Source organism: Streptomyces sp. NPDC085944 (assembly GCF_040686295.1).
GTDB lineage: Bacteria > Actinomycetota > Actinomycetes > Streptomycetales > Streptomycetaceae > Streptomyces > Streptomyces salinarius.
In genome coordinates this window covers 56,527-166,027 of record NZ_JBFBJX010000014.1, presented here as the reverse complement: position 1 = coordinate 166,027, position 109,501 = coordinate 56,527, and the positions used below count along the sequence as shown (strand labels likewise).

Below are 109,501 nucleotides of genomic sequence, written 5' to 3'. Positions count from 1 at the left end.
CGGAGCGGCAAGGTGCGCAAGACGCCGCTGATGCGCGTCGAGCACGAGGGCCGCTACGCCGCGGTCGCCTCCCTGGGCGGCGCTCCCAAGCACCCGGTCTGGTACTTCAACGTGCTCGCCGATCCCCGGGTGGAGCTCCAGGACGGCCCGGTGAAGCGGGACATGACGGCCCGTGAGGTCACCGGCGCGGAGAAGGCCGAGTGGTGGGAGCGCGCGGTCGCGGCGTTTCCGCCGTACGCGGACTACCAGAAGAAGACGGAGCGGGAGATCCCGGTCTTCGTCCTGGAGCCGGCCGACGCGGGCTGAACCCGGGCGCGGGGAACCGGGCAGGGGGTGAACCGGGCGGGGTCTGAACCGGGCAAGCGAGAGTTTCCCGGTTCCGGCGTGCATGGACCGGCGGGTGCCGGGAAAGCGTCGTTCAGGCCCCGCCGCGTTCCCCCGTCGCGGCGGGGCCTTCCGCCGCCTGCCTCATGGCACGGTCGGTGACGTCGAGGAAGACCTGCCGCGCCTCGGGGACGGTGTGCGTGATCGACCTCTTGATGCGCACGGCGACCTCCTCCACCTGTTCACTGTCCAGGCCGGGTACGAGGTCGACGCGTGCGGCCACCAGCGCGGAGTCGAGGCCGGTCTTCATGGTGAACAGCGCCTCGACGCTGTCGATCTCCGGCTGTGCCCCCAGCAGCGCCCGGATGCGGCCGCTGGCCTCGGGGTCGGCGGCCTCGCCGATCAGCTGGTCGCGGGCCTCGCGGCCCAGCCGGTAGGCCACGTAGACGAGCAGTGCGCCGATGGCGAGCGAGGCGCCGGCCTCCCACACCACCTGTCCGGTGACCATGTGCAGCGCCATGCCGGTCATGGCGAATGTGACGCCGAGCACCGCGGTGCCGTCCTCGGCGACGACCGTGCGCAGCGCCGGGTCACGCAGCCCGTCGGCGAGCCCGCCCTGACCGCGTACCTGGTGCAGGGCGCGCAGCAGGGAGCCGCCTTCCGCGAGCAGGGCGATACCGAGCACGATCAGGCCGGCCACGTAGCCGCTGAGGCTCTCCTCCGCTCCGTTGTGCAGGGCCTCGGCGCCCTGGAAGAAGGAGAAGCAGCCGCCCATGACGAAGATGCCGACGGCCGCGAGCAGCGACCAGAAGAACCGTTCCTTCCCGTAGCCGAAGGGATGCCGGCGGTCGGCGGGGCGGCGGCTGCGGCGCAGTGCGGCAAGGAGGAAGATCTCGTTCATGCTGTCCGCGACCGAGTGGGCCGCCTCCGACAGCAGCGCGGGCGAGCCCGCGATGAGCCCGCCGACCGCCTTGGCGACCGCGATCACCACATTGGCCGCCAGGGCCACCAGCACGGTGACGCGTGTACTGCGGTCGGCCTTTCGGCCCGGCTTCTCTTCTTCGGCTGTCGCACTCACGAAGCCCCGACTGCCCCGGCCGGCGCGGCTCACACCCCGCCTTGCGGGTGGCCACCAGTGCCGACGGGCGAAAACGGGGAACGCCTACACAGGGGCGCACGGACAACGGGAACGGCGGCACAGGGACACACGGACGGCGGAAGGGCAGGGCCATGAGCGGTGACGAGGGAACCCCGGGCAACAACGACTACGGGAAGAAGGCGTTCAAACGCTCCCGGAGTCATTTCGCGGACCGGATCACCGCGGACGGGAGGGACGGCTGGCCGGTGGAGACCGGCCGCTACCGCCTGGTGGTCAGCCGCGCCTGTCCGTGGGCGAGCCGGGCCCTGGTGTCCCGGCGACTGCTCGGTCTGGAGGACGCCCTGTCCCTGGCGGTCGCCGACCCGATCCAGGACGACCGCAGCTGGCGCTTCACGCTCGACCCGGGCGGCCGGGACCCCGTCCTCGGCATCCGTCACCTCAGCGAGGCCTACGACCGGCGGGAGACGGGATACCCGGGCGGGGTGAGCGTGCCCGCGATCGTGGACGTGCCCAGCGGGGCGCTGGTCACCAACGACTACCAGCAGATCACGCTCGACCTCGCGACCGAGTGGACCGAGCTGCACCGGCCCGGCGCCCCCGATCTGTATCCGCGGGCCCTGCGCGAGGAGATCGACGAGGTGATGGCCGGGGTCTACGAGGATGTCAACAACGGCGTGTACCGGGCGGGCTTCGCCACCGGCCAGGAGGAGTACGAGACCGCGTGCGCGGGGGTGTTCCGGCGGCTGGAGCAGCTGACGCCCCGGCTGGAGCGGCAGCGCTACCTGGTCGGCGACACCATCACGGAGGCGGACATCCGGCTGTTCACGACACTGGTCCGCTTCGACGCGGTCTACCACGGCCATTTCAAGTGCAACCGCTGGAAGCTGACGGAGAACCCGGTGCTGTGGGGATACGTCCGCGACCTGTTCCAGACGCCCGGATTCGGGGACACCGTCGACTTCGACCACATCAAACGCCACTACTACCAGGTGCACACCGGCATCAACCCGACCGGCATCGTCCCCATGGGCCCGGACCTGACCGGCTGGCTCACGCCCCACCACCGGCAGGAGCTGGGCGGCCGCCCGTTCGGCGACGGCACCCCGCCCGGGCCGGTACGGGCCGACGAGGAGGTACCGGTACGGGGCAGGCCCTGACCCGGTACGCACACGACCACCCGCGCCGCACGACCGTGCGGCACACACAAGGCAAGGAGATTCCCATGGCGAAGAAGGCGAAGAAGAAGCAGAAGCTCCCCCTCGCCTACAAGCCCGTCGGGTTCGCGCTCGGCTGGCTGGGCGGCACGCTGGCCGGGATGACGTTCCAGAAGACCTGGAAGGTGATCCGGCACGAGGACGACGCGCCGGACGCCCTGGACCCGGACCGCGGCTGGGGCGAGATCCTGCTGGCCGCAGCGATCCAGGGCGCCATCTTCGCCGCGGTGCGCAGCGCGGTGGACCGCACGGGCGCCAAGGTCGTCCAGCGCTCCACCGGCGCCTGGCCGGTGGCCGGGAAGGGTGGCCGGGACTGAGCCCGTGGAGAAGTCCTAGCCCTGTTTGGGTGCCGTGGGCGCGAGGGCGCGGCGGAGGGTGAAGGAGTGGCCGGCCGGGTCGGAGAAGCCGCGCTCCTCGTGCGGGCCGACCGGGTCCTTCGCCTCCACCGGACGTCCGCCCAGCCCCACGATCATCCGCTCGGCCTCGTCCAGGTCCGCCACCACGAAGTCCAGGTGGACCTGGAGGGAGTTCTCCGGGCGCGGCCAGCTCGGCGGGGTGGCGTTCACGTCCCGCCGGAAGGCCATGCGGAAGCCGCGGCATCCCTCGATCTCGATCCGGTTGGCGCTCACGTCGGTTTCCTCCGCGCCCAGCAGCCCCTTGTAGAACTCCGCGAGCCGCTCGGGCTCGGCGCAGTCGAGCACCACGACGCCCGCGTTGATCAGTGCCATGTCTCCTCCGAAGGATTCCGGGGCGCGGGACGTCGTCCCCGTGCCCTCTGCCTTGCGGATATCCCGGCCCGGCCGAATCAGTCGGTGGGCAGCCAGCGGCCGTCACGCATCAGTTCGCGTCCGGCGAGCTCGTTCGCCTCTCGCCAGGCCTGGACGCGTTGCGGGCGGATGCGGAAGTACCGGTAGGGCGTGGCGAGCCGGCGCGGGTCGAAGCCGGTCCTGGCGGCGAACAGTTCGGCGTCCTCCTCGGGCAGGTCGGCGGGCTCCACGGTCTCGACGGTCCCCTCGACCATCACCACGTCACGGGTCGGGCCGATACCGATCCGCGCCCGGCCGCTCGCCGCCAGGTTTCGTCCGGTGGGACTGGCGGCGGGCGTGGCGAACAGCAGGGTCGAGCCGTTCCAGTAGAACGACAGGGGCACGAGGTAGGGCCCGCCGGACGCGCCGCCGGCCGTGGCCACCCAGGCGTCCTCGTCGTGGTCCAGACGGTGCAGGGTGTCGACTCTGCGCTGTTCGGCGGTGCGGGCGGGCGGCGGAGCCATCGGAGAACGGCCTCCTGACACGATGTCATGAACGGTGGGTGACGATGGTGCCACAGCGGCCTCGCCCCGTCGCGATCCGGTCGGCCCGCGATGCCGGGCGACGCCGGGAATGGCACGATCACCTCGGAGGTTGCAGACCGTGCCACCCGTCCCCTCCCGGCATTGCGAGGTCCCGATGAACACCATGCGCGCCATCAGCCAGGACGTACTCGGCGGTCCCGAGGTCCTGAAGGAGGTACGGCTCGAGCGCCCCGAGCCGCGCCCGAACGAGGTACTGGTCCGGGTGCGTGCGGCCGGCGTGAACCCGACCGACTGGAAGCACCGGGCGACCGGCGGCTTCCTGGGCGAGCCGCCCTTCGTCCTGGGCTGGGACGTGTCCGGCGTGGTGGAGTCCGTGGGGATCGGCGTCGCCGCGTTCCGGCCCGGCGACGAGGTCTTCGGCATGCTGTCCTACCCCTTCGGCCACGGCTCCCACGCGGAGTACGTCACCGCGCCGGCGCGCACCTTCACGCACAAGCCGGCCGGGATCGACCACGTTCAGTCGGGCGCGCTCCCGCTGGTGTCGCTGACGGCGTGGCAGGCCCTGGTGGAGCGGGCTGACGTACAGCCGGGGCAACGGGTGCTCGTCCACGCGGCGGCCGGCGGTGTGGGCCATGTGGCGGTGCAGATCGCCAAGGCCCTGGGCGCCCATGTGATCGGTACCGCCAGTGCGGGCAAGCACGAGTTCCTGCGCTCGCTCGGGGCGGACGAGGCCGTGGACTACCGGGAGACCGACTTCGCCGAGGCCGTGAAGGACGTCGACGTCGTCCTGGACACCATCGGCGGCGACACGTCCCTGCGGTCTCTGCGGGTGCTGCGTCCGGGTGGCGTGGTGGTGTCGATCCTGCCGGTCGGGTCGGACGACTTCTTCGAGGAGGCCGACCGGCTGGGGGTACGGGCGGTGCGGATGCTGGTGGACGCCGACCGGGCGGACATGAAGGAGATCGCCCGGCTGGTCGAGTCGGGGAAGCTGCGGGCCGAGATCGCGGGCACGTTCCCGCTGACGGAGGCGGCGCGGGCGCACGAGCAGGGCGAGACGGGTCGTACGACGGGCAAGCTGGTCCTCGTGGTCGACTGAGTGGTCGGCCGGCGCGGTCTCCCCCGGCTCTGCCGCGAACCGTCGGTGTGCGGCTGTGAGATTTCGATGACATATGTCAATCGAACATGCTCAAACTCGCTCGATCGGGGTAACTTTCCGAGCGGATTGGGTAGTTGAGCCCCCGGAAGCAGGCCCAGGAGGCCGGGACAGGCTGGAGGCAAGGTTCGTGCGGCAGGAATCGGCGTCGCCCACCCGGCACCTCCGTGTGCGCCGGCACCGGGGGCACACGGTGCTGGAGTTCCGGGGCGAGATCGACATCGCCTCGGCGGCGGAGATCACCCCGCACCTGGACCGGGAGACACGGCGTCCCGGCGCCCGGGTGGTCCTGGACCTCGGCGGCATCGAGTTCTTCGACTGCTCCGGGCTGCGCCTGCTGTACCGGGCCCGCAGTCAGGTACTCGCACAGGGCGGGCAGCTGCACCTGGTGTGCGCCCACCCGCTGACCCTGCGCATGCTGCGGATCACCGGTCTGGCACGGCTGCTGCCGCCCCGGCCGACCCTGGAGGAGGCCCTCGGCGTCACCCGGCCGGCGGAGCGTCGAACAGGGCGCTGACCGACTCGCCGTTGTGGATGCGGCGCACCGCTTCCGCGAGCGCCGGGGCGATGGACAGGATCCGCAGCTTGTCCGTGTGGTCGTCCACCGGCACCGGCACGGTGTTGGTGCACACGATCTCCAGCACGTCCGGCTGCTCGCTGAGCCGCCCCAGCGCCCCGGCCGCGAACAGCCCGTGCGTACAGGCGACGCGGATGGTGCGCGGGCCCGCCTCGCGCAGCCGGTCGAGCAGCTCCAGCACGGTGCTGCCCTTGGCGATCTCGTCGTCCAGCACGATGACGTCCCGGCCCGCGACGTCCCCGATCACGGAGCTGATGCTGACCCGGTCGTCCGCGAACCGCTGCTTCGCCCCGGCCGCCACCTGGGCGCCGAGCATCCGGGCGAACGCGGCGGCCTCCTTGGCGTTGCCCAGGTCCGGCGAGACGACGGTGGCGCGGGAGAGGTCGTACTGCCTGAAGTGCGCGGCGAGTTCCCGCAGCGCGTGCAGGTGGTCGACCGGGACGGAGAAGAACCCGTGCACCTGGGGCGAATGCAGGGTCATGGCGAGGACCCGGCTCGCGCCCGCCGCCACCAGCAGGTCGGCCACCAGGCGCCCGCCCAGCGAGATGCGCGGGGCGTCCTTCTTGTCGGAGCGGGCGTAGGAGTAGTGCGGCATCACCACGGTGATGCGGCCGGCCGACGCCCCGCGGGCCGCGTCGCACATCATCAGCAGCTCGACGAGGTGCTCCTGGACCGGCTTGACCAGCGGCTGGACGAGGAAGACGTCCCGCTCGCGGCAGTTGGCCATCAGCTGCACTTCCAGGCAGTCGTTGGCGAACCGGCTGACCCGGGTGGGGCTGAGCGGCACGCCCAACTGGGCGCAGACCTCCTCGGCCAGCTCGAGGTGGGCACTACCGCTGAACACGGCGATGTCTCGCACGGACCGCTCCTCGCGTGATCCTGTCCGGCCGGGAGCCCCAGCTTACGGAAATCCTGTTGCGCCGCGCCGGGGGCCCGGGGGCATGATGGCGCCACCCGTACTCCCTCCACGCCCCTCAGGTCAGGAATCCTCAGCATGCGCCGACTCCTCGAAATCCCCCAGCGCCCCTTCCGGCCCACGGCTTTCGAGGACTCCTCCCCGCATGCGCACCCTGAACATCGGCATTCTGGCCCACGTCGACGCCGGTAAGACCAGCCTCACCGAGCGACTCCTGTTCGACCACGGGGCCGTCGACCGGCTCGGCAGCGTCGACGCCGGCGACACCGTCACCGACGACGGCGGCATCGAGCGCCGCCGCGGCATCACCGTCCGTTCCGCCGTCGCGGGCTTCACCGTCGGCGACACCCGCGTCAACCTGATCGACACCCGGGGCACTCCGACTTCGTCGCCGAGGTCGAGCGCGCTCTGGAGGTGCTCGACGGCGCGGTGCTGCTGCTGTCCGCCGTCGAGGGCGTACAGGCGCGGACCCGCGTCCTCATGCGCGCCCTGCGGCGGCTGCGGCTGCCCACGCTCGTGTTCGTCAACAAGATCGACCGGTCCGGCGCACGCGCCGACGGCCTGCTCGACGACGTCCGGCGGCTGCTGACACCGCACGTCGCGCCGCTGACCGAGGTGACGGGCGCCGGTACCGCGCACGCCCGGGTCGCCCGCCGTCCGCCGGACGGTCGGACCGCGGAAGCGCTCGCCGAGGTCGACCCGGGCATTCTGGGCGCGCTGGTCGACGGCCCCGAGCCGACCCCACGGGACCTGGCCGCCGCCCTGGCCGCCCGGACCGCCGACGGCTCGTTCCACCCGCTGTTCCACGGCTCCGCGCTCGGCGGCCAGGGTGTCGCGGAACTGGTCGAGGGCCTGGTGACGCTGGTTCCGACCGCCGCCGGGGAAACGGCGGCCGGAACACCGGAGCCGCGCGGCACGGTCTTCGCCGTACGCCCCGGGCCCGGCGGCGAACGCAGGGCCTACCTCAGGCTGTACGCCGGTGAGGTGCGCCCGCGCCGGCGGCTCACCTTCCTGCGGCGCGAGTCCGACGGGCGGACCACCGAGGTCTCCGGCCGGGTGACCCGCCTCGACGTGGTCGGCGGGGACGCCACGCTCACCGCCGGGAACATCGCCGCGCTCACCGTCCCCGGCGGCCTGCGCGTCGGTGACCGGCTCGGTGAACCGGCCGACCGCGCACCGCGGTTCGCACCGCCGACCCTGCGGACACTGGTTTGGGCCCGGCGCCCGGAGCAGGCGACGCCGCTGCGCTCGGCCCTGCTGGCGCTGGCCGACGGGGATCCGCTGCTGCACGCCCGCCCGGCGGCGTCCGGCGCCACCGAGCTGCTCCTGTACGGCGAGGTCCAGATGGAGGTACTCGCGGCGACGCTGGCCGAGGAGTTCGGCATCGAGGCGGAGTTCGCACCCGGCCGGGTCCGGCTCCTGGAGCGCCCGGCGGGCACGGGTGAGGCCGCGGAGGAGACGCCGTGGCTGGAGCACACCCGGTACTGGGCGACGATCGGGCTGCGCGTCGAACCGGGTCCGCACGGCTCGGGCGCGGTCTTCGGGTACGAGACGGAACTCGGCGCGCTGCCCCGCGCGTTCCACCAGGCGGTCGAGGAGACGGTCCACGCCGCCCTGGCGGCCGGACTCACCGGCGCGGCGGTCACCGACTGCCGGGTCACGCTGATCCGCTCCGGTTTCGACTCGGTGCTCAGCACCGCCGCCGACTTCCGCAGGCTGACGCCGATCGTGCTGCACCGTGCCCTCACCCGGGCGGGGACGGTGCTGTACGAGCCGTACCTGGCCTTCGAGGCGGAGGTCCCGCCGCACGCGCTGGCCGCCGTGACGGCTCTGCTGGCCTCGCTGGGCGCGGACGTCACCGGGACGGCGGGCGGCGACCCCGCGTGGATCGTCACCGGCGAGTTGCCCGCCCGGCGGGCGCGGGAGGCCGAACTGCGGCTGCCGGGGCTCACGCGCGGGGAGGCGGTCTGGTCCGCGCGCCCGTCCGCCGACCGTCCGGTCAAAACGGGACGCTGAGCCGGCGCCGTGCGCCCCGTGGGCTCCCTCTCCCGCCTTCCTGCGTCAACTGCTGCGTCTGACAAGGGAGATGGCGGGCATCCGGTCTGTAGGAAGGAGGGCCGTCGCCATGACGACTCCCGTCAGGAATCCCACGAGTTCCGTCGAACGGCCCGCGCGGCGCATGCCCGGCTGGGCCAAGGCGCTGACCGCGGTGGTGCTGGTGCTCGTCGTGCTCTTCGCGGGGCTGCGGCTGAGTCTCGTACCGGGACTGAAGGACCTGTTCGGCTCCGAGACCCGGGACCGTTCGGGGCCCGCGCTGCTCAAGTCCGTCCAGGACATCAGCCGCTACGAGGCGGCGTCCGGCAACTTCCAGGTCGTCGTGGACCTGGAGAAGGACGCCAAGTTCCTCCCCGACGCGATCCGCGGCACCCGCACCCTGTACGTCGGTGCGGGCACCGTCGACGCCTACGTCGACCTCGGGAAGGTGGGCGAGGACGACGTGAGGGTCGACGAGGAGCGGACGTCGGCGACGCTGCGGCTGCCGCACGCCGCGCTGGGTGAGGCCGCTCTCGACCCCGACCGCTCCTACGCAGTCTCCAAGCAGCGCGGACTGCTCGACCGGCTCGGCGACCTGTTCTCGGACAATCCGAACGGCGAGCAGGCCGTACAGAAGCTCGCGGCCCGGCACATCGGTGAGGCGGCGAAGGACAGCGAGCTGAAGGCGCGGGCCGAGAGCAACACCACCGCCATGCTGCGGGAGCTGCTGACGTCGCTGGGCTTCGAGAAGGTGCGGGTCACCTACGGGACGTGAGCCCCGCCCGCGGACACCGTCCGGTTCATCCGGACAGGACCGCCGGCAGGGCCGGCACTCCCAGCGCGATGGCGCCCACCAGCAGCCACGCCACGGGTCGGTCCCCGGGCGGGCGGCGGGTCGTCGGCCAGTTCGTCGGCGAGCAGCCGGGCGAACACGAGCGTGCCGACCGGACCGAGGACGGCGACCACCAGGGCGAGGCCGACTACGCGGGGCGCCGTAGCCCTGGGCGAGCAGCAGCAGCGCCGGGCAGGCCAGTGCGGTGGAGAGGTTCTGGGCGGTGGCGCGGCGGCGCAGGGGACCGGTCGCGGCCCCCACAGGGTGACGCCGCCCCCGGCGACGAGGACGACGGCGGCGGCGAGGATCCAGCCGTCACCGTCCGGTCACCGCCCGCCGCGCGCCGCGCGCCACGAACGCCGTCAGGGCCGAGGCGCCCGCGCCCACGGCGAGTTCCAGGGGGTCGACGGTGCTGATGAGGACCAGCCAGAGTGCGGCGGGACCCACCACGCGGCCACCTCGGCCACCTCGGCCACCTCGGCCACCGCGAGGAGTGTCCTACGGCTCCTCACACGCCACTTCCACGGCCCCGCGCGACCGTCCACGGCCCCGCGCGACCGTCCAGGGCCCGGCGCGACCCTTCACGACCCTCACGGCCCGGCAGGCCGGTGCGTCACGTGCGGGATGCCCTGTGTGCCGTTCTTGTTGCCGTTCGTTCGGGCTTCGCCGTCATCCAAGCACCGCGCGAGGGACGGCCGACGGCGGCGCGCGGTGGCACCACCGGCCGGAGTGCCCGGGCCGGGCGAGAGAAACAGCGGACGGGACGGCGATACGGCGGCATCGACAGGCGCGGCTCATTGTGTGCCGCCCCGGGCATCCTCGGCGGATCGGCGGGTAACCGCCCTACCACGCAGGGAAGTTGACGACTGGAGGACCGACATGGCTCGCGCCGTCTCACGGCTGCGTCTGCGGCCGCGCCCCCGTGCCGCCGGGACGCGGGAGACCGACCGTCGCGAACGGCACGCACTCGCCCTGCCGTTGCGGCTGCTGGCGACGGCGTGCGCGTTCGTCTTCATGGTGGCGTTCGCGGTGGTGCTGGCGCGTCTGACCCTCCACCCCTCCCCCGCCTCCGAGGCCCTGATCCACACCAACCTGCACCCCGGGCGCTCGCTGAGGGCGTATCTGGACCAGCCGGCACTGCGCGACGCCGTCAAGCAGATCGGCGGGAACATTCTGCTGGGGGTGCCGTTCGGCGTCCTGGTCCCGGTCGTCGCCCCGCGCACGCGCGGGGTGCTGCGGGTGCTGCTGCTGACGGCCGTCGTGATGCTGCTGGTGGAGTTCGCGCAGGGCGCCCTCGTCACCGGGCGGGCCTTCGACGTCGACGACGTCATCCTCAACACGGGCGGCGCGCTGATCGGTTACCTGCTTCTGGGTCGCCGGATGAGCCGCACGGTACACGCGCGGCGGGCGCGTACCTGAGAGCGGTACATCTGGTCCGTACCAAGATATTGACCGACCCTTACCTCACTACTTGAATAAAGAGGCGACACATCCACCCCCACCTCGGTCGGCGCCCCGCGGGGCGCCGTACGGAAGGGAGAGCCGTGGCCCGCCCACGCCTGCTCCGCAGATGTCTCCTCGCCGCCGCCCTGTCCGCCGGGCTGGCCGCGTCCCTCGTGACCGGCCCCGCCCAGGCGGAACCGGACGACTCCCCCGCGGTCGGCTCCTCGTCCTCGACGGCCGCCGCCGTGACCTTCTCCGACACCTTCGACGGTCCGGCCGGCGCCGCCGTCGACTCCTCGAAGTGGCAGATCGAGACCGGCGACAACGTCAACAACCACGAACGGCAGTACTACACCTCCGGCAACAAGAACGCGGCCCTGGACGGCCAGGGCCACCTGGTCATCACCGCCCGCAAGGAGAACCCGGCCAACTACCAGTGCTGGTACGGCACCTGCCAGTACACCTCCGCCCGGCTGAACACCTCGGGGAAGTTCACGGCGCAGTACGGGCACGTCGAGGCGCGGATGAAGGTGCCGCGCGGCCAGGGCATGTGGCCCGCCTTCTGGATGCTGGGCACCCCGGTGAACTGGCCGGACTCCGGTGAGATCGACATCATGGAGAACGTCGGCTTCGAACCCTCCACGGTGCACGGCACCATCCACGGCCCCGGCTACTCCGGCTCCGGGGGCATCGGCGCCGGCTACACCCTGCCGGGCGGCCAGGCCTTCGCTGACGCCTTCCACACCTTCGCCGTCGACTGGGCGCCCGACTCGATCACCTGGTCGGTGGACGGCAACGTCTACCAGCGGCGCACCCCGGCCGACCTGGGCGGCAGGCAGTGGGTGTTCAACAAGCCGTACTTCCTGATCCTCAACCTGGCGGTCGGCGGCTACTGGCCGGGCGACCCGGACGGCTCCACGGCCTTTCCGCAGACCCTCGTCGTCGACCACGTCTCGGTGACCACGGGCGACTCCTCCGCCGACGGCGCGATCCGCGGCCTGGCCGGCAAGTGCGTGGACGTCGCCGCGGCGAACACCGCCAACGGCACGCCCGTACAGCTCTACGACTGCAACGGCACCGCGGCCCAGCGGTGGACGGTGGGCTCCGACGGCACCGTCCGGGCGCTCGGCAAGTGCCTGGACGTCGACGCCGGCGGCACGGCGGACGGCACGGTGGTCCAGCTGTGGGACTGCAACGGCACGGCCGCCCAGCAGTGGGTCGTCACCGCCGCGCACGACATCGTCAATCCCCAGGCCGACAAGTGCCTCGACGTCACCGGCAACAACTCGGCCAACGGCACCCGGCTGCAGATCTGGACCTGCACGGGCAGCGCCAACCAGAAGTGGACGGTCGGCTGAGGCACCGCACCGCACCGGGCGGGGCGGCCCGGACCCCTCCTAGTGCGCGGTCCAGGTGAACTTGTCCCCGCCCACCCAGCGGACGACCTCCGGGTCGTCCAGGTCGTGGACGGTGATGCCGAAGGCGGCGGCGGCCTCCAGCACGTCGACGACGGTCCTGGCCTCGCCGACCACCTGGCCGTCGATCTCCACGATCCGGAACGGGGGTGGACCCGCCTGCACCCCGAAGACGAGGATCCGCGGATTGCCGATGTGCGGGCTGTCGATCTCGGTCATGCATCGAGGGTAGGCCGGAACCCGCCGGAGCGAGGAACAGCCGAAGCGGGGAATCGCACCCGGGCCCGGCACGGCCCCGGGGCGCCCCGTCTCGTGGTGCGGTTCCCCCCGCGCTGGGGAACCCTGGTCGTGCCGGTGCAGGTCGCTGGGGGGCCGGCCGAGGTGGGACGAGGAGGCGGCGATGGAACCCGTCGAGGCGCTGGAACGGATCGCGTTCCTCCTGGAGCGGACCCGGGCGCCGACGTACCGCGTCCGCGCCTTCCGCACCGCGGCCGCAGTGCTCGGGGGGCTCTCGTCCGCCGAGCTGCGCGAGCGGGCCGGCTCGCTGGAGTCGCTCAAGGGTGTCGGGCCCAGGACGGCGCAGGTGGCGCGGGAGGCGCTGGACGGACAGGTGCCCGGTTACCTCGCGAAACTGGAGGAGGAGGCGGACACCCCGCTCGCCCGGGGCGGTGAAGGGCTGCGGGCGCTGGTGCGCGGAGACTGCCACCTGCACTCGGACTGGTCCGACGGCGGCAGCCCGATCGAGGAGATGGGCCGGACCGCGGCGGCGCTGGGGCACGAGTGGGCGGCCCTGACCGACCACTCTCCGCGGCTCACGGTGGCCCGCGGGCTCTCTCCGGCCCGGCTGCGCGAGCAGCTGGACGTGGTGGCGGAGCTCAACGCGACCTGGGCGCCCTTCCGGCTGCTGACCGGCATCGAGTGCGACATCCTCGACGACGGCTCGCTCGACCAGGAGCCGGAGCTGCTGGAGCGGCTCGACGTGGTGGTCGTGTCCGTGCACTCCAAGCTGCGCATGGACGCCCGCTCGATGACCCGCCGGATGGTGACCGCCGTCCGCGACCCGCACGCGGACGTCCTCGGGCACTGCACCGGCCGGCTGCTGACCGGGCGGGGGCGGCCGGAGTCGGAGTTCGACGCGGACGAGGTGTTCGCCGCCTGCGCGGAGTCCGGGACGGCCGTGGAGATCAACAGCCGTCCGGAGCGGCTCGACCCGCCCCGGCGGCTGCTGCGCCGGGCGGTGGCGGCCGGCGTGCTGTTCTCGATCGACACCGACGCGCACGCCCCCGGCCAGCTGGACTGGCAGATCCACGGGTGCGCCCGGGCCGAGGAGTGCGGAGTGCCCCCGGAGCGCGTGGTCACCACGTGGTCCCTGGACGAGCTGCTGGACTGGACGCGCGAGGGCCGTACACCGTCCGGAGTGGCGGGGCGCTGACGTGGTACCCGCCCGTCGATCCAGACTCCGCGGACCGGAAAGGGACAGTGCATGGAACGGGCGGCCGTGTTCGACGTCGACGGAACCCTCGTCGACACCAATCACCTGCACGTGATCACCTGGTGGGAGGCGTTCCGGCAGGCCGGTCACCGGGTGCCGATGCACGCGGTCCACCGGGCGGTGGGGCTGGCCTCCACCGACCTGATCGCCCATCTGCTGGGCGAGGACCGGGACACGGACCGGGACACCGAACTGAGCGCCGCCCACAAGGCGCTGTACGGCCAGTACTTCGACCGGCTGCCCGCGCTGCCGGGCGCCGGGGACCTGCTGCGCCGCCTGGCCGGTGACGGCTGGAAGGTGGTCCTCGCCACCTCGGCGGGCGGCGCGGAGCTGGGCGCACTGCGGCGGGCGATCGACGCGGACGACGCGATCGCCGCCACCGCGAGCGCCGACGACGTGGCCGCGGGCAAGCCGGCTCCGGAGCCGGTCGAGCACGCCCTGGAACTGGCCGGGGTGCCGGCCGAGCGGGCCGTCTTCGTCGGCGACACCGTGTGGGACATGCGGGCGGGCAGCCGGGCCGGGGTGCGCTGCGCAGGCGTGCTCTGCGGCGGTCTGCCGCGCGCCGACCTGGAGGAGGCGGGCGCCCGGGCGGTCTACGCCGATCCGGCCGACCTGCTGGCCTCCCTCGACGGGAGCCCGTTCGCATGAGCCGCGGGTCCGTATGCCCCTGCGGGAAGTTCCACCGCGGAACGTTCCACCGCGAGGCACTGCGATGCGTGACGTTCCGACGCGAGACGAGTCCGCCGGCCGTGCGGACCGCCGGCACCGCATGACCGCTGTGGTCCACGGCCTGCGGGAAGCGCTCCGGGGAAGGCGGCCCGCGGCCGCGGTGTGGTGGGAGGCGTGCGCCGTCGGACGGGCCGCGCGGGCCGCCTGGCAAGGCCCGGGGCGCGAACGCGACCTGATCGTGCAGTCGCTGAAGGCCGCGGGCGCGGCGCTGATCGCCTGGGCCGTGGCCGGCGTCTGGCTGGGCGACCCGATGGCGCTGATGGCGCCCTGGGTGGCGCTCGTCCTCGTGCAGGCCACCGTGTACAGCTCGGTGCGCCAGGCCGGACAGCAGTTCGCGGCGATCTGCGTCGGTACGCTGGTGGCGTCGGTGGCGCAGGCGATCACGGACGACAACACGGGAGCGCTGGCGCTGTCCCTGCCGCTGCTGATGCTGGTGGCGAACTGGTCCCGGTTCGGCCGGCAGGGCATCTACGCGGCCACCACGGCGGTGTTCGTCCTGGCCTCCGGCACAGCGGTGTCGGCCGCGGCGGTCGGCCACCGGGTGGGACAGGCGGCGCTCGGCGCGGTCATCGGCGTGGCCGTCAATGCCCTGGTGCTGCCGCCGATCCACCTGAGGGACGTGCGGGAGAACCTCGCGGCGCTGGCCCGGGAGTCGGGCGACCTCCTGTGCAGCGTCGCAGGCGACCTGCGGGAGACCCAGTGGGACGCCCAGAGCGCGGCCTCCTGGTCGAGCGGTGCCGCGCGTCTCCAGCGACGTCTCGACGCGCTGTACTCGGCCCGCTCGTGGAGCCGGGAAAGCCTGCGGCTGACCTCGGGCGCACTGCGCCGGCTGCACCGCGGACCCACCACGGCACCGCCGGAGGACGAGGACCAGCGGTGGAGCCGGGTCACCGGAAACCTCACGGCGCTGACCCGGGCCCTGGCGGTCGCGACCGACGAGCACCGGACCCCCGCGCCGCCCGAGGGGCCGGTACTCGACCTGTACGCACGCCTGCTGCGGCTGATCGGCCAGTTCTGTCACGCCGAGGCGGAGCGGCTGGTGGGCGAGCGACCCGACGGCGACACGGAGGAGGCCACCGAGGAGACGATGGAGGAACTGCACCGACGGCTGCAGGAAGGGCTGCGGGAGCGCGCCGGGCAGGAGGCGGCCGCGCGGACCGCGGTTCTGGGCACGCTGCTGCTCCAGGCGGAGAACCTGTGGGCCGAGGTCGTGCCCGGGCCCACCGACTCGACCGACCCGCGGGAGCAGTGACGCACATCACCGCAAATCGCGACACACGGTGGAACACCGGCAGGTGGGTAGCCGTTGAACAGACCGTGGGTACGGATGGGACAGTGTCCCCGGGCCTCACCTATTGCCCACAGGGACGATCGTTCGGCTGAAGCCCTGTGGAGCCTTTCGCCGAGAGGCGACCGCCATCCGTATCCGCCTACAGCCGCCCCGGCCGTGATTCCCCCGTCGCGGTCGGGGCTTCTCCTTGCGCGCCTTCGCGGCGCCCGCCCCCGCGCGTGCCTTTCCCCGGCGGCGGGTACCCGGTGCTCTCCGTACGGGCAGGCGGCCGAGAGGAGCACAGGGTGAGCAGCGCAACGGGCAGCAGGATCGTGGTCACGGGCGCCACGGGCAACGTGGGCACCAGCGTGGTGCGCCTCCTTTCCGAGGATCCGGAGGTGGGGTCCGTGCTGGGGCTGGCCCGGCGGATCCCCGAGTGGTCGCCCGCCGTGACGGAGTGGGCCGCGGTCGACCTCGCCTCGGAGCAGACCGACCTGAGCGGGCACTTCGCCGGCGCCGACGCCGTGATCCATCTGGCCTGGGCGTTCCAGCCGACGCACGATCCGGCGACGACCTGGCGCACGAACGTCCTCGGCTCCATCCGGGTCTTCGAGGCGGCGGCCGCGGCGGGGGTGCCCGCGCTGGTGCACGCCTCGTCGGTCGGCGCGTACTCGCCGGGGCCGAAGAACCACGCGGTGGACGAGTCGTGGCCGACGCACGGCTGGCCGGACGCCGCGTACTGCCGGGAGAAGGCCTATCTGGAACGGGCCCTGGACACCTTCGAACGCGACCATCCGGGGATCCGGGTGGTGCGGATGCGGCCCGCCTTCCTGTTCAAGCGGGAGTCGGCCAGCGAGCAGCGCCGGATCTTCGGCGGCCGGTTCCTGCCGGGTCCCGCGGCGCGTCCGGAACTGCTTCCGTTCCTGCCGGACATCCCCGGTCTGCGCGTGCAGGCCCTGCACACGGACGACGCGGCGTACGCCTACCGGCTGGCGGCGCGTTCCGAGCAGGCCCGGGGCGCGTTCAACCTCGCGGCCGAGCCGCCGGTGGACGCCGCGCTGCTGGGCGAGCTGACCGGGAAGCGGCCCGTACGGCTGCCGCGCACCGCGGCCCGCTCGGCCGTCGCCGCCGCGTGGGGGCTGCGGCTGCTGCCGGCCTCGCCGCATCTGTTCGACGCGGTGCTGCGGCTGCCGATCATGGACTGTACGCGGGCGCGGGTGGAACTGGGTTGGCGCGCGACGCGTACGGCCACGGAGGTGCTGGAGGAGTTCCTGCGGGGTTTGCGGGAGGGCGCCGGGGCGGCCACGGAGCCGATGCGCGGGCGCAAGGTCGGCTGAGCGCGGCGCGCACGGGTGCGGCGGGCGGGTGCCCGCCGCACCCGCGGCTCGCTCGGGTGGCTCGCTGCGGTGCCTCGTTCAGCCGGAGGACTCGTCGGGCACCGGGTGCTCGGGGTGGACGGCTCCCGAGTGGGGCGCACCCTGCCGCCCCGTGCCCGCCTCGTCGGTGTCGGGCACGTCGGTCGCGGGCCCGGTCTCCGCGTCGCCGGCGGCTTCCCCGTCGTCCTCGGGCCGTTCGTTGTCCGTGCCCTGGCGGTGCTCGCGCTGCTCGCGGGTGGGCGAGGCGGCCTCCCACGGGTCGTCGTGGTCCCCGGCCTGCTGGTCCGGCATGTCGCGCGGGACGGGGCCACCGTTCTCCCCCGGCCCTTGGTGGCGGTGGTCGGACACGGCGCGCTCCTTCCCGTGGTTCTCCGTTCGTCCGAGACCGTCCGGCAGTGCTCAGACGGCCTTCGGAGCGGCGTCGGGTACCTCCCCGGTGACCGGCGAAACCTCAGTGCGGCGCCCGCTCCTCGAGCGCCGCGCGCCAGGCGGGACCCGGGTGGGCGGGGGCCGGCTCGGGCCGCCTGCCGCCGCACGCGAAGAAGTCGGCCAGGGGCAGGATCGCGGCGCCCACCGTGACGGCGTCCGGGCCGAGCCGCCCCAGGCCGATCGTCACCTTTCCGGCGGGGTGGCGCAGCGCGTACGACACGGCGTGCCGGCGTACGGCGGGCAGGAAGCGGGTGCCGAGCTGCAGGCCGGCCCAGCCGCCGATGAGGATGCGCTCGGGCTGGAAGAGGTTGATCAGGTCGGACAGGCCGGCGCCCAGGTACTCGGCGGTCTCCTCGAGGACGGCGAGCGCGACCGGGTCGGCCGCCTCGCCGCCGGACGGGTGGGCGGCGGCGAGCAGCGCGGTGAGGCCGCTCTCCTCGTCGGTGCCCTCCGGCACCCGGCCGCCCTCCTCCCGCCAGCGGGCCAGCAGTGACTCGGCGCCCGCGTAGGCCTCCAGGCAGCCGAGCGCTCCGCAGCGGCAGCGGCGGCCTCTGACCCGGACCGTCAGGTGCCCCCACTCCACCGCCCGGCCCTGCTCGACCTCGGGGGTGACGAGGCTGGCGCCGACGCCGGAGCCGAAGAGGACCACGACCGCGTTGCGGGCGCCGCGTCCGGCGCCGAACCACATCTCGGCCTGGCCGAGGGTCTTGGCGCCGTTGTCGACGAGGTAGGGGACGCCGTCGGGCAGCGGGGAGCCGGCACGGAGCAGTGCCTCCAGCGGAACGGCGTCCCAGCCGATGGTCTGGCCGTGCACCACTGCGCCCCGGTCGGCGGTGTGCTCGACGATGCCGGGGACGCCGATCCCGGCGCCGAGCAGCCGTTCGGGCGGGAGCCCGGCCGTGGCCAGCACCTCGGCGATGCCGTCACGGATGTGGCCGACGATGACGTCGACGTCGTAGCGCTGCTGGGCCAGAGGGCGTTCGGCGCGGGCGAGTTCGGTGAGCGTCAGGTCGAACAGTTCGACCCGTACCCGGGTCTCGCCGACGTCCACGCCGATCATGTGGCCGCTGGTGGGGGCGACGCGCAGCAGGGTGCGGGGCCGACCGCCGTCGGACTCGACGCTGCCGGCCTCCTCCACCAGGCCGTCGGCGACCAGGTCGGCGACCACGTTGCTGACGGAACCGGAACTGAGGCCCGTGGCCGGGCCCAGATCGAAGCGGCTGAGCGGTCCGTCGAAGTAGAGCCGCTGCAGCACGGCCGTACGGTTGGCCCTTCTGAGGTCGCGCACCGTGCGCCCGTTCCGCCCCGCCATGTGACTCCTCCCCTGCTGTGTTCCCGGTCTGCAACCTACCTCTGCGGGACGGCCGCGCTCCCCGGAATTCGGTGGTGCCTCACCCACAGGCTATCTACGCTAGGCCAGAACCTAGAGTCTCTAGGACGACTTTCGACCCAGAGGAGGCTCCCATGAGAGCACTCGACGAGCGGGCCATCCGCACCTCCTTCATCAACTGCTCGAAGGGCGAGGCCAAACGCCTGACGGTGCCCCGCGACCTCGACGAGCACCCGTGGGACGATCTCGACTTCTTCGGCTGGCGGGATCCCGGGGCGCCCGACCGCAGCTACCTGGTCGCCGACCTCGACGGACGCCTCACCGGTGTGGCGCTGCGGTTCCAGCAGGCCCGCGGCGGCTCCTTCCGGCGCAGCATGTGCGGGCTGTGCCTGACCACCCATCCCCGGGGCGGAGTGTCGCTGATGACCGCGCGCAGAGCGGGGGCGGCGGGCCGCGAGGGCAACTCGGTCGGCCTGTACATGTGCACGGACCTCGCCTGTTCCCTGTACCTGCGGGGCAGGAAGACGCCGGAGGGCGGCGGCCGGTTCGAGGAGAGCCTCACCGTGGAGGAGCAGATCGCCCGCGCGGTGGGCAATCTGTCCGCGTTCGTCGCCAAGGTGACCGGCTGACCCGTCCGGCGGCGCCCGGCGCGTGAGAGGGGCCCGGCCGCCCGCGTCCGGCTACCGTCCTGATCGGACACGTTCGAGGCGCCTGCGGAAGGGAACAGCCCGAGGATGCGGGATGTGCTGGAGGCCGCGAGGGCGGCTCTGCGGCGGGTGAAGTGGCTGAGGGACCCCATGGTCGTGCAGGCCCTGCGCTCCGCCGCCGCGGCTTCGATCGCCTACGTGATCGCGGTGCGGCTGACCCCCGACAAGTCGGCGGCGCCGCTCACCGCTCCGCTGACCGCCCTGCTGGTCGTCCAGGTCACCCTGTACGCCACACTGAAGATGAGCTTCCGCCGGGTGAACGCCGTGGTGGCCGGGGTCCTGGTCGCGATCGCCTTCAGTCGGCTGGTCGGGTTGAGCTGGTGGAGTCTGGGCCTGATCATCCTGGCGGCGCTGGGCGTCGGGCACCTGGTGCGCGCCGAGGAGTTCACCGCCGAGGTGGCGATCAGCGCGATGCTGGTGCTCGGCGTGACCTCGCACGGGAGCCTGGCGTGGGCCCGGGTGGTGGAGACGCTGATCGGAGCGATCGTCGGCCTCGTCTTCAACCTGATCCTCGCGCCTCCGGTGTGGGTGGAGCAGGCGGGCGAGTCGGTCGTGGGGCTGGCCCGGCAGGTACGGCAACTGCTGCTGCGCATGGGCGAGGAGGCCGCCGGCAGCACGCCGTTCCACGAGGCGGCGGCCCGGCTGCACGAGGCGCGCCGGCTCGACCACGACATCGGCGAGGTGGACGAGGACCTGCGCCAGGCCGAGGACAGTCTGCGGTTCAACCCCCGGGTGCGCGAGGGACTGCTGCACCGGGTCGTGCTGCGCACCGGCCTGGACACTCTGGAGATCTGCACGGTGGTCATGCGGGTCCTCGCGCGCAGCTTCACCGACCTGGCCAAGGAGCGGGAGCCGGAGCCGCTGTTCGCGCCGGAGACGGGAGCCGCCGTCCAGCAGCTGCTGTCCGAGATCGCGGACGCCGTGGTGAGCTTCTCGGTGCTGGTCACCAGCAGCGTGAGCGAGAACGCCGAGTCCGCGGAGGAACGGCTGGCCGCCGAGTTGCGCCAGGCCGCGGCCACCCGGGACAGGCTGGCCGACCTGCTGCTCGATGAGGTCCGGCGCGACGCGGGGCAGTGGCAGCTGCGGGGCGCGGTACTGGCGGAGGTGAACCGCATCATCGACGAGATGGATACCGAGCACCGCTCCCGCCGGCTCCTGGAGGAGCTGGACCGCCACACGCGCGAGCAGCGCGAACGCATGCCGCGGCTGACCCGGTTGCGGGACAGGGCGCGGGCCCGGCTGCGCCGGCGGAACCGCGGCACCGCCGCCCGGCGTTCTTCCTGAAGGACGAGGACGGTTCACGAGGAACGGTTCACGGCGAGTGAGGGGGCGTTCGGATGACCGACACCAGTGTGCGGATCGACGGGAACCGGCTGATGCTGCCGGGCGGTGCGACGGTCCGTTTCGTACGCACCCTGCGGCTGCCCGAGACGGGAACGCACCCGCTGCCGCCGGGGCTCGGCGAGTTCCCGGTCCGCCGGGTGTCGGACTACGCCGGCACCGTGCCCGAGCAGTGGCGTGCGCGCGGCGGTGTGATGCTGCCGGTGTACCTGCGGGAGGCCATGTGGCTGAGTTTCGCGGGCACGCGGGAGCCCGCCGCCCTCCAGGTCGGGGTGGGCAAGGTGTGCGCGGTCTCGGGCAGGCCGTGGAGCGACCGGCTCTCCCGCGATCCGCAGAACTACGTGGTCCTCCCCCGCCAGCCCTGGCTGGACGGCATCAACTCCGGTTCCGGCACGGTCCGTCAGTTCGTGGCGGTGCCGCTCGGCATGGGCGCGACCGTCGAGGGCCAGGTCACCGGTGAGGAGGTCTGGGGAGGCGTCCAGTTGCAGGCGTTCACCCTGAGCGCCCCCGAGCTGGCCCGCTGGCGCGAGGAGGAGCGGCGCCGCAGGGAGGCGGCTTCCCGGGGAGCACGCTCGGCCGGGGCCTTCGGGGTTCCGGCGCCGGGGGCGGCTCCGGCCGCCCCCGGTGCGGCTCCGGGCTACGGGGGGACGATCAGGCGCCGGTCCGCGCCCGCCATGGGTCTCGGGGTGGGCGGCTCCATGCGCCAGGAGGTGTACCGCGACCCGCGGCCGCCGACGGACTGGGCCGAGCAGCCGGCCGGCCGGGTCTTCGTGCACCTGGTGACGCCGCCCGAGTGGCGCCGCATCACCGGGGAGGCGCCGCCGCCGTCCCCCGTGGACCGGGCCGCGTACACCCGGGCCGGTCTGCCCTGGTACGACTACTACGACCAGGACGCCCACGATCTCGCGCCCGCCGAGCCGCTCCAGGGCGTCAGGCCGGTCGGGGACTGGGTCGGCGACGACCACCAGCCGTGGCAGGCACCCACGCCCCACCAGGTCCACCCCCTCAAGGACGCTCCGGGCAAGCCGGTGCAGGACGGGGACTGGTAACGGCGGCGCCGTGGAGCGGCGGGGGCGGCTCGCGCGGCCGTCGGGACCGGGACGGGAGGACTCGGCATGAGCGGCGACGGATGGAGCAGGCGGCGCTTCGTCGGGGTGCTCGCGCGGGCGGCCGGCGCGGCAGCGGCCCTTCCGGCGGCGGCCTGTGGCGGGCCGTCGGAGCCGGACGGGCCGTCCCCGACGGCCACCGGGCCGGGGGCGAGCAGAGGTTCGTCGGGGCGGCAGCGGGAGTCCTCCGGACCGCGGCGGCTCCTCCTCGGCACCTACACCTCCGCCGAGGGCGGTGGCACGGGCGTCGGGCTCGCCGAGTACGACCCCGGCACCGGCCGGATCACCGGCCGGGGTGTCCTCGCCGAGATGGACGACCCCTCGTACCTGGCGGTCCACCCCGACGGCCGCACCCTGTACGCGGTGAACGAGCGCGCGGACGGGGCGGTGACCGCCGTCCGGCTGTCGGACCGCAGGGTGCTGGGCAGCCGGAGCACCTCGGGAGCGGCGCCCTGCCACCTGTCCGTGCATCCGGGCGGACGCTGGCTGTTCAGCGCCAACTACGGCTCGGGCAGCGTCGCCGTGCACCCGATCGACGCCTCGGGCGCCCTCGGGGAACGGACCGGCCTGGTCACGCACTCCGCTCCCCCGCCGGGCCCGGGACAGCAGGGCCCGCACGCCCACCAGGTGCTCACCGCTCCGGACGGGGGTCACGTGCTGGCCGTGGACCTCGGCACGGACACCGTGTACACCTACCGCCTGGACGAGGACGCGGGGACCCTCGCGGAGGTCTCGCGGGCACGCACCCGGCCGGGCGCCGGGCCCCGGCACCTCGCCTTCCACCCCGGCGGGCGGCACGCCTATCTCGCCAACGAGGCCGACAACACCGTCGCGGTCTGCGCGTACGACCCGGGAACGGGACGTCTGACCGTGGGCGAGGCGCAGTCCACCGGGGCGGAGCCGGGCCCGGGGGCCGGCACCAACCACCCGGCGCAGTTCCTGGTCACGTCCGACGGCGCGTACGCCTTCCTCGCCAACCGGGGGCACGACAGCATCACGCGGTACGCGGTGGAGGCCCGGGGCGCCCGGCTCCGGCTCCTCGGCACGGTGCCGGTGGGCGGCGACTTCCCCCGGCAGATCGCCTTCTCCCCGGACGGCGGGCTGCTGTTCGCGGCCAACCAGCGCTCCGGCACCGTCGGCGTGTTCCGCGTGAGCGGGGGCGAACTGCGCCTCGTGGGAGAGCCGTTCGCCTCACCCGTCGCCGTCTGCGCGCTGCCGCTGTAGGGCCCGCGGGCAGGAGGCGGTGCCCGCCTGCGCGAGGAGCACGTGCACCCGCTCGGTGAGCTGCGCGATCTCGTCGGCGGGCGCGTGGAAGGGCAGGCGTACGTCGCCGTGGTCGCGGACGCGTTCGATGCGCAGGGTCAGACCGTGCCGGTCGACGGCGAGGGGCCGCACCCGCACGGCACCGTGCAGGCTGTCCGGGTCGACGAGCCGGGTCAGCCGCTGGACGGCGTCGTCGTGGCAGTCGGCGAGATGGGTCAGCAGCCGTGCCTCGGCCAGGGCCAAGGGATCGGGCGCGGCGGCGGTGAACTCGTCGACGTCGACCACCACGGCCCCGGAGGGGCGCCGCAGCACCACGCGGGTGGGCCGGAAGGCGAGGTGTCCGTCCTCCACGGCCAGCCGGCCGGCGAGCCAGAGCCGGGCCCTGATCCGGCCCCGCACGGGGACGGGCGCCACGTCGGCGAACTCCAGCACGGTGGACGGCTCCCCGCGGGGCGCGCACAGCGCCGTGGCGAGCAGCGCGCTGTCCTCGGGCACGTGCAGGAGCACCCGGCCGTCGTCGGCCACGGTGTGCGCGCCGACGAACTCCTCGCGGCCGCCCTCCGCGGTCACCGCGCAGGACCAGGCGGCGGCGAGCACGGACCGGGCCTGTTCCGCCGCGGCCGGCGCGGCCGTCCAGGCGTGGCTGTCACCCATCCCAACCTCCGTTCGGCAATTCATTAGGTAAGGCTCACCTAACCTATCGGAGTTCAGGGGGCACGCCAACCACGACACCTGCTCGAACCGGCATCCGGACAGGCGCCCTCAGAGCGCGATGGCCCCGAGCAGCGCCCGGGAGCACAGGTCCCGCACCTGCTCGCGGGCGGGTTCCGGGTCCCGCAGCCACTCCAGGCAGACCGCGGTGGTGAAGGCCAGCCACCCGCGCACCGCCAGCCGTACGTCGCCGCGTTCCCCGAAGACCGGGCCGAACTCCGGGTCGGCGGCCAGGGCGGCGAGGATCTGCCGCTCCTGCGCCGCGAGCGCCTTCCGGTAGACGCGGCGCACGGCCTGGTCACCGGTCGCGTCGGCGCGGTGGAAGGCGCGGTAGCCGTGCGCGTGGGCCCGGACGTACTCCAGGTACGCGTCGAGGCCCGCGGTGAGCTGCTCACGGACCGGGACGCCGGGCACGGCCGCCGTCATCCGCAGCATGCGCTCGCTCTCCCGCTCGACGACCGCGGCGAAGAAGTCCCGTTTGTTCGGGAAGTAGTGGTACAGCAGTCCGCGGGAGACCCCGGCGATCTCGGCGACCCGCTCGATCGGGACCTCGTCGTAGGGACTGTCCGAGAACAGCCGCGCGCCCACCGAGAGCAACTGCTCCCGGCGCTCGGCGGTGCTGAGCCGGCGGCGGGTGCGCTCGCCCTGGTTCACGGCCATGCCCGCACCTTACTTGACGCCGGTTCAACAACGGGACGAGACTGTGCCGCGTTATTGAATCCATGTACAACACGCTCGCCTCGGTCGTGCAACACGCCGCTGCGTCAAGGGAGATCGCGTCATGGCCCGGACAGCGAGGGAAACGGCCCGGAACGGCCTGCCGAAGGGCTTCCGCAGCGCCGAGCTGGGCTGGCCCGAACTGCGCCGCATCCCGCACCCGCCGTACCGGCTGCCCCTGCTCGGGGACGTGGTGGGGGCGAGCAGGCGCACCCCGATGCAGGACTCGCTGCGGTACGCGCGGAAGCTGGGGCCGATATTCAGGCGTCGGGCCTTCGGCAAGGAGTTCGTGTTCGTGTGGGGCGCCGCCCTCGCCGCCGACCTGGCGGACGAGACGCGGTTCGCCAAGCACGTGGGCCTGGGGGTGGCCAACCTGCGGCCGGTCGCCGGGGACGGGCTGTTCACGGCGTACAACCACGAGCCCAACTGGCAGCTCGCGCACGACGTGCTGGCCCCCGGGTTCAGCCGGGAGGCGATGGCCGGGTACCACGTGATGATGCTGGACGTGGCCGCGCGGCTCACCGGCCACTGGGATCTGGCGGAGGCGGCGGGCCGGGCGGTGGACGTGCCCGGCGACATGACCAAGCTGACGCTGGAGACCATCGCGCGCACCGGTTTCGGGCACGACTTCGGCTCCTTCGAACGCTCCCGCCTCCACCCCTTCGTCACCGCGATGGTGGGCACGCTCGGGTACGCGCAGCGCCTGAACACGGTGCCCGCGCCGCTCGCCCCGTGGCTGCTGCGCGAGGCGAGCCGTCGCAACGCCGCCGACATCGCGTACCTGAACCGCACGGTCGACGACCTCGTCCGCGAGCGCCGGGCGGGCGGCGGCACGGGCGGCGCGGGCGCGGGCGCGGGCGACCTGCTCGACCGGATGCTGGAGACGGCCCACCCGACGACCGGTGAGCGGCTGTCGCCCGAGAACGTGCGCCGGCAGGTCATCACCTTCCTCGTCGCCGGGCACGAGACGACCTCGGGCGCGCTCTCCTTCGCCCTGCACTACCTCGCCCAGCACCCCGACGTCGCGGCCCGGGCCCGTGCCGAGGTGGACCGCGTGTGGGGCGGCACGGAGGCGCCCGGCTACGAGCAGGTGGCCAAGCTGCGCTACGTGCGCCGGGTGCTCGACGAGTCACTGCGGCTGTGGCCGACCGCGCCCGGGTTCGCGCGGGAGGCCCGCGAGGACACGGTGCTCGGGGGCGCGTATCCGATGCGGCGCGGGGCCTGGGCGCTGGTGCTCACGGGCATGCTGCACCGCGATCCGGAGGTGTGGGGGCCGCACGCCGAGCGGTTCGACCCGGACCGCTTCGACGCGAAGGCCGTGCGGTCGCGCGCCCCGCACACGTTCAAGCCGTTCGGGACGGGGGCGCGGGCGTGCATCGGGCGGCAGTTCGCGCTGCACGAGGCGACGCTGGTCCTCGGGCTGCTGCTGCGCCGCTACGAGCTGCGGCCGGACCCGGGCTACCGGCTGCGGGTGACCGAGCGGCTGACGTTGATGCCGGAGGGGCTGCGCCTGCACCTGGCCCGGCGGACCGCGTCGGCGTCGGCTCCCGCTTCCCGCGCGGACGCCACCGGGGAAGCCGCGGATGGTACCCCGGAGGCGGGAGAGGAAGGCGCCGGGAAGACCGGCCCCGCGTCACGCTGCCCAGTGCACCGGGCGGGTGACTGAGCCCGGCAGCCTGGTGCCGGGGCCGCCCCGGGCCGCGTTGACCTGGGGCTGGGTGAGGAAGAAGGCTCCGGTCAGGTCCGCGTCGGTCAGGTCGGTGTCGCGCAGGTCCGCGCCGATCAGGTCGGCGCCCCGCAGGTCGGCCCCGGTGAGGTCGGCGGCGATGAGGCAGGCCCCGCGCAGATCGGCGCCGGCGAGGTCGGCGCCCCTCAGGCGGGCGCCCATCAGGTCGGCGTTGCGGCGGTTCTTCTTCCGGCCGCGGGCACCGGCCCGGGCCAGCTCGCTGGTGCGCAGCAGGAGCGGGTTGACGCGCTGACGGTGTGCGGGCACGTCGAGGGCGGCCAGCTCCTCGGGGGTGCCCCCGGCGAGGCGCTCGGTGTCGGCGAGGGCCCGGCGCAGGTCGGCGTGGACCGGGCGGGCGGCGGGCAGGGTCAGCGCCTCGGTCAGGTACCGGAGCAGCTCGTGCAGTTGGCGGACGACCGGGAACGCGTCGAACATGCGGCGCCGGTGCTCGGGCGGGCCGCCGCGCCAGTCCGCGCCGCCGAAGGTGACCTGCGAGACCCGCTGCCCGGCGCCGAAGCAGTCGTAGACCGTGCAGCCCGTGAAGCCGCGTTCCCGAAGCGTCGCGTGGATGCCGCACCGGTGGTCGGTGCGGAGGTTCGTGCAGGGTGTGCCGGCGTCCTTGTCGAGCGCGAAGTCCGCCGAGCGGGCGAACGGCAGGGCCACGCAGCACAGGCCGAAGCAGCTCCCGCAGTCGCCGCGCAGTTCCGTTGCGGCCCGCGCCTGCGACGGGTCCGCCGTGTCCTCTCGCATGTCGTCGAGGATACGGGCCGTCACCGCGCGGGCCCGACCGGCCCCGCGCGGCCCGGTCAGGCCTCCAGCGCGGACAGGTCCAGCCGGGCCAGCCGCTCCGGGTCGGACAGGATGTACAGGCCCGTGATGAGACCGTCGGCGACGGTGACGTAGGTGACCGACCGCGGCTCCCCCTCCGACACGGCGACGGTGCCGACCGCGCCGTTGACCAGGACGACGCGGGCGAGCCCGGCGAGGTGGCGGAAGTGGAACGCCCCGGTGGCGACCGTCCGGGCTCCCCGCACCACCTTGGACGCCGCCGCGCCCCGGGCGAGCGCGCCGGCGTCGGCCCGCAGCACCACGTCCGGGTGGAGGACGGAGACCAGGGCGTCGAAGTCACCGGCGCGGCTCGCGGCCAGGAACGCGTCGACCACCTGGCGCTGGCGGCCCAGGTCCGGTTCGGCGGCGGGGGCCGCCTCGCGCACGCGGCGCCGGGCCCGGCTGGCGAGCTGCCTGGTGGCGGCCGGGGTGCGCTCGACGACCGGTGCGATGTCGTCGAAGGGCACGGCGAACATGTCGTGCAGGACGAACGCCAGTCGCTCGGCCGGTTCCAGGGTCTCCAGGACGACCAGCAGGGCGATGCCGACCGAGTCGGTGTGGAGGGCCTCCTGCTCCGGGTCGGCCTGCGGCAGGGCCCGCAGCACCGGGTCCGGCACGAAGCTGTCGAAGCCCTCGGTCATCGGCTCCTCGCGGCGTGCGGTGCGCGAGCGCAGCAGGTCCAGGCAGATCCGGCCGGTCACGGTGGTCAGCCAGGCTCCGAGGTTGTCGATGCCGTCCTCGCCGGAGCGGTCGAGCCGCAGCCATGCCTCCTGCACGGCGTCCTCCGCCTCGGTCAGTGAGCCGAGCATGCGGTAGGCCACCGCCTGGAGCTGCCCGCGGTGCTCCTCGAAGCGCTCCGCGAGACCCTGCTGACCCCGTACGTCCTGCACGTCCTGCCGACCCCGCTCCCCAGCCATGCCGCTACCGTCCGAAGACTTCGAAGGTCACCGCCGGCTTCCCGCCGAACCGCTCCCCGGCGGCCTGGGCGAAGCCGGTGAGGAAGTCACGGACGTACGTCTCCGGGTCCTGATCGGTCAGCACCTCGATGTAGGTGCGGTGTTCCAGCAGCGAGCGCACCGCGCGCTCGAGGCCCGGGGCGGCGTCCACGGCGTGGGTGGGCGAGGAGGACCCGGCGACCGCGACCCAGCGCACGCCGTTCCACGGTTCAAGGCCCTGCTCGGTCAGCTCCGGGAAGATCCAGCGGTTGCCCGCGTCGGCCACCGCGTCGAGGGTGGCGCGGCCGACGGCGACGTGGTCCGGGGTGTTCCAGGCGACGCCGCCCCAGGTGTCCCGGTGGTTCAGGGTGATGACCAGCTCGGGCCGGTGCCGGCGGATCGCGGCGGCGATGTCGCGGCGCAGCGCGGTGCCGTACTCGATGACACCGTCCCGGTGGTCGAGGAACTCCACCTCGCTCACCCCGACGACGGCGGCACTGGCGCGCTGCTCCCGCTCACGCAGCGGGGCGCACTCGTCCGGCGGCAGCGTGTCGATGCCCGCCTCGCCCCGGGTCGCGAGCACGTAGGCGACCTCGCGGCCCTCGTCGGTCCAGGCAGCGATCGCCGCCGAGCAGCCGTACTCCAGGTCGTCCGGGTGGGCCACGACGGCGAGGGCGCGGCGCCAGTCGCCGGGCATGGGCTCCAGTTGCGTGATCGTCGGCTCCGTCATGCCCGCACACTAACCCGCGCCACCGACATCCCACCCGGTAATTCCTCGGGTGCCGTCATGCCTCGTCGCGGGCGAGCGCGAGCAGCCGGTCCAGGACGCGGGGGCCGCCGGTCCGTACGCCGTCGTGCTCGAACTCGTCGGTGACCCAGGTGCGCAGCCCCCGGATCGCCCGGGCGGTGGTCAGCGCGTGCGCGGTGTCGACGTACATGTCGTCGTGGTAGACGGCCGCGGCGGCCGGCACCTCGTTGGCGGCGAGGCGGGCGGGGTCGTACAGCGGGGTCCAGTCGGTGCGGGCGGCGAGCAGTTCCGCCGTCTCGCGCAGCGGGCGCAGGGCCGGGTCGCAGTCGTACATCCAGGGGTGGATGGTCTCGCCGGTGAACAGGAGCGGGTCGTCGCCCGCGAGGGCCTTGGCGGCGTCGAAGCGCGGGAACTCGGCGCGGACCCGCTCGGCGGACCAGGCGGTGGGGCGCGCGTCCTGGCCGTAGATGGCCTCGTGGACGAGGGCGTACAGCGGGCGGCTCGCGTACGACAGCAGTCCCTGGACCTGTTCCTGGAAGGCGTCGGAGAGCTCGTGCCCGTTCGGGGTGCGGACGAAGGCGTCCTCCAGGAGGAAGTGCAGCTGGTGGCTGCCTTCCCCGCCGCCGAGCATGATGCCGAGGGACTGGAAGGCCTCCACGGTCAGGCGGTAGCCGTTCGGCAGGACCACGTCGTGGGTGAGGAGGTGGTCGGCGATGCGGCGGGCGCGTTCGACGTCCTGCGGGTAGCGGGCGTAGTGCGCGACGGCCTTGCGCTCGATGCGGGGGTATGCGGCCCGGTAGACGTCGTCGGCGTGGGCGTCGAGGGAGGGCAGACCGCCGGTGATCAGCGCGGTGCGCACGCCCTCGGGGGCGAGCGACAGGTAGGTGACGGTGCAGAAGCCGCCGAAGCTCTGGCCCAGGACGGTCCAGGGGGCGCCGCCGGTGACCTGGGGGCGGATGGCCTCGCAGTCGCGGACGATGGCGTCGGCGCGGAAGTGGGCGAGGTAGTCGGCCTGCTCGGCGGGGCCGCCGCGCAGCGGGAGGGTCTGGCGGTTCGCGGGGGTGGAGGCGCCGGTGCCGCGCTGGTCCAGGAGCAGCACGCGGTACTCCTCAAGAGCACGGCCGAACCAGGCGGGGCGGCCGACGAAACGGTTCGCCTTGCCTCCGGGGCCGCCCTGGAGGTACAGCAGCCACGGCAGGTCCTTGTCGGCCTTGTCGCTCGCGACGGCCTCGCGGGCGTACAGCTCGATCGTCTCGCCGTTCGGGTCGGCGTGGTCGAGGGGCACGGTGAAACGGCGGTCGGTGAGGACGACGCCTGGCTGGCGGTAGCTGACGCTCAACGGGGCTCCCGGGGCGGACGGACGCGACGGCCGATCCTTTCGGCCGTGTCCCAGTTCAGCACATCGTCCTGCGGCGTCCGACCCCCGGGATCATGAAATCGTTTCGCACGATGTACTGAACGTCCGGTCAGCGGGCGCCGAGGCTGGAGTGCCGCACCACCAGTTCCGGCTGGAGGACGACCCGGCGGTGCGGGTGGGCCCGGTCCGTGCCCTCCAGTTCGGTCTCCTCCAAAAGCAGTTCGGCGGCCATGGCGCCCATGGTGACGGCGGGCTGGCGCACGGAGGTGAGCGGGACGGCCGCGGCGGCGGCGAACTCGATGTCGTCGTAGCCCACGATCGCGAGGTCGTCGGGGACGCCGACCCCGGCCGCGTACATCGCCTGCAGGACGCCGAGGGCGAGCAGGTCGTTGGCGCAGAAGACGGCGGTCGGCCGGTCGGCGAGACCCAGCAGCCGGGCGCCGGCGTCGCGGCCCGCGGCGACGTCGAGCCGCTCGGTGGGCAGTTCGCGCAGCGCGTCGGGGCCGAGCCCGGCCTCGGCGAGCGCGGCGAGGGCGCCGGTGCGGCGGTCGCGGACCTGGTTGAGCCCGGGCGGGCCGCTGACGTAGGCGATGGAGCGGTGTCCGGCGTCCACGAGGTGGCGCACGGCCAGCGCGCCGCCCGCGACGTCGTCGACGGAGACCGAGCACTCGGTGGTGCCCTCGGCGACCCGGTCGACGAGCACGAACGGGATGTTGTGGCGGCGGAAGCCCTCGATGTTGCGGCCGGTGGCGTCGGCGGGGGTGAGCAGGACGCCGCGGACCCGCTGCTCGGCGAAGAGCGAGAGGTACTCGGCCTCCTCGGCCGGGTTCTGGGCGCTGTTGCAGACCATCACGCCGAGCCCGGCCTCGCGGGCGGCCCGTTCGGCACCGCGTGCGACGTCGACGAAGAACGGGTTGCCCATGTCCAGGACGAGCAGGCCCATGATGCGGCTGCGGCCCGCGCGCAGTTGGCGCGCGGACTCGCTGCGGACGTAGCCGAGCCGGTCGATCGCGGACAGCACCCGCGCCCGGGTCTCGGTCGCCACGGTGTCGGGGCGGTTGATGACGTTGGAGACCGTGCCCACGGAAACTCCGGCGGCGCGGGCGACATCCTTGATACCCACGGAATGGGCCATCGGGCAGGGACCTCCGAGGTCGGGTGGGGGTGGGGGGCGGCCGTGGGACCTTCACACAGTACCCGGGCCGCCCCGGCGGGGCCCCCGTCAGGCGAGGTGGAACACCTCGGTGAGCGGTTTCATCGCTTCGTCGGGGCGGACCCCGTCGAGGGACTCGAAGAGCGGGCCCATCTCCGCCTGCCAGCGGGCGTTGACCTCGGTGGCCTCCATGCCGGCCTGGGCGGCGGCGAAGTCCTCGGTCTCCAGGTAGCCGACGAGCAGGCCGTCGTCGCGCAGGAAGAGCGAGTAGTTGTGCCAGCCGGTGGCGGAGAGTGCCTCGCACATCTCCGGCCACACGGCGGCGTGGCGTTCGCGGTACTCCGCGATGCGGTCCTGGCGGACCTTGAGCAGGAAACAGACGCGCTGCATGAAGTACCGCTCCCGTGCGAAGGGTGTTGTACCGGGCCTAGAAGTCGTACTGGTCGACGTTGTCGGCGGTGAACACGGTCGGCTTGCCGAGGTTGATCACGCCGTCCTTGCCGACGGTGTACTCGCCCAGGGCGCCGGCCTCGAAGGTCTCGCCCTCCTTGCCGGTGATCTGCCCGGAGGCCAGGGCGACGGCGGTGCGCGCGGCCAGCTCGCCGAGCTTGGCCGGGTCCCACAGCTCGAACGCCTCGACGGTGCCGTTCTTGACGTACTTGCGCATGTCGTTGGGGGTGCCGAGGCCGGTCAGCTTGACCTGGCCCTTGTACTTGGAGCCGGACAGGTACTGGGCGGCGGCCTTGATACCGACGGTGGTCGGGGAGATGATCCCCTTCAGGTTCGGGTGCTCCTGGAGCAGGCCCTGGGTCTGCTGGAAGGACTTCTGGGCGTCGTCGTCTCCGTAGGCGACCTTGACCAGCTTGATGTCCTTGTACTTCGGGTCCTTCAGCTCGTCCTTCATGATCTCGATCCAGGCGTTCTGGTTCGTCGCGGTCTGCGCGGCGGACAGGATCGCGATCTCGCCCTTGTTGCCGATCTGCTCGGCCAGCTGCTGCACCTGGGTGCGGCCGATGTCGTCGGCGGAGGCCTGGGAGATGAAGGCGTTGCGGCACTCGGGGTCGGTGTCCGAGTCGTAGGTGACGATCTTGATGTCGTTCTTCATGGCCTGCTTGAGCGCGGTGCACAGCGCGCCCGGGTCCTGCGCGGAGACGGCGATGGCGTCGACCTGCTGCTGGGTGAGCGTGTTGACGTAGGAGACCTGGCCGGCGGTGTCGGTGCCGCTGGAGGTGCCGACCTCCTTGTAGCTGGAGCCCAGCTCCTTGAGGGCCTTCTCGCCGCCCTTGTCGGCGACGGTGAAATAGGGGTTGTTGACCTGCTTGGGCAGGAAGCCGACGGTCAGCCCCTTCTTCGTCGCGGCGTTCGGGTCGGCCTTGCCCGCAGCGGCGGCCTTGCCGCCCTCGTCCTTGACGTCCTCCTTCGTGGTGCCGCCGCAGGCGGTGGCCGCCAGGGCGAGGGAGGTGACGGCGGCGAGTGCCGCGCAGGTACGGCGGATGGACGACTTGCGCATGGTGGGTTCCTTACGAGGGTGGACGGAGCCGGGGACGGGGTTACGGGGTGGGCGCGGGCGCCTTGGACGGGGGCGCCGTCGCCGCCCTGCGCCCGGCTCTCGCGAGGGAGACCTGCCGTGCGACCCGGGGGCCGAGCACGGAGAGGACGAGCAGGACACCGGTGACGACGATCTGGGACTGGGCGGAGACGTCCTGCAGGCTCATCACGTTCTGCAGCGCGCCGAGCAGGAACACGCCCGCGATCGCCCCGCCGAGGGTGCCCTTGCCCCCGTCGAAGTCGATACCGCCCAGGAGGACGGCGGCGACGACGGAGAGTTCGAGGCCGGTGGCGTTGTCGTAGCGGGCGCTGGCGTAGTGCAGGGCCCAGAAGACGCCGGTGAGGGCGGACATCAGACCGGTCAGCGTGAACAGGATCAGCTTTTGCCGCTTGACCCGGATGCCGGCGAACCGGGCGGCCTCCTCGCCGGCGCCGATGGCGAACAGCGAGCGGCCGAACGGCATGGCGTGCAGGGCGACGACGGCGACGGCCAGCAGCACGAGGAAGGGCAGGAAGGCGTACGGGACGAAGGTGCCGTCGATGCGTCCGGCCGCGAAGTCCAGGTACTGCGAGGGGAAGTCGGTCACCGCGTCGGAGCCGAGCACGATCTGCGCGATGCCGCGGTAGGCGGCCATGGTGCCGATGGTGACGGCGAGGGAGGGCAGCCCGAGCCGGGTGACCAGCAGGCCGTTGACCACACCGCAGACCACGCCGAGCAGCAGGCAGATCGGGATGATCGACTCGATGGTCATGCCCTGGTTCCACAGCGCGCCCATGACCGCACCGGACAGGCCGGCCGTGGAGGCGACCGACAGGTCGATCTCCCCGGAGACGACCAGCAGCGTCATCGGCAGCGCGATGAGCGCGATCGGCAGGGTGTTGCCGATCAGGAAGGACAGGTTGAGGGCGTTGCCGAAGCCGTCGACGAAGCCGAAGGAGAGCAGCAGGACGACCACGAGGAGGGCACCGACGGCCCCGTCCCACCTCAAGGAGGCGGACCGGCGGACGGCGCGCGTCAGGGAGGTGTCAGCCATGGCGGGCGTTCCTCTTCTTCAGGGCGTTGGCCACGCGCAGCGCGACGACCCGGTCGACGGCGATAGCGAGGATGAGCAGGATGCCGTTGATGGCCAGCACCCACACGGAGCTGACGCCGAGGGCGGGCAGCACGCTGTTGATCGAGGTCAGCAGCAGCGCGCCGAGGGCGGCGCCGTAGACGCTGCCGGAGCCGCCGGTGAAGACGATGCCGCCGACCACCACGGCGCTGACGACGGTCAGTTCGTAGCCGTTGCCGGTGCCGGAGTCGACGTTGCCGAAGCGGGCGAGGTACAGGGCGCCGGCTAGTCCGGCGAGGGCGCCGCAGAAGGTGTAGGCGGCCAGGATCCGCTTGCGGACCGGGATGCCGGCCAGCCGCGCGGCCTCGGGGTTGGAGCCGAGCGCGTACAGCTCGCGTCCGCTGCCGAAGTGCTTGAGGTAGTACGCGGTGGCGACGAGCACCGCCAGCGCGATCAGCGCCAGCCAGGGCACGGCGGAGATGCCGCCGGAGCCGAAGTCGACGAAGCCGCCGGGCAGGTCGGCCGCGGTGATCTGGCGGGAGCCGACCCAGACGGAGTCGATGCCGCGGATGATGTAGAGGGTGCCGAGGGTGACGACCAGGGCGGGCACCTGGCCCAGGCTGACCAGCAGGCCGTTGAGGAGGCCGAAGCCGACGCCCGTCAGCACGGCGAGCAGCACGGCCACAACGGGGTTGCCGCCGCCCTGGAGGTAGGTGCCGGCGGCGAAGGCGCTGATGCCGAGGGTGGAGCCGACGGACAGGTCGACGTTGCGGGTGATGACGACCAGGGACTGCCCGGTGGCGACCAGGACCAGGATGGTCGCGTTCAGCAGCAGGTCCTTGATGCCCTGTTCGGACAGGAACTCGGTGTTGCCGGCCTGGGTGACGGCGATCATCACCAGGAAGACCAGCAGGATGGCCAGCTCGCGCATCTTGAAGATGCGGTCCACGAGCCGGGTGGCGCCGGCCCTCGGCACGCCGGCCGCGGGGGCCTTCTCGGGTGCGGTGACCGTCATGCGGCGGCCCTCCCCGTGGCTGCGGCCATCACGGTCTCCTCGGTGGCGTCGGTGCGGGATATCTCGGCGGTCAGTCGGCCCTCGTGCATCACCAGGACGCGGTCGGCCATCCCGAGCACCTCGGGCAGGTCGGAGGAGATCATCAGGACGGCCACGCCGTCGGCGGCGAGCTGCGAGAGCAGCCGGTGCACCTCGGCCTTGGTGCCGACGTCGATGCCGCGGGTGGGTTCGTCGACGATCAGTACCTTGGGGCCGGTGGCCAGCCACTTGGCGAGGACGACCTTCTGCTGGTTGCCGCCGGACAGGGTGGCGACGGTGTCGGCGATGCGGGCGTACTTGACCTGGAGCTTGACCGCCCAGTCGAGGGAGCGGCTGCGTTCGGCGCCGCGGTCGACGAGGCCGGCCCTCACGGTCGTGCGCAGGCCGGTGAGGCCGATGTTGCGCTCGATGGACATGTCCATCACCAGGCCCTGGGCGCGGCGGTCCTCCGGGACGAGGGCGAGGCCGGCGGCCATCGCGGTGGAGGGGGCGCCGTTGACGAGCGGCCTGCCGTCGACCTCGACCTCCCCCGCGTCCCAGCGGTCGACGCCGAAGACGGCGCGGGCGACCTCGGTGCGTCCGGCGCCGACCAGTCCGGCCAGCGCGACGATCTCGCCGCGCCGCACCTCGAAGGAGACGTCGGTGAAGACGCCCTCGCGGGTCAGCCGGCGCACGCTGAGCGCGGTCTCGCCGGGGGTGACCTCCTGCTTGGGGTACAGCTCGTCGAGGTCGCGGCCGACCATGCGGCGCACCAGGTCGTCCTCGCTCATGCCCTCCAGCGGCTCGCTGGCGATCCGGGCGCCGTCGCGCAGCGTGGTGACCCGCTCGCAGATGCGGAAGATCTCCTCCAGGCGGTGGGAGATGAACAGCACCGCGGCGCCCTGTTCGCGCAGGGTGCGCACCACGCCGAAGAGGCGGGCCACCTCACTTCCGGTGAGGGCGGCGGTCGGCTCGTCCATGATCAGGACGCGGGCGTCGAAGGAGAGCGCCTTGGCGATCTCGACGATCTGCTGGTCTGCGATGGACAGGCCGCGCGCGGGCCGGTCGGGGTCGAGCTCGACGCCGAGGCGCAGCATCAGTTCGGCGGTGGCGGCGTGGGTGGCCTTGTGGTCGATGCGGCCGAGGGCGCGGCGCGGCTGGCGGCCCATGAAGATGTTCTCGGCGATCGACAGATCGGGAAAGAGGGTGGGCTCCTGGTAGATCACGGCGATGCCGGCGTCGCGGGCGTCGCCGGGACCGTGGAACACGACCGGTGCGCCGTCGAGCAGCACCTGGCCGGCGTCCGGCCGGTGCACACCGGCCAGCGCCTTGATGAGGGTCGACTTGCCGGCGCCGTTCTCTCCGGCGAGGGCGTGCACCTCGCCGGGGAACAGCTCCAGGGAGACGTCCCGCAGCGCACGGACCGCGCCGAAGGACTTGGAGACGTCCCTGAGCGCCAGAACCGGGGCCGAACCCGTGTCGGACGGGTGGGTCATTGGGGGCTCCTCGACGACGCCGGGCGGGACGGCCCTCACGGCGTCGTGAAAGGTTTCAACTCGGTTGCCGGGGACGTTAGGCAGCGAGGGTATGTCACGTCAATGGTTCCGGGTCGAAAAAGTTTCGATCTCCGAAGGTCACGACGGAGTCACGGACAGCCGGGGCGGCGAGAAGGGTTGACACCTCTTCGAGGGGCTCATAACTTCGCGTTCTGAATCGTTTCATCCTTGGTCGTGCTCGCAGTGGAACACGACCCGATGCCACAGGAGCGCCGAAGTGACCGAGCTCGCCGCGGTGAAAGCCGCGCTCAGGACCCAGGCCGTCGAGACGCCGTCGTGGGCGTACGGCAACTCGGGCACCCGCTTCAAGGTGTTCGCCCAGGCCGGTGTGCCGCGCGACCCCTTCGAGAAGCTGGACGACGCGGCGAAGGTGCACGAGTTCACCGGCGTGGCCCCGACCGTGGCCCTGCACATCCCCTGGGACAAGGTCGAGGACTACGCCGCGCTGGCCGTGCACGCCGAGAAGCGGGGGGTGCGGATCGGCGCGATCAACTCCAACACCTTCCAGGACGACGACTACAAGCTGGGCAGCATCTGCCACCCCGACGCGACGGTGCGCAGGAAGGCCGTCGACCACCTGCTGGAGTGCGTCGACATCATGGACGCCACCGGGTCGCGCGACCTGAAGCTGTGGTTCGCCGACGGCACGAACTACCCGGGCCAGGACGACATCCGCTCCCGTCAGGACCGGCTGGCCGAGGGCCTGGCCGAGGTGTACGAGCGGCTCGGCGAGGGGCAGCGGATGCTCCTGGAGTACAAGCTCTTCGAGCCGGCGTTCTACACGACGGACGTTCCGGACTGGGGCACGGCGTACGCGCACTGCCTGAAGCTGGGCGAGAAGGCGCAGGTCGTGGTCGACACGGGGCACCACGCGCCGGGCACGAACATCGAGTTCATCGTGGCGACGCTGCTGCGGGAGGGGAAGCTCGGCGGATTCGACTTCAACTCGCGCTTCTACGCGGACGACGACCTGATGGTGGGCGCGGCCGACCCGTTCCAGCTGTTCCGGATCATGTACGAGGTGGTGCGCGGGGGCGGGTTCACGTCCGACGTGGCGTTCATGCTCGACCAGTGCCACAACATCGAGGCGAAGATCCCGGCGATCATCCGGTCGGTGATGAACGTGCAGGAGGCCACGGCGAAGGCGCTGCTGGTGGACGATGCGGCGCTGGCTGCCGCGCAGGCCTCGGGGAACGTGCTGGAGGCCAACGCCGTGTTGATGGACGCGTACAACACGGATGTGCGTCCGCTTCTTCGTGAGGTGCGGGAGGAGTCGGGGCTGGACCCCGAACCCCTGAAGGCGTACCGGGCGTCCGGTTGGGGCGAGAGGGTCGTTGCCGAGCGGGTCGGCGGGCAGCAGGCGGGGTGGGGGGCGTGAGCGTCTGCCTGGTTCCTGTTGTTCGCGGACCGCGGGTTGTTCGTGCTTGATCGCGCGGTTCCCCGCGCCCCTGGAAGTCACCCCCCGTTCGAAAAGGATTGTAGAGACATGGCGACCCACCCTGCGGCCGATGCCCTCCTCGCCCGTTCCCATCGGCTCGGCGCCGATCCGCGCAACACCAACTACGCCGGCGGCAACGCGTCCGCCAAGGGCACCGGCACCGACCCCGTCACCGGGGGTGATGTGGAGCTGATGTGGGTCAAGGGGTCCGGCGGGGACCTCGGGACACTGACCGAGGCGGGACTCGCCGTGCTGCGGCTGGACCGGATGCGGGCGCTCGAGGACGTCTACCCGGGCGTCGAGCGCGAGGACGAGATGGTCGCCGCCTTCGACTACTGCCTGCACGGCAAGGGTGGCGCCGCGCCCTCGATCGACACGGCGATGCACGGGCTGGTCACAGCCGCGCACGTCGACCACCTGCACCCGGACTCCGGGATCGCGCTGGCCTGTGCGGCGGACGGCGAGAGGCTGACCGCCGAGTGCTTCGGCGACACCGTGGTGTGGGTGCCGTGGCGGCGGCCCGGGTTCCAGCTCGGGCTGGACATCGCCGCCGTCAAGGAGGCCAACCCGCAGGCGATCGGCTGTGTGCTCGGCGGGCACGGCATCACTGCCTGGGGCGACACGTCCGAGGAGTGCGAGCGCAACTCGCTGCACATCATCCGCACCGCCGAGGCCTTCCTGGCCGAGCGGGGGAAGGCCGAGCCGTTCGGCGCCGTGATCGAGGGCTACGAGGCGCTGCCCGAGCCCGAGCGGCGGAAGCGGGCGGCGGCGCTGGCTCCGTACGTCCGCGCTGTGGCGTCCCGGGACCGGGCGCAGGTCGGGCACTTCACCGACACGGACGTGGTGCTGGACTTCCTGGCGCGCGCCGAGCACCCGCGGCTCGCCGCGCTGGGCACCTCCTGCCCGGACCACTTCCTGCGCACGAAGGTGCGGCCGCTGGTCCTGGACGTGGCGCCGACCGCGCCGCTGGAGGAGGCGGTCGCCCGGCTCAAGGAGCTGCACGCGGCCTACCGCGAGGAGTACGCCGCCTACTACGAGCGGCACGCGCAGCCCGACTCCCCCGCGATGCGCGGCGCGGACCCGGCGATCGTGCTGGTGCCGGGCGTGGGCATGTTCAGCTTCGGCAAGGACAAGCAGACCGCCCGGGTGGCCGGCGAGTTCTACGTCAACGCGATCAACGTGATGCGCGGCGCCGAGGCGGTGTCGTCGTACGCGCCGATCGAGGAGTCGGAGAAGTTCCGCATCGAGTACTGGGCGCTGGAGGAGGCCAAGCTCCGGCGGATGCCGAAGCCGAAGCCGCTGGCCACCCGGGTCGCCCTGGTGACCGGCGCGGGCAGCGGGATCGGGAAGGCGATCGCACGCCGGCTGGTCGACGAGGGGGCGTGCGTCGTCGTGGCCGACCTGAACGCCGAGAACGCGGCCGCGGTCGCAAAGGAGCTGGGCGGGGACGACAGGGCCGTGGCCGTGCGCGTCGACGTCACCTTGGAGGAGCAGATCGCCGAGGCGTTCGAGACGGCCGTGCTCGCCTTCGGCGGGGTGGACCTGGTGGTCAACAACGCGGGGATCTCGATCTCCAAGCCGCTGCTGGAGACCACCGCGAAGGACTGGGACCTGCAGCACGGCATCATGGCCCGGGGTTCGTTCCTCGTCTCGCGCGAGGCGGCCCGGGTGATGACCGCGCAGGAGCTGGGCGGCGACATCGTCTACATCGCGTCGAAGAACGCCGTGTTCGCCGGCCCCAACAACATCGCCTACTCCGCCACGAAGGCCGACCAGGCCCACCAGGTTCGCCTCCTCGCCGCCGAGCTGGGCGAGCACGGCATCCGGGTCAACGGCGTCAACCCCGACGGTGTGGTGCGCGGTTCCGGGATCTTCGCGGGCGGCTGGGGCGCCGAGCGCGCCGCCGTGTACGGGGTGCCGGAGGAGAAGCTGGGCGAGTTCTACGCCCAGCGCACGCTGCTCAAGCGCGAGGTGCTGCCCGAGCACGTCGCCAACGCCGTGTTCGCGCTGACCGGCGGCGACCTGACCCACACCACCGGTCTGCACGTCCCGGTCGACGCCGGCGTCGCCGCCGCGTTCCTGCGATGAGCGCCGCCGTGGACGTCACGTCGTACGCCGCGGTCGACCTCGGCGCGTCCAGCGGGCGCGTCATGGTCGGCCGCGTCGGCCCCGGCCGCCTGGAGCTGGCCGAGGCGCACCGCTTCCGCAACCGGCCGGTCCGCACGCCCGACGGGCTGCGCTGGGACGTCCTCGCGCTGTACGCCGGTGTGCTGGACGGGCTGCGGGCGGCCGGACCGGTGGCCTCGGTGGGCGTGGACAGCTGGGCCGTCGACCACGGCCTGCTGGACGCGGACGGGGCACTGCTCGGCAACCCCGTGCACTACCGGGACGCCCGCACCGAGGGCGTCCCGGAGAAGGTGTGGGCCACGCTGCCGGCCGGGGAGCTGTACGCGGCGACCGGACTGCAGTACGCGCCCTTCAACACCCTGTACCAGCTCGTCGCCGCCCGGGGCACGGCCCAGTTCGCGGCGGCCCGGCGGCTGTTGCTGATCCCGGACCTGCTGACGTACTGGCTGACCGGCGAGCAGGGCACGGAGCTGACCAACGCCTCCACGACCCAGCTGATCAACCCCCGCACCCGGGACTGGTCCCGTCAGGTCGCGGACCGGCTGGGGATCGACCTCGGCCTGTTCGCACCGCTGCGCCGGCCCGGCGACCCGGCCGGGCTGCTGCGGCCCGAGGTGCTGGAGGAGACCGGCCTGGCCGGGCCCGTGCCGGTGACGGCCGTCGGCTCGCACGACACCGCCTCCGCGGTGGCCGCCGTACCGGCCCCGGACGAACGGTTCGCCTACATCTGCACCGGCACCTGGTCGCTGGCCGGGCTGGAACTGACCGCGCCCGTGCTGTCGGAGGAGAGCCGAGCCGCCAACTTCACCAACGAGCTGGGACTGGACGGCACGGTCCGCTATCTGCGCAACATCATGGGTCTGTGGCTGCTCCAGGAGTGCGTGCGGGACTGGGGCGGCCCCGATCTGGGCGCGCTGCTGACCGAGGCAGCCCGGGTGCCGGGGCTGCGGTCGGTGGTCGACGCGGGTGACGCGGCGTTCCTGGCGCCGGGGCGGATGCCGGAGCGGATCGCCGAGGCGTGCCGCGCGTCCGGGCAGCCGGTGCCCGAGTCGCCGGCCGAGGTGACCCGGTGCATCCTCGACTCGCTGGCACTGGCCCACCGCAGGGCCGTGACGGACGCCCAGCGGCTCGCCGGGCACCCCGTCGACGTGGTGCACGTGGTCGGCGGCGGCACCCGCAACGCGCTGCTGTGCCAACTGACCGCCGACGCCTGCGGGCTGCCGGTGGTGGCGGGGCCGACGGAGGCCGCCGCGCTCGGCAACGTCCTCGTGCAGGCCCGTGCCCAGGGCCTGGTCGGCGACCTCGCCGGCATGCGCCGGCTGGTGGCGCGCACCCAGTCGTCGACCCGCTACGAACCGACCGGCGACACGGCGCGCTGGCGGGCCGCCGAGGCCCGACTCGCCCACCGGTGAACCGGGTCTCCCCCGCCCTCCGCCCCGACGACTACCCTGCTTCGGGCATGCGCCCGACGATCGAACACGAGGAGCCGCGATGCGTGTCGCCCTGTTCCTGACCTGCGTCAACGACACGCTCTACCCGGACACCGGCCGGGCGGTGGTGGAGCTGCTCACCCGGCTGGGCGTCGACGTCGACTTCCCCATGGCCCAGACCTGTTGCGGTCAGGCGCACTACAACACCGGTTACCGGCACGAGGCCGAGCCGCTGGCCCGGCGCTTCGCCGACGTGTTCGCGGGCCACGACGCGATCGTGACGCCGTCGGGCTCGTGCGGGGCGATGGTGCGGGAGCTGTATCCGCGGATGGGCGAGCGGGCGCGGGCGGAGGGGCGCGGGGACGCACTCGCGGCCGCGCTGGCGCCGGTGGTCCCCAAGACGTACGAGCTGACGGAGTTCCTGGTGGACGTGCTGGGGGTGACCGACGTGGGAGCCTACTACCCGCACACCGTGACGTACCACCCGACCTGCCACGGTCTGCGCAGCCTCGGCCTGGGCGACCGGCCGCGGCGGCTGCTGGAGGCGGTGAAGGGGCTCGAACTGGTGGAGCTGCCGGGCGCCGAGGAGTGCTGCGGCTTCGGCGGGACCTTCGCCGTGAAGAACTCCGACGTGTCGGCGGCGATGGGCGCGGACAAGGTGCGCAACGCCGAGTCCACGGGCGCGGACGTGCTGTGCGCGGCCGACAACTCCTGTCTGATGCACATCGGCGGGACCATGGCGCGGCTGCGCACGGGCATGCGGCCGGTGCACATCGCGGAGATCCTGGCGAGCACTCAGGAGGCGGTGACCGCGTGAGCGGGACGTTCGTGGGGATGCCGGCCTTTCCCGAGGCGGCGCGGGAGGCCGTGGGCGACGAGACGTTGCGGGGCAACCTGCGTCACGCCACGCACACGATCCGGGACAAGCGGGCCCGCGCGGTCGCCGAGCTGGACGACTGGGCGGCGCTGCGCGAGGCGGGGAAGCAGATCAAGGACCACACGCTGCGCCATCTCGACCGGTACCTGGTGCAGGTGGAGGAGGCGGTGACGGCCGCCGGCGGCACCGTGCACTGGGCCGCCGACGCGGACGAGGCCAACGAGATCGTCGCCCGGCTGGTCCGGGCGACCGGCGAGCGCGAGGTCGTCAAGGTCAAGTCGATGGCCACGCAGGAGATCGCCCTCAACGAGGCGCTGGAGGCGCAGGGCATCCACGCCTACGAGACCGATCTCGCCGAGCTGATCGTGCAGTTGGGCAAGGACCGGCCCTCGCACATCCTCGTGCCGGCCATCCACCGCAACCGGGGCGAGATCCGGGACATCTTCCGCTCCGAGATGAGCGAGTGGGGCCGCCCGGCGCCCGAGGACCTGACGGACACGCCCGCCGAACTCGCGGAGGCGGCCCGGCTGCACCTGCGGGAGAAGTTCCTGCGGGCCAAGGTCGGCATCTCCGGCGCCAACTTCGTGGTGGCCGAGACCGGCACGCTGGTGGTCGTGGAGTCCGAGGGCAACGGACGGATGTGCCTGACCCTGCCCGAGACGCTGATCTCGGTCGTCGGGATCGAGAAGATCGTGCCGAGGTGGCAGGACCTGGAGGTGTTCCTGCAGACCCTCCCCCGCTCCTCGACGGCCGAGCGCATGAACCCGTACACCTCCATGTGGACCGGCACCACCGGCGAGGACGGCCCCCGCGCCTTCCATCTGGTGCTGCTGGACAACGGCCGCACCGACACGCTCGCCGACGAGGTCGGCCGCCAGGCGCTGCGCTGCATCCGCTGCTCGGCCTGCCTGAACGTGTGCCCGGTGTACGAGCGGGCCGGCGGCCACGCCTACGGCTCGGTCTACCCGGGCCCGATCGGCGCCATCCTCAGCCCGCAACTGCGGGGCACCGGCAGCGAGATCGACGCCTCACTGCCGTACGCGTCCTCGCTGTGCGGGGCGTGCTACGAGGTGTGCCCGGTCGCCATCGACATCCCCGAGGTGCTGGTGCACCTGCGGGAACGGGTGGTACAGGGCGGACCGGCCGTACGGAACGGAAACCGGGTGTTGTTGAGGCCGGCCAAGGGGCACGCCGCCGAGCGGGCGGCGATGCGGGCGGCGCAGTGGGCGTTCACGCACCCGGGCGCGCTGCGGACCGGCCAGCGGCTGGCCTCCCGCACCCGGCATCTGCATCCGCGCACCCTGCCCGGTCCCGGCCGGGCGTGGAGCGGCAGCCGGGACCTGCCGGCGGTGCCCGCGGAGCCGTTCCGGGACTGGTGGCAGCGCACGCGTGGCGGGAAGGGCGGAGCGAAGTGAACAGCAGGGAACGCGTTCTGGGCCGGGTGCGCCGGGCGCTGGCGGACGTGCAGGACGACGCGAGGCCCTACGAGGAGACCGTCGTCCGGGACTATCTGCGCGAGCACGGGCAGCGGTCCGTCGCGGAGACGGTGGACCTGCTCGCCGAGAACCTGGTGGACTACCGGGCCGTCGTGCACCGGTGCGCGGACGGGGAGTTGCCCGGGCTGCTGAGGCGGCTTGTGGCGGCGCGCGGTTCACGGAGCGTGGTGGTCCCGCCGGGGCTGCCACCGCACTGGCTGGCGGCGGTCGACGCGACCCGCGTCCACGACCGGGCTGCGAGCACCCCGCAGGAACTCGACGGGGTCGACAGCGTCGTGACCGGCTGCGCCGTCGCCGTCGCCGAGACCGGCACGATCGTCCTGGACGGCTCCCCCGACCAGGGGCGGCGGCGCATCACCCTGGTCCCCGACCACCACATCTGCGTGGTGCGGGTGCCCGACCGGGTCGTGTCGTCGGTGCCCGAGGCGCTCGAGCGCCTCGACCCGACCCGCCCGTTGACATGGATCTCCGGTCCTTCCGCAACGAGCGACATCGAGCTGGACCGCGTCGAGGGGGTGCACGGCCCACGCACCCTCGAGGTGGTGCTGCTGAGCGGCTCGTAACGCTGCCGGGGTGTCGCTGAGTACACCCCCCGATACGGGCTCTGCACCCAGTGTGGCCCGGCGCCGCTCTCCGTAGCGTCTTCCACGAGGCACCGCACAGGGCGGGCCGCACGGAAGGTGATGACCATGTTTCGCTCCGGAGCACGAGGCACCCACGACCCGGGCCCCGCCCCCGAGGCGCTCCGGCTCGTCAAGGTGACCCGGACGTACGGCTCGGCGGAGAACGCCGTGAGGGCCCTGGACGGTGTGACGCTGAGCCTGGGGCGCGGAACGTTCACCGCGGTGATGGGGCCGTCGGGTTCGGGCAAGTCCACGCTGCTGCAGTGCGCGGCCGGCCTCGACCGGCCGGACAGCGGCATCGTGTGCGTGGACGGCAAGGAGCTGACGGGTGGCGGCGAGGCGGAGCTGACGAAGTTCCGGCGCGGCCGGGTCGGGTTCGTGTTCCAGCAGTACAACCTGCTGGAGACGCTGACCGTCGCGCAGAACACGGTGCTGCCGCTGAAGCTGGCCGGACGGCGCGTCGACCGGAGGCGGGTGCGGGAGATCCTGACGTCGGTCGGTCTCGGGGACCGGCTCGGCCACCGCCCCGACCAGCTCTCCGGCGGTCAGCGGCAGCGGGTGGCGATCGCCCGGGCCCTCGTCACCGAACCCCGGGTGATCTTCGCGGACGAGCCGACGGGCGCCCTGGACACGCGCAGCGCCCGGCAGGTGCTGCTGCTCCTCCAGGAGGCGGTGCGGGTGCACGGACGGACCGTGGTGATGGTGACGCACGACCCGGTCGCCGCCTCGTACGCCGACTCGGTGGTCTTCCTCGCCGACGGCCGGCCGGCGGGGCGGATGGACGCCCCGACCCCGGACGCGGTCGCGGAGCGCCTCGCGCACCTGGGCGACGACGTGCCGGCGGAGGTGTGAGCGATGTTCGTACTGGCTCTCCGGTCGATCCGGCGCCGTCCCGGACGGTTCCTCGCGACGCTGCTGTCCGCCTTCCTCGGGGCGGGGATCATCATGACGTTCAACTCGATGCACGACACGGCCGGGCAGGCCGGCGTCGACCCGGTCAGTTCGCAGACGCTGGGCACGGCGGCGGGGGTGGTCGGCGGGTACGGAACCCTGCTGGTGTTCTTCGCGGTGGCCTCGACGCTGACGGTCAACGTGCGTCAGCGCACCGCCGAGCTGGAGCTGCTGCGTTGCTCGGGGGCGACCCCGGCGCAGATCAAGCGGATGGTCGTGGGTGAGGCGGTGGCCGTGGCCCTGGTGGGCGCGGCGCTGGCGATCGGCCCGGCGATGCTCGGCGGACGGGCGCTGCTCGACCTGTTCCAGGACAGCGGCCAGGTGGCGCGGTCCGTGGACTACTCCTTCGGGCCGGTGGCGCTGCTGAGCGGTGTGGACATCACGCTGCTGGCGTCCGCGGGCGCCGCGTTCCTGGCGGTGCGGCGGCTGACCCGGGGCCGCCGGGAGCGGACCGGGGCGACGCGGTTCCTGGCGTATGCGGCACTGGTCACCGGTGCCCTCGGGGCCTGCTCCACCTTCCTGTTCTCCGCGACGGACGAGGCGCTGATGGCGGCGCCGGCCTACGGGGCGATCCTGTTGTCGGTCGGTTTCGCGCTGCTGTCGCCGCGGCTGCTGAAGGGCGTGCTCGACCGGCTGCCGCTGAGCGGCGCGAGCGGCTGGCTGGCCGTGCGGAACCTGCGGAGGCGGGCGGATCAGCTGGCCGGGATCCTGGTGTCGCTGATCATGTTCACCGCCGTGTCGACGGCCACGGTCACGATGCAGGCCGTGGAGAGCGACGCGGTCGAGGCCTCGGGCCTGGTGAAGTCGGTCGACGCCAAGAACCTGGAGACGCTCAACCTCACGGTGGTCGGCATCATCGCGGTGTTCGTGTGCGTGATGCTGGTCAACTCGCTGTACGCGGCGACGACGTACCGGGCGCGTGAATTCGGTCAACAGCGGCTGGCGGGGGCGACGCCGGGGCAGGTGCTGGGCGTGGTGGCCACCGAGGGTCTGGTCCTCACGGTGACCGGGGTGTTCTTCGGCACGGTGGCCGCGCTGGCCGGCGTGGTGCCGTTCACGGTGGTCCGCACCGACGCGGTGCTGCCGGACCAGTTCCTCGGGGTGTGGCTCGCGATGGTGGCCGTGTCGGCGGCGGTGACGCTGGGGACGATCCTGGGCACGGCCCGGCGGGTGCTGCGGACACCGGCGGTGGGGGCGGTGACGGCGGCCGCGTGAATGGCGGGAGGGGGAGGGGGCGACCACCACTGCGGTCACCCCCTCCCCCTTTTCTGTCCTCCGGTCCTCCGGTCAGTCGGCCTTGGCGTACTCCTTCGCCATGCTGCCGGCGAAGTCGTACACGACGCACTGTCCGTCGCCCACCACCCAGGCGTCGTGGCCCGGCGAGCAGACGAAGACGTCGCCCGGGCCCATCTCGCTCTCGGTGCCGTCGTCCATGCGGACGTGCATGCGTCCCTCGACGACGTAGCAGTTGTGATGGATCATGCAGCTGTCGGTGCCGGCGATCGGCGCCACGGACTCCGACCAGCGCCAGCCCGGTTCGAAGGTGGCGACGGCGAAGTCGAGCCCTTCCATGTGGACGGCCTCGATGTGCCCGCGCGGAAAGTCGCGCCGCTCGTCCGGCTTGTCGAGCGTCTTTGCCTCCAGCATGACGCTCCTCCTTTCCCTGGCCCCACCACTCCATCGTCCGCCTGTCAACTCGGGGACGCCATCCGGGGGACCCATGGGGTCAGCGAGGCCCGCCGCAGAGTGCGGCGAAGCGGGCGGCGTCCACGTTGCCGCCGGAGAGGATCACGCCGACGCGGTGGGGCAGGGCGTCGATCCGGCCGTTGAGGAGAGCGGCCAGCGGGGTGGCTCCGCTGGGTTCGAGCACGGTCTTCAACCGCTCGAAGGCGAACCGCATCGCGTGGCGGATCTCGTCGTCCGAGACCAGCACGACGGCGTCGAGGAGCCGCCGGTTGAGGGAGAACGTCAGCTCGCCGGGGGTGGGCAGCGCCTGGCCGTCGGCGATGGTGCGCGGGACGGGCACGGTGACGCGCCGGCCGGCTTCCAGGGAGCGCCTGGTGTCGTCCCCGGCCTCCGGTTCGACGCCGATCACCCGGGTGCCGGGGTGCAGGGCCTTGACGGCGGTCGCGCTCCCGGCGATCAGTCCGCCGCCGCCGACCGGTGCGATCAGCGCGTCGAGCTCTCCCGTCTCCTCGACCAGTTCGAGGGCGGCGGTGCCCTGGCCGGCGATGACGTGCGGGTGCTCGTAGGGCGGGATCACGGTCAGGCCCCGGTCGGCGGCCAGGGCCTCGGCGATGGCCGCGCGGTCGCCGGTGTAGCGGTCGTAGGTGACGATCTCGGCGCCGTAGCCGGCGGTGGCGTCCCGTTTGGAGGGCGGTGCGTCCTCGGGCATGACGATCACGGCGGTGGTGCCCAGCTCGCGTGCGGCCAGGGCGACGGCCTGGGCGTGGTTGCCCGAGGAGTAGGCCGCGACGCCCCGGGCCAGCTGCTCCGGCGTGAGGCGGGAGGCGGCGTTGTAGGCGCCGCGGAACTTGAAGGCGCCGACCCGCTGGAGGTTCTCGCACTTGAGGTGGACCTCGGCGCCGACGAGGGCGTCCAGGGTGCGTGAGCGCAGGACGGGGGTGCGGTGTGCGACGCCCTCGATGCGGGCGGCGGCGGAGCGGACGTCGTCGAGGGTGACCGGCGGGGTGGTGGACGTCACGGGGGTCCTCAGTGGGTGTCGGCGGCCGGGCCGGGGACGGCGCGGGCCTGGGAGAGGTAGTGGTAGGCGGAGGCGCGGGAGATGCCGAGCCGGGCGGCGACGTGCTCGACCGAGCGGCGTACGGCGAAGACCCCGCGCCCGTCGAGGTCGCGGAACAGCTCCAGTCGCCGCTCGCGGTCCAGCGCCGCCCAGCTGGTGTCACGGCGCAGCGGGTGGTCGTCCACGATGGCGTCGACCACGGCGTCGATGTCGTCGCCGAAGGTGGTGGCCGGTACTTCGGCGGGGGTGCGCGCCATCCCGGCGAGGGCGCCTAGGAGGGCGTGGGCGCGGTCGACGGCGGTGACGTCCAGGTTGACGCACAGGGCGCCGAAGACGGCGCCGGTGGAGTCGCGCAGCACCATGGTGGAGGACTTGAGCAGCGTGCCCTCGCGCGTGCGCGTGACGTAGTTCAGCTCGTCGCGCGCCTCGTCGCCGCGGGCGAGCACGCGCATGCCGATCTCGCTCATCGCCCCGCCCACCGTCCGCCCGGTCACCGACCCCGCGACGGCGACGACCGAGTGCTCGGGATGCCGGTAGTCGTGGAGCACCGCCTCGCAGACCGGCCCGAACGTCGCGGCGATGCCGTCGACCACGGGCCGCAGCGCGGCGAGGACGGCGTCGCGTTCGGCGTCCAGTGCGGGTTCGGTCATCTTCTGGGCCTCCTCGCTCGACTCCGAAGCCATTCAGACTACACGTCCAGCACCTGGACTGAAAGTCCAGACATCTTGGACAGGGAACGGCGGGAGTGCGCGGCCCGGCTCGGGTATGTGTCCCGCTACCACGAGGCCGGCACGACCGGCGACCACTGGCCCCGCCCGGCACTCTTCCTGTCCGAGTCACTCGTACGGAGGTCGTCCCCCATGCCCGAGGACGCCAAGTCCCCGAAGAAGCTGCGCAGCAACCGTGCCGCGCTCACGCACAAGGCCGGGTACGCGCTGCGCCACCCCGAACGCGTCGGCCCCTTCGTCCGCCGGGCGGGCCGGGACGCGTGGCTGCGGATCAAGCACCCCGATCACGTCGGCTACTACCGGGCGGTGATGGCGTCCGACAGCCGGCGCGCCCCGGAGGCCGCGGTCGGCAGCCGGACCCACGAGCGCTGGCTGGCGCTCGGGCGGATGCAGTTCGACTACCTGATCGAGCACGGGCTGCGTCCCGGGCACCGCATGCTCGACATCGGCTGCGGCAACCTGCGCGGCGGCTGGCGCTTCATCGACCACCTCGACACCGGTCACTACTACGGCATCGACATCTCGCCGGACATCCTGATCGCCGCCAAGGAGACCCTGGCCGAACGCGGACTCCAGGCGAAACTGCCCCACCTGACCCTCACCGGGGATCTGCGGCTGGAGTTCCTGCCCGACGGCCACTTCGACGTCGTCCACGCGCACAGCGTCTTCTCGCACTCGCCCCTGAAAGTCATCGACGAGTGCCTCGCGCACGTCGGCCGGATCCTGACCGACACGGGATTCTTCGACTTCACCTTCGACCGGACGGAGGGCACCGAGCACCATGTCCTCCGCGAGGACTTCTACTACCGCACCGACACCCTGCTCACCCTCGCCGCCCAGCACCGCCTGCACGCCCGGTTCATGGAGGACTGGGAGAAGCGGCCGCACGGCCAGTCCAAGATCCGGGTGAGCCGCTCGCCGCTGACCGAGTAGACGCGCACCGAACGACGCGCTCAGGGCCGGACCGCGCGTCCGGCCCTACGGACGCGGATTGACGCGCCGCCAGGCGGGCCGGGAGTCCGCGCCCCGGCGGCCGGCCGCGGCGGCGCAGCGGGGGCAGACCCGGCGGACGGCGTCGGCGGCGCCACCGGACTCGGGGAGCACATCGGTCCAGGTCACCGCGGAAAACCGGGAGAGCCCCGACCGGTGGAGGGACAGCCCGCACACGGTCTCGTTCCGGCCCTGTTCCCAGGCGTGCACCTCACCGGCCGGCAGCCAGCGGCCGTCGCCCTCGTCCCACCAGCGGCCGGAGGCCGCCACGTCGTAGCGCCGTGTTCTGGCCATGGCTCCCGGGTGCCCCGGAGGGAGCGCGCCCACACGCACGCACGTACCTCCGCCTGTGTGATCACTCAGCAAGCCCTTCCGGTTCAAGGCGTTTTGTCTGCTTAGCATGCGGGGTCCGCGCATCGCCCCGTTGTACGAGAGGACACCAGATGGCGCCCACGGGCCGTCCCAGCGCACTGGCCGAGCACGCCTTCTCCCCGCACGACGCCGTGATGGGCGCCGCCGTCCGGCACCTCGGCCGCCGGCGCTTCCTCACCGTGACCGCGGCCGCCGCCGCACTCGCCTTCACCACCAACCTGCCGGCCCGGGGCGCGGTCGCCGCCCCCGAACGCGCCGCCCGGATCAGCAAGGACCCCTTCACCCTCGGTGTCGCCTCCGGCGATCCGCTGCCGGACTCGGTGCTGCTGTGGACCAGGCTGGCGCCCGAGCCGTTCCTGGAGGACGGCGGGATGGGCACGGAACGGGTGACGGTCGAGTGGGAGGTGGCCCTGGACGAGTACTTCGCGGGTGTCCTGTTCCGGGGCACCGCCGACGCGCACGCCGAGTACAACCACAGCGTCCACGTCGACGTGAAGGGCCTGACGCCCGGGACGGTCTACTACTACCGCTTCCGCGCCGGGGCCTGGCTCAGCCCTGCCGGCCGCACCCGCACCGCGCCCGCGGCGGGCAGCGCCGCCGCGTCGCTGAAGCTCGCGGCGGTCGCCTGCCAGGCCTACATGGACGGCTACTACACCGTGCTCCGTCATGTCGCCGAGGACGACGTCGACGTGGTGTTCCACCTCGGCGACTACCTGTACGAGTACGCGGTGAACTCCACGGGCGGGGAGCGCCACTACACCGATGTCACACTGCCCGACGTGTTCAACCGCGAGACGATGACCCTCGCGGACTACCGGCTGCGCTACTCGCTCTACAAGACCGACGAGGACCTGCGGGCCGCGCACGCCCGGCATCCGTTCGTCGTCGCCTGGGACGACCACGAGACCGAGAACAACTACGCGGGCAGCGTCCCCGAGAACGACATCCCGCCGTCGGAGTTCCTGCTGCGCCGGGCCGCCGCGTACCGCGCGTACTGGGAGAACCAGCCGCTGCGCGCCGCCCAGTTGCCGCAGGGTCCCGACGCCCGGCTGTACCGCCGGCTGCAGTGGGGCACGCTCGCCCAGTTCGACATCCTGGACACCCGCCAGTACCGCTCCGACCAGGCCTACGACGACCGGCCGCACGCCCCCGGGGCCGAGTCGGACGACCCGGCGCGCACCATCACCGGCACCGCGCAGGAGCAGTGGCTGCTCGACGGCTGGAAGGCCTCCACCGCGCTGTGGAACGTGATGCCCCAGCAGGTGTGCTTCTCCCAGCGCAAGTTCGACGCGACCGCCGACGCCGCGCTGTCCATGGACGCCTGGGACGGCTACCGGGCCTCGCGCGACCGGGTGGTCGCCGGGGCGAAGGCCGCCGGCGTCGACAACTGGCTGATCCTCACCGGCGACGTGCACGTGGGCTACGCCCTCGACGTCAAGGAGGACTTCGACGACCCGGCGTCCGCCACCGTCGGCACCGAGGTCACCTGCACCTCGGTGGCCAGTGGCCGGGACGGTGTGGACAAGCCCGCCAACTGGGACCTGTACATGCGGGCCAACCCGCACATGAAGTTCTACAACGGCAGGCGCGGCTACGTCCGGGCCGAACTGGGCCGCCAGGCCACCCACCTCGACTTCAGGACGGTCTCCGCCATCAGCACACCCGGCGCCGCCGTCACCACCGCCGCGTCGTTCGTCACCGAGGCGGGCGAGCCGGGACTGAAGCCCGCCTGATCCCCCGGTCCCGCCACGCCGCGGGAGCGCGCCGCGTACTGCACATGGCACCCGCCGCGTCCCCCATCGCGCGAACCAGACCGGGGTCCGGCATCCCCGCGGATCTTTGCGGCAAGGCCTGTGACTTCGCCGCAGGCGCACCGTGCCCCACGGTCGCCCACCGAACACCGCTGTCTCGCACAGCACTCGAAGGAGGCACATCGCATGGTCGGCAGACATGCCGCGCGCAGCCGCCGCGCAGCCCTCACCGCGCTCGGCGCCCTGGTCCTTACCGCACTCCCCTCGGCCGCGTCGGCCGCACCGCCGCCCGTCCCGGGGCCGCGGCCCGCCGTGGCCCGCACCCCCGACGCCGCCGCGGCCCCGGCGCGCATGCTGAGCGCGATGGAACGCGACCTGGGGCTGGCGCCGGGACAGGCGGCGGCCAGGCTGGTCAACGAGGCGGAGGCGGGCACCCGTGCGGGCATGCTGCGCAACACGCTGGGCGACCGCTTCGCCGGGGCGTGGGTGAGCGGCGCCACCTCGGCCGACCTGACCGTGGCCACCACCGACGCCGCGGACACCGCGGCCATCGAGGCCCAGGGCGCCGAGGCGGCCGTCGTCGACCGGAACCTGGCGGACCTGCGCGCGGTCAAGGAGAAGCTGGACACCGCCGCCGTCCGGACCCGGACCCGGCAGACGCCGGTCTGGTACGTCGACGTGAAGACCAACCGGGTCACCGTCCAGGCCACCAGCGAGTCGGCGGCGAACGCCTTCCTCGCGGCCGCCGGGGTGGCGGGCCAGGACGTGGGCGTCCGGGTCTCGCCGGACCAGCCCCGGGTCCTGGAGGACCTGGTCGGCGGCGACGCCTTCTACATCAACGACCAGGCCCGCTGCTCCATCGGGTTCTCCGTCACCAAGGACGACCAGCAGGGCTTCGCCACGGCCGGGCACTGCGGCGACCCGGGCGCCACCACCACCGGGTTCAACGAGGCCTCCCAGGGCACCTTCCAGGCCTCGACCTTTCCGGGCAAGGACATGGCCTGGGTGGGCGTCAACTCCGACTGGACCGCGACGCCGGACGTGAAGGCGCAGGACGGCGAGAAGATCCAGCTCGCCGGTTCGGTGGAGGCGCTCGTGGGGGCCTCGGTGTGCCGTTCCGGCTCGACCACGGGCTGGCACTGCGGGACCGTTCGGCAGCACGACACGAGTGTCACCTACCCGGAGGGCACTGTCGACGGGCTGACCGAGACGACGGTGTGCGCCGAACCGGGCGACTCCGGCGGCCCCTTCGTGTCGGGCACCCAGGCGCAGGGCACCACGTCCGGCGGCTCGGGCGACTGCACGAACGGCGGGACGACCTTCTACCAGCCGATCAATCCGTTGCTCAGCGACTTCGGCCTCACCCTGAAGACCACCTCCGCCGCGTCGCAGACGCCGGCGCCGCAGGACAACGCGGCGGCGGACGCGTGGACCGCGGGCCGGGTCTACGAGGTCGGCACCACCGTGTCCTTCGACGGTGTGCGCTACCGGTGTCTGCAGAGCCACCAGGCGCAGGGCGCCGGATCACCGGCGGACACTCCGGCCCTGTGGCAGCGGGTCTGACGGACGGAAGGCTCCGTCCTAAACACGACACACACTGCACGACGAACGACACACGGCGCTCGACGCTCGACGCTCGACGCTCGACGCGGGGTCGCTTCGCGCGGCCCCGCGCCGAGCATCTCGCTATCCCTCCGCCAGGAGCGCGTAGGCGGTGGCGATGAACGGGTCACGGGCGCGGAAGCGCCGGGTGCACACCGCGGCCAGCGCCGTGTCCGTGTCGGGCCGGAAGCCCAGGAACGCCTGCTGGCCCAGGGTGGCACCGCTGTGGAAGTACATCGGTCCGCCGTCGGTGGGGTGCCGGAACCAGCCCACGGTGTGCACGTGCCGGTGCCCGAGTCCCCGCCGCAGCACCGGCACCCGTACCGCCCGCAGCGCGCCCGCGGCGGGTGAGCGGGACGGGTCGAGGTGCGCCTCGAGGAAGGTGAGCAGGTCGTTCGGGGTGGACCGGACCGCTCCGGCCGCCTGGAAGCCGCCCGCGTCGAAGGCCGGCACGGGGGTACGGCCGTCCTTGCGGTGGCCGACGGCGTCGGTTTCGGGCCCCTCCGCGCGCAGGGCCGTTCCGCTCAGGCCGAGGGCGCGCAGCACCTGCCCGGTGATCAGGTGGTCCCAGGGGGTACCGGTGGTCGCGGCGACGGCGTGGCCGAGCACGGAGACACCGTAGTTGGAGTAGTGCCAGCGGGTTCCGGGGCGGTGCCTGGGCGGGTGCCGCAGGAAGGTGTCGACCAGCCGCTCGGCGGAGTACCGGGCGTAGGGGTTGGTACGCCAGGCGGGCAGGCCCCGGCGCAGGAAGCCGGGGGGCAGTGCGGGCAGTCCCGACGTGTGGGTGATGAGGTGGGCGAGCGTGACGGGGTGCGGGCCGGGCCGCGCGCCGGGGTCCAGGCAGGTGACGGCCGGCTCACCGCCGGTCAGCACGCCGCGCCGGATCAGGCGGGTGAGCAGCAGCGCGGTGAAGGTCTTGGACGCCGACCCGGTCTCGTAGCGCAGGTCCTCGCGGGGGACGTCGGGGGGCGGGGCGGTGCCGCCGCTGTGCAGGGTGCGCCGGCCGCGCCGGGAGACGGCGAAGACGACGTCCGGGGCGTCGGAGGCGTCCACGGCCTCGGCCAGCCGCTCGCGCAGTGCCGTCTCGTCGGCCGGTGCGGACCCCCGCGGGGTGCCGGTGTCCGGGGCGCGTTCGTCGGTGGCGGGGACGCCGGGCCAGGGAGTGCGGCGGCCGGTCACGACGCGGAGTGCGCCAGCTCGGTGAGGGCGCGTGAGGTGGCCAGCAGGGAGGCGAAGGCGGCGACCAGGGTCGGGTGGTAGACCACGTCGAACACCGCGTCGGGTTCGCCCTCGGGCATGGTGCGTACGGCGGGCATGGCGCCGTCGGGCTGCTGCGCGGCGGCGAAGCCCCGCCAGGCGGCCTCGTCGAGGGTGGGGCGGGGCAGGCAGGCGTCCACCACGAGGAGTTCGCCGAGCAGGTCCCAGCGTTCGAGGTCCAGCCAGTCGTCGATCCAGACCGGGAGCCAGGTGGCGAGGTAGTCGGCGACGTCGGGCGGCAGCCCGCCCGGGTTCTCGCCCCAGTCGGTGAGGTGGAAGACGGTGTGCGTGATGTCGTACGCGGTGTGGCCCTCGACCGTCCACGGCTCGGGGGTGCCGGCCAGCCAGGTGGTGGCGACCAGGTCGGCCTCGGGCGGACGGGCGGCCAGGCCGAAGCGGCGCTGGAAGGCGGACAGGCCGAGGCGCCGGGTGGGGGTCACCGGGATGCGTGCCCAGCTGTCCAGCCGGTGGTTGAGGACGGTGGCGCTCTCGATCTCGGGCTGGCTGTAGCCCAGTTCCCGAAACGGCAGGTAGACCTCGAAGGGGGCGGGCGAGAAGGGCTCGATGCGCTGGCCGCGCACCAGCATGCGGCCGCCGTCCAGCGTCTCGCGCCAGGTGTGGTCGAGCAGTTGGCGCGCGAGCTGGGCCTGCCGGGAGCCGGCGACGCCCTCGCGGAAGAGGACCTTGCAGATGAGGGCGAGTTCACCGATCGGCTTGAAGCGTTCCAGAAAGCCGATCTCCGGGTCCACGTCCGGCTCCAGGCGGAATGCGTCGCGGTGGGCCCACAGCCACTCCAGGGCACCGGCTCCGACGCGGTGGATCAGGCGGGTGTCCGTCATCCCGGCGCTCCTTGTCCGGCGTGCTGTCCTGTGCGGGGTGCGGTGTGCCGCACCCCCGGCGGGGCTGCCGTCGCCGCCGTGGTGAGGGCCGCCGCGAAGGCGGCCATGAGGGTGGAGTGGTAGCAGTCGGTGAAGTCGTAGGGATCCGGCCCCGGGTCGGGCCCGGCGGCGTCCTGGGCGGCGCCCTCCTCGGGGATCGCGCCGGACGGGGCCCGGGCAGCCGCGACACGCTGCCAGGCGTCCTCCAGGACGGCCGGCTCCGGGGCGCGCGGCAGGCTCGCCGCGACGGCGAGCAGCTCGCAGCTCAGATCGTACATCCGGGCGTCCAGGCAGGTGTCGAGCCAGGGCGGCAGCCAGTGGAGCAGATAGTCCGCCAGGTCCGCCGGCACGCCCCGGGCCTCGCGTCCCCAGTCGGTGAGGTGGAAGACGACGTGGGTGAGCGCGTATCCGGCCTGGCGTTCGAAGGTCCAGGGTTCCGGCAGGCCGCCCAGCCAGGTGCGCTCCAACGCCTGCGGCATGCCCCCGTGCGGCCGGATGCCGCTGCGCCGCTCGGCCTCGAGCACGCCGAGGCGCCGGGTGGGGTACTGCTCGGTCTGCCGCCAGCCGCGGGTGCGGGCCACCACGGCGGCGGACGCCTCGTAGCCGGGGTGGCGCAGTCCGGCCGAGGCGAAGGCCGCGTACACCTCCAGCGGGTAGGTGGCGAAGGGCTCCAGCGACTGCATGAGCGGGAAGAGTTCGCCCCGGTGGGTCTGCTGCCAGGTGAAGTCCAGCAGTTCGGACGCGCGGGCGTGCAGCGGGTCCCCGGGCGGGGTGCACCGGCACACGGACGCGCAGACCTGGGTCAGCTCGCCGAGCGGCTTCCACGTCCGGTTGACCTGGCCTTCGGCCGCCAGGGCGTCGTCGCCGAGCGCGAAGCGGTCGCGGTGGGCCCACACCCAGTCCAGCGCGGCCGCCTCGACCTCGCGCACGCGCACGTCGTGCGCGCTCCCGTCCCGGACGTTCACAGCAGGACTCCGGCCGGCATCAGTCGCGCCGCTTCCAGTTGCAGGGCCACCCGCGGGTCGGAGCCTCCCATGAGGCGGACGAAGTCCAGGCCGGCCTCGAGGCCGAGGGTGTCGGGGACCCCGTCCAGCAGGGTGAGCCAGCGCCCGGCGCCGGCCGCCTGCTGCCAGTCGCGGCGGCGCACCGCCCGTACGAAGCCGCGGGCGACGTCCACGGGCCGGGCACGCGCCACGCGAGTCACGGCGCACTCCTCGCCGGGCAGCGCGAGCGGGGCGAGGACGGCGAGCTGGTGGGTCAGGAACTGCCAGGACGCGTCGTCGAGCCAGCGGGCGTCGGGTTCGGTGCCCGGCTCGTCGGCGAGCGGGCCGTCCAGGGGTGGTTCGGTCCGGCGCAGGGCGCGGGTCATGGCCCAGTGGCTCCACACGACGGTGGGTGCCGCGTCGTCGCGCGGCGGGTGGGCCGCCACGGCGTCCTTGAACACGGTGAGTTGTGCGGGCTCGGGCGGCACGCGCAGCAGGACGCCGGGCAACAGGGTGTCGGCGCCCAGGACGCGTACCGCCGCACGTGCGACGCCTTCTCCGGCGCCGCCTCCCGTCAGGGTGCTCCCCGCTCGCACGTGGTCTCCGCTCCGAAGAGCGGAGACCACGTCGGATGCGAGGTCAAGCACCGTTCCCTGCAGGAGGGCCGATGTGCTCGACTGCTCCATGTCGTTCTCCCGTCGGTCCGTCAGCCCTTCTTCGGGCGCGGGGTCGGCGGCGAGAGCAGGAGGTTGCCACCTCCGGACTGCAGGGCGAGCGCGGCACACTCGCGGCTGTCACGGAAGACTCCGTCGGGCTCGGCGGGGTCGAGTACCGCGTCGATGTCGATGTTCTCGGTGCGGACTTCCTCGAGCACCTTGTCCTTGGAAGGCATTTCACCATCTCCCTCTGGTAGCCAAATGGCCTTCACACCCAAGGGTGTCCGGTAAGTCCCAGAACATGCCTTACTTCACAAAATTCTCAGAAGGTCACTCATTCAACAACAGACACCCGCACGAGGCGCCACACGTGGTCCTCGCGGAAGCCCTCGACCCCCTCGGGCGAGACGCTCGGCCGGCGAGCCGTCCGACGTGTCTCGACGCTCCACTCCCCCTCGGGCAGGGCGAGTTCGGCGAGAACGCCGTCCAGGGTGGGGAAGACCGCCTCGAAGGGCGGTTCGCTCTGCCAGGAGGGCCAGCCGGCGTGCATCACGACCAGCAGGGTGCCGCCGGGCGCCACGGCCCGTGCGGCGGCGCGCAGCACCGCCTGCTGGTCGAGCTCGACCGGGGACTGCAGATAGTGGGCGCTCACCAGGTCGAAGGAGCCTTCGGGGAACGAGGGTCCCAGCTCGTGGCGTTCCCAGGCGACGCGGTCGCCGACTCCGGCCTCGGCGGCGTGCCCGGCCGCGCGTGCGAGCGCGGTGGCGGAGATGTCCGCACCGGTGACCCGCCAGCCGCGCGAGGCCAGCCACACGGCGTCCGCGCCTTCGCCGCAGCCGAGGTCGAGCGCCGTGCCGGGGGCGAGGCCGGCCGCCTCCTGGACCAGCAGCTCGTTGGGGCGCCCGCTCCAGACGCGGCCGGTGTCGCGGTAGCGGGCCTCCCAGAACTCCGCGGCCGGGGCCTCGGCGGGGGTGTCGGTCATGGTGCCTCCTGAGCGGGCGGGGCGGTCTGCACGGCGGGGCGCGCGTCGCACGCGCGTCCCGTGTGCAGGCTGCCCCCGCCGGTCAGAGGTCGCCAAAGTTGTTTGCCGGTCCGGCAAATCCGGCGTCGGTGGGCCGGCCCGTCAGCGCGTCAGCGCGTCAGCGCCTGGGGCTCGTCCTCGGGATCGTCGGTGCGCAGCCACACCGTCCGCCGCGGGAAGGGGATCTCGACGCCCGCGTCGTCCAGCGCCTCCTTGACCCGGCGGCGCAGCTCCCGGGTGACGCCCCACTGCTGGAGCGGCACGGTCTTGACGGCGAGGCGCACCAGCACCCCGTCGGCGTCCAGGGACTGCACGCCCCACACCGCGGGATCCTCCAGCAGGACGTCCGCGAAGTCGGGGTCCTCGCGCAGCGCGCGGCCGGTGTCCTCCAGGACGCGGTAGACGGTGTCGAGGTTCGCCTCGTGGGCCACGGCGACGTCGAGGACGGCACGGGCCCACTCCTGGCTGTCGTTGCGGACGCGCAGGATCTCGCCGTTGCGGATGTGCCACAGGCCGCCGTTGAGGTCGCGCACGTGGGTCAGGCGCAGGCCGACGTGCTCCACCTCGCCGACCGCCTCGCCGAGGTCGACGGAGTCGCCGACGCCGTACTGGTCCTCGACCATGATGAGCAGCCCGGACAGGTAGTCCGCGACCAGGCTCTGGGCGCCGAAGCCGATGGCCAGGCCGACCACTCCGGCGCTGGCCAGCAGCGGGCCGAGGGCGATGCCGACCTGGTCGAGCACCATGGCGACACCGACCATGAAGAGCACGATGGTCACGGCGCTGCTGAGCACCGAGCCGATGGTGCGGGCCCGCTGCTCGCGGCGCTGCCGGGCCCGGGACCGGTCGCGGTGCAGGACGGCGGCGCCGCGGGCCGGCCTGCGGGGGCGGCTCTGTTCGGCCTCGCCCGCCGATGGTTCCAGGACCCGCTGGACGACCCGGGTGATGGCCCGCTTCGCCACCGCGCGCAGCACGAGCAGGATCACGACGATGAGCGCGATGCGCAGGGGTATCCCGATCAGTGCCGCGGTGTGGTCGCCGATCCAGTCCGACCACGAGGCCGCCAGGTGCGGGTTCGTGGCCGGTTCGGCGGGCGGGGAGGTGTGCGACATCGGCTCGGCTGCTCCGTTCCTCGGGGACTGCTTGTCTGCCGTCGGGGCCCCCTACCCGGGAACCGCGCGAACATGACGGCTTTGACCGGCGCGTACCTGGGCACCCGCGGGGCGTCGTCCCACAACGGAAGGGGCCCGCGGCGTGGTTACCGTTGCCATCCTGCTACTGCCCGGACTGGGGTTGCTGTTGTTCGGCATGACCTGTCTGGAGGACCGGCTGTTCGGTGATCCGGCGCCGCGCCGGCACGCGCGGCACCGGCACCTGCGCCTGATCCCCGGCGGCCGGAGCCACCGCTCCCTGGGCCCCCGCCCGGAACCGGCGCAGGCTCACGCGTCCGAACGGGACGCCGCCTGAGCGGAGCCCCCGCCGCCTGACGGACCCCGCCGGGCGGGCCTGCGGCAGGCCGGGCGATGCTGTTCCGGAAGGAACGCACGCGGCGCGGGTGAGGAGAGCGGATGGACACCGGGGAACGGTTCGACGTGGACGACGCATTCGTCCGGTTCTGGCAGGAGCGCCGGATCTGCTTCCTGTCGACGCCACGGGCCGACGGGACGCCCCACCTGGTCCCGGTCGGGGTGACGTACGACCACGCCACCCGCACGGCGCGGGTCATCACGAGCCGGGACACCACGAAGGCCCGCAACGTGCGGCGGGCCGCCGGAGCGGTCGTCGCCGTGGGCCAGGTGGACGGCAGGTACTGGTCCACGCTGGAGGGCGTCGCGTCGGTGCGGGACGACGCCGCGGCGGTCCGCGACGCGGAGGCCCGGTACGCCGCCCGCTACCGGCAGCCCCGGGCGAACCCGGAGCGGGTCGTCATCGAGATCGACGTACGGCGTTTCCTCGGCACGGTGCGGCCCCTGCCCGCCCGGCCGGACGCGTGACGCGCCCGGCCGGGCAGGGCCGCTCACCCCCGCCCCGTCCCCGTACGGCGTCCCAGCCGCCCGGGCCACCAGGCGACGGCGCCGATGTCGCGGGCCAGCGCCGGGACCAGCAGCGAGCGGACGACCAGGGTGTCCAGCAGGACGCCGAAGGCCACGATGAACGCGATCTGGAGCAGGAAGGCCAGCGGAATCACCCCGAGCGCGGCGAAGGTGGCGGCGAGGACGACGCCGGCCGAGGTGATCACGCCGCCGGTGGCGGTCAGCCCGCGCAGGATGCCCTCGCGCACGCCGTGGCGCAGCGCCTCCTCCCGTACCCGGGACATGAGGAAGATGTTGTAGTCCACGCCGAGGGCGACCAGGAAGACGAATCCGTACAGCGGAACGGAGGCGTCGGTGCCGCTGAAGCCGAACACGTGGGTGAAGACGAGCGCCGAGACGCCCAGGGTGGCCAGGAAGTTCAACCCCACCGTCGCCACCAGCAGCAGGGGCATCAACAGGGAGCGCAGCAGCAGGACCAGGATGACCAGGATGATGGCGAGGACCACCGGCACGATGAGCGTGCGGTCCTCGGCCGCGGTCTCCTGGGTGTCGTACTGCTGGGCGGTGTAGCCGCCGACGAGGGCGTCCGCGCCGGAGACCTCGTGGACGGCGGCCCGCAGCCGGACCACCGTGCTCTTTGCGGCGTCGCTGTCGGCGGGCGCCTGGAGCGTCGCGTCGATGCGTACGCGTCCGTCGACCACCAGGGGCGCACCGTCGCCGGGGCGGCCCGAGGCGGTCACCGGGGCGGCCGCGGCGACGCCGCGGGTGTCGCGGGCGGCCCGGAGGACCGGGTCGAGACGGTCGGCCTCGGCGATGACGACGGCGGGGTTGCCGGAGCCGCCGGGGAAGTGCTCGGCGAGGGTCTGCTGGGCGGCGACCGAGGGAGTGTCGTTCACGAAGATCTCGTCGAGCGGGACGCCCTTGGAGCTGAGGGTGGGCGCGAAGGCCGCGCAGGCGAGCAGTGCGGCCAGCGAGACGGCCCAGATGCGGCGCGGAGCGCGGTCCACGAGGGCGGCGACACGGTGCCACATCCGGTGTCCTGCCTCCGGGTCGCCGGTCCGCACCGGCTTGGCCGGCCAGTACGCGACCCGGCCGAGCAGCACCAGCACGGCGGGCAGGAAGGTGAGCGTGCTCAGCACCGAGCACACGATGCCGATGGCACCGACGGGCCCGAGCGCGCGGTTGTTGGTCAGGTCGCTGAGCAGCAGCGCCAGCAGGCCGAGCGCGACGGTGGCCGCGCTGGCGACGACGGCGCCCCAGGAGTCGCGCAGCGCGGCGCGCACGGCGTCGAAGCGGTCCGGGTGGCGGGCGAGCTCCTCGCGGAAGCGGGCGGTGAGCAGCAGCGCGTAGTCGGTGGCGGCGCCGATGACCAGGATGGAGAGGATGCCCTGGACCTGGCCGTCGACGCGCACGACGTCGCGGTCGGCCAGCGCGTAGACGACGGCGCACGACAGGGCCAGTGCGAAGACCGCGCTCAGGATGATGACCAGGGGCAGCAGGACGCTGCGGTAGACGAGCAGCAGGATCACCAGGACCGTGATCAGCGCGACGGCGAGCAGCAGTCCGTCGATGCCCGCGAAGGCGTCGGAGAGGTCCGCCTGGGAGGCCGCGGGGCCGGCGAGCTGAGCCCGGGTGCCGGGGACCTGCCCGGCGGCGTCACCGATGTCGGCCAGCACGTCCGGGAGCCGTTCGCCGAGGTCCGGTTCGACCTGGACGACGGCCTGGAGCGCCCGGCCGTCGTCCGAGGGCACCGCGGGGCTCGCGGGTCCGACGATCCCCGGGTCGCCCTCGAGACCCGCGACCGAGCGGGTGGCCGCCTGCCGGTGTGCGGTGACCGCGGCGTCGCCGTCGCCGTCGGCGGTCCAGACGACGATCACGGGGAGCGTCTCGTCCTGCTGAAAGGCCTTCTGCTCCTCGACGACACGGGTGGACTCGGCGCTGCGGGGCAGGAAGGAGGCCTGGTCGTTGGTGGCGACCTCGCCGAGCTTGCCCGCGTAGGGGCCGAGCGCGCCGCCGACGACGAGCCAGACCAGGAGGAGGAGCACCGGGACGAGCCATCGGGCGCGCCGGGCACTTCGGGGCGGGTGGGAGGGGGTGGACATCGGTGTCGGGTCTCCAAATCTCGGGGGGCACTGGCACCAAATGCAGCTCGATCATAAACAATCTCAACTATCGAGTTATCTTCGGGTGTCATGGAGGCGCCGGACGTCGCGACACGCCGCTGTCCCCGTGGGCGGCGGCCGGCTCAGCGGTCGTCCGACGCCACGTGGCTCAGCTCCTCGTTCAACGCAGCCAGAAAACGGCCCACGACGGCCAGTTCGTCGTCGTCGAAGTGTGCGCGGGCGGCCACGGCGGCGTCGGCCAGCGGACGGAAGTACCGTCGGGCCGCCTCGCGGGCCTCGGGCACGTAGTGCAGGTGGACGACCCGGCGGTCGGCGCTCTCCCGGACCCGGCGCACGTGTCCCGCGCGTTCGAGCCGGTCCACGCAGGCCGTCACCGCGCCCGAGGTGAGCCCCAGGTGCCGGCGCAGCCGCCCCGGCGTCATGGGTTCGGGCGCGTCCAGGATCGCGGCGAGGGCCTGGATGTCGGTGGCGTGCAAGGTGTGGGCACCGGCGAAACCGTGCACGACGCGGTTGATCTCGCCGTTCATCCGCCGCAACTGGACGGCGAGGACGCGCAGGTCGCTCGCCTCGGGGCCGGGTCCGGTCCCCCGCTCGTGCGCGTGCTGTCCGCGCTGGTTCGCTGTCGCCACGTGATCAGCGTATAGAAGGGTCGACCTGGGCCCGGACGCGTCAATCCCGTCGCGTTCGGGGGAAGGGGTCACGGTGACGGCTGTCCCGCGAGCGACGGAGCCCCATGAGCCACGCAGGTGAAGGACCCGCGGACGCGGTACCGCCAGCGGGCGCTGTTCCACCCCCACGGGCCGGCGGGCCACGCTTACTGGTGGAGCGTGTGGCCCTTCCACGCCGTAATCTTCGGCGGCATGGCCCGCAACACCGCCCGCGCCGCCGCCCGTGCCGCCCGTGCCGCCCGGCGCTCCGGCCCGGTCCCCGGTACCGCAACGCGGTGAGCCCGGCGGTCACGCCCGTGCCGGGCCCACCGCCCCGGTCCGGGCCCCGCCCGTCCCGCCGGGCCGCGGGGCGTGGTCAGGCGGGGCTGTCGGGGCGGGACGTGTGGTCCGGGTGGTCGCGGGTCCGGCGGGCCTCCTTCAGCTCCGCCTCGTAGAGGTGGGTGCGACCTCCGGCCAGGCGCGCCACCGCTTCCCGCTCCAGGTCCCGGAACGCCTGGTAGTACGTCCGGTCGTACGCCTCGACGATCTGGAACGTCCAGTGACCCGGGATCACGTTGCGGCCCTGGATCTCCGTGCGGACCCGCTCCGCCCAGTCCTCGTGACCGGCGGCGCGCAGCAGTTCCACCGCGCGGTCCAGCTCGAAGTCGGCGGAGCCGGTGAACTGGTGGAAGGCGAACAGGTGGCCGCGGGCGCACTCGGTAGTCTCCAGCGCCTTGGACAGCGACCCGAGGGCCTCCACGGTCGCGTCGCTGACGCCCTCGGGGCGCCGGTGCGGATCGTCATCCATGGTGCTCCAGCGGGTCGTGGCCCCAGTTCATGAGCGAGTACCGCCATCGGGTCTCCCCGACGTCGCCCGACGGGCGCTGGGCCAGGTGCCTGCGGATGTAGCCGACGACCTTGCGCATGTGCTCGTAGTCGTCGTCGGAGAGGTCGCCCTTCTTCTTCCGCAGGATCTCGACGATCCGGCGGCCGGAGGCGTGCCCGACGGACTCGCCGCCGTCCTGGTGGTGCCCGGCGTCGCGGGACTCGTCGCTGTCGAGCCACTTGTCCAGTGCGGCCGGTGTCATGTTCACCAACTCGTGGAACGCGTCCCGGGTCTCGTCCTGCGCGTCGCCGTCCATGTCACCTCACCTCTTGTCACTTCTTCTTCAGCGCGGACGGCTTGTGCACCGCCGACCTGCCCGACTTGTCGCTGCGGACCTGGTACTGCGGGTCGTCGGGAGAGGCGTCCACGGTGCGGCCCGCCGCCTCGGTGCGCTCGGTGATCTTCTTCTCCACCTCGCCCCCGGTGCGGGAGCCGTGACTGCTCCAGGTGACCTTGTCGCCCTTCTTCAGCCGCTCGCCGTCGTCGCGGTTCTTCGCCATCGCGGTGCTCCTTCGCCTGCGGTCCCCCTCGCACTTCCTGGACGGCCTGGGTTCCCCGCCGGAGGTGCCCCACTCGGGCCGGGACCGATTCGGCGCCGAACTATCCTGGTCGCGGCCCCGGCGCCGCCGTCCCGGCCCGCCGCCGTCGTCCTCGCACCGCCGTCGCTTCAGGAGCAGCCCGTTGAACACCAGCACAGCGACCATGGACAGCTACTACGAGCGGATCGACGAGCACCGCTACAAGCCCACCCGGCACGCGGGCGGCGCGTGGAGCCCGGACGAACAGCACTTCAGCCCGCTCGGGGGCCTGATCGTCCACGCGGTGGACCGCCATCTCGCGCGCCGTCCCGGCGCGGCGGAGCTGTCACTGAGCCGGATCAGCTTCGACATCCTGGGCCGCCCGGCGCTGGACGAGTGCGAGATACGGGTGGAGACCGTGCGTCCGGGGCGCACCATCGAGCTGGTCGAGGCGACGGTGCTCATGGCGGACCGCTCCGTGGCGCGGGCCAGGGCGTGGCTGCTGGCGGACGGGGACACGAGTGCGGTCGCCGGTGGCGGCGCCGACCGGCTCACCGCGCCGGACACGCTCCCCCGCTGGCCGATGGAGACCGAGTGGCCCGGCGGCTACATCGCCTCCCTGGACGTACGCCCGCTCGCACCGCCCTCCCCCGGCCGCACCACGGCCTGGATCTCCACCGGCCTCGACCTGGTCGCCGGGGAGAGCGCGAGCCCGCTGGCCTCGTACGTCGCACTGGTCGACACGGCCAACGGCATCGCGGTGCGGCAGTCGCCGCGGGAGTGGATGTTCCCGAACGTCGATCTGACCCTGCACCTGCACCGCGCACCGCGGGGCCGCTGGACCGGACTGGACACCACCGTCGTCTTCGGGCCCACCGGTCAGGGCGTCACCAGCACCGTGCTGCACGACGTGGACGGCCCCGTGGGCCACGCCCAGCAGCTGCTCACCGTCCGTCCGCAGCCCCGGGCGTGAGGACGAGGCGCCCCCGGACCTCCCCGGCCTCCAGCCTGCGGTGCGCCTCAGCCGCCCGCGACAGCGGCAGGCGGTCGGCGACGCGCGGGCGCCACGGCGTGTCCCGGAGCGCCCCCAGGACGCCCCGGGCCGCGTCGGCGAGGTCGGCGGTCGTGGCGTTGCTGATGGCGAAGCCCACGATGCTCGCGTCCCGGGTGTAGAGCCGGCCGAGCGGCAGTTCGACGGCGCCCTGGCCGAGTCCGACCATCGCGACCAGGCGCCCGCCGTGGGCCAGCAGGTCCACGGCGTCGGCGAGCACCCCGTGCCCGGACGTGTCCAGGTGCACGTCGTAGCCGTCGGGAGCGGCCCGGCGCAGCTGCCGGCCGAGGTCGGGCGCCCGGTGGTCGAGGACCTCGGCCGCGCCGAGCCGGCGTACCCCGGCGGCGTCCTCGGTCCGGGCCGTGGCGACGACGCGTGCGCCGGCCCGGGCGGCGAGGGCCACGGCGGCGCCGCCGACGTTCCCGGCGCCGCCCCCGACGTACACGGTCTCCCCCGCCCGCAGCCGGCCGTGCCGGAACAGCGCCAGCCAGGCCGACGCCGCGGGGTGCGCGGCGGCCACGAGAGCGTCACCGGCGACGCCGGGCGGCAGGGGGTAGAGCCGGTCGGCGGCGACCGTGGCGTACTCGGCGAAGGAACCCTGCCGGCCCGCGTGGCCCAGGCTGTTGCACCACACCGGCTGCCCCGGAGTGAAGCCCGCCGCGCCGGGACCGGCCACGGCGACCTCGCCCACCAGGTCCCGGCCGACGACGAAGGGCAGCGGCAGCGGGGTGGCGTACGCGCCGGACCTCACGAAGGTGTCCACGGGGTCGGCGGCGACGGCCCGGACCCGCACCAGCACGTCGGTGGGCCCGATCGGCGGTACGGGAAACTCCCCGTACCGGATGGCGTCGGCCGGTCCGACGGCCTCGACGTACGCCGCCTGCATCGTTGCGGGGACTGTGCCGCTCATGCGTGCATGCTACGAACGCTCGGCAGCCGCCGCAGCCGTGGGCCGAGAGCCTGTCCGACGGACACTCGCAGCACGCTGGCGCAGACGGCGGCCGCGCCGGGTGAGTCCCCAGGGCTTGAGAAGCGAGATCACGGTCATGAACACGTAGGCGGACAGAGAGACCACCGGCCCGAAGAGCACGTCCCCCGCGTTGGGCAGCGGCCCGCCGGCGGCCACGACGGCGACCGCGGAGTTCACGCCGGGGCGCAGGGCGAAGAACGTGGCGACGGTGGTGGCCAGGGTCAGCCAGAACTTCGTGTACACCCACCGGTACCGGGCGAGCCCCCACGGCGTGCCGAGGGCCAGCACCAGGCCGCTCGCCAGGGTGAGCAGGGCCAGGGGAAGCAGCAGCCGGTCGGCGAACAGCTTCATGCAGCGGACGGCGGCCTCCACCGTCTCCGGGGAGGAATCGGTGGCCGCTGTCACGCCGAGCTCCAGCAGCCCGAGGGTGAGCCCGAGCCAGGCGGCCGAGGCGACGACATGGACGACGAGGCAGGCCCGGCGTGCGGGGCGGTTGAGTTTCACCCCGCCCACGCTGCCGGTCCGCGACCGCCGCGGCGTCCCACGACGGGAGTAACCCGCCGTACCGGTCCGGGCGTACGCGGCGGGCCGGCGCCGTGCCCCGGTCGGAGCAGAGCCCGGGCGTCCGCGCTGCGCGGGGGACGTGTGCCTCGTAGCCTGAGCGTGTCTCCGAGGAAACGCCGCTAGGAGTTCCCATGCGTCTGCCCATCGAGTTCAGGCATGTCGCCCCACGACTGGCCACCGGGGCTTTCATCCTCAATTCCGGTCTGGCCAAGCGGAGAGCCGACGAGCAGACCGCCGCCATGATGCACGGCATGGCGAAGAACACCTATCCGTTCCTCGGCAAGCTCCAGCCGACGACCTTTCTGCGGCTGCTCTCCGCCGGTGAGATCGCACTCGGTACGGCGCTGCTCCTGCCGGTCGTGCCGACGGCGCTGGCGGGCATCGGTCTGACCGCCTTCTCGGCCGGGCTGACGGGCCTGTACCTGCGTACTCCGGGGATGCGCGAGGAGGGCAGCCTGCGTCCGACGCAGGAGGGGACGGCCCTGGCGAAGGACACCTGGATGCTCGGCATCGGCGTGGGATTCGTCGTCGACGGAGCCACGAACAGGTCCTGCTGAAGGCCGGTTCGCTCTACCGCGTCGGCGCCTGACACCAGTCCCGCTCGGTGCGGGCCAGCATGGCTTCGACGGTGTCTGCGTCGGGCAGGGGCCCGTGGTCGCCCACGACCTGCAGCGCGGAGGCAGCGGTGATGTGGCCCAGGCGCAGGGCGCGGGTGAGGTCGGTGCCGCGCCACAGTCCGGCGAGGAATCCGGCGGCGAACGCGTCGCCCGCGCCGACCGGCTCCACCACCTCCGCCGCCAGGGCGGGCACGGTGCACACACTCCGTTCGGTGAACGCGGTGGCGCCCCGCCCGCCGTCCTTGACGACGAGGACGCGCGGGCCGCTCAGCAGCCCTCGGACGCCGGCTTCGGTCAGGCCGGCACCCCACAGTTCCTGTGCCTCGTCCAGGCCGACGAAGACGATGTCGGCGCGATCGGCGAGGTCCCGGAGCACCTCGGCGGCCGTGTCCGGCGGCCACAGCGCGGGGCGGTGGTTGACGTCGAAACTGACGGCGTGGGTACGCCGCGCCCGCGGGGTGCCCAGTGCGCGTTCGACCAGGGCCCGACAGGACGGTGACAGGGCCGGGGACACCCCGGTCAGGTGGAGGAGGGCGGCCCCGCCGACCCGTGCGTCGTCCAGGACGTCGGGGCCGAGGGCCGAGGCCGCCGAACCCTGGCGGTAGTAGTGCACGCGGGTCCCGGCCGCGCCCGGGTCCTTCAGGAGCAGCCCGGTCGGCCGGGCCGGGTCGGTGCGCACCCCGGAGACGTCCACGCCGGCCCCTTCGACGGCCGCCCGCACCCGCCGGCCGAGGGCGTCGTCACCGACCGCGGAGAGCCAGGAGACGGGCAGGCCCAGGTCCGCGAGGTACATGGCCACGTTCGACTCGGCGCCCGCCACCGACAGGCGCAGGGATTCCGTGCCGTCCAGCGTGTGCGGCGGCGCCGGGGCCATGGCCGCCATGGTCTCCCCGATGCACACCACGGGTCCCCGCGCCGGCCGCCAGTGGCTCGCGGTCCGCGGTTCGGCGTCGGGCCCGTCGCCTCCGCGCGTGCGTACGGCGGCGTCGGCGTCCCCTTCGGACGCGGGCCGGGCGCCGGTCACGGCCGGGCCTCCCGCACGGCGGCGCGGAAGGCGCGGGCCCGGGCGCGGAGGGCGTCGAGGCTGCCTCCGTCCGCGGCGTCGCCGATCAGCGGGGAACCGACCCCGACGGCGGTGGCGCCGGCCGCCAGGTAGGCGCGGGCCGCCGCCTCGTCGACGCCGCCGACGGGTACGAGGGTCTCGTGCGGGAAGGGCCCGCGCAGGGCCTTGACGTACGCGGGCCCGCCGGCCTGGGCCGCCGGGAAGATCTTCAGCGCGGCGACGCCGAGGGTGTGCGCGGTGATGATGTCGGTCGGTGTCATGACGCCGGCCAGGACGGGCAGGCCCAGCTCACGGGCGGCCACGACGCCCTCGCCCAGCCCCGGCGTGACCGCGAAGTCGGCGCCCGCACGGTGGGCGGCCACGGCGTCGTCGGCGGTGAGGACGGTGCCGGCGCCGAGGGGCCGGTCGGGCCCGAGCGCGGCTCTGGCCCGTTCGACGACCCGGAGGGCGTTCTTGCCGGTCAGCGACACCTCGATGAGCTCGAGCCCCTCCTCGGCCAGCGCGAGTACCGTGCGCAGCGCGGCGTCGGCGTCGTCCCCGCGCACGATGGCGACGAGGCGGTGGGCGGCGAGGGTGGCTCGCAGATCCACGGGCGAGGCTCCTTCTCCAGGGGTCGTGGGGTGCGGGTCGGTCGGCGCGCGGGGCACTCGGCGACCAGGGTAGAAGGCTCCCGCGCCCGGTCCGGAGGCCGGGGCCCCGCAGGCGCCCGCGGGGAGGGACTGCCGTGCGGCACCCGCGGGGAGGGACGGCCGTGCGGCACCCGCGACCGTGCGGGGCGCGGCCCCGTCCCGTTGCCCGACGTCACTTGTCCCGCTGAGCGGGGTGGGTGACACCCCGCCACGTTTCAGGGCGCACCCGGCGCGGACGGCGCCCTGGAGGCGAGCGCTCCGACCCTTTGCCGGGCAGCCGCCACACGCACGTCGGCCGCACGCACGTCCGGCATGTGCACGTTGCGCGTTTTGCACCATTCCTCATGGTGACCCGGGTGGAGGACATCCACGTGCGACGAGGTGAGAAACATGCTGGTGCTGGGTCTCCTGCTCATGGCGGGCGCCGCCGCCTTCGCAGGTCTGCTGATCGCGTACAACCTGTCCGGCGGTCCGGACTACACCGTGACCCTGTTGGGGAGCGAGCCATTCACGATCAGTACGCTCGGGGCGTTTCTCGGCGGCATCGCCCTGACACTGATCTTCGGCCTGGGCATGTGGATGCTCCTGGCCGGGACGGCGCTGGCGCGCCACCGCGGCAAGAAGCGCCGCAGGGAACGCGAGACCGCCAGGCAGGCCACCGCCGAGCGCGACGCACTGGCCGACCGGCTGGAGGGCCGGGGCAGCAGCACGACCGCGGCGGAGGAGCCGGCCGGACAGCGCCGCCCGGCATCCCACCGACCGCAGTGGCTGCGGCCGCACGGCCACCACTGACCGACCGGGAACAGACCGGCCGGTCCGGCTCACCGCCGGGCCGGCCGGTCTCCGCATCGAAGGGCCCGGCCGGCGGCGGAAACTCGGCAGGTCTCTGGGCCCGGTCTCGGTAGGGTCGGGCGATGCCCGAGCTGAAGCGGCTGCATGCCGACCACGCCCCGGCGGTCCTCGCCTTCGAGCTGGCGAACCGCGCGTACTTCGTCGCCTCGATCCCCGACCGCGGCGACGACTTCTTCGACCGGTTCCCCGACCGGCACAGGGCCGCGCCGGCCGAGCAGGAGGCCGGCGTCTGCGCCTTCTACCTGCTCGTGGCCGAGGACGGCTCGGTACTCGGCCGGTTCAACCTGTACGACGTGGAGGACGGCACCGCCAGACTCGGCTACCGGGTCGCGGAGCACGTCGCCGGCCGCGCAGTGGCGACCGCGACCGTGCGGGAGCTGTGCCGGACGGCGGCGGCGGTGCACGGCCTGCGCACCCTGAGGGCGGCCACCTCGCACGACAACGCCGGGTCCCGGAGGGTCCTGACCAAGGCCGGGTTCATTCCGGTGGGTCCCGCCACCGCGGCCGATCTGGGCGGCAAGTCCGGCAGCTGGTACCAGCGCGACCTCCAGCCGTAGGCCCCGACGCGAAGGAGGCGACCCACGCGCTGCGGCTCGGGGTCAAGTGCTCGTACGGCGGCGGGCGAACTCCAGGGTGCGCAGGCCCACCCGGAGGTGGTTGCCGCCGGTGAGGAGGCGCAGGTCCGGCTGGTGCCCCGCCGCCCGGAGGGCCTCGGCGAGGCGCACGGACTGCCGGGCGGGCACCAGGGTGTCGTCGGTGCCGTGCAGGATGAGGAACGGCGGTGCGTCGGGGCTCACGCGGGTGACCGGACTGGCGTCGCGCGCCGCCTCGGTCCGGTCCGCCAGGGCGCCGCCGAGCAGCAGGGACTCACGGGAGGCGGGGCCCTTCGGGTCGTACGCGCCCCCGAGGTGGTCCTCGGCGAGTCCGGTCGGGTCGGGTCGGGTCGGGTCGGGTCGGGTCGGGTCGGGTCGGAGGGGGCGTACCAGGTGACGCAACCGGTGACGGTGGCACCGTCGGCACGGGTGTGCCGGGTCGGCCGGGCGAAGGGGCCCGGCCGCCAGTACGCGTCGGGTTCGCCCACCCGACCGTCTTCAGCGCCTTCTTCCGTCAGCACACCGGTTCGACACCGACCGAGTTCCGGTCCGTGACACAGTCCTGAGGACCACGCCTGGCAGGAGGGAACTTGTGACCAGTGGAACCGATCGTCTCCCCGAGGGGTTGCTCGGCGACTACCCGCAGATGACCGCCGGCGCGATCGCCGCCGCGGTCCGGTCGGGCGACCTGACGGCGCGCCAAACCACGGCGGTGGCGCTGGAATTCGTCGCCCGCCACGACACGGTGCGGGCCTTCTCCGAGACCTGGGAGCGCACGGCCGCCGAGCAGGCCGCCGACGTGGACCGTCGTATCCTCGCGGGCGAGGCCCTGCCGTTGGCCGGAGTGCCCCTCGGGGTCAAGGCCACGGAAGGACTCACCGCGCACCAGACCCGCCGCCTGATCCGGGCCGGCTGCGTCGCCGTGGGTGCGACGTCCACCCCCGGGCCCGGCACCGCTTGGCAGACCTGGGGTGCCACGGACCTCGGCCCCACCCTCAATCCGCACTCTCCCCTCTGGAGCCCGGGCGGTTCGTCGGCCGGTTCGGCCGCGGCGGTGGCCACCGGTCTGGTGCCCCTGGCCACCGGCAGCGACGGGGCCGGCTCGGTGCGCATCCCCGCCGCCTGGTGCTCGGTGATCGGCCTGAAGCCCACCAACGGCCTGGTGCCGGCCCGCGACCGGGCGGGGCTGAACATCGCCGGACCGCTGTCGCGCACCGTGGGCGACGCCGCGCTCTACCTCGACACGCTCACCGGCGCGGAGCGACCGTCCCCGCCGACTCCCCCGGAGCGTCCCCTGCGTGTCACGTGGTCCGCCGCCTTGGGCTTCGCCGACACCGTCGACCGGATCGCCGCCTCGGCGCGGAACTTCCTCGACGCCCTGCTCAGCACCGGGTACATGGTCGAGCACGACATCCCCGTGCGGTTGGACGACCCGGTTCCGTGCTGGGCGGCTCTGCGCGGCGGCGACAGCGCGAGTTCCACCGACGTGTCGCGGCGGATCGCGGCGATGAAGGAGGAGTTGGAGCGCGTCTTCGCCGTGGCCGATGTCGTCGCCACTCCGACGACGCCCAACCCGCCGCACGGTCACGACGGACCCGGTGCCACCATGAGCGTCGCCCTGACCTGCGCCTTCAACATCAGTGGCCACCCGGCCGTCAGCATCCCCGCCGGGACGACCCCGGCCGGGGAACCGGTCGGGCTGCACCTGATCGCCCGCCGGCACCGCGAAGCCGACCTGCTGGCCGTCGCCGCGGCCGCCGAGCACCTGGCTCCGGCAGCGCCGGGCCCACCCGGTTCCGCCCGGCGACCGTGACCGCCGGGCGGGCGGCCGCGGTCACGAGGTGGTGGCGTCCTTGCGTGCCAGCCGCGCGAAGGCGTCGTCGAGCCGGTGCGCGATCTGGGCGGCCCCCGGGATGCCCAGTCCCTTCTGGCCGCGCAGGGCGGCCCGGGCGGCCGAGCGGGCGGAGTCGAACAGAGCCAACGAGTCGGGGGTGTACCGCCCGGCACCGGGTCTCCCGCCTCGGCGAGGCTGTCCCGGATCGCAGTCGCGTCCACCCGGCCGTCCACGTCGCCGGAGATGGCGGTGAAGGCGTCGAAGACGATCGTTCCGGACTTCAGGACGACCGTACTTCTGGCAGGCGTCGAGGATGGTCTCCGTGTACCAGGTGTACATCTCCTCCTGCCCCGTGCCCTTGTCCCATTCCTTCTGGACCCATTCGGCCATGGTCCAGCGCAGGATCGACACCTTGAGGTCCCGGTTGACCGTCTTGGCGTCGGCGGCCAGCTGGCAGCCGGGTCTCCGTCACCGGGCGGAAGAGCCGCCCGGTGACGGAGGACGACGGCATGGATGACCGGGTACGGGAGGCGCCGGCCGGTTCGTCCGGGGTACGCGTGGTCGCCGGGTCGGCGCCGGTCGACGTGTTCGTGTCCGAACCCATCTCGATCTTGACGGGGTTGATCAGCGGGTTCTTCCCGCAGAACAGGACTCGGATCAGCTCCCAGTACCGCTCGGGATGCTCGGCCTTGCAGTCCAGCGGCAGGTTGCTCGTACTGTTGCAGCTGAGCAGCCCGAGGCCCTTGCAGGTCAGGCCGTTGACGTTGTCGGCGCGGACGTCGTTCCCGTCGACCACGATCTCCACGGGACCGTCCACGGGATGGGCGGCAGGGGCGGCGATCAGGCCGGCCGCCAGCTCCAGGACGGCGGAGGCGGCCAACGGCAGCCATCCGGTTGTTCTGCGCACGCCCATCAGACGCGTGTTTCCCTCGGGTTGCGGGGAGGGACACCGGAACAGAAGGGTCCCACGCAGCGGTCACCAGACCTCAAACCAAGAACGAAGAAAATCGATCACGATCACACACGGCTTGGAGACATGTGCGCCGGAATCCCGGTCACCTCGGCTCCGGTCGGCCGGACGTCGGCAGATCGGATGGCACACCCCGCGCTGCCAGCGTGTCCAGGACGTCCGCGACCGGGGTGGGATCCAGAGGGCCGACGTGTGACGCACCGGGGAAGTCGTGCACGCGGAAGCTGTTGCCGGGCGTGGACGCGTCGGCTTCCGCGATCATTCTGTCCTGGAGGGCGGTGGCGATCGTACGGTCCCTGCCGAAACGCAGGTACGTGCGGGGAACGCGTCCCCAGCGCCCGGCCCGGCCGACCGCTCGGCCCGCATAGGCGGCGACGGGCTCGTCGGTCTGCATGCCGGCCAGTATCCGGCGGAAGTCGGCGTGCGGGTAGTCCGCGCAGATCATCTCCTTCAGGAGGGCCAACTCACCGCTGACACCGGTACGGAAGTTCAGCCGCAACACCCCGAGCCGGTCCGGGTCACCCACCGTCAGCTCCACCGGGCTGACGGCGTTCGCGTTCTCGGGTGCAGCCGTGCAGGCGTCCGCCGTGGGCAGGACACGGCTGGGGCAGAAGGCCGCCATGTAGCAGATGTGGTGCAGCAGGTGCGGGACGGCGTCGCCGACCCGGCTGACCGACACGCCACCCAGGCTGTGCCCGACCAGCACCACCGGGCCGTTGCGTGCCGCCTGCCGCACGACGCCCGTGACGCGCGCCTCGTAGTCGTCCAGCCCGAGCCCTCTCAGCGGGGACGGCTCGACCGCCATCGCTGCGAGATCCTGCCGCTGGTACGACTCCGCCACGAATGCCTCCGCACCGTGTCGCGGCTGGTCCACCATGACGACGCGGTGGCCGCGCAGCGCCAGTTCCCGCGCGATCGGCATCCAGAACGCGCCGGCGCTGTGCGTACCGTGCACGAGCACGTACGTGGTGATCCCGTGACGCGGGACCGCCGCGGCCTGCGAGGTGCCGAGCCCGGTGGCCAGCGCCATGCCGCCCACTGCGAGTCCCAGCCCACGCAGCGCCGTCCGCCGGGTGGCGCGCCCTTGTTCTTCGTTCGTGTCATCCATCATGAACACAACGCTATGAACGGCCCGTTCGGCCCACCAGCGGTCCAGCACCCCCTTCAGGGGTGGGCCCACAACCACCGCGTGCGGCCCGGTGGGGTTCGGGGGCGGCGGGCGATCCAGGCCCTGTGTGTGGTGCGTACGCCGCCGGGGCGCAGCTGCTCGAACGCCCGGGGCAGGGTTCGGCCGGGGTCGGCGTGCTGATCCGGCGGGAGCCGGCGCGCGAGGGCCAGGCTGGCGGTGCACCCGAGCCGACGGCATCGGCCGCTCACCGCCCGGCCGCCACCGGCCGGTCGGCCAGTCCTTCGGGTCAGCGCACCCTCCCCCGCGGCTTCAACGGCCCCGGCGGCAGCGCGGGAGCGGGCAGCGGAGCGCCGTCGTAGCCCTTGACCTCCCCGAACCGGGAGCCTTCCGTCCAGTCCCGGCGGGCCTGGACGATCTCCTCCTGGGAGCGCCCGATCCAGTTCCAGAACATGATCAGCTCCTCCTCGAACGGCTCGCCGCCCAGGAGCATCAGGCCCGTGTCCGAGTCGGCCCGCAGGGGCAGTTCGTCGCGGCCGCAGCCGAGGTAGAGCATCGAGCCCGGCACCAGGGGCACCCCGTCGACGTGGGCCTCGCCGCTCATGGCCAGTACGGCGTACTCGAAGTCCCGCTCCAGCGGCAGGCGCACGTCCGCGCCGGCGGCGAGGGTCAGATCGGCGCCGACGAGGGGGGTGTAGGTCGTGCCCGGCGAGGTGGCCGCGTCGAGGGTGCCCATGAGGACGGTGGCCGTCAGGCCCGGGGCCGTGACCCGGGGCAGCTCGGCGTGGAACTCGAAGTGCGGGTCGGTGTGGCGGTGGGCGTCGGGGAGGGCCACCCACAGCTGCGCGCCGTGCAGGAGGCGGGCGTGCGCACGCGGGCTCTCCTCCGAGTGGCTGATCGCGCGGCCGGAGGTCATCAGGCCCAGCTGACGCGGGCGGATGGTCTGCAGGCTGCCCGTGGAGTCGCGGTGCAGCACCTCGCCCTCGTGCAGCCAGCTCACCGTCTGCAGGCCCATGTGCGGGTGGGGCGGCACCTGCATGCCGGGCTCGTCGGCGATGTCGTCGGGGCCGTAGTGGTCGACGAAGCACCAGGCACCGACCATGCGCCTGCCCAGGTTGGGCAGCAGACGGCGGACCTCGGTGGACTCGCCGAGCTTGACGTTGCGAGGGCTGAGGAGTTCGCGCACGGGCTCCGCCACCACGAAGCCGCGGCCGCCGCACAGGCTGGGAACCGCATCCCGGTCAAGATTGCTCATGCCGCACAACGTAGCCCCCGCGCGGCCCTCCGTGTGCGGCGGTCCCCGAGGCGTCACCGTGGCGGGCGACGCGGACCCCTCGGCGACAGAGGCAGGCAGCGGGAGCGAGGTAGTGGAATGTTCAACCGTGTGGCGTGGTTGGAGTGGCCGAAGGAGGTCTCTGGTGGACACGACGTACTACGACCACGGAACGCCGGCGGAGCGCTGGGAGCGCGCGCGGATGTTCTTCGACGCCAAGGACTACGCCGCCGCGGCGCGCGTCCTGGACGGGCTGGTCGCCGAGGTGCCCGAGCAGACCGGTCCGCGGCTGCTGCTGGCCCGTTCCTACTACCACTCGGCCCAGCTGCGGCGGGCGGAGGCCGAGCTGCGGATCGTCGTCGAGCGCGATCCGGTCGAGCACTACGCCCGGCTGATGCTGGGCCGTACCCTCGAACGGCAGGGGCGGCAGGAGGAGGCGGACGCACAGCTGCGGATCGCCTCCGCCCTCGCGGGTGACTTCGCCGAGCTCTGAGCGGGGACGACGACCACGAGCCCGCCGCCGGGCGCTCCCCGGCGGCGGGCCCGTGGCGCCATGGCATCCTGGCGCGATGGGAACCGCGATGGGAACTCCGAGTGATCGTGCCCCGCTTGCCGAGCGGGTCGAGGAACTGCTCGCCGTCGGCGGCCCGTTGCCGATCGTCACGGCCGGGGATCCGGTGCTGCGGCGCGCGGCCGAGCCGTACAACGGGCAGTTGGCGCCCGCGCTCCTGGCGCGGTTCGTCGAGGCGCTCCGGCTGACCATGCGCGCGGCGCCGGGTGTCGGCCTCGCCGCGCCGCAGGTCGGGGTGGGGCTCAGGATCGCGGTGATCGAGGACCCGGCGCCGGTGCCGGACGAGGTGCGGGTGGCACGGGGACGGGTGCCGCAGCCGTACCGGGTGCTGGTCAATCCGTCGTACGAGCCCGTCGGCGCCGGGCGGGCCGCGTTCTTCGAGGGCTGTCTGAGCGTGCCGGGCTGGCAGGCGGTGGTGGCGCGCCACGCCGAGGTGCGGCTGCGGGCGCGGGACGAGCGCGGGCGGGCCGTGGACGAGGTGTTCGCGGGCTGGCCGGCCCGGATCGTGCAGCACGAGACGGATCATCTCGACGGCACCTTGTACCTCGACCGGGCCGAGTTGCGCTCGCTGGCCTCGAACGCGGCGATGGCGGCCCTGTGGGCCCAGCCGACGCCGGAGCGGGCGGCGTCGGCGCTGGGGTTCGAGCTGCCCGGCCCGGCGGCCTGACCGGCCGCCGGGCCCGCGCTCACGCGACAGCTCGCCTCACGTCCGTCAGTTGTCCCGGTACGTCTCCAGGAGCCTGAGCCACACCTCGCTGATCGTCGGGTACGACGGGACCGCGTGCCACAGGCGGCTGATCGGGACCCGGCCGGCGACGGCGATCGTCGCGGAGTGGATCAGCTCGCCGACGCCGGGGCCGACGAAGGTGACACCGCGCACGATCTCGTCCTCCAGGTCGACCACCATGCGGGCGCGGCCCCGGTAGCCGTCGCCGTACAGGCTGGAGCCCGCCACGGCGATCGGCACGTCGACGGCGCGGACCCGGTGTCCGGCCTGCTCGGCCTCGGCGAGGGTCAGGCCGACGGACGCGGCCTCGGGGTCGGTGAACACCACCTGGGGCACGGCGTCGTGGTCGGCGGTCGCGGCGTGCGCGCCCCACGGGTCGGACTCCAGGATCGGCACGCCGGAGGCGCGGGCGGCGATGGCGGCGCCCGCGATGCGCGCCTGGTACTTGCCCTGGTGGGTGAGGAGGGCGCGGTGGTTGACGTCGCCGACGGCGTAGAGCCAGTCGTGGCCCGTCACACGGAGGCTGTCGTCGACCGGCAGCCAGGAGCCCGGTTCGAGGCCGACGGTCTCCAGGCCGATGTCGCCGGTGCGGGGCGTCCGGCCGGTGGCGAAGAGGATCTCGTCGGCCTCCAGGCGGTCGCCGGTGTCGGTGACGGCGACGACGGTGCCGCTCTCACGGGTGACGGACTCGACCGAGACGCCGGTGCGGATGTCCACGCCGACCTCGGTGAGTGCCTCGGCGACCAGTTCCCCGGCGAACGGCTCCATGCGGGCGAGCAGGCCGCCGTCGCCGCGCACCAGCATCGTCACCCGGGAGCCGAGGGCCTGCCAGGCGGTGGCCATCTCGACGGCGACCACCCCGCCGCCGACGACGAGGAGGCGGCCGGGCGCGCTCTTGGCGCTGGTGGCCTCGCGGCTGGTCCAGGGGCGTACCTCGGCGAGTCCGGGCAGCGGGGGCAGGGCGGCGGCGCTGCCGGTGCAGACGGCGACGGCGTGGCGGGCGGTCAGGGTCCGGCGGGTGCCGTCGGGACCGGCCACCTCGACCGTGCGCGGTCCGGCGAGCCGACCCTGGCCGCGGTACAGGTCGGCGCCGATGCCCTCGACCCACTGGACCTGGCCGTCGTCCTTCCAGTGCGAGGTGAACTCGTCGCGGCGGGCGAGGACGGCCCGCGCGTCGAGGGGCTCCTGGACCGCCGCGGCCAGGCCGGGCAGGCGGCGGGCGTCGGCGCGGGCGATGACCGGGCGCAGCAGGGCCTTGCTGGGCATGCAGGCCCAGTAGGAGCACTCGCCGCCGACCAGTTCGCTCTCCACGATCGCCGTGGACAGGCCGGCCGCGCGGGTGCGGTCGGCGACGTTCTCCCCGACGGGGCCCGCGCCGATCACGACGACGTCGTACACGAGGGAATCCGATTGCGTCATGGGGTCAGTCTGGTGGGTGGTGTGCGACGTGGCCACATGGGTACGTGCGCGGAATACCCACCGCGTCGGCAGTGTTGTGCCGACGGCTACTCCCCCGAAACCAGGAAGAGGGAATACCTCATGACCAGCACCGTGGAACTCACCAAGGAGAACTTCGACCAGACGGTCACGGACAACGAGTTCGTGCTGATCGACTTCTGGGCGGAGTGGTGCGGTCCGTGCAAGCAGTTCGGGCCGGTCTACGAGAAGGCGGCGGAGGCCAACCCGGACCTGGTGTTCGGCAAGGTTGACACCGAGGCGCAGCCGGAGCTGGCGCAGGCCTTCGGCATCAGTTCCATCCCGACGCTGATGATCGTGCGGGACCAGGTGGCCGTGTTCGCACAGCCGGGCGCGCTGCCGGAGGCGGCCCTCACCGACGTCATCGGCCAGGCCCGGAAGCTGGACATGGACGAGGTCCGCAAGGCGGTCGCCGAGCAGCAGGCGCAGGCCGGGCAGAACGGCCAGGAGGGCCAGTAGCGGGCGGGTCGGCCGCCGGTCAGCTCGACTCCCGGTGCACCACCGTCGCACCCAGCACCTTGTGGCGCTCGAGCGGGGCGCCGGGGTCGTGCACGGCCCGGTCGACGAGTGCGGCCAGGTCGCGGCCCGCGGGCAGCTCCAGGTGGACGGTGCTCAGCCGGGGCCGCAGCAGCCTGCCGAGCATCAGGTCGTCGGCGCCGATCACGGCGGCGTCGCCGGGGATGCCGAGGCCCTCGTCCTGAAGGGCCCGCATCAGCAGCATCGCGTACTCGTCGTTGTACGCGAACACCGCGTCCAGCCCGAGGGGACGCCAGCGCGCCGCGAGGCGGGCGGCGTCCCCTTCGTCGTAGGCGAGGGGCAGCTCGGTGACGGTGGCGTCGGTGCCGGACACGGCCTCGCGGGCGCCCGCGAGGCGCGGAGCCGAGAAGACGTCGAGGCCGCGTTCCGCCGGCACGACGACGCCGATGCGGCGGCGTCCGCGGTCGTACAGGTGGCGGGTGGCGCCACGGCCCACGCCCTCCTGGTCGGTGAGCAGGGCGTGCGCTCCGTCGACGGCCTCGGGACCGAGGGTGAGGACCGCCCGGGCGCCGGAGCGTTTGAGGATCTCCACCCCGCGCGGGCCGAGATCGGAGCCCGGGGCGAGGACGGCGACCGGGCGCAGCTCGGCCCAGGCGCGGGCGGCCTCGTCGCCGTGCACGCCGACGGTGCCGTGCTGCACGACGGTGTAGTCGAGGCGGCCCAGGGCCCACTGCAGTTCGGTGAGGAAGCGGTTGTAGAGCGGGCCGGCCGGGAAGGACGGCGCCGGCATCAGGACCATGCGGCTGTGTCCGGCGCGCAGTGAGCGGGCGGCGGCGTGCGGGACGTATCCGAGTTCCCGGGCGGCCTCGCGGACGCGGCGGCGGGTGGGTTCGCTGATCCGTACGGCGTCGGCGTTGTTGAGTACGTAGGAGACGGTCGCGCGCGAGACGCCGGCCAGGCGGGCCACATCGGCGCTCGTGGGGGCGGAGCGCGGTGCGGGCGTCTCGGGGGCCGGTTGATTCGGTATCTGCACCATGACGTACGGCATCCTGGCAGAAGCCGGACGCGGGGCGGCGGGCGGGGCAACGTCGGCCGCCCCGGACGGAGTTCAGGCCGTCGGGCAGGTGGCCGGGGACTCGGACCCCCGGGCCGGGGGTTCGGTGCGGGTGACGCGTGCGACCAGGTCGAGCCAGCCCGCCCGCACGCGCTCCGTGGGCAGCCCGCGCTGCTCGGTGAGGTGATGGATCAGGGGGGCGTCGAGGTAGGCCATCAGGGTGTGGGCCAGGAGCTCGCAGTCGGCGTCCGGCACGGCCTCCCGCAGCAGCAGTGCCACGTGCTGGTGCAGGAAGCGACGCGGGGGGAAGGCGTGGCGTCGCTCGGCGCTGGGCTCCCCGGCCAGGAGCAGGTCGAGTTTGTCGACGGAGCGGCTCAACAGCGCGCAGCCGAAGGCCCGCAGCCGCTCCACCGGCGGTGCGCCGGGCCCCAGCGGCGGCGGACCGCTCAGGAGCGCGGCCTGGAACTTGCGCTCGGAGTGGTCCAGCAGCGCCGCGAGCAGCCCGGTGCGGTCGCCGAAGCGGCGGAAGACCGTGCCCTTGCCCACGCAGGCCGCGGTGGCCACCGCCTCCATGGTGAGCGCGGCCGCGCCGTGCTCGGCGACCAGGCGCTCGGCGGCCTCCAGGAGGCGGGCGCGATTGCGCGCGGCGTCGGCACGCAGGCAGGGCTCGTCCTCGTCGGTCCCGATGCCGAGCTGCAGCAGCTCGGGCGGACCGACGTTCTCCTGGGGTCGGGGGAAGGGCGGCAGGGCGGCGGACATGAAGCCAGCGTAAAGCATCGGGAAGGAAACTGGACCGCGGTCCGTTTGAGATGTTAGAAATTAAACGGACCCCGGTCCGGATCCTGCGGCAGCAGGGTCTCGGCCCGCCCGTCACCATCTTTTCCAGCAGTGGGAGTACTCATGTCTGTCCGCATCCTCGCGCTCGTCGGCAGCCTTCGCGCCGGTTCGCACAACCGCCAGCTCGCCGAGGCGGCCGCCAAGTTCGCGCCGGAGGGCGCCGAGGTCCAGCTGTTCGAGGGCCTCGCCGAGATCCCCTTCTACAACGAGGACATCGACGCCGAGGGCAGCGTCCCGGCCGCCGCCGCGAAGCTGCGCGAGGCCGCGCAGGGCGCGCAGGCCGTCCTGCTCTTCACCCCGGAGTACAACGGCACCATCCCGGCCGTCCTGAAGAACGCCATCGACTGGCTGTCCCGCCCCTTCGGCGCCGGCGCCCTCACCGGCAAGCCGGTCGCCGTGGTCGGCACCGCCTTCGGCCAGTACGGCGGCGTCTGGGCGCAGGACGAGGCCCGCAAGGCCGTGGGCATCGCCGGCGGCAAGGTGATCGAGGACCTCAAGCTGTCCATCCCGGGCTCGATGACCCGCTTCGCCGAGACCCACCCGGCGGACGACGCCGAGGTCGCCGCGCAGCTGACCGAGGTCGTCGCCCGGCTGCACGGTCACGCCGACGAAGCCCTCGCCGCCTGACCGGCACGGCCTGACGCACGGAGGGACCGGGGCTCGCGACAGCCCCGGTCCCTCCGTGCGTCAGGCCACCGCGGCGGCGGCCAGGGTGCGCAGCTCCTCGAGAGCCACCGCGACCGCGGCCCGCCGGTGGCCACCGGCGCGCGTGCAGGTCATCAGCTTGCGGTGGGGCCGGTTGGCGCAGGGCACACGGACGACCGGCAGCTCGGGGGTCAGCCGGGCGAGCCGGGGCACCAGGGCGACGCCGAGTCCGTTGGCGACCAGGTGGGCGGTGACGTTCCAGTCCACCGTGTGATGGACCACGTCGGGGGTGAACCCGGCGGCACCGCACGCCGACATGATGTGGGTCCGGCAGGGTGTCTGCGGCATCGGCGCGATCCAGGCCTCGTGCGCGGCGTCGGCCAGGTCGGCCACCTCCCGCCCGGCCAGCGGATGGTCCGCGGGGACGACCAGGTCGAACGGTTCGTCCAGCAGCGGCCGCTGGTCGAAGCGCGCGTCGGCGGACGGCGGGCTGGAGGGGGTCGCCTCCACCACCGCCAGGTCGCTCTCCCCCTCGAAGAGCAGGTCGAAGCTCTCCACCACCTCGACCTCCCGAATCCGCACCGACAGCCGCGGACACCGCTCGCGCAGCCGCGCCGCCATCGGGGCCAGCAGGACGCAGACGGCCACCGGGAACCCCGTCACCCGCAGCGGCCCGGCAGGGGCCCCCTCCCCCACCCGCAGCTCCAGCTCGGCCTCGTCCCAGCGGGCCTCGATCGCGTCGGCATGTCCGAGCAGGCTCTCCGCGGCCGCGGTGAGCCGCACCCCACGCCCCTGCGGCTCCAGCAGGTCGACGCCCAGGTCCCGGGACAGCTGCCGGATCTGCTGCGACGCGGCGGAGGTGGTGAAGTGGAGGGCGCGGGCCGCCGCGGTGACGGTGCCGTAGTGGGCGACGGCCCGAAGCACGTGCAGCCTGCGCAGATCAATCATGAAGTACACGCTTCACGGTCGAGTCCGTAAAGTCAACGTGGACATGAACGGATGCGAGGCCGCACCCTTGTCAGTGGCGCCACGGTGGGATCGACGCCCACAGCAGCTTTCCGACGCACCACCGACCCATGGCGCATCACTGACCCATGACGCAACACCGCCCCTGACGCACCACCGACCATGAGGAGTCGCCATGCCCAGCACGACCGGTGTCGCCTGCCCGCACTGCGGGTGGCCCGACGGTGCCGAGCCCTTCCAGGTGCTGTCCGCCCACCCCACCGGCGCGGGCGGCACCCTGTGGACCCGCTGCGCCTGCGGTTCCCTCCAGGCCCGTCTGGTCGACGAGCACGGCAGCCGGGTGGTCTCGCGCGGCAGGCCCACACCGGCGGGGTGCTGACCCGCCACCGGGAGGCGACGCGCAAGACGGTCGGCCGTCCTTCGGGTGGGACCGGTTTCGCCGGCAGGCGTCACGCCCGCTCCTGCCGCCGCGTAACCCACAGGCTCGTCGCCGTGGTGACCGCGAGGACCAGCACGATGAACCCGAGCGAGAAGGGGATGCCGATCTCGGGGACGTGCACGCCGGACTCGTGCAGGGCGTGCAGCACCAGCTTGACGCCGATGAAGCCGAGGATCACGGACAGGCCGTAGGACAGGTGCACCAGCTTCTTCAGCAGTCCCCCGATGAGGAAGTACAGCTGGCGCAGGCCCATCAGCGCGAACGCGTTGGCCGTGAACACGATGTACGGGTCCTGCGTCAGCCCGTAGATGGCGGGGATGGAGTCCAGGGCGAACAGGATGTCGGTGAACCCGATGGCGAGCATCACGACCAGCATCGGGGTCATGACCCGCTTGCCGTTCTCCTCCACCCACAGTCTCGTGCCGTGGTACCGGTCGGCGACACCGAATCGTCGCTCGATCGACTTCAGCAGCTTGTTCTCCTCGTACTCCTCCTGCTCGTGCCCGCCCTTGCGGGCGTCCTGGATCAGTTTCCAGGCCGTCCAGATCAGGAAGGCGCCGAAGAGGTAGAAGACCCAGGAGAAGGCGGAGATCATCGCCGCGCCGGCCGCGATGAACGCGGTGCGCAGGACGAGGGCCACCAGGACGCCGATCATCAGCACCCGCTGCTGGTACTCCGAGGGCACCGCGAACTTCGCCATGATCAGGACGAAGACGAAGAGGTTGTCCACGCTGAGCGACTTCTCGGTGATGTAGCCGGCGAAGAACTCCCCGCCCGGCCCGCCGCCGCGGAACACGAGCAGTCCGACCCCGAACAGACAGGCCAGCACCACCCAGACGGCCGTCCAGATCCCGGCCTCCCGCAGGGACACGTCGTGCGGCTTGCGCCCGATGAAGAAGTCGGCGGCGACGAGGACGCACAGGGCCACGACGGTCAGCAGCCAGACGCTGAGGGAGACGTTCACCGGTGCTCCTCGTACGGGACGGGTTCGCGTGCGGGGTGGTTCCTGAACAGGGTGTTTCCGGCATGCCGGGCAGGCAACCCGGCACCGTGCGCGGCACCGCGCGGCCGGACCGGCGCGCGCCGGCCGACTCCGACGTGACGGGAGTTGCGGATGACTCTTCGGCCCTCGCATCCGCACCCCGCCCGCCGCGGCCCGCGCATCGGCGTACTGGGTTCCTACGGCGGCTTCAACACCGGCGACGAGGCCGTCCTGACCTGCGTGCTGAGCTGTCTGCGCGCCCTGCGCCCGGACGCGCACCTGGTCGTCCTGAGCCGGAACGCCGAGCACACCCTCGCCCATCACCCCGACGCGGACGAGGTGGTGCCCTGGGAGGGGGTGAGCCGCAATCACGTCCTGGACGTCCTGCCCGGCCTGGAGCTGCTGGTACTCGGCGGCGGAGGCGTCCTCTACGACGGCGAGGCGCGGCGCTGTCTGCGGTTGGTGCGCGCCGCGCAGATCCGACGCGTGCCCACCTTCGCCTACGCCGTCGGCACCGGGCCCCTCACGGGCGCCGAGGACCGGGACGCGGTGCGCACGGTGCTGGCGGAGACGGACGACGTGGTGGTGCGGGACGAGGAGTCGCGGCTGGTGCTCGAGGAGGTCGGCCTGGAGCGGGAGGTCACGGTCACCGCGGACCCGGCGCTGCTGCTGGCGCCGGAGCCGTTCACCGAGACGATGATGCGAGAGGAGGGCATACCGTCCGGTGCCCGGCTGGTGGGGATGTCGGTGCGCGAGCCGGGGCGGGCGGCCGAGAAGCTGGACGAGGGCGACTACCACGCCCTACTCGCCGACGTCGCGGACTTCCTGGTCCGCCGACTGGACGCGCGCGTGGTGTTCCTGCCGATGGAACGGCACGACGTACGGCACGCGCACGCCGTGCTGTCCCACATGACGGCCCCGGACCAGGGCCGCATCCTGCACGGCGACTACAGCCCGGGGCAGGTGCTCGGCTTCATGCGCCACCTCGACGTGGCCGTGGGCATGCGGCTGCACTTCGTGATCTTCGCCGCGCTCACCGGCGTGCCGGTGCTGCCGCTGCCGTACTCCGGCAAGGTCTTCGACCTCGCGCGCCGACTGGGCGCCCCGGCCCTGGTGGGGGTGGCGCGGGAGCAGGCCGGGCTGCTGCTCGCGGAGGTGGACCGGCCCTGGGACGAGTATCCGCAGCGCCGTGACGACCTCGGGGCCCGGATGGCGGAGCTGTCCGCGTCGGCCCGGGAGACCTGCGAGCGTCGCGCGGGTGCGGGGTCGCGCCGCGCCGCCACTCGTCGTGCCCGCGGGAGTCGGCGCCGGGGCGCCGCCCGTGTCGCGCGCGGCGTCGATCCGGTCGAGCAGGGCTCCGCATCGGGGTGTGCGCGGCGCTGACCGTCCGGCACGGGCGCGGACCGCGAGGGCTGCCCTACCGGCTGGTCCAGCGGGAACTGCTGCGGCAGGGGGCCCGACTGCGCACCGAGCCGCACCAGCGCCGAGGACGCAGAGCGCCCGGGCCGGGTCAGCTCGCCCAGTCCAGCAGGCGTTCCCGTTGCTCGGGGGCGCGCAGGTGGGCGAGGGACTCCTTCTCCAGCTGGCGGACGCGTTCGCGGGTCAGGCCCACGTGCTGGGCGACCTGCTGCAGGGTGCGCGGGCGTCCGTCGTGCAGGCCGTAGCGCAGGCTGAGGATCAGGGACTCCCGGGGGGCGAGGGTGCCGACGGCCTCCCGCAGTTCCGCCGCGAGCGCCTGGAACTCGGCGACTTCGGGGGCCCGCAGCACCTCGGTGTCGGGGATGAGATCACCGACGACGGTGTCCCCGGTCTCGTCCACGGGGGTGTCCAGGCTGACCGCGTCCCGTCCGACCCGGCGCAGCCAGCCGACCTTGTCCGCGTCGATGCCGCTCTCTGCGGCGACCTCCTCGGTGGTCGGCTCTCGGTCGAGGCCCGCACGGAGCTTCCGTTCGACCTTGGCGAGCTTCTGGAGCTGCTCCACGACGTGGACGGGCAGCCGGACCGTGCGCGCGTGGGTGGCCAGGCCCCGTTCGATGGCCTGGCGGATCCACCAGGTGGCGTACGTGGAGAATTTGAAGCCCTTGGTGTGGTCGAACTTCTCCACGGCCCGGATCAGTCCGAGGTTGCCCTCCTGGATGACGTCGAGGAGGGGCAGCCCGCGGTGGGCGTGGCGCTTGGCCGTCGACACGACGAGCCGGAGGTTGGCCCGCACCATGTGGTCCTTGGCCTCCTGGCCGTCGTGGACCGTTTCCTCCAGCGCCCGGCGCCGTCCGGGCGTGGGGGCGGGCTCGCCGGTGTCGGCCGCCTCCAGTTCCTCCCTGGCCCGGACGCCGGCCTCGATACGAGTGGCGAGCCGGACCTCGTCCTCGGCGGTCAGCAGAGGTGTGGCCCCGATCTGGGTCAGGTACTGGCCGAGCAGGTCGGGTTCCTCGTCGGGTTCGGGGATCCTGCCGCGCAGCCGCGCGGTCCGGGTGGTGGCACGGCGGTCGTCCCGGCTGCGTGCCGCGGGTGTGCGTGCCGTGGGAGCCATGTCGCTTCCTCCGTCTCCCTCCCCTGCTCGGGTCCTGGGAATCAGTGCGGTGCGGGGGTGCCGCGTTCGCTCCGCAGCCGGCGGATCACCACCAGCAGGTCGGCTGCCGCGAGGAGGGCGAGCGCTCCGCACACCACGGCGATGACCACGAGCATGCCGCGGCCCGGACTGTCCCCGGTGCCGGTGTCGGCCGCCCATTGGCCGAAGTAGGCGGCCCCCGCGAGGAACAGCGGCAGGAAGACCGCCGAGAGCAGCAGTCTCAGCCGCAGGGCGCTCTGCGCGCGTACCGGTTCGGTGCCGGTGCGCGCGTAGTGGCGGCCGACCGCGCCCGAGCGGGAACGGGGGACGGGTTCCGTGGTCCGGTGCGGGCTCCGTCGGTCGTTCATGCCGTTCCTCCCCGGTGCTCGGGGTGCCTGGGTCCTTCCGTGCCCTGCGTGCCGCCGGCGGGGCTTCACCGGCCGGCTTCGGTGGCCGGGCTGCGGTGGCCGCTCTTCAGTGGTCGGGTGCGGCGCGGCTGATGTCCGCGAGCGCGGAGTGCGGGTCGTCGGTGGCGGCGAGGTCGCCGAGGGTGACCACGCCGACGGGGACGCCGCCGTGCTCGACGACCGGGAGCCGGCGCACGGCGTGGCGGCGCATCAGCTCGGCGGCGCGGTCGGTGGTGTCGTCGGGTTCGAGGGTGACCACGGGCGGGGGTGTGCACACCGCGCCCACCGTCGTGGCGTCCGGGTCGCGGCCGTCGGCGACGCTGCGGAGCACGATGTCGCGGTCGGTGAGCAGGCCGAACAGGTCGCAGTCATAGGTCACGAGGACGTCGCCGACGTCCTTCTCGCGCATCAGCCGGGCCGCCCGGGCCACCGTCGTCATGGGCTCGACGGACACCGTCGCCGGTGACATCACGTCTCGGATGCGCCGTGTCATCTCGCGCCTCCCGGGGTGTCGGTTCTGGATTGCCTGCGGGCCGCGTAGCCCGCACCCGGCCGGTAAACCGTCCCGCGACGTCCGGCTCAGCCCAGGTCGATCAGGGCCAGGCCGATGTCGGGACGGTGGGTCTTGGCCAGCTCGGCCGGGCTGTCGCGCACGACCACCTCCAGCGTCGGCCAGACCCGGCCGGACAGCAGGTGGCCGCCGCGCGTGGAGCCGTCGGACAGGCCCAGTACGGCGTGCAGGTGCGGGGTCGGTCCGTCGTCGCCGACGGCTACGTCCCCGATGAGCGACAGCACCTCGCACTGTTCGTCCACCGGGATGGGCCGGTAGTCCCTGGCCTGCCGGTCGAACCAGCCGACGACCGCCTCGGAGAAGGCCCCCACGGCGGTCACCTGGGAGGCCCCGAGCGACCTGTCGTGGGCGAAGGCGGTGAGCTCGGCGACCGGGTCCTCGCCGGGGTCGAGCACCACCACGTACACCGCGGACGGTCCGTCCTGTACCTGCTGCCACTTCATGGCCCGGCGGGTACCCGGGACCAGCCCGGACAACCGCGGTCGGCGTGGCGCACCGTCCTCGACGCGCGTCGAGGACGTCGAGGACGTCGAGGACCCGACGGCGATACCGGAGAACACGTCACGGCGGCGGTCGCGTCGCCCCGCTCTCCCGCCGTCACTCCTCCAGCGCCCGGCGGATCGCGGCGAGCCATCCGTCGACCGGTCCGAACGTGAGCAGTCCGCTGCCCGCGCCCGCGAGTTCACCGGCCGCGGGCAACAGCCTGTCGTACGTCCGTCGCAGTGCCGGGCGGTCGCCGAGTGCGAGGGCGAGCGCGGCCTCGGCGCAGCACAGGGCCTCGTAGAGGAGGTCGGGCGGCGGTTCGGGCAGGGCCCGCAGGGCGCCGTGCGCCTCGGTGTCGCGGCCTTCGGCCAGGAGGGCGAACGGCTCGGCCCAGGGCCGGTACGGTCCCCAGTCCGCGCGCGGGTCCACCCGCGCGGGCCGGCCGCGGGACAGGCGCAGGCCGAGCAGGGCGAGGGGCAGCAGCCCGCGTTCCAGACCCGGCATCCCGGCGCCGTCGAGCCGTTCGGCGGCCGACCGGTAGGCGGCCTCGGCGCTGTCCTGGGAGCTGCCGGAGGAGTCGGGCGAGCCGCAGGGGTCGGGGGAGGCGTCGGTGGAGACGGCCTCGCGCAGAGCCCGGTACCAGGCGGTGAAGACGGCCACCAGGGGCCGTTCGTGCCGTTCGGCGAGGCGGTCCGCGGCCCTGGCGTGCTCGTCGGCGGCGGTGAGGTCGGCGAGGGCGGCACGGGCCTGGAGCCGGATCAGGTGGCCGAGCACCTCGTGGTTGACCAGGCCGTGCCGGAGGCCGAGGGTGACGAGTTCGGCACCGATCGCGTCGCGCCGCGGCGCCAGTCCGGCGCGGGTGCAGGACTGCATGAAGACGCCGTTGAGGACGAACGCGAGAAGCGCGGGATCGTCCAGACGGCGGGCGATGTCCTCGGCCTCGGCGGCTGCCCGCGGCCCGCGCGGGGAGCGCACGCCCCGCGACTCGAGGGCGACGGTGGCCAGCAGGCGGCAGCGGGCCGCGTCGGCGGAGGGGGCCGCGGGCAGGACGGCGAGGGTGCGTTCGGCGGCCTCGACGATCCGCCGGGCCAGTTCGGGGTCGTCGCTGCGGGTCCAGTTCGCGGGGACGTCGTAGGCGCCGATCACCCGGGCCGCGAGGTCCGCGTCGCCGGTCTCCTCCGCGGCCTGGACCACCGCCGTCCGGTGTTCCCGGGCGGCCTCCAGGCCGCCGCCGCCGGTGACGGCGAGGCTCCGCAGCAGGCCGACGGTGGACTCCAGGCGGGCCCGGGCGCCGGCGGCGACGGTGCGGTCGTACGCCTCGGTCGCGCGGGTCCACAGGCGGGCCGCCGCGTCCGCCGGTTCGCCGGGCGGGTCCAGGTCCGGGTCCTGGGCGAGGATGCCGGCCTCCAGGCGGCGCAGCCGGGGCCCCGGGTCGATGCCCAGCCGTCCGGCCAGCAGGGCGCGGGCCCGGCGCAGCACTGCGAGGGCGTCCGCCTGCCGCCCGGTCCGGTACAGGGCGAGCGCGAGCAGGCGCCAGGACTCCTCGCGCCAGGGGTGCTCGGTGAGGTGGGCGTCGAGGTCGGGGACCGCCTCGGCGGCGCGGCCCAGTTCCACCAGCAGCTCCGCGCGGCGTTCGACGGCGCGCAGACGCAGTTCGGTGAGCCTGGAGCGTTCTCCCCTGGCCCAGTCCTCCGTGCCGAACTCGGCGTACGCGGGCCCACGCCACTCCCCCAGGGCCACCCGCAGCCGGTCGGGTGCCTGGGCGGCGGGCAGCCGGTCGGCCTCGGCGACGGCAGCCTCGAAACGCCAGGCGTCCACGGCGTCCGGCGCGGCGCGCAGGGCGTATCCCGGGCCCTCGGTGACCAGCAGCCGGGCCGGGGCGCGCGGCGGGCGGTCGGGTTCCAGGGCACGGCGCAGGTCCCCCACGAAGGTGCGCACCGCTCCGACGGCCCGGGGCGGCGGTGTCTCCCACAGGTCCTCGACCAGGCGGGCGACCGGGACGACCCGCCGCCTGGCCAGGATCAGCCGGGCGAGCACGGCGCGGTGCCGGGGGCCCTTGAGGGCGAGCGGCTGCGGGCCGCGCCCGGCGGTGACGGCGCCGAGCACACCGAACGTGACCGCGTCCATGTCCCGTGTTCCGTCCGCTCCGATCCACCACCGTTCGTGCGCTCACCACGGTACGCGTACGGGCCGGTGCCCGGCCGGGCGCCGCTCGGTTTGCTGATCGGTTGCTGATTCGCGCGCGGGAGGCTCGAAAGCGTCACGAGGACCTGTGACGCGAGCAGCGAGAAAGAGGCACTGACCACCATGGAACCCACCATCCCCGGCTTCACCCACGACCGTGTGACGGTCGCCGACGGCGTCGGCCTGCAGGTGGCCGTCGGCGGCACCGGCAGCCCCGTCGTCCTGCTGCACGGCTTCCCCCAGACCCACCTGATGTGGCGGCACGTCGCCGCCGACCTGGCCGCGGACCACACGGTCATCTGCCCCGACCTGCGCGGTTACGGCGCCAGCGACAAGCCCGCCGACCCGGACGGCACCGCGTACGCCAAGCGGACCATGGCCGCCGACGTGGTCGCCCTGGCCCGTGAGCTGGGGCACGAGCGGTTCGCGCTGGCCGGTCACGACCGGGGCGCGCTGGTCGCGGTGCGTGCCGGGCTCGACCACCCCGGCACGGTGACGCACCTGGCCGCGCTGGACGTGCTGCCGACGCTCGACATGTGGAACGTCCTGCACGGCACGACGGCGGCGGTCGCCTTCCACCTGTACCTGATGGCGCAGCCGCCGGGGCTTCCCGAGCAGCTGATCGGCGCCGCGCCGGACGCGTTCTTCGGCCACTTCCTCGACCTGTGGACCCGGGACCCGGGCGCCCTGCCGGCCGACGTCCGGGCTGCCTACCTCAAGGCGTCCCGCGAGGCGGTGCCCTCCATCGTGGCCGACTACCGGGCCTCGGCCGGCATCGACGTGGACCACGACCGGGCGGACCGGGAGCACGGCAACCGGCTGCGGATGCCGGTGACCGTCCTCCAGCAGGACTGGGGCGCCGCTCTGGGCTACGACGCCGCCGCGCTGTGGCGGGCGTGGGCACCGGACCTGCGGCACGAGACCGTGGGCTGCGGGCACTTCATGGCGGAGGAAGCGCCGGACGAGGTCGCCGGGGCACTGCGCGCGCTGCTGACCCGGTAGGGGCACACCGGGGGCTCATGCACAACGATCGGTTGTACCCGCTGCCCGGCCGGTTGTTTGATCCGCCCGGCCCCGGATCGCTTTGATGTCGGGCGTGACGGAGTCGGGTGTGGTCGAGTCGGACGTGGTGGGCGGCGGGTCGTTGGGGAGGGGGTTCCGGTGGCTGTGGGCGGCGTACGCCGTCAGCACCTTCGGCACACGGCTCGCCTTCGACGCCTTTCCGTTGATCGCGGTGGTGGTGCTGGACGCCGGTCCGGGGCAGGTGGCGGCGCTCGCGGCGGCGGGTCCGGCGGTGGGCGCGGTGGTGGCGGTGCCGCTGGGGCCGTGGGTGGAGTTCCGGCGCAAGCGGCCGGTCATGGTCGCGATGGACCTGGTCCGGTGCGCGGTGCTGCTGAGCGTGCCGCTCGCGTACGCCTTCAGGTGGCTCGGCTTCGCTCAGCTGCTGGCCGTGTCGGTCGTCGTCGCCGCGGCCGACATCACGTTCCGGGCCGCCTCCGCCGCCTGCCTCAAGGCCCTGGTGCGCTCGCCGGACCTGCTGGCCGCGAACGGCCGGTTCGAGGCGACGACCTGGACCGCGACCATGCTCGGGCCCCCGGTCGGCGGGGCCGCGATCGGGCTCTTCGGCCCGGTGGTGACGGTGGCGGTCGACGCCGTGAGCCATCTGCTCTCCGCGCTGGGGATCCGTGCGATCGGCGGCGCGGAGCCACGCCCGCGGCGCACGGAGGCGGCCCGGTGGCGCGCCGGGGACTTGCTGGACGGCTGGCGGTACGTGCTCGCCTCGCCGGTGCTGCGCCCGCTGTTCCTCAACACGGTCCTGGTCAACGCGTTGATCATGGCGACCGCGCCGCTGCTCGCCGTGCTCATGCTGGGCGAGTTGGGCTTCGCTCCCTGGCAGTACGGTCTCGCCTTCGCGGTGCCGTGCGTGGGCGGGCTGGTCGGCTCGCGGCTGGCCCGTCCGCTCGTGGCGCGCTTCGGCGAGCACCGGGTGCTGGTCGCCAGCGGGGTGCTGCGCGTGTGCTGGCCCGTCGGGCTGGCCTTCGTCGGCCCGGGGGCGGGGGGCCTGATCCTGGTGATGGTGGTGGAGTTCGGGCTGATCACCTCCGTGGGCGTGTACAACCCGGTGTTCGCGACCCGTCGGCTGGAGCTGACGCCCGCGGACAGGGTGACGCGCACCCTGTCCGCGTGGACGATCAGCGCGAAGCTGACGACCGCGGCCCTGACCGCGGTGTGGGGGCTGCTGGCGGGTCTGACCGGAACGCGTACGGCCGTCGCGCTCGCGGGCCTGCTGATGCTGGCGACCCCGCTCCTGCTGCCGCGGCGGGACCACGCGCCCGGCCCCGGCCCCGGTTCGGCCCGCCGGTGACGGGTGAGCCGGGGCCGGGGCCGGACGCGGCGGACGGGCGTCGTCAGCGGGCCCCGGGCACGTCCTCGGTGACGCCGTTCAGCGGCGAGGCCGGATCGCTGCCGTACGGGCGGGTGATGGCCTCCATGCCGTGCCCGGACGGGTCGGTGAAGTAGACGCCCCGACCGCCGTCGTTGCGGTTGATCCGGCGCGGGTGCCGGCCGTGCGGGTCGGCCTGGACGGGCGTCCCGCTTTCGACGAGCCGGGCGAGGATCCCGTCGAACTCGTCCTCCGAGACGAGGAAGGCGTAGTGCTGCGCGGGAATCTCGATGTCGACGCCGGCGAAATCGAGGGTGACGCCGTTGGCGGTCGTCACGGGCAGGAACGCTCCGGCCGGCTCGCCGACCTCGAGACCGAGGATCGAGGCGAGGAAGCGGGCGGACTTCTCCCGGTCGTGGGAGAGAACGATGGTGTGGTTGAACTCGACTGACACGGTCAATGCCTCCACGGGCATCTCCGCGGCGCCTCCATGCCTCACCCGGACGGTGACCGACACGCGATGCCGCGCGCGGTGATCATACGTCGCTGTCCGCCCCTTGCCCACCCTCAGCCGGACTGGTCGCTGTCCTTCATCGCGCCCCACCCGTGCCAGCGCTCCACCTCGATCCAGGCGCTGACCCGGGGTCGCTCCCGGTTCGGGTACGGGTTGCCCGAGTAGTGCCTGGAGAGCCGGTCGATGCCGGAGAGGTCCTCGTCGTCGCGCATCTCGGCGACGCGGCCGATCAGGGTGACGTGCGTGTACCAGTCGTCGTCCGCGAGGACGGTCAGGGTGACGCGCGGGTCGCGGCGCAGGTGTCCGAGGCGTACGCGGCCCGCATCGAGGTTGACCAGCACGCGGCCGTCGTCCCAGAGGTACCAGGTGGGTGTGGAGACGGGGGCGCCGTCCGGGCGAAGGGTGGCCATGACGCACGGGTTGGGGCGGCGCAGCAGTTCGACGGCCTCGGGCGGCAGCGGCGGCTTGGACATGCGGGCTCCTCACGTTCGGTGTGGTCCGGCGCCGGGTCCGGTGCCGGTGTGGGGGTGTCTCGTGCACCCGGTACCCCGGGCGGGCTCAGTCGGTCGCCTTCTCCTCGAAACTGGCGAAGTAGGCCGCCGCCATGTCCTCGTCGCCGTGCCCCTGGGCCGCGGCCCGCGCGAACCGCTGCGCACCGGCCGCGGCGAGGTCCAGCCGGACGCCGTTCGCCTCGCCCGCCTCGACGATCAGGCGGGCGTCCTTCTCGGCGGTGGCGACGGCGAACTGGGCCGGCGTCAGCGCGCCCTCGCGGATCAGGCCGGCCTTGGCACGCAGATAGCCCATGTCGAGCGGCCCGCCGGCGACGGCGTCGAAGAAGGCGTCCGGGTCCACGCCCAGCGCCTTGGCCAGCGCCAGGACCTCACCGACCGCGTTGGTGGCGGCGAGGACCCAGCTGTTGGCGACCAGCTTCAGCCGGGTCGCGCTGCCGGCCGCGCCGTCCTCGCCGGTCCACACGGTGCGGGAGCCGACGGCGTCGAACACGGGCGCCACCCGGTCCCGCGCCTCGCCGGGTCCCGCGGCCAGCACCAGCAGTTGACCGTCCTCGGCGGGCCGGCGGGTGCCGAGGACGGGAGCGTCGAGGAAGACGAGCCCGTGCTCGTGGGCGAAGGCGGCCAGGTCGGCGACCGCGTCGACGCCCGCGGTGGTGGACTGCGCCCACACGGTGCCGGGGCGCAGGCCGGGGGCGGCCCGCCGCATGACGTCGAGGGCGGCCGGGCCGTCGTAGAGCATCGTGAGGACGACGTCGGCGCCGTCCACGGCCTCCTCCGGGCTCCCGGCGACGTGCGCGCCGTCGGCGGCCAGTGGCTCGGCCTTGTCCCGGCTGCGGTTCCAGACGCGGACGGTGTGTCCGGCGCGGGCGAGGTTGCGGGCCATCGCGGCACCCATGATGCCGGTGCCCAGGACGCTCACGGTGAGCTGGTCGGTCATGACGTCGCCTTCTGATTCGGACTGGTTTGCCGGGGGCCAGCCTGCCACCCGGCGCGGGTCCCCGCGCGTCCGCACCGGGCCGTCCCGTACGGTACGGCCCGTGAGCGCCTTCCCCGACGACATCGACAGCAACGGCGAGACCGTCCCCGGACGTTACGGTCCCTGCGCCACCACCGAGGCCGATCCCCGGGGGGTGGGCCGGGTGCGGACCGAGTACTCCCCCGCTCACGACGGCGACCCCGATCCGGGCGAGATCGTCTGGACGTGGGTGCCCTTCGAGGAAGCGGACGGCCGGGGCAAGGACCGGCCCGTCCTCGTGGTGGCCAGGGAGGCGGCCGGGACCGTGCTGGCCGTCCAGCTGTCCAGCAAGCGGCACGACGGTGACCGGGAGTGGGTGCCGATCGGGAGCGGGCCGTGGGACCGCTCCGGGCGCGACTCCTGGGTCGACGTGGACCGGGTGCTGCGGCTGCACGACGCCGGGATGCGCCGGGAGGCGTGCGCCCTGGACCGGATGCGCTTCGACCTCGTACGGCAGCGGCTGCGGGAGCGCTACGGCTGGAGCTGACCGGGTCGGGCCGCGCCCTGCGGAAAGGCGCGGTCGAACGCGGCCCGGACGGTCGCGCCCGGTGTGCGGTCCAGGATGCCGAACGCCGCTCCCCGGTGCAGGCCCCGGCTCCACTGGAGCGGCTTCGCCGCGCCCCCTACCGCCCCGGCGAACCGCCCGCCAGGCCCGAGCAGCGTCCGGAACGCGCCTGTCACCTGGGCGGGGTCGTTGCGGAACACCCCGCAGCCCCAGGCGCCCAGCACGAGGCGCCGGTAGCCGTGGGTCGCGGCGGTCTCCAGCACCCGCCCGGCGCGCACGGCGAGCGCGGCGGGCAGGTCCGCGGCGCGCTCGGGGACCGTGCGCAGCACCACGCCGGCGTTGGGCGCGGGCGGAGGTGAGGGATCCGGCCGTGTACGGCTGGTCCAGCAGGCGGCCGCGGTCGTCGCGGACAACGGGTACGCCGGGCGAGTGGACGACGCGGTCGGTGTAGAACGGGTCGCGGTGGGAGCGGTGGTGGTCGTAGAACTCACGTGCCCGCAACAGGCAGGTGTACAGCGCCGAGGCCCGGCACAGGGCCTCCTCCCGGGCCTGCGCGCCGCCCAGGTAGCCGCCACCCGGGTTGCGGGCGGAGGCGGAGTTGAGCACGGCGACCTCACCGCCGAGACGGCGGGGGGCCTCCAGGCTGCTCTCGCCGGTGACCTCGAAGACGGTCCGCCCCGGGGCGGGCAAGGCCACAGCGGCCGGCACCGGCCCTACGGGATCCGGCCCGTACATGCGGGTACCGTCCCGTGCCGCCTCGACCGCCGCCGCGACGGACACCTCACGGCCGTCGGGCGCCCGGTGGGACCCGGCGGCGACGATCTGCTCGGTCTGCCGTGCGATGCCCCGCACGCGCGCTCACGGCGCCACCCCCGTGGACGCCCTGACCGCGTGCCGCGCGGTCTCCCCCGTCGTGCTCATGCGGAAATCCTGGGCGATGCTGGGGCTGTGGTGCAACGGAGTTTCCCGACCGGCCAACGCCGGGGAACGCCCTCGGGAACGGGCGGATCTCGGAGATTACCGAGCGGGAACGTCCCGATATGCATCCTTGTGCGGAGCGGCACGAGGGTCTTGGGTGGGACGGGTGTGCCGGCCCGGCCCACCGCAGAAGGGCCGGCGGCATGGTGGAATCTCAGGAGGATCCCGACATGTTCGATCCGGTTGGTGGCTGTGTCCGGCCACGTACCGCCGTCAGTGAGGCCGAGGTCGAGGCGCTCGTCCGCGGCATCTGCTTCAAGACCGGTCCGCCCAGGCTCCTCGGCGTCGAGGTGGAATGGCTCGTCCACGAGTTGCGCGCGCCGCGGCTCCCCGTGTCACCCGAACGGCTCCGCGCGCTCTACACCGCCCTGCGGGGCGTGCCCCTGCGGTCGGCGCTGACCGTCGAGCCCGGCGGCCAGCTGGAGCTGAGCTCGCTGCCCGCCGCGTCCCTGACGGAGTGCGTCCGCTCCGTCAGTGCCGACCTCGACGCCGTGCGCGCCGTACTGCGCGAGGACGGCCTGGCCCTGGTCGGCCTCGGCCACGATCCCTGGCACCCGCCGCGCCGCTATCTGCGCCGGCCGCGCTACGACGCCATGGAGTCCTGTCTCGACCGCACCGGTCCCGGTGGCCGGTTCATGATGTGCGCCTCCGCCTCGGTGCAGGTGTGCGTGGACGCGGGGCACGAGGAGCCGGGTCCGCTGGGTCACGTACGCCGGTGGTGGCTGGCCCATCATCTGGGCGCCGTGCTGCTGGCCGCGTTCGCCAACTCCCCGCTGTCCGGCGGACGGCCCACCGGCTGGCGGTCCACCCGGCAGCTGCGGTGGACGCAGATCGGCAGCGGCCGGGCGGGCGGCCCCGTGCTGGACTCCGACCCCCGCGGCGCTTGGACCCGGCACGTGCTGGACGCCCCGGTGATGTGCGTACGCCGCGACGGCGGCCCCTGGGACGTGCCGGAGGGTCTGACCCTGCGGGAGTGGACCCGTGAGCTGGTGCCGAGGCCGCCGACCCGGGAGGACCTCGACTACCACCTGACCACGCTCTTCCCGCCGGTCAGGCCGCGCGGCCATCTGGAGCTGCGCATGATCGACGCGCAGCCCGGGGACGACGGCTGGATCGTGCCGCTGGCCGTGACCGCCGCGCTGTTCGACGACCCGGAGGCCGCCGAGACCGCCTACCGTGCCGTCAAGCCACTGGCCGAGCGCACCCACGGCCTGCCCGCGCCGCACAACCCGCTCTACGAGGCCGCGGCCCGGGACGCCCTGACCGACCCGGAGCTGCGCGAGGCGGCCGTCGTCTGCTTCGCCGCGGCGCTCGCCGCGCTCCCCCGGCTCGGCGCGACGGCCGACGTGAGCGACGCCGTCGCCGGGTACCTGGAGCGCTACGTCCTCAGGGGGCGCTGCCCCGCCGACGATCTGCTGGACATGCCGGGCGGCCTCGGCCCCGGCCCGCACGGGAAGGAGACCCGCTCATGACCGACCCCGCTGACGCGACCACGACCCCCACCGCCGAGGCCCTGCGGGAGCGGGCCCTGACCACGCTCGTCACCGCGCGGGAGCGCACCACGCTGCTGACCGGCTCCGTCGACGGCCCCGACCTGACCGCCCAGGTGTCGCCCCTGATGTCCCCGCTCGTGTGGGACCTGGCGCACATCGGCAACCAGGAGGAGCAGTGGCTGCTGCGCGCGGTCGCCGGACAGGAGGCGATGCGCCCGGAGATCGACAGCCTGTACGACGCCTTCGAGCATCCCCGCTCCGAGCGACCGAGCCTGCCGCTGCTGTCGCCCGAGGAGGCTCGAAGGTACGCGGCGGACGTGCGCGGACGCGCCCTGGACGTGCTGGAGCGCACCGCGTTCGAGGGGACGCGGCTGACGGAGGCGGGCTTCGCCTTCGGGATGATCGCCCAGCACGAGCAGCAGCACGACGAGACCATGCTGATCACGCATCAGCTGCGCAGGGGGCCGCGGGTCCTGACCGCGCCCGATCCCGATCCGGCGGGGCTGTTCACCGGGCCGGCCGAGGTCCTGGTGCCGGGGGGCCCCTTCACGATGGGCACGTCGACCGAGCCGTGGGCGCTGGACAACGAACGCCCCGCGCACCGGCGCGAGGTCGCGCCGTACTTCATCGACACCGTCCCCGTGACCAACGGCGCCTACCAGGCGTTCATCGACGACGGCGGCTACGACGACCCCCGCTGGTGGACCCCCGAGGGCTGGGACCACGTCCGCCGGCACTCCCTCACCGCCCCGCTGTTCTGGCGCCGGGACGGCGGGCAGTGGCTGCGGCGCCGCTTCGGGGTCACCGAGGCGGTCCCGGCCGAGGAGCCGGTGCTGCACGTGTGCTGGTACGAGGCCGATGCCTACGCCCGCTGGGCGGGACGCCGGCTGCCCACCGAGGCCGAGTGGGAGAAGGCCGCGCGGTGGGACCCGGCCGGCGAGCGGGCCATGCGCTACCCGTGGGGCGACGCCGACCCCGGCCCGGAACACGCCAACCTCGGGCAGCGGCACCTGCGCCCGGCACCCGCGGGCAGCTACCCGGCCGGCGAGTCGCCGCTCGGCGTACGGCAGCTGATCGGCGACGTGTGGGAGTGGACGTCGAGCGACTTCGCGCCGTACCCGGGCTTCCGGGCGTTCCCGTACCGGGAGTACTCGGAGGTGTTCTTCGGCCCCGACTACAAGGTGCTGCGCGGCGGTTCCTTCGCCGTGGACGCGGTGGCCTGCCGGGGCACGTTCCGCAACTGGGACTATCCGATCCGGCGGCAGATCTTCTCCGGGTTCCGCACGGCCCGCTCGGCGGAGGCTTCCTGATGTGCCGGCACCTGGCCTACACGGGCCCCGCGGAGGTGCTCGGCGCGCTCCTGGTGGCGCCGCCGCACGGTCTGTACCGCCAGTCCTGGGCGCCCCGGCACCAGCGGTACGGCACGGTCAACGCCGACGGGTTCGGCGTCGGCTGGTACGCCGAGGGCGACCCGGTACCGGCCCGGTACCGCCGGGCCGGGCCGATCTGGGCGGACCAGTCCTTCGCCGACCTGGCCCGCGTCGTGCGCACCGGTGCGCTGCTCGCGGCCGTACGGGACGCGACACTGGCCGGCGCCGACGCGGAGGCGGCCGCCGCGCCGTTCGCCGCGGGGACCTGGCTGTTCAGCCACAACGGCGCCGTGCCGGGCTGGCCGGACTCGCTGGCGCCGGTGGCCGCGACGCTGCCGCCCGGACCGTTGCTGTCGCTGGAGGCGCGCAACGACTCGGCGCTCGTGTGGGCGCTGGTCCTGGCCCGGCTGCGCGCCGGGGACGACGAGGGCCGGGCGCTGACCGAGACGGTGCTGGAGGTCGCCGCGGCGGCCCCCGGCTCCCGGCTCAATCTGCTCCTCACCAACGGCTCCACCGTCACCGCCACGACCTGGGGCGACACCCTGTGGTACCTGGCCCGTCCGGGCGGCGGCACGGTCGTCGCCTCGGAGCCCTACGACGACGACCCCGGCTGGCAGGAGGTCCCCGACCGCACCCTGCTGACCGCGAGCCGCACCGACGTGCGGCTCACCCCGCTCAAGGACCCGGGCGAGACCGCCCCCGCAGACGCTTCCGTCTCTTCGAAGGAGCCCCGAACGTGAGCCAGTTCCGTCTGACCCGGACGCTGCCCGAGGACGCCACGGACGCCGCGCTGCGCGCCGACGTCCTGGCGGGCCTGACGAGCACGCCCAAGTGGCTGCCGCCGAAGTGGTTCTACGACGCACGGGGCAGCGAGCTGTTCGAGGCGATCACCGCGCTGCCGGAGTACTACCCGACGCGGGCCGAGCGGGAGGTCCTCGTCGACCGGGCCGGCCGGATCGCGGAGGCGACCGGTGCCCGCACCCTGGTCGAGCTGGGCTCCGGCTCCTCGGACAAGACTCGGGTCCTGCTCGACGCGCTGACCGAGCGGAACGGGCTGCGCGGCTACGTACCGGTCGACGTCAGCGAGAGCGCCCTCGCGCAGGCCGGGCAGGCGCTCGTCGCCGAGCGTCCCGGTCTCCAGGTGCACGCGCTGATCGCCGACTTCACGGGAGGGCTGACGCTGCCCGACACACCGGGCCCCCGGCTGGTGGCGTTCCTCGGGGGCACCATCGGCAACCTGCTGCCCGAGGAGCGCGGCGCGTTCCTGGCCTCCGTGCGCGCCCTGCTCTCCCCGGGCGACGCCCTGTTGCTGGGCACGGACCTGGTCAAGGACGAGGGGGTGCTGGTCCGCGCGTACGACGACGCGGCCGGGGTGACGGCCGAGTTCAACAAGAACGTGCTGTCGGTGGTGAACCGCGAGCTGGAGGCCGACTTCGCGCCCGCGGCCTTCGAGCACGTGGCGCTCTGGAACGCCGAACGGGAGTGGATCGAGATGCGGCTGCGCTCGCGGGCCGCGCAGACCGTCAAGATCCAGGCGCTCGACCTGGTCGTGGACTTCGCGGACGGGGAGGAGTTGCGCACCGAGGTGTCCGCGAAGTTCCGACGGGAGGGCGTGCGGGCCGAGTTGGCGGCCGCCGGGTTCGGTCTGGCCCACTGGTGGACGGACCGGGAGGGGCGCTTCGCCCTGTCGCTGAGCGTGGCACGCTGAGGTGCGGCGGGGCGGGACCGTCGGGTCGGCCCCGCCCCGCCCCGGTCAGCGCGTGTTGGGGTCCAGCAGTTCGGTGATGCGGTCGGACGCCTTACCGGCCTCCGATTTCGCGTCGGCCCCCTTGAGCACCTTCGTCATGTACGCCTTGATCGGGTTGTCCGCCTCGACGGCGCCCCATTGCGGCGTGCCGGGGGTCGCCCGGCCCTGTGCGGCGCCGGCGGCCATGGCCTCGGCCCCTTCCTCGCCGGAGACGGCCTCGGCGAGCGTCTTCTTGTTGGGGACGTAGTTCATGGTGCGGGCCAGGTCGGTGTTCCACTTCTCGCCCGCGAGCGCCTCGACCACGGCGAGGGCGCCTTCCTCCTGGTCGGTGTTCTTCGGGACGACGAGGTCGGAGCCGCCGGTGAAGACGGCTCCGGGGTTGTCCGCGCTCTTGCCGGGCACGGGGAAGAACCCGATCTTGCCCTTGAGGCCGGGGTTCTCGCGCAGCACGGACTGCGCCTGGCCCGGCACCGCGATGATCTGCGCGACCTGACCCTTGGCGAAGACCCCGGCCTGCGGCGGGTGTTCCTCGTCGGCGTCGACCGGTCCGTCGCCCAGGGCCTGCAGTTCGCGGTAGAAGTCCATGCCGCGCAGGGCCTCCTCGGAGTCGAGGGCGCCCGTCCAGACACCGCCCTCGCCGGCCTGGGTGGCCAGTTCGCCGCCCTCGTCCCAGATGAAGCCGGCAAGCGTGTACCAGTCCTGGCCGGCCAGGTAGATGCCCTGGTCGCCGTTCTTGTCGAGCTTCTCGGTGGCGTCGAGCCACTCCTCGCGCGTGCGGGGCGGTTCGTTGACGCCGGCCTGCTCGAAGAGGTCCTTGCGGTAGATGACGACGCGGTTGGCGGCGTACCAGGGCACGCCGAACTGCTGGGACATCCACTGCCCCGGTTCGGCGAGGCCCGGCAGCCAGTCGCGGATGCCCCAGTCCCGCATCGACTCCAGGGTCAGGTCCTGCAGCCGTCCGCCCTCCGCGTACTGCGGGACCTGGGTGTTGCCGACCTCGATGACGTCGGGGCCGTCCGAGCCGTCGGCCTTCAGCGCGGTCTGGACCTTGTCGCCGATCCCGGTCCATTCCTGGATGCGGATGTCGAGGTCGAGGTCGGGGTGGTCGGCCTCGAAGCCCTCGGTGAACCGCTTCAGGAAGTCCTGGGAGGCGCTGTCCTTCATCAGCCACACGGTGACGGTGTGCCGATCGCCCCCGCCGTCCTGCGAGATCAGGCCGCAGCCGCTGAGCACGGAGGCGGACACACAGACAAGGGCGAGGAGGCGACGTCTCACGAGGGGTCCTTCTGACTGACGAACAGAGGGCGGAGGCAGGTGCGTCCTGCGCACGCGAAGGGAGACCCGACGTGGGGGGCGAGCCCGAGGCTCGAACGGGTGTCTGGGATTTTGGTATGGACCATTACAAAGGTCAAGGGGAGCTACCGGATTCCGCCCCGAAGGCCGACGCCTCGCGCTCCGTCCCGGCTTGGGGCACGGTGGAGTGACGCAGGGCACACGGCTGTCCTGGGAAGGGAGCGCCCGCATGTCGAACCACACCTACCGGGTCACCGAGGTCGTCGGCACCTCGCCCGACGGCGTCGACCAGGCCGTCCGCAACGCCATCACCCGCGCCTCGCAGACCCTGCGCAAGCTGGACTGGTTCGAGGTGACACAGGTGCGCGGCCAGATCGAGGACGGGCAGGTCGCGCACTGGCAGGTCGGTCTCAAGCTCGGCTTCCGTCTGGAGGAGTCGGACTGACTCAGGTGCGCCCCTCGCGCTCCTGCGCCACGCGCAGCTCGGCCGACCGGGCCGCCCAGCGGGCCCGGAGCACGGTGAAACCGGCCCGCTCTGCGTCGTCGCAGACCAGCTCGTCGTCGTCCACCAGGACCCGCACCTCGCGGGTCCGCGCGAGGCGCCGCAGGATCTCCAGCTTGGTGCGCCGGGCGGGCCTGCGGTCGGCGTTGCCGCGCATGTGCACGACGCCCTCGGGCAGGCCGTGCGCCGCCAGCCAGTCGAGGGTGTCGCGCCGGCAGCGCTCGGGCCGGCCGGTCAGATAGACGATCTCGCACTCCTTCGCGCTCTCCCGCACCAGTGCGATGCCCTCCGCGAGCGGCGGATCGTGCGGCGCGGCCGCGAAGAACGCGTCCCAGTCGCGCGGCCGGCGCTCCAGGAAGCGCTGCCGGTGCGCAGTGTCGGCGAGGGTGTTGTCCAGGTCGAACACGGCCACCGGGGCCTTGTCGCTGTCGCTCACGCGCTCACCCTAGAGGGCGCCGCCGGGAAACGGGAAAGAAGCACCGGACTTCCGCGCCGGGGGTCCGATGCCGGAGGCCCGCGCCGGGAATCTGTGCCGGGCACGGGCGTTGAACATCATGTGACCTCCTCGATCGCCACCACCCGCTTCTCCGTCCTCGACCGGTCCCGCATCCGCACGGGCCGCAGCGCCGGGGAGGCACTGCGCGACACCGTGGAGCTGGCGCGGGAGGCGGAGCGGCTCGGCTACCACCGGTTCTGGGTGGCGGAGCACCACGGCGTGCCCGGCGTGGCCGGGTCGGCTCCGACCGTCCTCGCGGCCGCCGTGGCCGGGGCGACGCAGCGCATCCGCGTCGGCACCGGGGGCGTGATGCTGCCCAACCACCGGCCGCTGGTCGTCGCCGAGCAGTTCGGCGTGCTGGAGTCGCTCTTCCCCGGCCGGATCGACATGGGGCTGGGCCGCTCGGTGGGCTTCACCGACGGCGTCCGCCGGGCGCTGGGCCGGGAGAAGGACGACGCCGAGGACTTCGACGCACAACTGGCCGAGTTGCTCGGCTGGTTCCGCGGCACCTCGCCCACGGGCGTGCACGCGCGCCCCGCGGAGGGGCTGACCGTACCGCCGTTCGTGCTGGCGATCGGCGAGGGCGCGGCCGTCGCCGCGCGTGCGGGCCTGCCGATGGTCATCGGAGACCTGCGCGACCGGGACCGGATGCGCCGCGGCATCGACCGCTACCGCGCCGGGTTCCGTCCCTCCGAGTGGAGCCAGGAGCCGTACGTCGTCGTCTCCGGCACCGTGGCGGTGGCCGCGACACCCGAGGCGGCCCGGCTGCTGCTCGTCCCGGAGGCCTGGTCCATGGCCCACGCCCGCACGCGCGGCTCCTTCCCGCCGCTGGCCCCGGCCGAGGAGATCGAGGCCCGGACGATGACCGGCAAGGAACGCGACCTGTACGACGCGGGTCTGGCGGGCCACGTCGCCGGCACGCAGGAGCAGGTCGCCGACGAGCTGGAGACGCTCGTGAAGGAGACGGGCGCGCAGGAGGTCCTGGTCACCACCAGCACGTACGACCGCGAGGCGCTGCTCGACTCCTACCGGCGGCTCGCCCGTGTCACCGGCACCGGACCGCCCGACGCCCCGGCATAGAATCGCGGAGTTTGTCCCCCACCGTACGGAGTTCCCCGCGATGCACAGCCCCCACGACCCGTACGTCCGCGTGCGCGACGCCCGCGAGCACAACCTCAAGGGCGTCGACGTGGACGTCCCCCGGGACGTGGTGGCGGTGTTCACCGGCGTCTCGGGGTCGGGGAAGTCGTCGCTGGCCTTCGGGACGGTCTACGCGGAGGCGCAGCGGCGCTACTTCGAGTCGGTCGCGCCGTACGCCCGTCGGCTCATCCACCAGGTGGGCGCGCCGAAGGTGGGCGAGATCACCGGCCTGCCGCCCGCCGTGTCGCTCCAGCAGCGGCGGGCCACCCCGACGTCCCGCTCCTCGGTGGGGACGGTCACCAATCTCTCCAACTCCCTGCGGATGCTCTTCTCCCGGGCCGGCGACTACCCGCCGGGCGCCGAGCGGCTGGACTCCGACGCCTTCTCGCCGAACACCGCGGCCGGGGCCTGCCCCGGGTGCCACGGGCTCGGCCGGGTGCACCGCACCACCGAGGAACTGCTGGTGCCGGACCCCTCGCTGTCGATCCGGGACGGGGCGATCGCCGCGTGGCCGGGCGCCTGGCAGGGCAAGAACCTGCGGGACGTACTGGACGCGCTCGGTTACGACGTGGACCGGCCCTGGCGCGAGCTGCCCGCCGAGGCGCGGGAGTGGATCCTGTTCACCGACGACCAGCCGGTGGTCACGGTGCACCCGGTGCGGGACGCGGGCCGCATCCAGCGGCCGTACCAGGGCACGTACATGAGCGCCCGGCGCTATGTGATGAAGACCTTCGCGGACTCCAAGAGCGCCACCCTGCGGGCGAAGGCGGAGCGGTTCCTGACCAGCGCGCCCTGTCCGGTGTGCGGTGGCGGCAGACTGCGGGCCGAGTCCCTCGCGGTGACCGTCGGCGGCCGCACCGTCGCCGAGCTGGCCGCCCTGCCGCTCACCGAACTGGCCGCCCTGCTGCCGACCGAGGGCGAGACGGCCAGGGTGCTGACCGAGGACCTCGTCTCGCGGATCGCGCCCGTCGTCGAGCTGGGACTCGGCTATCTGAGCCTGGACCGCCCCACGCCCACCCTGTCGGCGGGCGAGCTGCAGCGGCTGCGGCTGGCGACCCAGCTGCGCTCCGGGCTGTTCGGGGTGGTGTACGTCCTCGACGAGCCCTCCGCGGGGCTGCACCCGGCCGACACCGAGGCGCTCCTGACGGTGCTGGCGCGGCTGAAGGCGGCCGGGAACTCGGTGTTCGTGGTGGAGCACCACCTGGGGGTGATGCGCGGCGCCGACTGGATCGTGGACGTCGGTCCGCTGGCCGGCGAGCACGGCGGGCGGGTGCTGTACAGCGGCCCGGTCGACGGGCTGGCCGGGGTCGCGCAGTCCGCCACCGCCCGGCACCTCTTCGGCCGCTCCCCCGCGCCCGCGCGTGAGGTGCGCGTGCCGCGGGGCACGGTGACGGTCGGTCCGGTGACGCGGCACAACCTGCGCGGCGTGACCGCGCGGTTCCCGCTCGGGGTGCTCACCGCCGTGACGGGCGTGTCGGGCTCCGGGAAGTCGACGCTGGTCGGCGAGATCTCGGAGGACCTGGCGGGGGTGGACGCGCTGGTCTCCGTCGACCAGCGGCCGATCGGCCGCACCCCGCGCTCCAACCTGGCGACCTACACGGGACTGTTCGACGTCGTGCGCAAGGTCTTCGCCGCCACCGACCAGGCGCGCGAACGCGGTTACGGCGTGGGCCGGTTCTCCTTCAACGTGGCGGGCGGGCGCTGCGAGACCTGCCAGGGCGAGGGTTTCGTCAGCGTCGAGCTGCTGTTCCTGCCGAGCACGTACGCGCCGTGCCCCGACTGCGGCGGGGCCCGCTACAACCCCGAGACGCTCGAAGTGAGGTACCGGGGGCGGAACATCGCCGAGGTGCTGGAGCTGACCGTGGAGGGCGCGGCGGAGTTCTTCGCGGACACCCCGGCGGTGGCCCGCAGTCTGGCCGCGTTGCTGGACGTCGGTCTCGGCTATCTCCGGCTCGGCCAGCCGGCGACGGAGCTGTCCGGCGGAGAGGCGCAGCGCATCAAGCTGGCGAGCGAGCTGCAGCGGGGGCGGCGCGGTCACACCCTGTACCTGCTCGACGAGCCGACGACCGGTCTGCACCCGGCCGATGTCGAGGTGCTGACGCGGCAGTTGCACGGTCTCGTCGACGCCGGGCACACGGTGGTCGTGGTCGAGCACGACATGGGTGTGGTGGCCGGCGCCGACCACGTGATCGACCTGGGTCCCGGCGGCGGCGACGCGGGCGGCCGGATCGTGGCCGCGGGGACGCCCGTCGAGGTGGCGGGCGCCGAGGGGAGCGCCACCGCTCCCTTTCTGGCCCGGGCCCTGAACGACGGGAAGCGCCGGTGAAGTCGGTTCACCGGCGCACGGTCCCGCGCTGACGTCGGGGGACGGTCACTCGCGGCCCCGCCGCTTGCCGCTCTGCCGGGTCTCGTCCTCGGTGAAGGTCTCGGTCTCGGCCTCGATGCGCTCCTTGCGGACCTGGCCGCGCACCGTCTCGTTCTCCGTGAACTCCTCCGTGGTCATCCGGACGCGCTCCACCGGCACCGTCTCCGTCTCCACGACGGGGCGTTCCGCGTGCAGCGTGACCTCGTGCTCGGCCTCGCTGATCTCGGGCCCGGCCAGCGCCTCGTCACGGTTGGCGTCCGTGATCGGCTCGCGCACCACGCGCACTTCCTCGTGGGTCACCGGGACGGTCTGCTGCACCTCTTCCGTGACGACGTACTTGCGGAGCCTGGCCCGGCCCGACTCGTGGCGTTCGACGCCGACGCGCATCTGCTCCTCGGAGCGGGTCATGGCCTCGTCACCGCGCAGGGCCTCGCGCCGCGCGGCGTCCTCGCGGCCGGTCGTACCGCCCGGTGTCGTGCCGGCCACGCCCGCGGCACCCGCCGCTCCGGCCGCTCCGGCCGCTCCGGCCGCTCCGGCGTTGCCCGCCGTGCCCGTTCCCTCGGCGAAGCGCCCGTCGTCGGTTCGTTCGGCCTCCGACAGCACGCTGTCCCAGTTGATGCCGTAGTAGTCGTACAGCCGGTGCTCCTCGGTCTCCGACAGATGGCCGCCCGCGTCGACGTCGACAGAGGGCGCGCCCTTGACCTGGTCCTTGCCGTAGGGAACCTCGAGGTGGTCCTGGACCAGCGCGGCGTCGCGGATGGGCACGAAGGACTCGGCGGAGCCGAACATGCCCGTCTTGACGCTCACCCACTCGGGGCGCCCGGTCATGTCGTCGAAGAAGACATGCTTCGCGTCGCCGATCTTGTTGCCGTCCCCGTCGTAGACCGGTTGGTCCAGGACGTTGGCGATCTCTTCACGGGTGATCATCTGCCATCACCCTCCTTTCGGGTGCCTGCTTTCCGATTGTCCGCATCCAGCGGGGAGGAAACGGCACAAACATCACAAACTACACATACTTTTCGAATGTGCTTTCCCCTGGTGGCCGTGGACCGCGTGCTCCGCCGCCCGGGCCAGAGAGCGACGGTCGGGGTGACGGCCTGGTGGCAGGGCCGAACACACTTCCACCTCGGCGGTCAGTCCCCGCGCCGACGCCACCCGCCAGAGGGAGGCGAGCAGCGTGTCCGCGCCGACGAACGCGGGCGTCGTGCTCATCGCCCGCTCCCCGGCCAGGTAGCGGATCCGGACCGGCTGGACCGGCACCCCTGCGTCCAGGGCGGCCTGGAACACCGCCCGGCTGAACGGTCCGCGGGCGCGTCCGCACCAGGTGCTGCCCTCGGGGAAGGCCGCCACCGCGGCACCCGCGCCGAGGGCCCGGGCGATCGCGTCGACCGTGTGCGGCAGGGCCCGTATCCGGTCCCGTTCGACGAACAGCACCCCGGCGCGGGCGGTCGGCCCGCCCGCCACCGGCCAGCGCCGGATCTCGCTCTTGGCCAGCATCCTGGCGGGCCGTACCGCGGCGAGCAGCGGGACGTCGAGCCAGGAGACGTGGTTGGCGACGAGGAGCAGGCCGCCCTCGGGCGCTGCGGCGCCGGTGAACCGGACCCGGACGCCCGCGGCCCGCACGACCCACCGGCACCAGCTTCGCACCAGGGCGACGGGCAGCCTGCGCCGCAGGCCGGACGGAGCCAGTACAGCGGCGAACCCGGTGAGGAGGAGCGCGGCGACCGCGGTGAGCCGCAGCGCGGCGCGCGGCACGGCCGCGGCGCCGCGAGACGGTTCCACGCACGCCCCGGGGGTGCAGGGCGCGACGGGCAGCCAGCCGCTCACCGGGCCGGGACCAGCGAGAGGAAGTGGCGCAGATAACGCGGGTCGACCCGGCTCATCGGCAGCAGCACGTACAGGTCGGCGACGCCGAAGTCGACGTCGTGGGCGGGCTCCCCGCAGACCCAGGCACCGAGCCGGAGGTAGCCGCGCAGCAGCGGCGGCAGTTCGGTGCGCGTGGCGGGCGCCGCCGGACGCGGGGCCCAGGGCAGCAGCGGCCGTACCCGGTACTCCTCGGGCGCCAGGTGCTTGGCCCGCACCCGGTCCCAGGTGCCGGCGGCGAGGCTTCCGCCGTCGGCCAGCGGGAGGGAGCAGCAGCCCGCCAGCCACTGATGGCCCCGGTCGGTCATGTAGCGGGCTATCCCGGCCCAGATGAGGCCGATGACGGCGCCGTCGCGGTGGTCGGGGTGCACGCAGGACCGGCCGACCTCCACGAGTCCGGGCCGGATCGCGTCCAGGGACGCGAGGTCGAACTCGTTCTCGGCGTACAGCCGCCCGGCGACCGCCGCGCGCTCAGGGGGCAGCAGCCGGTAGGTTCCGACGACCTGCCCGGTCGTCTCCTCGCGCACGAGCAGGTGGTCGCAGTACGCGTCGAAGGGGTCGACGTCGTGTCCGGGCTGCGG

113 protein-coding genes and 5 pseudogenes (2 of these 118 running past the window's edge) are annotated in these 109,501 nt (G+C 73.6%); 53 read left to right on the top strand and 65 right to left on the bottom strand.

Annotation, left to right across the window (positions count from 1 at the left end):
* A protein-coding gene (locus AB0P07_RS26585; RefSeq protein ID WP_365555058.1) for a nitroreductase family deazaflavin-dependent oxidoreductase crosses the window boundary here: on the top strand, positions 1-306 show its 3' portion. 144 nt of this gene lie to the left of the window's left edge; 306 of the gene's 450 nt are visible here — the last part of the coding sequence; its start codon lies beyond the left edge, outside the window; its stop codon occupies positions 304-306.
* Between the two features lie 112 nt (positions 307-418).
* Here AB0P07_RS26585 and AB0P07_RS26580 read toward each other — a convergent pair whose 3' ends face one another.
* Positions 419-1,339, bottom strand: a complete 921-nt coding sequence (locus tag AB0P07_RS26580) for a cation diffusion facilitator family transporter (protein WP_365554933.1) — start codon at positions 1,337-1,339, stop codon at positions 419-421.
* Between the two features lie 215 nt (positions 1,340-1,554).
* Here AB0P07_RS26580 and AB0P07_RS26575 point away from each other — a divergent pair, with 215 nt between their 5' ends.
* Both AB0P07_RS26575 and AB0P07_RS26570 read left to right on the top strand, forming a co-directional pair.
* A complete protein-coding gene (locus AB0P07_RS26575) occupies positions 1,555-2,580 on the top strand; it encodes a glutathione S-transferase C-terminal domain-containing protein (protein WP_365554931.1) in 1,026 nt (341 codons plus the stop codon).
* Positions 2,581-2,645: 65 nt separating this feature from the next.
* Positions 2,646-2,954, top strand: a complete 309-nt coding sequence (locus AB0P07_RS26570; RefSeq protein ID WP_365554929.1) for a DUF4235 domain-containing protein — start codon at positions 2,646-2,648, stop codon at positions 2,952-2,954.
* 15 nt (positions 2,955-2,969) lie between these two features.
* On the opposite strand, the gene AB0P07_RS26565 is transcribed toward AB0P07_RS26570, so the two are convergent.
* Both AB0P07_RS26565 and AB0P07_RS26560 read right to left on the bottom strand, forming a co-directional pair.
* A complete protein-coding gene (locus AB0P07_RS26565) occupies positions 2,970-3,365 on the bottom strand; it encodes a VOC family protein (protein ID WP_365554927.1) in 396 nt (131 codons plus the stop codon).
* Positions 3,366-3,442: 77 nt separating this feature from the next.
* A complete protein-coding gene (locus AB0P07_RS26560) occupies positions 3,443-3,907 on the bottom strand; it encodes a pyridoxamine 5'-phosphate oxidase family protein (protein ID WP_365554925.1) in 465 nt (154 codons plus the stop codon).
* A 175-nt stretch (positions 3,908-4,082) separates the two neighbouring features.
* On the opposite strand from AB0P07_RS26560, the gene AB0P07_RS26555 reads away from it, so the two are divergent.
* Both AB0P07_RS26555 and AB0P07_RS26550 read left to right on the top strand, forming a co-directional pair.
* Positions 4,083-5,024, top strand: coding sequence for an NADP-dependent oxidoreductase (locus AB0P07_RS26555; protein WP_365554923.1), 942 nt, complete (start codon positions 4,083-4,085; stop codon positions 5,022-5,024).
* Between the two features lie 187 nt (positions 5,025-5,211).
* Positions 5,212-5,598, top strand: a complete 387-nt coding sequence (locus tag AB0P07_RS26550; RefSeq protein WP_365554921.1) for an anti-sigma factor antagonist — start codon at positions 5,212-5,214, stop codon at positions 5,596-5,598.
* On the opposite strand, the gene AB0P07_RS26545 is transcribed toward AB0P07_RS26550, so the two are convergent.
* A complete protein-coding gene (locus AB0P07_RS26545) occupies positions 5,564-6,517 on the bottom strand; it encodes a ribose-phosphate pyrophosphokinase (RefSeq protein ID WP_365554919.1) in 954 nt (317 codons plus the stop codon). The genes AB0P07_RS26550 and AB0P07_RS26545 overlap by 35 nt on opposite strands.
* 202 nt (positions 6,518-6,719) lie before the next feature.
* Between AB0P07_RS26545 and otr(A) the strand changes: the two are divergent.
* Both otr(A) and AB0P07_RS26535 read left to right on the top strand, forming a co-directional pair.
* Positions 6,720-8,590, top strand: a pseudogene (gene otr(A), locus AB0P07_RS26540) (tetracycline resistance ribosomal protection protein Otr(A)).
* A gap of 109 nt (positions 8,591-8,699) precedes the next feature.
* Positions 8,700-9,383, top strand: a complete 684-nt coding sequence (locus tag AB0P07_RS26535) for a DUF4230 domain-containing protein (RefSeq protein WP_365554917.1) — start codon at positions 8,700-8,702, stop codon at positions 9,381-9,383.
* A 372-nt stretch (positions 9,384-9,755) separates the two neighbouring features.
* Here the strand turns inward: AB0P07_RS26535 and AB0P07_RS26530 are convergent, their stop codons facing one another.
* Positions 9,756-9,890 carry a hypothetical protein gene (locus AB0P07_RS26530; RefSeq protein WP_365555068.1) on the bottom strand — a complete coding sequence of 45 codons (135 nt, stop codon included), beginning with the start codon at positions 9,888-9,890 and terminating at the stop codon, positions 9,756-9,758.
* Between the two features lie 429 nt (positions 9,891-10,319).
* On the opposite strand from AB0P07_RS26530, the gene AB0P07_RS26525 reads away from it, so the two are divergent.
* On the top strand, positions 10,320-10,859 hold the full coding sequence (locus AB0P07_RS26525; RefSeq protein WP_365554916.1) for a VanZ family protein: 540 nt from the start codon (positions 10,320-10,322) through the stop codon (positions 10,857-10,859).
* Between the two features lie 125 nt (positions 10,860-10,984).
* Entirely contained in the window at positions 10,985-12,241 is a 1,257-nt protein-coding gene (locus tag AB0P07_RS26520; RefSeq protein ID WP_365554914.1) for a family 16 glycosylhydrolase, read from the top strand.
* Positions 12,242-12,280: 39 nt separating this feature from the next.
* On the opposite strand, the gene AB0P07_RS26515 is transcribed toward AB0P07_RS26520, so the two are convergent.
* Positions 12,281-12,517 (bottom strand): hypothetical protein, encoded by a 237-nt coding sequence (locus tag AB0P07_RS26515; protein ID WP_061440857.1) that lies wholly within the window; start codon positions 12,515-12,517, stop codon positions 12,281-12,283.
* A 181-nt stretch (positions 12,518-12,698) separates the two neighbouring features.
* Between AB0P07_RS26515 and AB0P07_RS26510 the strand changes: the two genes are divergently transcribed.
* The 4 genes from AB0P07_RS26510 to AB0P07_RS26495 all read left to right on the top strand — a co-directional run bounded on the left by AB0P07_RS26510 (position 12,699) and on the right by AB0P07_RS26495 (position 17,126).
* Positions 12,699-13,730: a PHP domain-containing protein gene (locus AB0P07_RS26510; RefSeq protein WP_365554912.1), complete on the top strand. Its 1,032-nt coding sequence runs from the start codon at positions 12,699-12,701 to the stop codon at positions 13,728-13,730.
* Positions 13,731-13,781: 51 nt separating this feature from the next.
* A complete protein-coding gene (locus AB0P07_RS26505; RefSeq protein WP_365554910.1) occupies positions 13,782-14,438 on the top strand; it encodes an HAD family hydrolase in 657 nt (218 codons plus the stop codon).
* A 121-nt stretch (positions 14,439-14,559) separates the two neighbouring features.
* Positions 14,560-15,771, top strand: a complete 1,212-nt coding sequence (locus AB0P07_RS26500; RefSeq protein ID WP_365554908.1) for an FUSC family protein — start codon at positions 14,560-14,562, stop codon at positions 15,769-15,771.
* Between the two features lie 323 nt (positions 15,772-16,094).
* On the top strand, positions 16,095-17,126 hold the full coding sequence (locus AB0P07_RS26495; protein WP_365554906.1) for an SDR family oxidoreductase: 1,032 nt from the start codon (positions 16,095-16,097) through the stop codon (positions 17,124-17,126).
* Positions 17,127-17,204: 78 nt separating this feature from the next.
* Here the strand turns inward: AB0P07_RS26495 and AB0P07_RS26490 are convergent, their stop codons facing one another.
* Together AB0P07_RS26490 and AB0P07_RS26485 are read right to left on the bottom strand one after the other, a co-directional pair.
* Complete coding sequence (locus tag AB0P07_RS26490) at positions 17,205-17,513, bottom strand: hypothetical protein (RefSeq protein ID WP_365554904.1); 309 nt, start codon at positions 17,511-17,513, stop codon at positions 17,205-17,207.
* A gap of 103 nt (positions 17,514-17,616) precedes the next feature.
* Positions 17,617-18,906: an ROK family transcriptional regulator gene (locus AB0P07_RS26485; protein ID WP_365554902.1), complete on the bottom strand. Its 1,290-nt coding sequence runs from the start codon at positions 18,904-18,906 to the stop codon at positions 17,617-17,619.
* Between the two features lie 152 nt (positions 18,907-19,058).
* On the opposite strand from AB0P07_RS26485, the gene AB0P07_RS26480 reads away from it, so the two are divergent.
* From AB0P07_RS26480 to AB0P07_RS26465, 4 genes are all read left to right on the top strand, one after another.
* Positions 19,059-19,553, top strand: a complete 495-nt coding sequence (locus tag AB0P07_RS26480; RefSeq protein ID WP_365554900.1) for an FBP domain-containing protein — start codon at positions 19,059-19,061, stop codon at positions 19,551-19,553.
* Between the two features lie 105 nt (positions 19,554-19,658).
* Entirely contained in the window at positions 19,659-20,915 is a 1,257-nt protein-coding gene (locus AB0P07_RS26475; protein ID WP_365554898.1) for an aromatic acid exporter family protein, read from the top strand.
* A 53-nt stretch (positions 20,916-20,968) separates the two neighbouring features.
* Entirely contained in the window at positions 20,969-22,021 is a 1,053-nt protein-coding gene (locus AB0P07_RS26470) for a hypothetical protein (RefSeq protein ID WP_365554896.1), read from the top strand.
* Between the two features lie 66 nt (positions 22,022-22,087).
* Complete coding sequence (locus AB0P07_RS26465; RefSeq protein WP_365554894.1) at positions 22,088-23,302, top strand: lactonase family protein; 1,215 nt, start codon at positions 22,088-22,090, stop codon at positions 23,300-23,302.
* Here the strand turns inward: AB0P07_RS26465 and AB0P07_RS26460 are convergent.
* Together AB0P07_RS26460 and AB0P07_RS26455 are read right to left on the bottom strand one after the other, a co-directional pair.
* Entirely contained in the window at positions 23,270-23,995 is a 726-nt protein-coding gene (locus AB0P07_RS26460) for a DUF2470 domain-containing protein (RefSeq protein ID WP_365554892.1), read from the bottom strand. The genes AB0P07_RS26465 and AB0P07_RS26460 overlap by 33 nt on opposite strands.
* 108 nt (positions 23,996-24,103) lie before the next feature.
* A complete protein-coding gene (locus tag AB0P07_RS26455; protein WP_365554891.1) occupies positions 24,104-24,712 on the bottom strand; it encodes a TetR/AcrR family transcriptional regulator in 609 nt (202 codons plus the stop codon).
* 121 nt (positions 24,713-24,833) lie between these two features.
* Between AB0P07_RS26455 and AB0P07_RS26450 the strand changes: the two genes are divergently transcribed.
* Positions 24,834-26,435: a cytochrome P450 gene (locus AB0P07_RS26450; protein WP_365554889.1), complete on the top strand. Its 1,602-nt coding sequence runs from the start codon at positions 24,834-24,836 to the stop codon at positions 26,433-26,435.
* On the opposite strand, the gene AB0P07_RS26445 is transcribed toward AB0P07_RS26450, so the two are convergent.
* The 10 genes from AB0P07_RS26445 to AB0P07_RS26400 form a co-directional block, all read right to left on the bottom strand.
* Positions 26,403-27,245 (bottom strand): pentapeptide repeat-containing protein, encoded by an 843-nt coding sequence (locus AB0P07_RS26445; RefSeq protein ID WP_365554888.1) that lies wholly within the window; start codon positions 27,243-27,245, stop codon positions 26,403-26,405. The two genes, AB0P07_RS26450 and AB0P07_RS26445, sit on opposite strands and share 33 nt — an antisense overlap.
* Positions 27,246-27,301: 56 nt before the next feature.
* Positions 27,302-28,240 carry an RNA polymerase sigma factor SigJ gene (gene sigJ / locus AB0P07_RS26440; protein WP_365554886.1) on the bottom strand — a complete coding sequence of 313 codons (939 nt, stop codon included), beginning with the start codon at positions 28,238-28,240 and terminating at the stop codon, positions 27,302-27,304.
* 4 nt (positions 28,241-28,244) lie between these two features.
* Positions 28,245-28,988 carry a PIG-L deacetylase family protein gene (locus tag AB0P07_RS26435; protein WP_365554884.1) on the bottom strand — a complete coding sequence of 248 codons (744 nt, stop codon included), beginning with the start codon at positions 28,986-28,988 and terminating at the stop codon, positions 28,245-28,247.
* 55 nt (positions 28,989-29,043) lie between these two features.
* On the bottom strand, positions 29,044-30,345 hold the full coding sequence (locus AB0P07_RS26430; protein ID WP_365554882.1) for an alpha/beta fold hydrolase: 1,302 nt from the start codon (positions 30,343-30,345) through the stop codon (positions 29,044-29,046).
* 127 nt (positions 30,346-30,472) lie between these two features.
* Positions 30,473-31,498: a LacI family DNA-binding transcriptional regulator gene (locus tag AB0P07_RS26425; RefSeq protein WP_365554880.1), complete on the bottom strand. Its 1,026-nt coding sequence runs from the start codon at positions 31,496-31,498 to the stop codon at positions 30,473-30,475.
* Between the two features lie 87 nt (positions 31,499-31,585).
* Positions 31,586-31,906, bottom strand: a complete 321-nt coding sequence (locus AB0P07_RS26420; protein ID WP_365554878.1) for an L-rhamnose mutarotase — start codon at positions 31,904-31,906, stop codon at positions 31,586-31,588.
* A 37-nt stretch (positions 31,907-31,943) separates the two neighbouring features.
* Positions 31,944-33,026: a rhamnose ABC transporter substrate-binding protein gene (gene rhaS, locus AB0P07_RS26415; RefSeq protein WP_365554877.1), complete on the bottom strand. Its 1,083-nt coding sequence runs from the start codon at positions 33,024-33,026 to the stop codon at positions 31,944-31,946.
* 40 nt (positions 33,027-33,066) lie between these two features.
* Complete coding sequence (locus AB0P07_RS26410) at positions 33,067-34,098, bottom strand: ABC transporter permease (RefSeq protein ID WP_365554875.1); 1,032 nt, start codon at positions 34,096-34,098, stop codon at positions 33,067-33,069.
* Positions 34,091-35,131 (bottom strand): ABC transporter permease, encoded by a 1,041-nt coding sequence (locus tag AB0P07_RS26405; protein WP_365554874.1) that lies wholly within the window; start codon positions 35,129-35,131, stop codon positions 34,091-34,093. The genes AB0P07_RS26410 and AB0P07_RS26405 overlap by 8 nt, the downstream gene beginning before the upstream one ends.
* Positions 35,128-36,645, bottom strand: a complete 1,518-nt coding sequence (locus AB0P07_RS26400) for a sugar ABC transporter ATP-binding protein (RefSeq protein ID WP_365554872.1) — start codon at positions 36,643-36,645, stop codon at positions 35,128-35,130. Before AB0P07_RS26400 ends, AB0P07_RS26405 begins: the two co-directional genes overlap by 4 nt.
* A gap of 277 nt (positions 36,646-36,922) precedes the next feature.
* Here AB0P07_RS26400 and rhaI point away from each other — a divergent pair, with 277 nt between their 5' ends.
* The 8 genes from rhaI to AB0P07_RS26360 all read left to right on the top strand — a co-directional run bounded on the left by rhaI (position 36,923) and on the right by AB0P07_RS26360 (position 46,862).
* Positions 36,923-38,083, top strand: coding sequence for an L-rhamnose isomerase (gene rhaI / locus AB0P07_RS26395; protein WP_365554870.1), 1,161 nt, complete (start codon positions 36,923-36,925; stop codon positions 38,081-38,083).
* Positions 38,084-38,191: 108 nt separating this feature from the next.
* Positions 38,192-40,231 carry a bifunctional aldolase/short-chain dehydrogenase gene (locus AB0P07_RS26390; protein WP_365554868.1) on the top strand — a complete coding sequence of 680 codons (2,040 nt, stop codon included), beginning with the start codon at positions 38,192-38,194 and terminating at the stop codon, positions 40,229-40,231.
* Positions 40,228-41,682: an FGGY-family carbohydrate kinase gene (locus AB0P07_RS26385; RefSeq protein ID WP_365554866.1), complete on the top strand. Its 1,455-nt coding sequence runs from the start codon at positions 40,228-40,230 to the stop codon at positions 41,680-41,682. The genes AB0P07_RS26390 and AB0P07_RS26385 overlap by 4 nt, the downstream gene beginning before the upstream one ends.
* A gap of 79 nt (positions 41,683-41,761) precedes the next feature.
* The gene (locus AB0P07_RS26380; protein ID WP_365554864.1) at positions 41,762-42,517 is read left to right on the top strand and encodes a (Fe-S)-binding protein; all 756 of its coding nucleotides are present in this window, start codon (positions 41,762-41,764) and stop codon (positions 42,515-42,517) included.
* Complete coding sequence (locus AB0P07_RS26375) at positions 42,514-43,992, top strand: LutB/LldF family L-lactate oxidation iron-sulfur protein (protein ID WP_365554862.1); 1,479 nt, start codon at positions 42,514-42,516, stop codon at positions 43,990-43,992. Before AB0P07_RS26380 ends, AB0P07_RS26375 begins: the two co-directional genes overlap by 4 nt.
* Positions 43,989-44,636, top strand: coding sequence for an LUD domain-containing protein (locus tag AB0P07_RS26370; protein ID WP_365554860.1), 648 nt, complete (start codon positions 43,989-43,991; stop codon positions 44,634-44,636). The genes AB0P07_RS26375 and AB0P07_RS26370 overlap by 4 nt, the downstream gene beginning before the upstream one ends.
* 126 nt (positions 44,637-44,762) lie before the next feature.
* The gene (locus tag AB0P07_RS26365) at positions 44,763-45,548 is read left to right on the top strand and encodes an ABC transporter ATP-binding protein (protein WP_365554859.1); all 786 of its coding nucleotides are present in this window, start codon (positions 44,763-44,765) and stop codon (positions 45,546-45,548) included.
* 3 nt (positions 45,549-45,551) lie between these two features.
* Positions 45,552-46,862 (top strand): FtsX-like permease family protein, encoded by a 1,311-nt coding sequence (locus tag AB0P07_RS26360; protein WP_365554858.1) that lies wholly within the window; start codon positions 45,552-45,554, stop codon positions 46,860-46,862.
* 72 nt (positions 46,863-46,934) lie between these two features.
* Here AB0P07_RS26360 and AB0P07_RS26355 read toward each other — a convergent pair whose 3' ends face one another.
* The 3 genes from AB0P07_RS26355 to AB0P07_RS26345 all read right to left on the bottom strand — a co-directional run bounded on the left by AB0P07_RS26355 (position 46,935) and on the right by AB0P07_RS26345 (position 49,040).
* Entirely contained in the window at positions 46,935-47,294 is a 360-nt protein-coding gene (locus AB0P07_RS26355) for a cupin domain-containing protein (RefSeq protein WP_365554857.1), read from the bottom strand.
* A gap of 79 nt (positions 47,295-47,373) precedes the next feature.
* Positions 47,374-48,351, bottom strand: a complete 978-nt coding sequence (locus AB0P07_RS26350) for a pyridoxal-phosphate dependent enzyme (RefSeq protein WP_365554856.1) — start codon at positions 48,349-48,351, stop codon at positions 47,374-47,376.
* A gap of 8 nt (positions 48,352-48,359) precedes the next feature.
* Entirely contained in the window at positions 48,360-49,040 is a 681-nt protein-coding gene (locus AB0P07_RS26345; protein ID WP_365554855.1) for a PAS domain-containing protein, read from the bottom strand.
* Between the two features lie 210 nt (positions 49,041-49,250).
* Here AB0P07_RS26345 and AB0P07_RS26340 point away from each other — a divergent pair, with 210 nt between their 5' ends.
* Positions 49,251-50,051, top strand: coding sequence for a class I SAM-dependent methyltransferase (locus AB0P07_RS26340; RefSeq protein WP_365555056.1), 801 nt, complete (start codon positions 49,251-49,253; stop codon positions 50,049-50,051).
* Between the two features lie 45 nt (positions 50,052-50,096).
* Here the strand turns inward: AB0P07_RS26340 and AB0P07_RS26335 are convergent, their stop codons facing one another.
* On the bottom strand, positions 50,097-50,402 hold the full coding sequence (locus AB0P07_RS26335; RefSeq protein ID WP_365554853.1) for a hypothetical protein: 306 nt from the start codon (positions 50,400-50,402) through the stop codon (positions 50,097-50,099).
* A gap of 149 nt (positions 50,403-50,551) precedes the next feature.
* Between AB0P07_RS26335 and AB0P07_RS26330 the strand changes: the two genes are divergently transcribed.
* Together AB0P07_RS26330 and AB0P07_RS26325 are read left to right on the top strand one after the other, a co-directional pair.
* A complete protein-coding gene (locus AB0P07_RS26330; RefSeq protein ID WP_365554852.1) occupies positions 50,552-52,213 on the top strand; it encodes an alkaline phosphatase D family protein in 1,662 nt (553 codons plus the stop codon).
* Positions 52,214-52,417: 204 nt separating this feature from the next.
* On the top strand, positions 52,418-53,794 hold the full coding sequence (locus AB0P07_RS26325; protein WP_365554850.1) for a trypsin-like serine protease: 1,377 nt from the start codon (positions 52,418-52,420) through the stop codon (positions 53,792-53,794).
* A gap of 123 nt (positions 53,795-53,917) precedes the next feature.
* Here the strand turns inward: AB0P07_RS26325 and AB0P07_RS26320 are convergent, their stop codons facing one another.
* From AB0P07_RS26320 to AB0P07_RS26290, 7 genes are all read right to left on the bottom strand, one after another.
* Positions 53,918-55,012 (bottom strand): serine hydrolase domain-containing protein, encoded by a 1,095-nt coding sequence (locus AB0P07_RS26320; RefSeq protein WP_365554848.1) that lies wholly within the window; start codon positions 55,010-55,012, stop codon positions 53,918-53,920.
* A complete protein-coding gene (locus AB0P07_RS26315) occupies positions 55,009-55,929 on the bottom strand; it encodes a hypothetical protein (protein WP_365554847.1) in 921 nt (306 codons plus the stop codon). The genes AB0P07_RS26320 and AB0P07_RS26315 overlap by 4 nt, the downstream gene beginning before the upstream one ends.
* Entirely contained in the window at positions 55,926-56,903 is a 978-nt protein-coding gene (locus AB0P07_RS26310; RefSeq protein WP_365555054.1) for a hypothetical protein, read from the bottom strand. Before AB0P07_RS26310 ends, AB0P07_RS26315 begins: the two co-directional genes overlap by 4 nt.
* Positions 56,904-56,929: 26 nt before the next feature.
* Complete coding sequence (locus AB0P07_RS26305) at positions 56,930-57,637, bottom strand: hypothetical protein (protein ID WP_365554845.1); 708 nt, start codon at positions 57,635-57,637, stop codon at positions 56,930-56,932.
* 20 nt (positions 57,638-57,657) lie between these two features.
* Entirely contained in the window at positions 57,658-57,843 is a 186-nt protein-coding gene (locus AB0P07_RS26300) for a hypothetical protein (RefSeq protein ID WP_256111568.1), read from the bottom strand.
* Positions 57,844-57,941: 98 nt separating this feature from the next.
* Positions 57,942-58,589 (bottom strand): methyltransferase domain-containing protein, encoded by a 648-nt coding sequence (locus AB0P07_RS26295; RefSeq protein ID WP_365554843.1) that lies wholly within the window; start codon positions 58,587-58,589, stop codon positions 57,942-57,944.
* A 149-nt stretch (positions 58,590-58,738) separates the two neighbouring features.
* Positions 58,739-59,740: a mechanosensitive ion channel family protein gene (locus tag AB0P07_RS26290; protein WP_365554842.1), complete on the bottom strand. Its 1,002-nt coding sequence runs from the start codon at positions 59,738-59,740 to the stop codon at positions 58,739-58,741.
* Positions 59,741-59,882: 142 nt separating this feature from the next.
* Between AB0P07_RS26290 and AB0P07_RS26285 the strand changes: the two genes are divergently transcribed.
* Entirely contained in the window at positions 59,883-60,095 is a 213-nt protein-coding gene (locus AB0P07_RS26285) for a hypothetical protein (protein ID WP_365554840.1), read from the top strand.
* A gap of 101 nt (positions 60,096-60,196) precedes the next feature.
* A complete protein-coding gene (locus tag AB0P07_RS26280) occupies positions 60,197-60,622 on the top strand; it encodes a TIGR03618 family F420-dependent PPOX class oxidoreductase (protein WP_365554838.1) in 426 nt (141 codons plus the stop codon).
* A gap of 23 nt (positions 60,623-60,645) precedes the next feature.
* On the opposite strand, the gene AB0P07_RS26275 is transcribed toward AB0P07_RS26280, so the two are convergent.
* Together AB0P07_RS26275 and AB0P07_RS26270 are read right to left on the bottom strand one after the other, a co-directional pair.
* The gene (locus AB0P07_RS26275) at positions 60,646-62,763 is read right to left on the bottom strand and encodes an MMPL family transporter (protein ID WP_365554836.1); all 2,118 of its coding nucleotides are present in this window, start codon (positions 62,761-62,763) and stop codon (positions 60,646-60,648) included.
* Between the two features lie 143 nt (positions 62,764-62,906).
* Positions 62,907-63,413, bottom strand: a complete 507-nt coding sequence (locus AB0P07_RS26270) for a MarR family winged helix-turn-helix transcriptional regulator (protein ID WP_365554834.1) — start codon at positions 63,411-63,413, stop codon at positions 62,907-62,909.
* A 129-nt stretch (positions 63,414-63,542) separates the two neighbouring features.
* Between AB0P07_RS26270 and AB0P07_RS26265 the strand changes: the two are divergent.
* A pseudogene (locus tag AB0P07_RS26265) lies at positions 63,543-63,731 on the top strand (DUF2867 domain-containing protein); the annotation flags it as partial.
* A 76-nt stretch (positions 63,732-63,807) separates the two neighbouring features.
* Here AB0P07_RS26265 and AB0P07_RS26260 read toward each other — a convergent pair.
* From AB0P07_RS26260 to AB0P07_RS26250, 3 genes are read right to left on the bottom strand one after another with little or no spacing between them, the layout of a single operon-like run.
* Positions 63,808-64,239, bottom strand: a complete 432-nt coding sequence (locus AB0P07_RS26260) for a hypothetical protein (RefSeq protein WP_256111560.1) — start codon at positions 64,237-64,239, stop codon at positions 63,808-63,810.
* Positions 64,232-64,573, bottom strand: coding sequence for a DUF3140 domain-containing protein (locus AB0P07_RS26255; RefSeq protein WP_365554832.1), 342 nt, complete (start codon positions 64,571-64,573; stop codon positions 64,232-64,234). The genes AB0P07_RS26260 and AB0P07_RS26255 overlap by 8 nt, the downstream gene beginning before the upstream one ends.
* Before the next feature lie 16 nt (positions 64,574-64,589).
* Complete coding sequence (locus tag AB0P07_RS26250) at positions 64,590-64,817, bottom strand: DUF2945 domain-containing protein (RefSeq protein ID WP_365554830.1); 228 nt, start codon at positions 64,815-64,817, stop codon at positions 64,590-64,592.
* 181 nt (positions 64,818-64,998) lie between these two features.
* Here AB0P07_RS26250 and AB0P07_RS26245 point away from each other — a divergent pair, with 181 nt between their 5' ends.
* On the top strand, positions 64,999-65,808 hold the full coding sequence (locus AB0P07_RS26245; RefSeq protein ID WP_365554829.1) for a thioesterase family protein: 810 nt from the start codon (positions 64,999-65,001) through the stop codon (positions 65,806-65,808).
* On the opposite strand, the gene AB0P07_RS26240 is transcribed toward AB0P07_RS26245, so the two are convergent.
* Together AB0P07_RS26240 and AB0P07_RS26235 are read right to left on the bottom strand one after the other, a co-directional pair.
* A complete protein-coding gene (locus AB0P07_RS26240) occupies positions 65,780-66,796 on the bottom strand; it encodes an NADPH:quinone reductase (protein ID WP_365554827.1) in 1,017 nt (338 codons plus the stop codon). The genes AB0P07_RS26245 and AB0P07_RS26240 overlap by 29 nt on opposite strands.
* Before the next feature lie 9 nt (positions 66,797-66,805).
* Positions 66,806-67,360, bottom strand: a complete 555-nt coding sequence (locus AB0P07_RS26235; protein WP_365554825.1) for a DUF2269 domain-containing protein — start codon at positions 67,358-67,360, stop codon at positions 66,806-66,808.
* Between the two features lie 191 nt (positions 67,361-67,551).
* Between AB0P07_RS26235 and AB0P07_RS26230 the strand changes: the two genes are divergently transcribed.
* Positions 67,552-67,977: a hypothetical protein gene (locus tag AB0P07_RS26230; RefSeq protein WP_365554824.1), complete on the top strand. Its 426-nt coding sequence runs from the start codon at positions 67,552-67,554 to the stop codon at positions 67,975-67,977.
* A gap of 13 nt (positions 67,978-67,990) precedes the next feature.
* Here the strand turns inward: AB0P07_RS26230 and AB0P07_RS26225 are convergent, their stop codons facing one another.
* Together AB0P07_RS26225 and AB0P07_RS26220 are read right to left on the bottom strand one after the other, a co-directional pair.
* Positions 67,991-68,941, bottom strand: a complete 951-nt coding sequence (locus tag AB0P07_RS26225; protein ID WP_365555053.1) for a sugar kinase — start codon at positions 68,939-68,941, stop codon at positions 67,991-67,993.
* 116 nt (positions 68,942-69,057) lie between these two features.
* On the bottom strand, positions 69,058-69,690 hold the full coding sequence (locus AB0P07_RS26220; protein ID WP_365554822.1) for a bifunctional 4-hydroxy-2-oxoglutarate aldolase/2-dehydro-3-deoxy-phosphogluconate aldolase: 633 nt from the start codon (positions 69,688-69,690) through the stop codon (positions 69,058-69,060).
* Between the two features lie 429 nt (positions 69,691-70,119).
* Between AB0P07_RS26220 and AB0P07_RS26215 the strand changes: the two genes are divergently transcribed.
* Together AB0P07_RS26215 and AB0P07_RS26210 are read left to right on the top strand one after the other, a co-directional pair.
* A complete protein-coding gene (locus tag AB0P07_RS26215; RefSeq protein WP_365554820.1) occupies positions 70,120-70,521 on the top strand; it encodes a hypothetical protein in 402 nt (133 codons plus the stop codon).
* A 122-nt stretch (positions 70,522-70,643) separates the two neighbouring features.
* A complete protein-coding gene (locus tag AB0P07_RS26210; RefSeq protein ID WP_365554818.1) occupies positions 70,644-71,138 on the top strand; it encodes a GNAT family N-acetyltransferase in 495 nt (164 codons plus the stop codon).
* 42 nt (positions 71,139-71,180) lie between these two features.
* Here AB0P07_RS26210 and AB0P07_RS26205 read toward each other — a convergent pair whose 3' ends face one another.
* Positions 71,181-71,576 (bottom strand): prolyl oligopeptidase family serine peptidase, encoded by a 396-nt coding sequence (locus AB0P07_RS26205; protein ID WP_365554815.1) that lies wholly within the window; start codon positions 71,574-71,576, stop codon positions 71,181-71,183.
* 190 nt (positions 71,577-71,766) lie between these two features.
* Between AB0P07_RS26205 and AB0P07_RS26200 the strand changes: the two genes are divergently transcribed.
* On the top strand, positions 71,767-72,987 hold the full coding sequence (locus AB0P07_RS26200) for an amidase (RefSeq protein ID WP_365554812.1): 1,221 nt from the start codon (positions 71,767-71,769) through the stop codon (positions 72,985-72,987).
* 21 nt (positions 72,988-73,008) lie between these two features.
* Here the strand turns inward: AB0P07_RS26200 and AB0P07_RS26195 are convergent, their stop codons facing one another.
* From AB0P07_RS26195 to AB0P07_RS26175, 5 genes and pseudogenes are all read right to left on the bottom strand, one after another.
* Complete coding sequence (locus AB0P07_RS26195; protein ID WP_365555066.1) at positions 73,009-73,155, bottom strand: hypothetical protein; 147 nt, start codon at positions 73,153-73,155, stop codon at positions 73,009-73,011.
* Positions 73,156-73,356: 201 nt separating this feature from the next.
* A pseudogene (locus AB0P07_RS26190) lies at positions 73,357-73,419 on the bottom strand (hypothetical protein); the annotation flags it as partial.
* Positions 73,420-73,591: 172 nt separating this feature from the next.
* Positions 73,592-73,921 (bottom strand): annotated as a pseudogene (locus AB0P07_RS26185) (GH59 galactosidase); the annotation flags it as partial.
* Between the two features lie 142 nt (positions 73,922-74,063).
* The gene (locus AB0P07_RS26180; protein WP_365554809.1) at positions 74,064-75,095 is read right to left on the bottom strand and encodes an alpha/beta hydrolase; all 1,032 of its coding nucleotides are present in this window, start codon (positions 75,093-75,095) and stop codon (positions 74,064-74,066) included.
* Positions 75,096-75,393: 298 nt separating this feature from the next.
* A complete protein-coding gene (locus AB0P07_RS26175) occupies positions 75,394-76,359 on the bottom strand; it encodes a pirin family protein (RefSeq protein WP_365554806.1) in 966 nt (321 codons plus the stop codon).
* Between the two features lie 163 nt (positions 76,360-76,522).
* Here AB0P07_RS26175 and AB0P07_RS26170 point away from each other — a divergent pair, with 163 nt between their 5' ends.
* Together AB0P07_RS26170 and AB0P07_RS26165 are read left to right on the top strand one after the other, a co-directional pair.
* Positions 76,523-76,870, top strand: a complete 348-nt coding sequence (locus tag AB0P07_RS26170) for a tetratricopeptide repeat protein (protein ID WP_102931192.1) — start codon at positions 76,523-76,525, stop codon at positions 76,868-76,870.
* An 88-nt stretch (positions 76,871-76,958) separates the two neighbouring features.
* Positions 76,959-77,615: a peptide deformylase gene (locus AB0P07_RS26165; protein ID WP_365555051.1), complete on the top strand. Its 657-nt coding sequence runs from the start codon at positions 76,959-76,961 to the stop codon at positions 77,613-77,615.
* Between the two features lie 45 nt (positions 77,616-77,660).
* Here AB0P07_RS26165 and AB0P07_RS26160 read toward each other — a convergent pair whose 3' ends face one another.
* A complete protein-coding gene (locus AB0P07_RS26160; RefSeq protein ID WP_365554802.1) occupies positions 77,661-79,094 on the bottom strand; it encodes an NAD(P)/FAD-dependent oxidoreductase in 1,434 nt (477 codons plus the stop codon).
* Between the two features lie 120 nt (positions 79,095-79,214).
* Between AB0P07_RS26160 and trxA the strand changes: the two genes are divergently transcribed.
* A complete protein-coding gene (trxA, locus tag AB0P07_RS26155; RefSeq protein ID WP_159326082.1) occupies positions 79,215-79,610 on the top strand; it encodes a thioredoxin in 396 nt (131 codons plus the stop codon).
* A gap of 19 nt (positions 79,611-79,629) precedes the next feature.
* Here the strand turns inward: trxA and AB0P07_RS26150 are convergent, their stop codons facing one another.
* Both AB0P07_RS26150 and AB0P07_RS26145 read right to left on the bottom strand, forming a co-directional pair.
* The gene (locus AB0P07_RS26150) at positions 79,630-80,664 is read right to left on the bottom strand and encodes a LacI family DNA-binding transcriptional regulator (protein ID WP_365554798.1); all 1,035 of its coding nucleotides are present in this window, start codon (positions 80,662-80,664) and stop codon (positions 79,630-79,632) included.
* Positions 80,665-80,736: 72 nt separating this feature from the next.
* Positions 80,737-81,441, bottom strand: coding sequence for a helix-turn-helix domain-containing protein (locus AB0P07_RS26145; RefSeq protein ID WP_365554795.1), 705 nt, complete (start codon positions 81,439-81,441; stop codon positions 80,737-80,739).
* A 141-nt stretch (positions 81,442-81,582) separates the two neighbouring features.
* On the opposite strand from AB0P07_RS26145, the gene AB0P07_RS26140 reads away from it, so the two are divergent.
* A complete protein-coding gene (locus tag AB0P07_RS26140) occupies positions 81,583-82,146 on the top strand; it encodes an NAD(P)H-dependent oxidoreductase (protein WP_365554792.1) in 564 nt (187 codons plus the stop codon).
* Between the two features lie 60 nt (positions 82,147-82,206).
* On the opposite strand, the gene AB0P07_RS26135 is transcribed toward AB0P07_RS26140, so the two are convergent.
* Positions 82,207-83,112 (bottom strand): LysR family transcriptional regulator, encoded by a 906-nt coding sequence (locus tag AB0P07_RS26135; RefSeq protein ID WP_365554789.1) that lies wholly within the window; start codon positions 83,110-83,112, stop codon positions 82,207-82,209.
* Between the two features lie 193 nt (positions 83,113-83,305).
* On the opposite strand from AB0P07_RS26135, the gene AB0P07_RS26130 reads away from it, so the two are divergent.
* Positions 83,306-83,509 (top strand): hypothetical protein, encoded by a 204-nt coding sequence (locus AB0P07_RS26130; RefSeq protein ID WP_102928489.1) that lies wholly within the window; start codon positions 83,306-83,308, stop codon positions 83,507-83,509.
* A 70-nt stretch (positions 83,510-83,579) separates the two neighbouring features.
* Here the strand turns inward: AB0P07_RS26130 and AB0P07_RS26125 are convergent, their stop codons facing one another.
* Positions 83,580-84,533, bottom strand: a complete 954-nt coding sequence (locus tag AB0P07_RS26125) for a TerC family protein (protein ID WP_365554786.1) — start codon at positions 84,531-84,533, stop codon at positions 83,580-83,582.
* 150 nt (positions 84,534-84,683) lie between these two features.
* On the opposite strand from AB0P07_RS26125, the gene AB0P07_RS26120 reads away from it, so the two are divergent.
* Positions 84,684-85,934: a polysaccharide pyruvyl transferase family protein gene (locus AB0P07_RS26120; protein WP_365554783.1), complete on the top strand. Its 1,251-nt coding sequence runs from the start codon at positions 84,684-84,686 to the stop codon at positions 85,932-85,934.
* Positions 85,935-86,061: 127 nt separating this feature from the next.
* Here the strand turns inward: AB0P07_RS26120 and AB0P07_RS26115 are convergent, their stop codons facing one another.
* The 5 genes from AB0P07_RS26115 to AB0P07_RS26095 all read right to left on the bottom strand — a co-directional run bounded on the left by AB0P07_RS26115 (position 86,062) and on the right by AB0P07_RS26095 (position 90,687).
* Positions 86,062-87,081, bottom strand: coding sequence for a sigma-70 family RNA polymerase sigma factor (locus tag AB0P07_RS26115; RefSeq protein WP_365554780.1), 1,020 nt, complete (start codon positions 87,079-87,081; stop codon positions 86,062-86,064).
* Positions 87,082-87,122: 41 nt separating this feature from the next.
* Positions 87,123-87,467: a DUF6343 family protein gene (locus AB0P07_RS26110; protein ID WP_365554777.1), complete on the bottom strand. Its 345-nt coding sequence runs from the start codon at positions 87,465-87,467 to the stop codon at positions 87,123-87,125.
* Between the two features lie 106 nt (positions 87,468-87,573).
* Entirely contained in the window at positions 87,574-87,999 is a 426-nt protein-coding gene (locus tag AB0P07_RS26105) for a CBS domain-containing protein (RefSeq protein ID WP_365554774.1), read from the bottom strand.
* 86 nt (positions 88,000-88,085) lie between these two features.
* Positions 88,086-88,520, bottom strand: a complete 435-nt coding sequence (locus tag AB0P07_RS26100) for a PPC domain-containing DNA-binding protein (protein ID WP_365554771.1) — start codon at positions 88,518-88,520, stop codon at positions 88,086-88,088.
* A 154-nt stretch (positions 88,521-88,674) separates the two neighbouring features.
* Positions 88,675-90,687, bottom strand: a complete 2,013-nt coding sequence (locus AB0P07_RS26095; protein WP_365554768.1) for a BTAD domain-containing putative transcriptional regulator — start codon at positions 90,685-90,687, stop codon at positions 88,675-88,677.
* A 180-nt stretch (positions 90,688-90,867) separates the two neighbouring features.
* On the opposite strand from AB0P07_RS26095, the gene AB0P07_RS26090 reads away from it, so the two are divergent.
* Positions 90,868-91,746, top strand: coding sequence for an alpha/beta hydrolase (locus AB0P07_RS26090; protein ID WP_365554765.1), 879 nt, complete (start codon positions 90,868-90,870; stop codon positions 91,744-91,746).
* Positions 91,747-91,831: 85 nt separating this feature from the next.
* Complete coding sequence (locus tag AB0P07_RS26085) at positions 91,832-93,109, top strand: MFS transporter (protein WP_365554762.1); 1,278 nt, start codon at positions 91,832-91,834, stop codon at positions 93,107-93,109.
* A 43-nt stretch (positions 93,110-93,152) separates the two neighbouring features.
* Here AB0P07_RS26085 and AB0P07_RS26080 read toward each other — a convergent pair whose 3' ends face one another.
* From AB0P07_RS26080 to AB0P07_RS26070, 3 genes are all read right to left on the bottom strand, one after another.
* Positions 93,153-93,581, bottom strand: coding sequence for a VOC family protein (locus AB0P07_RS26080; protein ID WP_365554759.1), 429 nt, complete (start codon positions 93,579-93,581; stop codon positions 93,153-93,155).
* 113 nt (positions 93,582-93,694) lie between these two features.
* The gene (locus tag AB0P07_RS26075; protein WP_365554756.1) at positions 93,695-94,114 is read right to left on the bottom strand and encodes a PPOX class F420-dependent oxidoreductase; all 420 of its coding nucleotides are present in this window, start codon (positions 94,112-94,114) and stop codon (positions 93,695-93,697) included.
* Between the two features lie 85 nt (positions 94,115-94,199).
* A complete protein-coding gene (locus tag AB0P07_RS26070; protein ID WP_365554753.1) occupies positions 94,200-95,090 on the bottom strand; it encodes an NAD(P)-dependent oxidoreductase in 891 nt (296 codons plus the stop codon).
* Between the two features lie 100 nt (positions 95,091-95,190).
* Here AB0P07_RS26070 and AB0P07_RS26065 point away from each other — a divergent pair, with 100 nt between their 5' ends.
* Complete coding sequence (locus AB0P07_RS26065) at positions 95,191-95,655, top strand: type II toxin-antitoxin system PemK/MazF family toxin (RefSeq protein ID WP_365554750.1); 465 nt, start codon at positions 95,191-95,193, stop codon at positions 95,653-95,655.
* Here AB0P07_RS26065 and AB0P07_RS26060 read toward each other — a convergent pair.
* Positions 95,640-96,525: pseudogene (locus tag AB0P07_RS26060) on the bottom strand (TIGR02452 family protein). The gene AB0P07_RS26065 and the pseudogene AB0P07_RS26060 sit on opposite strands and share 16 nt — an antisense overlap.
* 296 nt (positions 96,526-96,821) lie before the next feature.
* On the opposite strand from AB0P07_RS26060, the gene egtA reads away from it, so the two are divergent.
* Genes egtA through egtD form a run of 4 tightly spaced genes read left to right on the top strand, consistent with a single transcriptional unit; the run spans position 96,822 to position 101,222 of the window.
* Complete coding sequence (gene egtA / locus AB0P07_RS26055) at positions 96,822-98,123, top strand: ergothioneine biosynthesis glutamate--cysteine ligase EgtA (RefSeq protein ID WP_365554747.1); 1,302 nt, start codon at positions 96,822-96,824, stop codon at positions 98,121-98,123.
* A complete protein-coding gene (gene egtB / locus AB0P07_RS26050; RefSeq protein WP_365554745.1) occupies positions 98,120-99,454 on the top strand; it encodes an ergothioneine biosynthesis protein EgtB in 1,335 nt (444 codons plus the stop codon). The genes egtA and egtB overlap by 4 nt, the downstream gene beginning before the upstream one ends.
* Positions 99,454-100,254 carry an ergothioneine biosynthesis protein EgtC gene (gene egtC / locus AB0P07_RS26045; RefSeq protein ID WP_365554742.1) on the top strand — a complete coding sequence of 267 codons (801 nt, stop codon included), beginning with the start codon at positions 99,454-99,456 and terminating at the stop codon, positions 100,252-100,254. The genes egtB and egtC overlap by 1 nt, the downstream gene beginning before the upstream one ends.
* The gene (gene egtD, locus AB0P07_RS26040) at positions 100,251-101,222 is read left to right on the top strand and encodes an L-histidine N(alpha)-methyltransferase (RefSeq protein ID WP_365554739.1); all 972 of its coding nucleotides are present in this window, start codon (positions 100,251-100,253) and stop codon (positions 101,220-101,222) included. The genes egtC and egtD overlap by 4 nt, the downstream gene beginning before the upstream one ends.
* A gap of 45 nt (positions 101,223-101,267) precedes the next feature.
* On the opposite strand, the gene AB0P07_RS26035 is transcribed toward egtD, so the two are convergent.
* Entirely contained in the window at positions 101,268-102,536 is a 1,269-nt protein-coding gene (locus AB0P07_RS26035) for an extracellular solute-binding protein (protein WP_365554736.1), read from the bottom strand.
* Between the two features lie 247 nt (positions 102,537-102,783).
* On the opposite strand from AB0P07_RS26035, the gene AB0P07_RS26030 reads away from it, so the two are divergent.
* Positions 102,784-102,999, top strand: a complete 216-nt coding sequence (locus AB0P07_RS26030; RefSeq protein ID WP_030399431.1) for a dodecin — start codon at positions 102,784-102,786, stop codon at positions 102,997-102,999.
* Position 103,000: 1 nt separating this feature from the next.
* Here the strand turns inward: AB0P07_RS26030 and AB0P07_RS26025 are convergent, their stop codons facing one another.
* A complete protein-coding gene (locus AB0P07_RS26025; protein ID WP_365554732.1) occupies positions 103,001-103,492 on the bottom strand; it encodes a hypothetical protein in 492 nt (163 codons plus the stop codon).
* Between the two features lie 120 nt (positions 103,493-103,612).
* Here AB0P07_RS26025 and AB0P07_RS26020 point away from each other — a divergent pair, with 120 nt between their 5' ends.
* Both AB0P07_RS26020 and AB0P07_RS26015 read left to right on the top strand, forming a co-directional pair.
* The gene (locus AB0P07_RS26020) at positions 103,613-104,632 is read left to right on the top strand and encodes an LLM class flavin-dependent oxidoreductase (RefSeq protein WP_365554729.1); all 1,020 of its coding nucleotides are present in this window, start codon (positions 103,613-103,615) and stop codon (positions 104,630-104,632) included.
* A gap of 40 nt (positions 104,633-104,672) precedes the next feature.
* Positions 104,673-107,018, top strand: coding sequence for an excinuclease ABC subunit UvrA (locus tag AB0P07_RS26015; RefSeq protein WP_365554727.1), 2,346 nt, complete (start codon positions 104,673-104,675; stop codon positions 107,016-107,018).
* A gap of 45 nt (positions 107,019-107,063) precedes the next feature.
* Here AB0P07_RS26015 and AB0P07_RS26010 read toward each other — a convergent pair whose 3' ends face one another.
* The 3 genes from AB0P07_RS26010 to AB0P07_RS26000 all read right to left on the bottom strand — a co-directional run.
* Positions 107,064-107,984, bottom strand: coding sequence for a PRC and DUF2382 domain-containing protein (locus AB0P07_RS26010; protein WP_365554725.1), 921 nt, complete (start codon positions 107,982-107,984; stop codon positions 107,064-107,066).
* A 72-nt stretch (positions 107,985-108,056) separates the two neighbouring features.
* Positions 108,057-108,884 carry a lysophospholipid acyltransferase family protein gene (locus tag AB0P07_RS26005; RefSeq protein ID WP_365554722.1) on the bottom strand — a complete coding sequence of 276 codons (828 nt, stop codon included), beginning with the start codon at positions 108,882-108,884 and terminating at the stop codon, positions 108,057-108,059.
* A protein-coding gene (locus AB0P07_RS26000; RefSeq protein ID WP_365554719.1) for a GNAT family N-acyltransferase crosses the window boundary here: on the bottom strand, positions 108,881-109,501 show its 3' portion. Its footprint extends 153 nt past the window's final position; 621 of the gene's 774 nt are visible here — the last part of the coding sequence; its start codon lies off the right edge, out of view; it ends in the stop codon at positions 108,881-108,883. The genes AB0P07_RS26005 and AB0P07_RS26000 overlap by 4 nt, the downstream gene beginning before the upstream one ends.

Bases quoted from the DNA above. Each gene is read 5' to 3' on its own strand.
- AB0P07_RS26555 (WP_365554923.1), top strand. From the start codon at position 4,083: ATGAACACCATGCGCGCCATCAGCCAGGACGTACTCGGCGGTCCCGAG.
- AB0P07_RS26210 (WP_365554818.1), top strand. From the start codon at position 70,644: ATGCCCGAGCTGAAGCGGCTGCATGCCGACCACGCCCCGGCGGTCCTC.
- sigJ (WP_365554886.1), bottom strand. From the start codon at position 28,240: ATGGCTGGGGAGCGGGGTCGGCAGGACGTGCAGGACGTACGGGGTCAG.
- AB0P07_RS26340 (WP_365555056.1), top strand. From the start codon at position 49,251: ATGCCCGAGGACGCCAAGTCCCCGAAGAAGCTGCGCAGCAACCGTGCC.
- AB0P07_RS26095 (WP_365554768.1), bottom strand. From the start codon at position 90,687: ATGGACGCGGTCACGTTCGGTGTGCTCGGCGCCGTCACCGCCGGGCGC.
- AB0P07_RS26030 (WP_030399431.1), top strand. From the start codon at position 102,784: ATGTCGAACCACACCTACCGGGTCACCGAGGTCGTCGGCACCTCGCCC.
- AB0P07_RS26435 (WP_365554884.1), bottom strand. From the start codon at position 28,988: ATGACGGAGCCGACGATCACGCAACTGGAGCCCATGCCCGGCGACTGG.
- AB0P07_RS26290 (WP_365554842.1), bottom strand. From the start codon at position 59,740: ATGTCGCACACCTCCCCGCCCGCCGAACCGGCCACGAACCCGCACCTG.
- AB0P07_RS26255 (WP_365554832.1), bottom strand. From the start codon at position 64,573: ATGGACGGCGACGCGCAGGACGAGACCCGGGACGCGTTCCACGAGTTG.
- AB0P07_RS26165 (WP_365555051.1), top strand. From the start codon at position 76,959: ATGGGAACTCCGAGTGATCGTGCCCCGCTTGCCGAGCGGGTCGAGGAA.
- AB0P07_RS26100 (WP_365554771.1), bottom strand. From the start codon at position 88,520: ATGAAGTGGCAGCAGGTACAGGACGGACCGTCCGCGGTGTACGTGGTG.
- AB0P07_RS26455 (WP_365554891.1), bottom strand. From the start codon at position 24,712: ATGGCCGTGAACCAGGGCGAGCGCACCCGCCGCCGGCTCAGCACCGCC.
- AB0P07_RS26300 (WP_256111568.1), bottom strand. From the start codon at position 57,843: ATGCCTTCCAAGGACAAGGTGCTCGAGGAAGTCCGCACCGAGAACATC.
- AB0P07_RS26505 (WP_365554910.1), top strand. From the start codon at position 13,782: ATGGAACGGGCGGCCGTGTTCGACGTCGACGGAACCCTCGTCGACACC.
- AB0P07_RS26420 (WP_365554878.1), bottom strand. From the start codon at position 31,906: ATGCAGCGCGTCTGTTTCCTGCTCAAGGTCCGCCAGGACCGCATCGCG.
- AB0P07_RS26405 (WP_365554874.1), bottom strand. From the start codon at position 35,131: ATGACGGTCACCGCACCCGAGAAGGCCCCCGCGGCCGGCGTGCCGAGG.
- AB0P07_RS26385 (WP_365554866.1), top strand. From the start codon at position 40,228: ATGAGCGCCGCCGTGGACGTCACGTCGTACGCCGCGGTCGACCTCGGC.
- AB0P07_RS26105 (WP_365554774.1), bottom strand. From the start codon at position 87,999: ATGACACGGCGCATCCGAGACGTGATGTCACCGGCGACGGTGTCCGTC.
- AB0P07_RS26500 (WP_365554908.1), top strand. From the start codon at position 14,560: ATGACCGCTGTGGTCCACGGCCTGCGGGAAGCGCTCCGGGGAAGGCGG.
- AB0P07_RS26175 (WP_365554806.1), bottom strand. From the start codon at position 76,359: ATGAGCAATCTTGACCGGGATGCGGTTCCCAGCCTGTGCGGCGGCCGC.
- AB0P07_RS26115 (WP_365554780.1), bottom strand. From the start codon at position 87,081: ATGGCTCCCACGGCACGCACACCCGCGGCACGCAGCCGGGACGACCGC.
- AB0P07_RS26075 (WP_365554756.1), bottom strand. From the start codon at position 94,114: ATGTCCAAGCCGCCGCTGCCGCCCGAGGCCGTCGAACTGCTGCGCCGC.
- AB0P07_RS26445 (WP_365554888.1), bottom strand. From the start codon at position 27,245: ATGCGAGAGGACACGGCGGACCCGTCGCAGGCGCGGGCCGCAACGGAA.
- AB0P07_RS26215 (WP_365554820.1), top strand. From the start codon at position 70,120: ATGCTGGTGCTGGGTCTCCTGCTCATGGCGGGCGCCGCCGCCTTCGCA.
- AB0P07_RS26575 (WP_365554931.1), top strand. From the start codon at position 1,555: ATGAGCGGTGACGAGGGAACCCCGGGCAACAACGACTACGGGAAGAAG.
- AB0P07_RS26280 (WP_365554838.1), top strand. From the start codon at position 60,197: ATGGACACCGGGGAACGGTTCGACGTGGACGACGCATTCGTCCGGTTC.
- AB0P07_RS26560 (WP_365554925.1), bottom strand. From the start codon at position 3,907: ATGGCTCCGCCGCCCGCCCGCACCGCCGAACAGCGCAGAGTCGACACC.
- AB0P07_RS26355 (WP_365554857.1), bottom strand. From the start codon at position 47,294: ATGCTGGAGGCAAAGACGCTCGACAAGCCGGACGAGCGGCGCGACTTT.
- AB0P07_RS26010 (WP_365554725.1), bottom strand. From the start codon at position 107,984: ATGATCACCCGTGAAGAGATCGCCAACGTCCTGGACCAACCGGTCTAC.
- AB0P07_RS26140 (WP_365554792.1), top strand. From the start codon at position 81,583: ATGTCTGTCCGCATCCTCGCGCTCGTCGGCAGCCTTCGCGCCGGTTCG.
- AB0P07_RS26260 (WP_256111560.1), bottom strand. From the start codon at position 64,239: ATGGATGACGATCCGCACCGGCGCCCCGAGGGCGTCAGCGACGCGACC.
- AB0P07_RS26485 (WP_365554902.1), bottom strand. From the start codon at position 18,906: ATGGCGGGGCGGAACGGGCGCACGGTGCGCGACCTCAGAAGGGCCAAC.
- AB0P07_RS26365 (WP_365554859.1), top strand. From the start codon at position 44,763: ATGTTTCGCTCCGGAGCACGAGGCACCCACGACCCGGGCCCCGCCCCC.
- AB0P07_RS26470 (WP_365554896.1), top strand. From the start codon at position 20,969: ATGACCGACACCAGTGTGCGGATCGACGGGAACCGGCTGATGCTGCCG.
- AB0P07_RS26390 (WP_365554868.1), top strand. From the start codon at position 38,192: ATGGCGACCCACCCTGCGGCCGATGCCCTCCTCGCCCGTTCCCATCGG.
- AB0P07_RS26480 (WP_365554900.1), top strand. From the start codon at position 19,059: ATGAGAGCACTCGACGAGCGGGCCATCCGCACCTCCTTCATCAACTGC.
- AB0P07_RS26345 (WP_365554855.1), bottom strand. From the start codon at position 49,040: ATGACCGAACCCGCACTGGACGCCGAACGCGACGCCGTCCTCGCCGCG.
- egtC (WP_365554742.1), top strand. From the start codon at position 99,454: ATGTGCCGGCACCTGGCCTACACGGGCCCCGCGGAGGTGCTCGGCGCG.
- AB0P07_RS26110 (WP_365554777.1), bottom strand. From the start codon at position 87,467: ATGAACGACCGACGGAGCCCGCACCGGACCACGGAACCCGTCCCCCGT.
- AB0P07_RS26275 (WP_365554836.1), bottom strand. From the start codon at position 62,763: ATGTCCACCCCCTCCCACCCGCCCCGAAGTGCCCGGCGCGCCCGATGG.
- AB0P07_RS26535 (WP_365554917.1), top strand. From the start codon at position 8,700: ATGACGACTCCCGTCAGGAATCCCACGAGTTCCGTCGAACGGCCCGCG.
- AB0P07_RS26565 (WP_365554927.1), bottom strand. From the start codon at position 3,365: ATGGCACTGATCAACGCGGGCGTCGTGGTGCTCGACTGCGCCGAGCCC.
- AB0P07_RS26360 (WP_365554858.1), top strand. From the start codon at position 45,552: ATGTTCGTACTGGCTCTCCGGTCGATCCGGCGCCGTCCCGGACGGTTC.
- AB0P07_RS26460 (WP_365554892.1), bottom strand. From the start codon at position 23,995: ATGGGTGACAGCCACGCCTGGACGGCCGCGCCGGCCGCGGCGGAACAG.
- AB0P07_RS26510 (WP_365554912.1), top strand. From the start codon at position 12,699: ATGGAACCCGTCGAGGCGCTGGAACGGATCGCGTTCCTCCTGGAGCGG.
- AB0P07_RS26130 (WP_102928489.1), top strand. From the start codon at position 83,306: ATGCCCAGCACGACCGGTGTCGCCTGCCCGCACTGCGGGTGGCCCGAC.
- AB0P07_RS26250 (WP_365554830.1), bottom strand. From the start codon at position 64,817: ATGGCGAAGAACCGCGACGACGGCGAGCGGCTGAAGAAGGGCGACAAG.
- egtB (WP_365554745.1), top strand. From the start codon at position 98,120: ATGACCGACCCCGCTGACGCGACCACGACCCCCACCGCCGAGGCCCTG.
- AB0P07_RS26525 (WP_365554916.1), top strand. From the start codon at position 10,320: ATGGCTCGCGCCGTCTCACGGCTGCGTCTGCGGCCGCGCCCCCGTGCC.
- AB0P07_RS26380 (WP_365554864.1), top strand. From the start codon at position 41,762: ATGCGTGTCGCCCTGTTCCTGACCTGCGTCAACGACACGCTCTACCCG.
- AB0P07_RS26475 (WP_365554898.1), top strand. From the start codon at position 19,659: ATGCGGGATGTGCTGGAGGCCGCGAGGGCGGCTCTGCGGCGGGTGAAG.
- AB0P07_RS26315 (WP_365554847.1), bottom strand. From the start codon at position 55,929: ATGACGGACACCCGCCTGATCCACCGCGTCGGAGCCGGTGCCCTGGAG.
- AB0P07_RS26305 (WP_365554845.1), bottom strand. From the start codon at position 57,637: ATGGAGCAGTCGAGCACATCGGCCCTCCTGCAGGGAACGGTGCTTGAC.
- AB0P07_RS26240 (WP_365554827.1), bottom strand. From the start codon at position 66,796: ATGAGCGGCACAGTCCCCGCAACGATGCAGGCGGCGTACGTCGAGGCC.
- AB0P07_RS26150 (WP_365554798.1), bottom strand. From the start codon at position 80,664: ATGGTGCAGATACCGAATCAACCGGCCCCCGAGACGCCCGCACCGCGC.
- AB0P07_RS26230 (WP_365554824.1), top strand. From the start codon at position 67,552: ATGCGTCTGCCCATCGAGTTCAGGCATGTCGCCCCACGACTGGCCACC.
- AB0P07_RS26145 (WP_365554795.1), bottom strand. From the start codon at position 81,441: ATGTCCGCCGCCCTGCCGCCCTTCCCCCGACCCCAGGAGAACGTCGGT.
- AB0P07_RS26410 (WP_365554875.1), bottom strand. From the start codon at position 34,098: ATGGCTGACACCTCCCTGACGCGCGCCGTCCGCCGGTCCGCCTCCTTG.
- AB0P07_RS26570 (WP_365554929.1), top strand. From the start codon at position 2,646: ATGGCGAAGAAGGCGAAGAAGAAGCAGAAGCTCCCCCTCGCCTACAAG.
- AB0P07_RS26330 (WP_365554852.1), top strand. From the start codon at position 50,552: ATGGCGCCCACGGGCCGTCCCAGCGCACTGGCCGAGCACGCCTTCTCC.
- AB0P07_RS26085 (WP_365554762.1), top strand. From the start codon at position 91,832: ATGTCGGGCGTGACGGAGTCGGGTGTGGTCGAGTCGGACGTGGTGGGC.
- AB0P07_RS26325 (WP_365554850.1), top strand. From the start codon at position 52,418: ATGGTCGGCAGACATGCCGCGCGCAGCCGCCGCGCAGCCCTCACCGCG.
- AB0P07_RS26450 (WP_365554889.1), top strand. From the start codon at position 24,834: ATGGCCCGGACAGCGAGGGAAACGGCCCGGAACGGCCTGCCGAAGGGC.
- AB0P07_RS26425 (WP_365554880.1), bottom strand. From the start codon at position 31,498: ATGGCCCATTCCGTGGGTATCAAGGATGTCGCCCGCGCCGCCGGAGTT.
- AB0P07_RS26120 (WP_365554783.1), top strand. From the start codon at position 84,684: ATGACTCTTCGGCCCTCGCATCCGCACCCCGCCCGCCGCGGCCCGCGC.
- AB0P07_RS26160 (WP_365554802.1), bottom strand. From the start codon at position 79,094: ATGACGCAATCGGATTCCCTCGTGTACGACGTCGTCGTGATCGGCGCG.
- AB0P07_RS26015 (WP_365554727.1), top strand. From the start codon at position 104,673: ATGCACAGCCCCCACGACCCGTACGTCCGCGTGCGCGACGCCCGCGAG.
- rhaS (WP_365554877.1), bottom strand. From the start codon at position 33,026: ATGCGCAAGTCGTCCATCCGCCGTACCTGCGCGGCACTCGCCGCCGTC.
- AB0P07_RS26135 (WP_365554789.1), bottom strand. From the start codon at position 83,112: ATGATTGATCTGCGCAGGCTGCACGTGCTTCGGGCCGTCGCCCACTAC.
- AB0P07_RS26465 (WP_365554894.1), top strand. From the start codon at position 22,088: ATGAGCGGCGACGGATGGAGCAGGCGGCGCTTCGTCGGGGTGCTCGCG.
- trxA (WP_159326082.1), top strand. From the start codon at position 79,215: ATGACCAGCACCGTGGAACTCACCAAGGAGAACTTCGACCAGACGGTC.
- AB0P07_RS26515 (WP_061440857.1), bottom strand. From the start codon at position 12,517: ATGACCGAGATCGACAGCCCGCACATCGGCAATCCGCGGATCCTCGTC.
- AB0P07_RS26295 (WP_365554843.1), bottom strand. From the start codon at position 58,589: ATGACCGACACCCCCGCCGAGGCCCCGGCCGCGGAGTTCTGGGAGGCC.
- AB0P07_RS26070 (WP_365554753.1), bottom strand. From the start codon at position 95,090: ATGACCGACCAGCTCACCGTGAGCGTCCTGGGCACCGGCATCATGGGT.
- AB0P07_RS26335 (WP_365554853.1), bottom strand. From the start codon at position 50,402: ATGGCCAGAACACGGCGCTACGACGTGGCGGCCTCCGGCCGCTGGTGG.
- AB0P07_RS26400 (WP_365554872.1), bottom strand. From the start codon at position 36,645: ATGACCCACCCGTCCGACACGGGTTCGGCCCCGGTTCTGGCGCTCAGG.
- AB0P07_RS26090 (WP_365554765.1), top strand. From the start codon at position 90,868: ATGGAACCCACCATCCCCGGCTTCACCCACGACCGTGTGACGGTCGCC.
- egtA (WP_365554747.1), top strand. From the start codon at position 96,822: ATGTTCGATCCGGTTGGTGGCTGTGTCCGGCCACGTACCGCCGTCAGT.